This window comes from Flavobacterium endophyticum (assembly GCF_003634455.1).
GTDB classification, from domain to species: Bacteria; Bacteroidota; Bacteroidia; order Flavobacteriales; family Flavobacteriaceae; genus Flavobacterium; species Flavobacterium endophyticum.
In genome coordinates, this window is record NZ_RBLC01000004.1 from 230,686 (window position 1) to 332,501 (window position 101,816).

At 40.1% G+C, this 101,816-nt stretch carries 91 protein-coding genes (1 of these 91 running past the window's edge); 42 read left to right on the top strand and 49 right to left on the bottom strand.

Annotation, left to right across the window (positions count from 1 at the left end; translation table 11 throughout):
- The 3 genes from CLV94_RS14110 to CLV94_RS14120 all read left to right on the top strand — a co-directional run.
- Positions 1-7, top strand: partial view of an LIC11966 family surface protein gene (locus tag CLV94_RS14110; protein ID WP_121377141.1) — the final stretch only. 1,028 nt of this gene lie to the left of the window's left edge; only the last 7 of its 1,035 coding nucleotides appear in the window; its start codon lies beyond the left edge, outside the window; it ends in the stop codon at positions 5-7.
- 60 nt (positions 8-67) lie between these two features.
- Positions 68-784, top strand: coding sequence for a YebC/PmpR family DNA-binding transcriptional regulator (locus CLV94_RS14115; RefSeq protein WP_121377142.1), 717 nt, complete (start codon positions 68-70; stop codon positions 782-784).
- 106 nt (positions 785-890) lie between these two features.
- Positions 891-1,643, top strand: coding sequence for a head GIN domain-containing protein (locus CLV94_RS14120; RefSeq protein WP_121377143.1), 753 nt, complete (start codon positions 891-893; stop codon positions 1,641-1,643).
- Between the two features lie 70 nt (positions 1,644-1,713).
- Here the strand turns inward: CLV94_RS14120 and CLV94_RS14125 are convergent, their stop codons facing one another.
- Together CLV94_RS14125 and CLV94_RS14130 are read right to left on the bottom strand one after the other, a co-directional pair.
- Entirely contained in the window at positions 1,714-2,754 is a 1,041-nt protein-coding gene (locus CLV94_RS14125) for a PLP-dependent cysteine synthase family protein (protein ID WP_121377144.1), read from the bottom strand.
- 78 nt (positions 2,755-2,832) lie between these two features.
- Positions 2,833-4,893: a S9 family peptidase gene (locus CLV94_RS14130; RefSeq protein WP_121377145.1), complete on the bottom strand. Its 2,061-nt coding sequence runs from the start codon at positions 4,891-4,893 to the stop codon at positions 2,833-2,835.
- Between the two features lie 145 nt (positions 4,894-5,038).
- On the opposite strand from CLV94_RS14130, the gene CLV94_RS14135 reads away from it, so the two are divergent.
- The gene (locus CLV94_RS14135) at positions 5,039-5,362 is read left to right on the top strand and encodes a YbaB/EbfC family nucleoid-associated protein (protein ID WP_121377146.1); all 324 of its coding nucleotides are present in this window, start codon (positions 5,039-5,041) and stop codon (positions 5,360-5,362) included.
- Between the two features lie 64 nt (positions 5,363-5,426).
- On the opposite strand, the gene CLV94_RS14140 is transcribed toward CLV94_RS14135, so the two are convergent.
- Positions 5,427-6,452 (bottom strand): threonine aldolase family protein, encoded by a 1,026-nt coding sequence (locus CLV94_RS14140; protein ID WP_121377147.1) that lies wholly within the window; start codon positions 6,450-6,452, stop codon positions 5,427-5,429.
- A 48-nt stretch (positions 6,453-6,500) separates the two neighbouring features.
- Between CLV94_RS14140 and prfB the strand changes: the two genes are divergently transcribed.
- Both prfB and CLV94_RS14150 read left to right on the top strand, forming a co-directional pair.
- A protein-coding gene (prfB, locus tag CLV94_RS14145; RefSeq protein WP_121377148.1) for a peptide chain release factor 2 occupies positions 6,501-7,599 on the top strand; the annotation gives its coding sequence in 2 pieces (ribosomal slippage) (positions 6,501-6,563 and positions 6,565-7,599; 1,098 coding nt in all).
- Between the two features lie 164 nt (positions 7,600-7,763).
- Positions 7,764-8,990 carry a GAF domain-containing sensor histidine kinase gene (locus tag CLV94_RS14150; protein ID WP_121377149.1) on the top strand — a complete coding sequence of 409 codons (1,227 nt, stop codon included), beginning with the start codon at positions 7,764-7,766 and terminating at the stop codon, positions 8,988-8,990.
- On the opposite strand, the gene CLV94_RS14155 is transcribed toward CLV94_RS14150, so the two are convergent.
- The 3 genes from CLV94_RS14155 to CLV94_RS14165 all read right to left on the bottom strand — a co-directional run bounded on the left by CLV94_RS14155 (position 8,991) and on the right by CLV94_RS14165 (position 11,822).
- The gene (locus CLV94_RS14155; RefSeq protein WP_121377150.1) at positions 8,991-9,755 is read right to left on the bottom strand and encodes a dienelactone hydrolase family protein; all 765 of its coding nucleotides are present in this window, start codon (positions 9,753-9,755) and stop codon (positions 8,991-8,993) included.
- A gap of 113 nt (positions 9,756-9,868) precedes the next feature.
- Positions 9,869-11,152 (bottom strand): inorganic phosphate transporter, encoded by a 1,284-nt coding sequence (locus CLV94_RS14160; protein WP_121377151.1) that lies wholly within the window; start codon positions 11,150-11,152, stop codon positions 9,869-9,871.
- 25 nt (positions 11,153-11,177) lie between these two features.
- The gene (locus tag CLV94_RS14165; protein ID WP_121377152.1) at positions 11,178-11,822 is read right to left on the bottom strand and encodes a DUF47 domain-containing protein; all 645 of its coding nucleotides are present in this window, start codon (positions 11,820-11,822) and stop codon (positions 11,178-11,180) included.
- Between the two features lie 196 nt (positions 11,823-12,018).
- On the opposite strand from CLV94_RS14165, the gene CLV94_RS14170 reads away from it, so the two are divergent.
- Genes CLV94_RS14170 through CLV94_RS14180 form a run of 3 tightly spaced genes read left to right on the top strand, consistent with a single transcriptional unit; the run spans position 12,019 to position 15,941 of the window.
- Positions 12,019-13,647: an acyl-CoA carboxylase subunit beta gene (locus CLV94_RS14170; RefSeq protein ID WP_121377239.1), complete on the top strand. Its 1,629-nt coding sequence runs from the start codon at positions 12,019-12,021 to the stop codon at positions 13,645-13,647.
- A gap of 5 nt (positions 13,648-13,652) precedes the next feature.
- A complete protein-coding gene (locus tag CLV94_RS14175; RefSeq protein ID WP_121377153.1) occupies positions 13,653-14,318 on the top strand; it encodes a class I SAM-dependent methyltransferase in 666 nt (221 codons plus the stop codon).
- A 6-nt stretch (positions 14,319-14,324) separates the two neighbouring features.
- Positions 14,325-15,941: a M1 family metallopeptidase gene (locus tag CLV94_RS14180; protein WP_121377154.1), complete on the top strand. Its 1,617-nt coding sequence runs from the start codon at positions 14,325-14,327 to the stop codon at positions 15,939-15,941.
- 25 nt (positions 15,942-15,966) lie between these two features.
- On the opposite strand, the gene CLV94_RS14185 is transcribed toward CLV94_RS14180, so the two are convergent.
- Positions 15,967-17,013: an AMP-binding protein gene (locus tag CLV94_RS14185; protein ID WP_121377155.1), complete on the bottom strand. Its 1,047-nt coding sequence runs from the start codon at positions 17,011-17,013 to the stop codon at positions 15,967-15,969.
- Positions 17,006-17,977 carry a CPBP family intramembrane glutamic endopeptidase gene (locus CLV94_RS14190; protein ID WP_121377156.1) on the bottom strand — a complete coding sequence of 324 codons (972 nt, stop codon included), beginning with the start codon at positions 17,975-17,977 and terminating at the stop codon, positions 17,006-17,008. The genes CLV94_RS14185 and CLV94_RS14190 overlap by 8 nt, the downstream gene beginning before the upstream one ends.
- Before the next feature lie 124 nt (positions 17,978-18,101).
- On the opposite strand from CLV94_RS14190, the gene arsC reads away from it, so the two are divergent.
- Both arsC and CLV94_RS14200 read left to right on the top strand, forming a co-directional pair.
- Positions 18,102-18,443, top strand: coding sequence for an arsenate reductase (glutaredoxin) (gene arsC, locus CLV94_RS14195; RefSeq protein WP_121377157.1), 342 nt, complete (start codon positions 18,102-18,104; stop codon positions 18,441-18,443).
- A 98-nt stretch (positions 18,444-18,541) separates the two neighbouring features.
- Positions 18,542-21,025: an outer membrane beta-barrel family protein gene (locus CLV94_RS14200; protein WP_121377158.1), complete on the top strand. Its 2,484-nt coding sequence runs from the start codon at positions 18,542-18,544 to the stop codon at positions 21,023-21,025.
- Between the two features lie 92 nt (positions 21,026-21,117).
- On the opposite strand, the gene CLV94_RS14205 is transcribed toward CLV94_RS14200, so the two are convergent.
- A complete protein-coding gene (locus tag CLV94_RS14205; RefSeq protein ID WP_121377240.1) occupies positions 21,118-21,279 on the bottom strand; it encodes a hypothetical protein in 162 nt (53 codons plus the stop codon).
- A gap of 188 nt (positions 21,280-21,467) precedes the next feature.
- Here CLV94_RS14205 and CLV94_RS14210 point away from each other — a divergent pair, with 188 nt between their 5' ends.
- The 3 genes from CLV94_RS14210 to CLV94_RS14220 all read left to right on the top strand — a co-directional run bounded on the left by CLV94_RS14210 (position 21,468) and on the right by CLV94_RS14220 (position 25,203).
- Positions 21,468-22,022 (top strand): STM3941 family protein, encoded by a 555-nt coding sequence (locus tag CLV94_RS14210; RefSeq protein WP_121377159.1) that lies wholly within the window; start codon positions 21,468-21,470, stop codon positions 22,020-22,022.
- 21 nt (positions 22,023-22,043) lie between these two features.
- Positions 22,044-23,441 carry a class II fumarate hydratase gene (gene fumC / locus CLV94_RS14215; protein ID WP_121377160.1) on the top strand — a complete coding sequence of 466 codons (1,398 nt, stop codon included), beginning with the start codon at positions 22,044-22,046 and terminating at the stop codon, positions 23,439-23,441.
- A gap of 469 nt (positions 23,442-23,910) precedes the next feature.
- On the top strand, positions 23,911-25,203 hold the full coding sequence (locus tag CLV94_RS14220) for a hypothetical protein (RefSeq protein ID WP_121377161.1): 1,293 nt from the start codon (positions 23,911-23,913) through the stop codon (positions 25,201-25,203).
- A gap of 98 nt (positions 25,204-25,301) precedes the next feature.
- Here CLV94_RS14220 and CLV94_RS14225 read toward each other — a convergent pair whose 3' ends face one another.
- From CLV94_RS14225 to corA, 3 genes are all read right to left on the bottom strand, one after another.
- Complete coding sequence (locus CLV94_RS14225) at positions 25,302-25,862, bottom strand: hypothetical protein (protein WP_121377162.1); 561 nt, start codon at positions 25,860-25,862, stop codon at positions 25,302-25,304.
- 40 nt (positions 25,863-25,902) lie between these two features.
- Positions 25,903-26,610 (bottom strand): DUF1003 domain-containing protein, encoded by a 708-nt coding sequence (locus CLV94_RS14230; RefSeq protein ID WP_121377163.1) that lies wholly within the window; start codon positions 26,608-26,610, stop codon positions 25,903-25,905.
- A 113-nt stretch (positions 26,611-26,723) separates the two neighbouring features.
- Positions 26,724-27,806: a magnesium/cobalt transporter CorA gene (gene corA / locus CLV94_RS14235; protein ID WP_121377164.1), complete on the bottom strand. Its 1,083-nt coding sequence runs from the start codon at positions 27,804-27,806 to the stop codon at positions 26,724-26,726.
- A 127-nt stretch (positions 27,807-27,933) separates the two neighbouring features.
- Here corA and hutI point away from each other — a divergent pair, with 127 nt between their 5' ends.
- Complete coding sequence (gene hutI / locus CLV94_RS14240) at positions 27,934-29,169, top strand: imidazolonepropionase (RefSeq protein WP_121377165.1); 1,236 nt, start codon at positions 27,934-27,936, stop codon at positions 29,167-29,169.
- Here hutI and CLV94_RS14245 read toward each other — a convergent pair.
- The 3 genes from CLV94_RS14245 to CLV94_RS14255 form a co-directional block, all read right to left on the bottom strand.
- The gene (locus tag CLV94_RS14245; RefSeq protein WP_121377166.1) at positions 29,147-29,386 is read right to left on the bottom strand and encodes a hypothetical protein; all 240 of its coding nucleotides are present in this window, start codon (positions 29,384-29,386) and stop codon (positions 29,147-29,149) included. The two genes, hutI and CLV94_RS14245, sit on opposite strands and share 23 nt — an antisense overlap.
- Positions 29,387-29,460: 74 nt before the next feature.
- Positions 29,461-29,694: a hypothetical protein gene (locus tag CLV94_RS14250; protein ID WP_121377167.1), complete on the bottom strand. Its 234-nt coding sequence runs from the start codon at positions 29,692-29,694 to the stop codon at positions 29,461-29,463.
- 202 nt (positions 29,695-29,896) lie between these two features.
- Positions 29,897-30,778 (bottom strand): hypothetical protein, encoded by an 882-nt coding sequence (locus CLV94_RS14255; RefSeq protein WP_121377168.1) that lies wholly within the window; start codon positions 30,776-30,778, stop codon positions 29,897-29,899.
- Positions 30,779-30,886: 108 nt separating this feature from the next.
- Between CLV94_RS14255 and CLV94_RS14260 the strand changes: the two genes are divergently transcribed.
- The 8 genes from CLV94_RS14260 to CLV94_RS14295 all read left to right on the top strand — a co-directional run bounded on the left by CLV94_RS14260 (position 30,887) and on the right by CLV94_RS14295 (position 41,854).
- Positions 30,887-31,924, top strand: coding sequence for a formimidoylglutamase (locus CLV94_RS14260; RefSeq protein WP_121377169.1), 1,038 nt, complete (start codon positions 30,887-30,889; stop codon positions 31,922-31,924).
- Between the two features lie 3 nt (positions 31,925-31,927).
- Positions 31,928-32,602: a response regulator transcription factor gene (locus CLV94_RS14265; protein WP_121377170.1), complete on the top strand. Its 675-nt coding sequence runs from the start codon at positions 31,928-31,930 to the stop codon at positions 32,600-32,602.
- 3 nt (positions 32,603-32,605) lie between these two features.
- Positions 32,606-33,958, top strand: coding sequence for a HAMP domain-containing sensor histidine kinase (locus CLV94_RS14270; protein WP_121377171.1), 1,353 nt, complete (start codon positions 32,606-32,608; stop codon positions 33,956-33,958).
- 95 nt (positions 33,959-34,053) lie between these two features.
- The gene (locus CLV94_RS14275; protein ID WP_121377172.1) at positions 34,054-35,340 is read left to right on the top strand and encodes a TolC family protein; all 1,287 of its coding nucleotides are present in this window, start codon (positions 34,054-34,056) and stop codon (positions 35,338-35,340) included.
- 25 nt (positions 35,341-35,365) lie between these two features.
- Positions 35,366-36,445, top strand: coding sequence for an efflux RND transporter periplasmic adaptor subunit (locus CLV94_RS14280; RefSeq protein ID WP_121377173.1), 1,080 nt, complete (start codon positions 35,366-35,368; stop codon positions 36,443-36,445).
- A 24-nt stretch (positions 36,446-36,469) separates the two neighbouring features.
- On the top strand, positions 36,470-39,559 hold the full coding sequence (locus CLV94_RS14285; RefSeq protein ID WP_121377174.1) for an efflux RND transporter permease subunit: 3,090 nt from the start codon (positions 36,470-36,472) through the stop codon (positions 39,557-39,559).
- 163 nt (positions 39,560-39,722) lie between these two features.
- On the top strand, positions 39,723-40,973 hold the full coding sequence (locus tag CLV94_RS14290; RefSeq protein ID WP_121377175.1) for a DEAD/DEAH box helicase: 1,251 nt from the start codon (positions 39,723-39,725) through the stop codon (positions 40,971-40,973).
- 50 nt (positions 40,974-41,023) lie between these two features.
- On the top strand, positions 41,024-41,854 hold the full coding sequence (locus CLV94_RS14295) for an endonuclease/exonuclease/phosphatase family protein (RefSeq protein ID WP_121377176.1): 831 nt from the start codon (positions 41,024-41,026) through the stop codon (positions 41,852-41,854).
- A gap of 1 nt (position 41,855) precedes the next feature.
- Here CLV94_RS14295 and CLV94_RS14300 read toward each other — a convergent pair whose 3' ends face one another.
- The 3 genes from CLV94_RS14300 to CLV94_RS14310 all read right to left on the bottom strand — a co-directional run bounded on the left by CLV94_RS14300 (position 41,856) and on the right by CLV94_RS14310 (position 46,724).
- Positions 41,856-44,063, bottom strand: coding sequence for an ATP-binding protein (locus CLV94_RS14300; protein ID WP_121377177.1), 2,208 nt, complete (start codon positions 44,061-44,063; stop codon positions 41,856-41,858).
- 70 nt (positions 44,064-44,133) lie between these two features.
- Positions 44,134-45,828: an energy-dependent translational throttle protein EttA gene (gene ettA / locus CLV94_RS14305; RefSeq protein ID WP_121377178.1), complete on the bottom strand. Its 1,695-nt coding sequence runs from the start codon at positions 45,826-45,828 to the stop codon at positions 44,134-44,136.
- A gap of 170 nt (positions 45,829-45,998) precedes the next feature.
- Entirely contained in the window at positions 45,999-46,724 is a 726-nt protein-coding gene (locus tag CLV94_RS14310) for a hypothetical protein (RefSeq protein ID WP_121377179.1), read from the bottom strand.
- Between the two features lie 173 nt (positions 46,725-46,897).
- On the opposite strand from CLV94_RS14310, the gene CLV94_RS14315 reads away from it, so the two are divergent.
- Both CLV94_RS14315 and CLV94_RS14320 read left to right on the top strand, forming a co-directional pair.
- A complete protein-coding gene (locus tag CLV94_RS14315) occupies positions 46,898-47,461 on the top strand; it encodes a Crp/Fnr family transcriptional regulator (RefSeq protein ID WP_121377180.1) in 564 nt (187 codons plus the stop codon).
- 101 nt (positions 47,462-47,562) lie between these two features.
- Positions 47,563-47,889: a DMT family transporter gene (locus tag CLV94_RS14320; protein ID WP_121377181.1), complete on the top strand. Its 327-nt coding sequence runs from the start codon at positions 47,563-47,565 to the stop codon at positions 47,887-47,889.
- Positions 47,890-47,905: 16 nt separating this feature from the next.
- On the opposite strand, the gene CLV94_RS14325 is transcribed toward CLV94_RS14320, so the two are convergent.
- Positions 47,906-48,634, bottom strand: a complete 729-nt coding sequence (locus CLV94_RS14325) for a siderophore-interacting protein (protein WP_121377182.1) — start codon at positions 48,632-48,634, stop codon at positions 47,906-47,908.
- A 118-nt stretch (positions 48,635-48,752) separates the two neighbouring features.
- Here CLV94_RS14325 and CLV94_RS14330 point away from each other — a divergent pair, with 118 nt between their 5' ends.
- Positions 48,753-49,748, top strand: coding sequence for an AraC family transcriptional regulator (locus tag CLV94_RS14330; RefSeq protein ID WP_170148809.1), 996 nt, complete (start codon positions 48,753-48,755; stop codon positions 49,746-49,748).
- A 46-nt stretch (positions 49,749-49,794) separates the two neighbouring features.
- On the opposite strand, the gene CLV94_RS14335 is transcribed toward CLV94_RS14330, so the two are convergent.
- The 3 genes from CLV94_RS14335 to CLV94_RS14345 form a co-directional block, all read right to left on the bottom strand.
- On the bottom strand, positions 49,795-49,977 hold the full coding sequence (locus CLV94_RS14335; RefSeq protein ID WP_121377184.1) for a CAL67264 family membrane protein: 183 nt from the start codon (positions 49,975-49,977) through the stop codon (positions 49,795-49,797).
- A gap of 105 nt (positions 49,978-50,082) precedes the next feature.
- Complete coding sequence (locus CLV94_RS17245) at positions 50,083-51,201, bottom strand: GyrI-like domain-containing protein (protein ID WP_121377185.1); 1,119 nt, start codon at positions 51,199-51,201, stop codon at positions 50,083-50,085.
- Between the two features lie 4 nt (positions 51,202-51,205).
- Positions 51,206-51,772, bottom strand: a complete 567-nt coding sequence (locus CLV94_RS14345; protein WP_121377186.1) for a YdcF family protein — start codon at positions 51,770-51,772, stop codon at positions 51,206-51,208.
- Between the two features lie 1,079 nt (positions 51,773-52,851).
- Here CLV94_RS14345 and CLV94_RS14350 point away from each other — a divergent pair.
- Complete coding sequence (locus tag CLV94_RS14350; RefSeq protein ID WP_121377187.1) at positions 52,852-57,255, top strand: GEVED domain-containing protein; 4,404 nt, start codon at positions 52,852-52,854, stop codon at positions 57,253-57,255.
- 134 nt (positions 57,256-57,389) lie between these two features.
- Here the strand turns inward: CLV94_RS14350 and CLV94_RS14355 are convergent, their stop codons facing one another.
- The 6 genes from CLV94_RS14355 to CLV94_RS14380 form a co-directional block, all read right to left on the bottom strand.
- On the bottom strand, positions 57,390-57,884 hold the full coding sequence (locus CLV94_RS14355; protein ID WP_121377188.1) for a hypothetical protein: 495 nt from the start codon (positions 57,882-57,884) through the stop codon (positions 57,390-57,392).
- Between the two features lie 23 nt (positions 57,885-57,907).
- Positions 57,908-58,279 (bottom strand): hypothetical protein, encoded by a 372-nt coding sequence (locus tag CLV94_RS14360; RefSeq protein WP_121377189.1) that lies wholly within the window; start codon positions 58,277-58,279, stop codon positions 57,908-57,910.
- Positions 58,280-58,311: 32 nt separating this feature from the next.
- Positions 58,312-58,833, bottom strand: a complete 522-nt coding sequence (locus CLV94_RS14365; RefSeq protein ID WP_121377190.1) for a hypothetical protein — start codon at positions 58,831-58,833, stop codon at positions 58,312-58,314.
- A gap of 60 nt (positions 58,834-58,893) precedes the next feature.
- A complete protein-coding gene (locus CLV94_RS14370; RefSeq protein ID WP_121377191.1) occupies positions 58,894-59,406 on the bottom strand; it encodes a hypothetical protein in 513 nt (170 codons plus the stop codon).
- 43 nt (positions 59,407-59,449) lie between these two features.
- Positions 59,450-60,655: a PQQ-binding-like beta-propeller repeat protein gene (locus CLV94_RS14375; RefSeq protein WP_121377192.1), complete on the bottom strand. Its 1,206-nt coding sequence runs from the start codon at positions 60,653-60,655 to the stop codon at positions 59,450-59,452.
- Positions 60,656-60,757: 102 nt separating this feature from the next.
- Positions 60,758-61,513 (bottom strand): LuxR C-terminal-related transcriptional regulator, encoded by a 756-nt coding sequence (locus CLV94_RS14380; RefSeq protein ID WP_121377193.1) that lies wholly within the window; start codon positions 61,511-61,513, stop codon positions 60,758-60,760.
- 254 nt (positions 61,514-61,767) lie between these two features.
- Between CLV94_RS14380 and CLV94_RS16925 the strand changes: the two genes are divergently transcribed.
- Positions 61,768-61,995, top strand: coding sequence for a hypothetical protein (locus tag CLV94_RS16925; RefSeq protein ID WP_147406636.1), 228 nt, complete (start codon positions 61,768-61,770; stop codon positions 61,993-61,995).
- A 74-nt stretch (positions 61,996-62,069) separates the two neighbouring features.
- Here the strand turns inward: CLV94_RS16925 and holA are convergent, their stop codons facing one another.
- From holA to CLV94_RS14400, 3 genes are all read right to left on the bottom strand, one after another.
- Positions 62,070-63,074, bottom strand: coding sequence for a DNA polymerase III subunit delta (gene holA / locus CLV94_RS14390; RefSeq protein WP_121377195.1), 1,005 nt, complete (start codon positions 63,072-63,074; stop codon positions 62,070-62,072).
- A gap of 131 nt (positions 63,075-63,205) precedes the next feature.
- Entirely contained in the window at positions 63,206-63,607 is a 402-nt protein-coding gene (locus CLV94_RS14395) for a hypothetical protein (protein ID WP_211331198.1), read from the bottom strand.
- 103 nt (positions 63,608-63,710) lie between these two features.
- Positions 63,711-64,535, bottom strand: a complete 825-nt coding sequence (locus CLV94_RS14400) for a helix-turn-helix domain-containing protein (RefSeq protein WP_121377196.1) — start codon at positions 64,533-64,535, stop codon at positions 63,711-63,713.
- Between the two features lie 79 nt (positions 64,536-64,614).
- Here CLV94_RS14400 and CLV94_RS14405 point away from each other — a divergent pair, with 79 nt between their 5' ends.
- From CLV94_RS14405 to CLV94_RS14415, 3 genes are all read left to right on the top strand, one after another.
- Complete coding sequence (locus CLV94_RS14405; RefSeq protein WP_121377197.1) at positions 64,615-65,061, top strand: type I restriction enzyme HsdR N-terminal domain-containing protein; 447 nt, start codon at positions 64,615-64,617, stop codon at positions 65,059-65,061.
- A 23-nt stretch (positions 65,062-65,084) separates the two neighbouring features.
- On the top strand, positions 65,085-66,071 hold the full coding sequence (locus tag CLV94_RS14410) for a glycosyltransferase family 2 protein (RefSeq protein ID WP_121377198.1): 987 nt from the start codon (positions 65,085-65,087) through the stop codon (positions 66,069-66,071).
- An 83-nt stretch (positions 66,072-66,154) separates the two neighbouring features.
- On the top strand, positions 66,155-66,991 hold the full coding sequence (locus CLV94_RS14415) for an OmpA/MotB family protein (RefSeq protein WP_121377199.1): 837 nt from the start codon (positions 66,155-66,157) through the stop codon (positions 66,989-66,991).
- Between the two features lie 211 nt (positions 66,992-67,202).
- On the opposite strand, the gene CLV94_RS14420 is transcribed toward CLV94_RS14415, so the two are convergent.
- A complete protein-coding gene (locus CLV94_RS14420; protein WP_121377200.1) occupies positions 67,203-67,823 on the bottom strand; it encodes an L-threonylcarbamoyladenylate synthase in 621 nt (206 codons plus the stop codon).
- 48 nt (positions 67,824-67,871) lie between these two features.
- A complete protein-coding gene (locus tag CLV94_RS14425; protein WP_121377201.1) occupies positions 67,872-70,196 on the bottom strand; it encodes an ATP-dependent helicase in 2,325 nt (774 codons plus the stop codon).
- Positions 70,197-70,348: 152 nt separating this feature from the next.
- Here CLV94_RS14425 and CLV94_RS14430 point away from each other — a divergent pair, with 152 nt between their 5' ends.
- Positions 70,349-70,870 (top strand): DUF7935 family protein, encoded by a 522-nt coding sequence (locus tag CLV94_RS14430; protein ID WP_121377242.1) that lies wholly within the window; start codon positions 70,349-70,351, stop codon positions 70,868-70,870.
- 47 nt (positions 70,871-70,917) lie between these two features.
- Here CLV94_RS14430 and CLV94_RS14435 read toward each other — a convergent pair whose 3' ends face one another.
- Positions 70,918-71,820, bottom strand: a complete 903-nt coding sequence (locus CLV94_RS14435) for a patatin-like phospholipase family protein (RefSeq protein WP_121377202.1) — start codon at positions 71,818-71,820, stop codon at positions 70,918-70,920.
- A 66-nt stretch (positions 71,821-71,886) separates the two neighbouring features.
- The gene (locus tag CLV94_RS14440) at positions 71,887-73,959 is read right to left on the bottom strand and encodes a M1 family metallopeptidase (RefSeq protein ID WP_121377203.1); all 2,073 of its coding nucleotides are present in this window, start codon (positions 73,957-73,959) and stop codon (positions 71,887-71,889) included.
- Positions 73,960-74,069: 110 nt separating this feature from the next.
- On the opposite strand from CLV94_RS14440, the gene CLV94_RS14445 reads away from it, so the two are divergent.
- Positions 74,070-74,573 (top strand): hypothetical protein, encoded by a 504-nt coding sequence (locus tag CLV94_RS14445; protein WP_170148810.1) that lies wholly within the window; start codon positions 74,070-74,072, stop codon positions 74,571-74,573.
- A gap of 3 nt (positions 74,574-74,576) precedes the next feature.
- Positions 74,577-75,266 carry an aspartyl/asparaginyl beta-hydroxylase domain-containing protein gene (locus CLV94_RS14450; RefSeq protein WP_121377205.1) on the top strand — a complete coding sequence of 230 codons (690 nt, stop codon included), beginning with the start codon at positions 74,577-74,579 and terminating at the stop codon, positions 75,264-75,266.
- On the opposite strand, the gene CLV94_RS14455 is transcribed toward CLV94_RS14450, so the two are convergent.
- Both CLV94_RS14455 and CLV94_RS14460 read right to left on the bottom strand, forming a co-directional pair.
- Positions 75,267-76,964 carry a carbamoyltransferase family protein gene (locus tag CLV94_RS14455; protein WP_121377206.1) on the bottom strand — a complete coding sequence of 566 codons (1,698 nt, stop codon included), beginning with the start codon at positions 76,962-76,964 and terminating at the stop codon, positions 75,267-75,269.
- Between the two features lie 3 nt (positions 76,965-76,967).
- Positions 76,968-77,513, bottom strand: coding sequence for a DUF1697 domain-containing protein (locus tag CLV94_RS14460; protein WP_121377207.1), 546 nt, complete (start codon positions 77,511-77,513; stop codon positions 76,968-76,970).
- 162 nt (positions 77,514-77,675) lie between these two features.
- On the opposite strand from CLV94_RS14460, the gene recG reads away from it, so the two are divergent.
- Both recG and CLV94_RS14470 read left to right on the top strand, forming a co-directional pair.
- Positions 77,676-79,781 (top strand): ATP-dependent DNA helicase RecG, encoded by a 2,106-nt coding sequence (recG, locus tag CLV94_RS14465; RefSeq protein ID WP_121377208.1) that lies wholly within the window; start codon positions 77,676-77,678, stop codon positions 79,779-79,781.
- 28 nt (positions 79,782-79,809) lie between these two features.
- Positions 79,810-80,676, top strand: a complete 867-nt coding sequence (locus CLV94_RS14470) for a bestrophin family protein (RefSeq protein WP_121377209.1) — start codon at positions 79,810-79,812, stop codon at positions 80,674-80,676.
- Positions 80,677-80,743: 67 nt separating this feature from the next.
- Here the strand turns inward: CLV94_RS14470 and CLV94_RS14475 are convergent, their stop codons facing one another.
- Complete coding sequence (locus tag CLV94_RS14475) at positions 80,744-82,687, bottom strand: KUP/HAK/KT family potassium transporter (RefSeq protein ID WP_121377210.1); 1,944 nt, start codon at positions 82,685-82,687, stop codon at positions 80,744-80,746.
- Between the two features lie 251 nt (positions 82,688-82,938).
- Here CLV94_RS14475 and pheT point away from each other — a divergent pair, with 251 nt between their 5' ends.
- Positions 82,939-85,362: a phenylalanine--tRNA ligase subunit beta gene (gene pheT / locus CLV94_RS14480; protein WP_121377211.1), complete on the top strand. Its 2,424-nt coding sequence runs from the start codon at positions 82,939-82,941 to the stop codon at positions 85,360-85,362.
- Positions 85,363-85,443: 81 nt separating this feature from the next.
- On the opposite strand, the gene CLV94_RS14485 is transcribed toward pheT, so the two are convergent.
- The 3 genes from CLV94_RS14485 to rpsA all read right to left on the bottom strand — a co-directional run bounded on the left by CLV94_RS14485 (position 85,444) and on the right by rpsA (position 88,637).
- Positions 85,444-86,007: a fasciclin domain-containing protein gene (locus CLV94_RS14485; protein WP_121377243.1), complete on the bottom strand. Its 564-nt coding sequence runs from the start codon at positions 86,005-86,007 to the stop codon at positions 85,444-85,446.
- 148 nt (positions 86,008-86,155) lie between these two features.
- A complete protein-coding gene (locus tag CLV94_RS14490; protein WP_121377212.1) occupies positions 86,156-86,716 on the bottom strand; it encodes a fasciclin domain-containing protein in 561 nt (186 codons plus the stop codon).
- Positions 86,717-86,864: 148 nt separating this feature from the next.
- The gene (rpsA, locus tag CLV94_RS14495) at positions 86,865-88,637 is read right to left on the bottom strand and encodes a 30S ribosomal protein S1 (protein ID WP_121377213.1); all 1,773 of its coding nucleotides are present in this window, start codon (positions 88,635-88,637) and stop codon (positions 86,865-86,867) included.
- Positions 88,638-89,020: 383 nt separating this feature from the next.
- On the opposite strand from rpsA, the gene CLV94_RS14500 reads away from it, so the two are divergent.
- Positions 89,021-89,539: a hypothetical protein gene (locus tag CLV94_RS14500; protein ID WP_147406637.1), complete on the top strand. Its 519-nt coding sequence runs from the start codon at positions 89,021-89,023 to the stop codon at positions 89,537-89,539.
- A 15-nt stretch (positions 89,540-89,554) separates the two neighbouring features.
- On the opposite strand, the gene CLV94_RS14505 is transcribed toward CLV94_RS14500, so the two are convergent.
- The 7 genes from CLV94_RS14505 to CLV94_RS14535 form a co-directional block, all read right to left on the bottom strand.
- Complete coding sequence (locus tag CLV94_RS14505; protein WP_121377215.1) at positions 89,555-90,880, bottom strand: nucleoside permease; 1,326 nt, start codon at positions 90,878-90,880, stop codon at positions 89,555-89,557.
- Positions 90,881-90,948: 68 nt separating this feature from the next.
- Positions 90,949-91,644 carry a (d)CMP kinase gene (gene cmk, locus CLV94_RS14510; RefSeq protein WP_121377216.1) on the bottom strand — a complete coding sequence of 232 codons (696 nt, stop codon included), beginning with the start codon at positions 91,642-91,644 and terminating at the stop codon, positions 90,949-90,951.
- 6 nt (positions 91,645-91,650) lie between these two features.
- Positions 91,651-92,670 (bottom strand): type IX secretion system protein PorQ, encoded by a 1,020-nt coding sequence (gene porQ, locus CLV94_RS14515; protein ID WP_121377217.1) that lies wholly within the window; start codon positions 92,668-92,670, stop codon positions 91,651-91,653.
- 144 nt (positions 92,671-92,814) lie between these two features.
- The gene (lon, locus tag CLV94_RS14520; RefSeq protein WP_121377218.1) at positions 92,815-95,265 is read right to left on the bottom strand and encodes an endopeptidase La; all 2,451 of its coding nucleotides are present in this window, start codon (positions 95,263-95,265) and stop codon (positions 92,815-92,817) included.
- 195 nt (positions 95,266-95,460) lie between these two features.
- Positions 95,461-96,354, bottom strand: coding sequence for a DUF6252 family protein (locus CLV94_RS14525; protein ID WP_121377219.1), 894 nt, complete (start codon positions 96,352-96,354; stop codon positions 95,461-95,463).
- 83 nt (positions 96,355-96,437) lie between these two features.
- Positions 96,438-97,751 (bottom strand): MFS transporter, encoded by a 1,314-nt coding sequence (locus CLV94_RS14530; protein WP_121377220.1) that lies wholly within the window; start codon positions 97,749-97,751, stop codon positions 96,438-96,440.
- A gap of 82 nt (positions 97,752-97,833) precedes the next feature.
- Complete coding sequence (locus CLV94_RS14535) at positions 97,834-98,652, bottom strand: M48 family metallopeptidase (protein WP_121377221.1); 819 nt, start codon at positions 98,650-98,652, stop codon at positions 97,834-97,836.
- A 234-nt stretch (positions 98,653-98,886) separates the two neighbouring features.
- Here CLV94_RS14535 and CLV94_RS14545 point away from each other — a divergent pair, with 234 nt between their 5' ends.
- Genes CLV94_RS14545 through CLV94_RS14560 form a run of 4 tightly spaced genes read left to right on the top strand, consistent with a single transcriptional unit; the run spans position 98,887 to position 101,295 of the window.
- Positions 98,887-99,747 (top strand): alpha/beta fold hydrolase, encoded by an 861-nt coding sequence (locus CLV94_RS14545; RefSeq protein WP_121377223.1) that lies wholly within the window; start codon positions 98,887-98,889, stop codon positions 99,745-99,747.
- 5 nt (positions 99,748-99,752) lie between these two features.
- A complete protein-coding gene (gene msrB / locus CLV94_RS14550; protein ID WP_121377224.1) occupies positions 99,753-100,241 on the top strand; it encodes a peptide-methionine (R)-S-oxide reductase MsrB in 489 nt (162 codons plus the stop codon).
- A 4-nt stretch (positions 100,242-100,245) separates the two neighbouring features.
- Positions 100,246-100,638: a peptide-methionine (R)-S-oxide reductase MsrB gene (msrB, locus tag CLV94_RS14555; RefSeq protein WP_121377244.1), complete on the top strand. Its 393-nt coding sequence runs from the start codon at positions 100,246-100,248 to the stop codon at positions 100,636-100,638.
- 3 nt (positions 100,639-100,641) lie between these two features.
- Positions 100,642-101,295, top strand: a complete 654-nt coding sequence (locus CLV94_RS14560) for an endonuclease III domain-containing protein (RefSeq protein ID WP_121377225.1) — start codon at positions 100,642-100,644, stop codon at positions 101,293-101,295.
- A 12-nt stretch (positions 101,296-101,307) separates the two neighbouring features.
- On the opposite strand, the gene CLV94_RS14565 is transcribed toward CLV94_RS14560, so the two are convergent.
- On the bottom strand, positions 101,308-101,607 hold the full coding sequence (locus tag CLV94_RS14565) for a hypothetical protein (RefSeq protein WP_147406638.1): 300 nt from the start codon (positions 101,605-101,607) through the stop codon (positions 101,308-101,310).
- Positions 101,608-101,816: the final 209 nt, after the last annotated feature.

Consider the following 101,816-nt stretch of genomic DNA (forward strand, 5'->3'; position numbering starts at 1 on the left):
AGATTAAAAATAGATTTGAAATAAAAAAGGATAAGCTTATTTTTGCAACGTTTAAAAAATTTTAGAAATGGGAAGAGCGTTTGAGTTCAGAAAAAATAGAAAAATGAAGCGCTGGTCAGCAATGGCTAAAGCATTTACAAGAATTGGAAAAGATATCGTAATGGCGGTTAAGGAAGGTGGTCCAAATCCAGAGTCTAACTCTAGACTAAGAGCCGTTATCCAAAATGCCAAGGCCGTAAACATGCCAAAAGACAATGTCGAGAGAGCGATTAAGAAAGCGACCGACAAAGACACGGCAAACTATAAAGAAGTCTTATTTGAAGGATATGCACCTCACGGAATCGCAATCCTAATCGAAACGGCTACCGACAATAATAACCGAACTGTTGCGAATATCAGAAGCTATTTCAACAAATGTAACGGAACTATGGGAACTCAGGGTTCTGTAGAGTTTATGTTTGACCATACCTGCAATTTTAGGATTCCGGCTGAAGGAATTGATATTGAAGAAATGGAACTGGAATTTATCGATTTTGGTGCTGAAGAAATTTTTGCTGACGAAGACGGTATCTTGATTTATGCCCCTTTTGAAAGCTTTGGAGCTATCCAAAAAGAATTAGAAAACAGAGGCATTGAAATCCTTTCTTCTGGATTTGAAAGAATTCCGCAAGTGACCAAAAAACTTACGGCAGACCAAGTGGCTGACGTAGAAAAATTACTAGAAAAAATTGAAGAAGATGATGACGTTCAAAACGTTTATCATACTATGGAAGAAGAAGAATAGTTCCAAAAAAAATATAAATCCAAATAAAAACTCTTGAGTATTGCTCAGGAGTTTTTTGTTTTATAGGAATTCCTTACATTTACTCAAATCATTAAATCAAATCATCATGAAAAAAACACAATTCTTATGGCTGTTTTGCCTATTCTTCGTTTTAACGGCTAATTCACAAACCAAAACTGAAAACAGAACCATCGGCACTTTTTCTAAAATTGAATCCAGCGGTTCTTCTAAAATCATTCTTGTATCAAGTGACTCAAATACTCTTACGCTTGAAGGCGATGAGAAATCACTGCAATATCTTGTAACTGAAGTAAAAGGAAATACCTTGAAGATTTATTATGAAAGCAGTAAAAAGATAAGCTTTAAAGGAGGCAGTGTAACAGTAAGAGTTCCTTTTAAGAAGCTTGATGGAGTTAGCTTATCAGGATCTGGAAATATCTCTTCTGACGCTACTATTAAAACAGATAATTTTGCGGCATCTTTAAATGGTTCTGGAAAAATCAATTTAAATGTTGCCAGTACGGGCAACACGTCTGCAAAACTAGACGGATCTGGAAAACTTGAGCTATATTTGGCTACCAACAAAACAAATGCAGAAATCAACGGTTCTGGGAAACTAACTCTTAAAGGAAAGACAAGCAACTTTACTGGAAATGTTAATGGTTCGGGTCAACTAAACGCTTCCGAATTTACCTCTGAAACTTCTGATGTCAGTGTTCACGGTTCTGGAAACCTAATGACTGCTACAACAGGAACTCTTACAGCCAACGTACATGGTTCGGGAACTGTCAAATATAATGGAGAACCTAAGAAAATAAACAAAAATGTTAACGGTTCAGGAAAAGTATCAAAAAGCTAGCTTTCCAAAAGAATATAAAACAAAAAACTCCAGATAATTCTGGAGTTTTTTTATGTGATATAAGTAAATCTTACTTTATGAATTCTATTTTCTGAGCTTCTTCAACATTAATACTGTCAAAAAAGCCTTGCTCGTTCATCCAGTCATCGCTAAATACTTTGCTCATGTATCTTGAGCCATGATCTGGGAAAATAGCAATTACGTTACTGTTTTTGTCGAATTCACCTTCTTCTGCATATTGCTTGATGGCTTGAAGAACTGCTCCAGAAGTGTAACCTACGAATAGGCCTTCTTTCTTAGCAATTTCTCTTGTCGCATGCGCGCTTTCTTCGTCAGTAACTTTTATGAATTTATCAATTGAATCGAAGTCTGTTGCTGTAGGAATTAAGTTTTTGCCTAAACCTTCAATTCTGTATGGGTAGATTTCGTTCGCATCAAACTCTTTTGTCTCGTGGTATTTTTTCAATACAGAACCAAAAGCGTCAACACCTAAAATTCTAATATTTGGATTTTTTTCTTTAAGGAATTTCGCAGCTCCAGAAATAGTTCCTCCAGTTCCGCTGCAGGCAATTAAGTGGGTAATTTTTCCGTTCGTCTGTTCCCAGATTTCCGGTCCGGTTGATTTGTAATGGGCATCAATATTTAGCTGGTTGAAATATTGGTTGATATAAACCGATCCTTTTGTTTCTTCGTGTAGTCGTTTTGCAACATTGTAGTACGATCTTTCATCATCTGCTGATACGTGGGCAGGGCAAACATACACTTTGGCTCCCATACTTCTCAACATATCAATCTTATCTCTTGATGACTTTGAACTTACTGCCAAGATACAGTTATAGCCTTTTATAATGCTCACCATTGCAATACTAAAACCGGTATTTCCTGATGTCGTCTCAATTATTGTATCGCCTGGAGACAAGATTCCTTGCCTTTCTGCTTCTTCAATAATATATAATGCGATTCTATCTTTAGTGGAGTGTCCCGGATTAAAAGCTTCTACTTTTGCGTAGAAATTGCCTTCTATATTTTCAGTGACTTTATTGAGCTTAATAAGCGGGGTATTGCCTATTAATTCCAATACATTATTATAAGCTTTTATTTCTTCTTTCATAAAAAAATAGTTAATCAAGGCAACTCATTGAATTTTTATTGACCTCAAATCCTTGCAAATTTAACAAAAAAAATCTAATTAGTTTTCAATTCCTTCTAAATCTAACAAAAAACTAAATTCCTTAGCTAATTCTTTTAGCGCTTCAAACCTTCCTGATGCACCTCCGTGACCCGCATCCATGTTAGTATCAAGGAATAACAGATTATTATCGGTCTTCAGGGTTCTTAATTTTGCTACCCATTTTGCCGGTTCCCAATACTGAACTTGCGAATCATGAAGTCCGGTTGAAACATACATATTCGGATAATCTTGCGCTTTTACATTGTCATAAGGCGAATATGATTTCATATAGTCGTAATATTCTTTTTCATTTGGATTTCCCCATTCGTCATATTCACCAGTTGTAAGCGGAATCGTATCATCCAGCATAGTCGTTATTACGTCTACAAAAGGAACCTGAGCAATAACACCGTGATACAATTCTGGAGCCATATTCACGACTGCTCCCATCAATAATCCTCCAGCCGAACCACCTTCTGCATATAAATGTTCTTTGCTGGTGAATTTTTCGTTAATTACGTATTTCGAACAGTCGATAAAATCAGTAAACGTATTTTTCTTGTGAAGTAGCTTGCCATTTTCATACCATAATCGTCCCATATCTTCGCCTCCGCGAATGTGAGCGATGGCATAGATAAATCCTCTGTCCAAAAGAGATAGTCTCGTAGAAGAGAAATATGGGTCCATAGTAGCGCCGTATGATCCGTAAGCATAAAGCAATAAAGGATTTTTACCGTCTTTCTTTATTCCTTTTCTATAAATCATAGAAATTGGAATTTTCGTGCCATCTTGAGCTGTAGCCCAAACTCTTTCTTCGATATAGTTGTTCTTGTCGAACTTTCCGCCCAAGACTTGCTGCTCTTTTTTGATTTCTTTTTCTTTGGTCTTCATATTGAAATCAATCACAGAAGACGGAGTGCCTAAAGATTGGTAGCTATAGCGGAGAATCTGCGTGTCAAAATCAGGGTTTGTAGAAATATTAGCGGTATAAGTCTCGCTTCCAAACGGAAGATAGTACTCCTCTTTTCCGTTCCAAGGCATAATTCTGATTTTGTTCAAGCCATTGGAACGCTCGCCGATTACTAAATAATCTTTGAAAATTTCGATATCTTCTAACAAAACATCGTCGCGATGCGGAATCAAATCTTTCCAATTTTCTTGGGAAGTCGCATTTTCAGGCGTTTTCATCAACTTGAAATTCGTCGCATTATCTTTATTCGTCAAGACATAAAAACTGTCGTTGTAATGCGCTATGCTGTATTCCATTCCTCTTACTCTAGGCTGGAAAACTTTAAATTCGCCATCAGGATTATCTGCCAAAAGCGTCCTGAACTCTGTCGTCAACGTACTGGAAGAACTGATTACGATATATTTTTTTGATTTTTCTTTGCTTACAGAAACATTAAAAGTATCGTCTACTTCATCATACACCAAGATATCTTCAGATTGTTTTTTACCCAATTTATGTTTAAAAACTTTATCCGAACGCAAGGTCTGCTTGTCTTGTTGTGTATAAAATAACGTTTTGTTGTCATTAGCCCAGGTCGAGCTTCCCGTCGTGTTTTCTATCTTATCCGTAAAAATCTTTCCGGTTTGAAGATCCTTTACTTGAACCGTGTAAATTCTTCTTCCTACAATATCGACTCCAAACGAAGCATATTTGTTATCAGGACTGATGCTCAATCCTCCCAATTGAAAATAGGAATGTCCTTTAGCCAATTCGTTACAATCAAAAAGAATTTCTTCTTTTGCCGTAAGGCTTCCTTTTTTTCGAGCATAGATTGGATAATCTTTGCCCAATTCGAAACGTGTTATATACCAATATCCATTAAAGAAATACGGAACAGAAGCATCGTCTTCTTTGATCCTTCCTTTCATTTCTTCAAAGAGCCTTTTTTGAAACTCTTTCGTATGAGCAGTCGTCTGCTCATAATATTGGTTCTCGCTGTTCAGATAGTCAATAACTTCTTTATTTTCTCTATCGTTGAGCCAGAAATAATCATCTACTCTTTTGTCGCCATGTTTTTCTAGCGTTTTCGGTATTTTTTTTGCAACAGGAGGGGGAATTGTTATAGACATTTTACGAAATGTATTTTGCGAATATGAAGTTGCAAAAATAATACAAAGGCAACACAAAATTAATTTATTTTTCATCGAATTCTCACTTGAATATGACTATGCAATTTAGTAATTTCGTAGTTACAAATCATAAAAATTATTAACAATGTTTGGAGACATAATGGGAATGATGGGCAAGCTAAAAGAGACCCAGCAAAAAATAGAAGAGACCAAGAAAAGGCTTGATTTCGTTTTGATTGACGAACAAAGCAGTGACGGGCTTTTAAAAGTAACATTGACCGCAAATCGCACTGTAAAATCAATAGAAATAGATGACAGCTTATTAGACGATAAAGAGCAATTGGAAGACTACCTTGTGCTAGTTATAAACAAAGCCATACAAAAGGCTTCTGATGTAAATGAAGCAGAACTAGGAGCTGTTGCTAAAGACGGAATGCCAAACATTCCTGGAATGGACCTGTTTAAATAAGCTTTACGCAATACGCTTTAGGCTGTATGCAAATTGCTTACTGCCTAAAGCGTATCGCCTACAGCTAAAAAGTAAGCTTCTGCAAGGTTTCTATGACATACGTATGCATAACATCTCTGTAATCCAAATGCGTCACGATTCGTAGCTTTCCTTTACCCAAAGAGCTGATAAAAATATTTTTCTGTTTCAGTTTTTCGATGACTACAGCTTCGTTATACTGCTGTTTTACCGCAAAAATCAAAATATTGGTTTCCACAGGCTCTACACTTTCAACCCAAGGTAATTGTTTAAGTATGAAGCCTAATTCTTTTGCTTTGTTATGGTCTTCCTGCAAGCGGCTCACATTATGCTGTAAAGCATAAATCCCTGCTCCTGCTAGATAACCTGACTGACGCATGCCACCTCCAAAAATTTTCCTAACTCTCAACGCGCGGTTCATCGTTTCTTTATCGCCAACCAAAACAGAACCAACCGGAGCTCCTAATCCTTTAGATAAACATACCGAAATAGTATCGAACAATTCTCCAAAATGCTTCGGATTTTGTCTTTTTGCGACTAAAGCATTCCACAATCGGGCACCATCTAAATGGTATTTTAGGTTATTTTCTTTACAGACGTCTTTTATCTTTATCAGGTCATCCATCTCATAACACGCTCCGCCGCCTTTGTTTGTAGTGTTTTCAATGCTGACTAAGCTGGTCAGCGGGCTATGGTAAAAATCAGGTGGATTGATAGCGTCTCTTACTTGTTCGGCCGTAATCATTCCTCTTTTGCCATCTACCAAACAGCAGGAAACACCGCTATTAAAAGAAGCCCCTCCTCCTTCGTAATGAAAAATATGCGACCATTTATCGCAAATGATCTGCTCCCCCGGATTCGTATGCAGTTTTATAGCCGTCTGGTTTGCCATCGTGCCTGAAGGAAAAAAAAGCGCCGCTTCCATTCCAAATATATTTGCGACCATTTCTTCTAATTCGTTGACGGTCGGGTCTTGCTTGTAAACATCGTCGCCTACTTTTGAACGAAACATCTGCTGTAGCATTTCATTTGTCGGTTTGGTTACCGTATCGCTTACTAAATTTATTTCCATAATATCAAAAGTATACCTTATTTTTGTGGGTATAAAAGTATAAAATTTATGACAACTACCGAACAAATTAAAGGTATTGTGGAGCGCCTTGGTGCGTTGAGGAGGTATCTTTGACGTCGATAAGAAATTAATCGAAATTACAAACGAAGAAGAAAAAACATTAGCTCCCGATTTTTGGAACAACCCAAAAGAAGCCGAAGCGTATGTTAAAGTATTGCGTTCCAAGAAGAAATGGGTCGAAGATTACAACAAAGCCGTTTCTCTTGCCGACGAATTGCAACTTGCTTACGAATTCTATAAAGAAGGCGAAATGACCGCCGACGAATTAGATGAGCAATACAATTTAGCCAATACGCACATCGAAAATATCGAATTCAAGAACATGCTATCTGACGAAGGCGATACCTTGAGCGCTGTACTTCAGATTACGGCTGGCGCAGGCGGTACAGAAAGCTGCGATTGGGCACAGATGCTGATGCGAATGTACATGATGTGGGGCGAAAAAAACGGTTATAAGATTAAGGAATTGAACTTCCAGGCCGGCGAGGTAGCTGGAATCAAGACCGTTACCTTAGAATTTGAAGGTGATTATTCCTTTGGCTATCTAAAAGGCGAAAACGGCGTGCACCGCCTCGTAAGAATTTCTCCTTTTGACAGTAATGGAAAACGCCACACTTCTTTTGCCTCAGTATATGTTTATCCTTTGGCTGACGACACGATTGAGATCGAGATCAATCCGGCTGATATTTCGTGGGAAACCATGCGTTCAAGCGGTGCCGGCGGACAGAATGTCAACAAGGTAGAAACTGCTGTACGTCTTCGTCACCATCCGACAGGAATTATTATTGAGAATTCTGAAACACGTTCTCAGCTAGATAATAAGACCAAAGCGATGCAGTTGCTGAAATCTCAATTGTATGAGATCGAGTTGAAAAAGAAACAGGCGTTGCGCGACGAGATTGAGGCTAAAAAGATGAAAATCGAATGGGGCTCTCAAATACGGAATTATGTCATGCATCCTTACAAATTGGTCAAAGATGTTAGGACAGGCCACGAAACCAGTGATGTTGAAGCTGTTATGAACGGCGAAATCGACGAGTTCTTAAAAGCATTTTTGATGATGATGGGACAAAAAGAAGAAGAATAATCTTGAAAGCGTGAGCGATGCTCACGCTTTTTTGTTTCGCTAATTTTAATATTTTTTTAAGAAATATGGTTTAAGTGTAACAATTTTCTTGAATTGGAGTCCTATCTTTATCAAAAGATTTTTAAATCAAACGTATTGGTTTTAAAATTAGAATCTTAAAAGATATGATCTACAAAAAACCAATTTCTATTATACCCAGTAATGAAGCCTTAAGGCTCCAAAAGCTGTATGACTATCAAGTTCTTGATACGCATTCCGAAGATACTTTCGACAAAATTGCCTTGCTGGCTTCCCAGATATTTAATACTAAAAATGCTTTCGTGACTTTTGTTGACGAACATCGCGTGTATTTCAAGGCAAATATTGGTGATTTCCAAGCCAGCGAAGTTTCTCGAGAAGACAGCTTATGTTCTTTGGCTATTTTAGATGAAAAAATGACGGTCTTTAATGACACGCATTCCGTTCCTGATTTGCTAAAAAATCCATTTGTTACCGCTACCAATGGCATACGATTTTATGCCGGCGCTCCTTTAAAATCTCCAGAAGGCTATTCTATGGGTACGGTTTGTGTTATTGACAGCGTTCCAAAAGAAGTAACCGAACATCAGATGGCAATGCTCCGTACGCTTTCCGATATCGTCATGAACAAGCTCGAAAGCAGGCTCCGCTACAATACAATTATCAAATCGCAAAATGATTTGATGGGAATTGCCCTGCATGAAATCAAAAATCCGCTAGCTTCTATAAGCCTTGCGAATGATATCTTGAGGATGGATACGTCAAAAACGCCTAAGATGACCGACATGATCAAGCGCTGCGTAGCCACAATACAAAATAAGTTAGCCGATCTGCTCAAGCTTTCGGAAGATGAAGAAAAAGAACAAAGGCTTTCTATCGAAGAAGCCGATCTAAAAGAAATGCTAGATCGCTTGATTAACAATTTTGAATTGCTGGCCAATAAGAAAAATCAGATTATTGAGCTAACGATTGAAGATTCCTTGCCAAAAATCAACATTGACAAAACTAAAATTTCCGACGTGCTGCACAATCTTTTGAGCAATGCGATCAAATATTCGTACAGTAATTCTACTATCAAGATTATCGCTAAAAAGATTGACGACTTTGTAGAAATTGAATTCAAAGACCAAGGGCAAGGTTTAAATGACGAAGACGCTGACAAGCTTTTCAAAAAATTCGCCAAACTAAGCTCTAAACCGACAGGGAAAGAAAGCTCTAACGGATTAGGTCTTTCGATCTGCAAGTCATTTGTTGAATTACACAAAGGACAAATTTTCGCAAAAAGCCCAGGAAAAGAATTAGGCACTTCCTTTTTCATTTCGTTGCCAATTATATTCAAGCAAGAAGAAGAAACAGAAAGCGCCTATCAATAATTATTTCAAAATCTCTTTGAAGAACAATTTCATTGCTTCCCAAGATCGTTTGTCCCCTAATTCGTTATAAGCTGCTCCTTTAGAATTATCATTTCCAGCGCTTTTTTCTGTAAAAGCATGCACGGCATCAGCATAATAATTCATCTGCCAGTCGGCTTTTGCAGTTCGCATTTCATTTTGAAAATCCTTGATATCTTTCTCCGAAACGTAAGGATCATCAGCGCCATGAAGTACCAAGACTTTTGGAGCTATAGCCTTAATTTCTCTGGAAGCATCTCTGCTCAAGCCACCGTGGAATGACACTACGCCTTTTACCTTCATGTTCACCCTAGCTGCTTCTAAAGCGCCAGTTCCGCCGAAACAATAACCGATTACGGCTATATTATCGGCATTAGCTCCTTGCTTGACTAATTCTGCCAAAGCCAACGAAATTCTTTTTTGGTATTCTGTGATATTCGTCTTGTAATAGCTTGATTTTTCTCCTGCTTCTTTTCCATCTTTAGGTCTTTTGTCAACACCGTAGATATCGGCCACAAAAACATAATATCCCATAGCTGCTAGTTCAGCGGCAACTTCTTGTGAATGCTCATCGATTCCTTTCCAAGCTGGAAGAATCAAAACACCAGGCTTATTAGCCATTGCTTTTTTAGGCGTAACAGAAATACCGCTTAGCACCTGCGTATTATCTTTATAATCCACCTTTTTTAGTTGTGCTACAGCCGTATTTGCTACCATTATCGAAAGAATAATTAAGTTTCTTGTCATATCTCAAATTTTATTAAAAATAACTATTTATCCAACAGGAATTAGTTAAGGATTACCTAAAACAGAAAACCACTGCAAAAGCAATGGTTTCTTAGTATTATTTTTTTCTTTACTTACATAAAGAGATTTAAAACATAATAAATCAAGGCTGCAAGCAATGCCGAGATCGGAATGGTCAATACCCATGCCCAAATCAAGCTTACAGTAACTCCCCAGCGCACCGCAGAGACACGTTTTGTCAATCCAACACCGATAATAGAACCTGTAATAGTATGTGTTGTACTTACCGGAATTTTCAAATGCTCAGTAAAATATAAAGTCAATGCACCAGCCGTTTCGGCAGCAACACCTTCAAAAGAAGTCACTTTTGTAATTTTAGAACCCATCGTCTTCACGATTTTCCAACCACCGCTCAAGGTACCTGCAGCAATAGCAGAATAACACGCTAGCGGAATCCAAGCTGGCATATGGAAATCTCCTGTTTCATTAGGAAGTATCACGTTCAGCCACTCCGGCATGCTTTCTTGAGACAAACCGTTGGTGTGGATATACACAGCCACAGCAGCAGCAATGATACCCATAACTTTTTGCGAGTCATTTCCACCATGTCCTAAACTGAAGGCAGCAGAAGAAAGAAGCTGCATTTTTTTCAACCAAGATTCAGCTTTACTATGGCTCAATCTACTGAAAAACAAACAGAAGGTACTCACAGACAATATGATAAATGCCACTAAAAACCACTTGATATTGTGCGCTTCAAAAGCAACACTCCAAAAATGCGAATCAAAACGAGGCTTTTTGATTTTTTCGTAAGGAATCATTTGATATGCAACAAATACGATCGTAGCAATCATCAAAGCTCCAGTAAATAGTTTAGGATAGATGCTTTTCTTCGAGGAATTGAGAAGCCAGATCGAAATCAGATACGAGGCCAAGGCTCCCAGCAAAGGGGCCAAGACAATAAAGGCGATAATGATAACCACACCTGAAGGCATACCTCCATCACTTCCTGCTTTATACCAAGTAACCACGTCAAAACCAGCATGGGCAATAGCTGCTCCAGCAAAACCACCGATTAGCGTATGAGAAGAACTGGAAGGAATTCCCAGCCACCAAGTCAATAAATTCCAGCAAATTGCCGCTATGATTCCGGCCAAGATAACCGTTAAGTTGATCTCCATCGTATTGGCCGTTTTTGCAACCGTATCGGCCACTCCAAATCCAAACACCCAATACGCCAAGAAGTTAAAAAATGCCGCCCAAACAACAGCCTGGAATGGAGTAAGCACTTTTGTCGCAACAATAGTTGCAATCGCGTTCGCAGCATCATGGAAACCGTTGATATAATCAAAGATTAATGCAAGAACGATTATGACAATTAATATCGTAAAATCCATAAGATTGTTGAGTCAAAAATGATATTTAAGAGTGCTTAACCACCACTGATTCTAGAACATTTGCTACACTTTTGCATTTATCAGAAGCTGATTCAAGTGCCGACAAAACTTCTTTGTATTTAATGATGTTTTTAGCATCAGTTTCATTTTCAAAAATATCAGCAACCGCTTTGTCAAAAACGTTATCTGCTTTGCTTTCTAATTTGTTGATTTTCTTGCAGGCATCAGAAATCGCTTTTAGATTTTTCAAATCTTTTAGTTCTTTTATTGCAACACCAATGTGCTGGCAAGCTTCAAGATTGATTTCTGTTAGCTTACGGATCGATTTTGTAATTTTTTCTACTTGATACAAACGCATTCTGCTCGCCGCACCGTGCATATAATCAGCAACATCATCCATCGATTTTACCAAGGCAAAAATATCTTCACGGTCAAAAGGAGTAATAAAATTTCGGCTTAGCTCAAGATGGGTCTTATGCGTAATTTCCTCAATAATAGCTTCTAGCTCTTCAATTTTTCTAAAGTAATTTTCTCTTTCTAATTTTGGAGCATTTACAGCCTCGTGCAATGTTTCAGCTAATAAAATTAAATTTTGTGAAGCTTGTTCGAAAAGAGGAAAGAACTTTTTATCTTTAGGAACTAAAAACTGGAAAATACTGTTTAAAGACATAGGTTTGTTATTTATTGCTGCAAATGTATCTCTTTAATGTTAAGGCAATATTAACAAATCATAAATAAGCAGTTATCAAAATTTACGATTTGATAATATTGGAAAAGCCTTGCCTGCAAACTCAGTTTCTTTTTATTGCAAACGTTTTCGTACTTTAGCAATCTCAAAAAATAAGCAAAATACACTCAAATACATTATGGACATCAACTTCAATAAAAACGAAGACCACAACAAACTTTTACTATCAGATTTAAAGCAACGATTCGCAAAAGTTAGACTAGGCGGAGGCGAAAAAAGAATAGAAAAACTACACGCAGAGGGCAAGATGACGGCTCGAGAACGAATCGATTATCTTCTTGACGATAAAAAAGAAAGCATTGAAATCGGCGCTTTTGTAGGCGACGGCATGTATGCCGAGCACGGCGGATGCCCTTCTGGCGGCGTCGTAATCAAGATTGGGTATGTCAAAGGAAAGCAATGCGTTGTCGTTGCCAACGATGCGACCGTTAAAGCCGGAGCTTGGTTTCCGATTACCGGAAAGAAAAATCTTCGCGCCCAAGAAATTGCCATGGAAAACAGATTGCCGATTATCTATTTGGTAGATAGTGCCGGTGTTTATTTGCCGATGCAAGATGAAATCTTTCCTGACAAAGAACATTTCGGAAGAATTTTTAGAAACAATGCCATCATGAGCAGCATGGGAATCACCCAGATTGCCGCTGTCATGGGAAGCTGTGTTGCCGGTGGAGCTTACCTTCCTATCATGAGCGACGAAGCTTTGATTGTGGACAAGACCGGAAGTATCTTCCTCGCTGGAAGTTATCTGGTCAAAGCGGCAATCGGCGAAAGCATCGACAATGAAACGCTTGGTGGTGCTACAACACATTGTGAAATCTCTGGCGTGACAGATTACAAAGCAAAAGACGACAAAGATGCTTTAGACAAGATAAAAAATATAGTAGACAAGATCGGCGATTACGAAAAGGCTGGTTTCAACAGAATTAAAGCAGAAAAACCTGCCCTTGATGAAAAAGAAATCTACGGCGTATTGCCTAAATTAAGAACCGAGCAATACGATATGATGGAAATCATCAAGCGTTTGGTCGATAATTCTGAATTTGAAGCCTATAAAGAAGGCTACGGACAGACGATTATTACTGGTTATGCCCGAATTGACGGCTGGGCGGTCGGAATTGTTGCCAACCAACGTAAAGTTGTCAAATCTAAAAAAGGCGAAATGCAGTTCGGAGGCGTAATCTATTCTGATTCTGCCGACAAGGCTACACGTTTTATTGCCAACTGCAACCAGAAAAAAATTCCGCTAGTATTTCTTCAAGACGTGACCGGATTTATGGTAGGAAGCAAATCAGAACATGGAGGCATCATCAAAGACGGTGCTAAGATGGTTAATGCCGTTTCCAATTCTGTAGTTCCTAAATTCACGGTAGTGGTCGGAAACTCCTATGGTGCCGGAAACTATGCCATGTGTGGAAAAGCCTATGACCCGAGACTTATTTTTGCATGGCCAAGTGCCGAACTAGCTGTTATGGGCGGAACCCAAGCCGCAAAAGTTTTAATGCAGATTGAAGCTTCTTCCCTAAAAGCCAAAGGCGAAGTAATCGACGAAGCCAAAGAACAAGAGCTTTTTGACAAGATCAAGGCAAAATACGACGCACAAGTTTCTCCTTATTATGCTGCTTCACGCTTGTGGACCGATGCTGTTATCGATCCTCTAGAAACCAGAACTTGGATTTCAATGGGAATCGAAGCCGCGAACCACGCTCCTATCGAAAAGAAATTTAACCTAGGTGTCATCCAAGTCTAACCAATATGGGAAACCTTGACGAAAAAGAATTACAAGAACTAGCCAGCCAATTGAGCCATCCTAATGGTGAAAATGGCATACAGACGGCCTATAGCATGAACGTTGCGAATGATAATATGATTCGCAACGCCATTGCCCAAATCGAAATCAAGGATAATTCTAGCCTATTGGAAATCGGGCCTGGCAACGGTGCACATATCAAATATTTATTTGAAGTTAATTCCAGCATAAAGTATTATGGAATTGATGTTTCCAAACTCATGGTAGAAGAAGCCACAAAGCTTAATTCAGAATTTACCAATACCGATAAGGCTGTTTTTGAATGGACCGATGGAGAAAAAATAGCCCATCCCGATGCTGCCTTTGATAGCATCTTTACTATAAATACCATCTATTTCTGGAAAAACCCAGAAGAATACATACAAGAGATTTTTAGAATCCTAAAAACAAAAGGCGAATTTATCCTGGCTTTTATTCCCAAAGAGGTCATGGAAAAGATTCCGTTTTCAAAATACGGCTTTGAACTTTATGTTAATGAAAAAGCAAAAGCTTTGTTGCAGAATGCGGGATTTACGATTGCAAATACGCTATCAGAGCAAGAAGAAGTCCTGAGCAACACGGGCGATAAAAAAATCCGCACGTTTACAATTATCAAGGCAGTAAAACCATAATCAAGCATGGTAAAATTCTTTCCCTATTTTCTCTTCTTTATTGGACTGCAAGTTTCAGCCCAACAATTCACCAGAAAAGATTCACTGCGTGGCGGTTTTTCATTAGAAAGAATCAGCTATGACGTACAGCGTTATGACTTGAATATCACCATAGACCCAGAAAAAAAATCCATCGTCGGCTATAACGACATTACTTTTAAGATTTTAAATACGGCGTCGCAAATCCAAGTCGATTTATTTGAAAATATGAAAATCGACAGCATTGTTTTTGAAGGAAAGCAACTAAACTATAAAAGAGAATTTGGAGCTGTTTTTATTTCTTTTGAAAAACCACTAACGGTTGACGGACTAAATAAGAAAATTCGTTTTTATTATTCCGGAAACCCATTAATTGCAAACTATCCACCTTGGGACGGAGGCTTTGTCTTTAAAAGCGATAGCCAAGGCAAGCCTTGGATTGGGGTTGCCGTACAAGGCACGGGAGCCAGCTTATGGTATCCTGTCAAAGACTCCCAACATGACGAGCCGGATTTGGGCGCTACGATAAAAGTCGCCGTGCCTAATGGACTGATGAACGTTTCCAACGGAAGATTCATTGGAAGTGAAGACCTCAAAAACGGCTACACGCGCTGGGACTGGGAAGTAAAAAATCCGATCAACAATTACGACATTACCATAAACGTTGCCGACTATGCACATCTGCACGACACCCACAACGGACTAGATCTTGACTATTATATCTTACGTGAAAACGAAGAAAAAGCAAAACAGCATTTTGAAGAAGTAAAACCGATGCTGGACTGTTTTGAGTCCAAATTCGGCAAATATCCTTTTGCAGAAGACGGCTATAAATTAGTCGAAACTTCTTATTTAGGTATGGAGCACCAAAGTGCTGTGGCTTATGGAAATAAATACAGGAAAGGCTATATGGGAAGCGATATTTCGGGCACAGGCATAGGCATGCTTTTCGACTATATCACTATCCACGAAAGCGGCCACGAATGGTTCGGGAACAGCATTACCTCTAAAGATATCGCCGACATGTGGATTCATGAAGGATTTACGACCTATTCCGAATCTGTTTTTGTAGAATGCTTGTACGGCTATGAAAAGGCAATGGAGTATATCAACGGACAGAAAAACCGTATTTCCAACAAAGCTCCGATCATCGGAACCTACGGCGTCAATGACAAAGGCTCAAACGACATGTATTATAAAGGAGCATTACTGCTGAATACGTTGCGCCATATTGTAAATGACGATCCTAAATGGTGGCAAATACTATTGAAATATTCTGAAACCTACCGTCATAAGATAATCGATACCGAAACGGTCATTGCTTTTTTCAATGCCGAAACCAACAGAAATCTCTCTCCTATTTTTGAGCAATACCTAAAGTACAAAAGCATTCCTGAGCTGGATATAGAAATAGGAAAGAAAGAAGTAAAATTCAGATGGCATACCGATGTCACTAATTTTTCAATGCCTGTAGTCCTGCTCGTAAATGATACAGAGATTAGGCTTGAAGCCACTAATGACTGGCAATCCTACAAAATAAAGAAAACCAAAGAAGCGGTCAAGTTTGACAGCAACAGGTTTCTTATAAAAGTAAATTATAATTAAAAAGAGCGCCAATTGGCGCTCTTTTCTATACGCTCGACAAGCTTTCTTTTCTCAAGACCTTGCCTGTCGGTGTTTCTAAAAATTTAGGAATAAACAGTACTACTTTCGGCTTTTCATATTTCCCTAATTCGCCAAAAGCAGCATCATCTATAACAAATGGGTCGCCTTCGACTGCTAGGACTAATTTTTCGCCAAGCTCCTCATTTTCCTGAGAGGCTATAAAAAACCTCCGCTCAATCTTATGCGACAGCTTTTCCTCAATCTGTTCTGGAAAAAGCTTGACGCCTCCGCTGTTAATCACATTATCGATACGTCCCAGCCAGATAAATTCGTTCTCATTCAAGACTTTTACGACATCGTTCGTCACCACGGCTTCATCTGTAATGGTAGGCGCCGTTACGACCAAGCAATGCCTTTCGTCTTCTGCAACCGTAATGCCTGGCAGGACTTGAAAGGCTTCTTCTCCTACTCTTTTCGCCGCAATATGAGTTATCGTTTCCGTCATACCATACGTCTCAAAAATAGCCGAAGAAACTTGCTGCAGTTCATTTGCCAAAGCCGAGCTGACCTTCGCGCCGCCAATAATCAATTTCTTGATTTGTCCAAGCTGTGCTAAAGAATGCTGTGCCTGTAGCGGTACCATGGCCGCAAAATCATAGGTTTCATCATTCCTTTCTAAAGGCGTTGATGTAGGTTCTACAAAATCGAGATCCAGTCCTAAAATAAACGCCCTGACAAACATCATCTTGCCTGCCACATATTGTGCCGGAAGGCAATGAAGGACTTTATTTCCGGGTGCCAGATCAAAGAAATCGCCTGTCGCCAAAGCCGAATTGACCATGGCCTGCTTGTTTACCTTAATCTTTTTAGGCGCTCCCGTCGTTCCCGAAGTCGTCATTTCGATATATTCCTTTTCATCAAACCAATCCAGTATGAAGATACCGACAGGTCGTTCAAAAGCTTCTCCTTCTTTGATAAAGCTATACGCCACACGGCACAAGTCATCTTTGTCAAGATGAAAGCCGTTCAGTTTAAAACGGTTGTGGACGCTATGGTAGGTTGGGTTATTCATCGTTTTTTCCTAATTCATTAATTTCGTGAAAACTGTCTTCTGTTGGAGGAACAATAACTCCTGTGAGCTTCTCCTTCCAGTTATTCCATTTATACTTCTTACTAAAGATAAACAAAAGAATCGGAAAAATGACAAACACCGGAAGCAAAACGTCAAATCCCGCTGTCGGTTCTGAATGGTCTTTTAAGATAGAATGCGTCTGGAAAACCGTCCAATCCGATGTCACCAGCAACGCTCCTATCAGATTATTCGCGGCATGAAAGCCCAACGAAAGCTCTATACCTTCGTCCATTAGCGCTACAATACCTAGAAACAATCCCGTGCCTATATAATAGACCAAGATAATGTAGCCCATCTTTTCGACCTCCGGATTCATGATGTGCAGCAGTCCAAAAATCAAGGACGTCATCATAAGCGGAAACCATTTATTTTTTGCCAAAAGCGCAAATCCCTGCATCAAATATCCTCTAAAAACATATTCCTCCGTACTGGTCTGTATCGGAATCAAGGCTATTGCGATGATGGCAAGAACCGCAAACTGAACCGGCTGAAAATTAATTTCATAGTTTTCTGGAGAAGCATAATACGTTGCAATGGTTACGACTGTGGTAATCACTGCCCAAAGTCCGAAAGAAAAGAAAAAACGCGACCAGTCCATTTTTTTTCGCGAAGTCGCCACTTCGATAAACTTTTGCTTGTGGAAATATTTCACGATCAGATACAACCCAAGCATGGCAAAGACAAACGAAATCAGCATGAAAAACAAAGTCAGGTTCGAATTCAAATAGGTCATCATTGTGTTTTGATCTTGCGGAAACTCCTCTTTTTCTGTCAACGATTTTATCCCGATCGCAATAATCCACGGAAACTGTCCTGCTGTAGAAGCAATAATGATCAATATCGAACCGACTATATATTTCCAAAACGCGTTGTCCTTACTCTTAAAACCTTGTGCTATAAACATATCCTTATTTTTTGTGCTTGAATTTATTTGACCCCTAATTTATTCAATTGTTACAACATATTGGCCTATTTTTAATTTGCATTTCATTTCTTTGCAGCTCACTAAACTGCGTATAGAAAAAATCATGATCAAAATCTATCATAATCCACGCTGCGGAAAATCTAGAGAAGGACTCGAGCTTGTCGAAAAATCGGGAAAAGCATTTGAGGTCGTAAAATACCTTACCGACGTGCCTTCTTTTGAAGAATTACAAACCATCATCAAACTGTTGGGCATAGCGCCAATCGAGCTTATCCGCCAAAAAGAAGATGTCTGGGTGAAAAATTTCAAAGGAAAAGAAGTATCCGACGAAGCAATCATCAAGATCATGATTGAAAACCCGATACTAATCGAAAGGCCGATCGTCATCAACGGAAACAAAGCGGTCATCGGTCGCCCGCCAGAAAAAATCCTCGACATAGTATAAGAATGTTAAATGACAGTATTTAACAAACCTTTATGAAATCAGGCTTAAACCAAAGGCTACTTTTGCGGTCTTAAGCTAAATAATCAACATTCTAGTTAATGAAAAAATTAAAATTTGCAATAACCCTCCTATTGCTCTCCGTTTCGCTTTTAAGTCTTGCCCAAGAAAGGCCGCAGGCTAAAAAAGTAAAGATTACAGGAAAAATCACCGAAAAATCTACGTCCCTTCCGTTAGGATATGCGACTGTAACCCTCCAAAACAGCAAGCGTCCTGACATTATTACTGGCGGAATGACTGATGAAAACGGAGTATTTACGATAGAGGCGAATGCAGGTACCTATGATGTGAAATTTGAATTTATCTCCTTCAAGGCGATAGAAATGAAACAGCTGGCAATCCAAGAAGACAAAGATTTCGGAACTGTTGCCCTAGAAGCCGAAGCCGAAATGCTGGATGCCGTAGAAATCCGCGCCGAGCGCTCTACCGTAGAAATCAAGCTCGATAAAAAAGTATATAACGTTGGACAAGACATGATTGTGAAAGGCGGAACTGTAAGCGACGTCTTAGACAACGTACCTTCTGTTTCTGTCGATGTAGAAGGAAACGTAAGCCTTCGTGGGAACGAAAACGTACGAATCTTGATCGACGGAAAACCTTCCGGTCTTGGCGGTATCAACATTGCCGATGCCTTGAAACTGCTTCCTGCCGATGCGGTAGACAAAGTAGAAGTAATCACCAACCCATCCGCACGTTATGATGCAGAAGGCGGCGGCGGTATCATCAATATCGTATTGAAAAAAGGAAAAAACCAAGGAATCAACGGTACGGTAACGGCTACGACAGGAGATCCTGCGAACCACGGCTTTACCGGAACGATCAACTATAAAACAGAACAATTCAACCTGTTCACAACCCAAGGCTACAGCTACAGAAAAGGACCTGGAAACTCGCTGACCGATACGGAGTATCTTGACGAAAATGGCGATATTACCAGCTACCTTAAAGAAAGAAGAAACAACGAAAGGCTGAACAAAAGCTACAATGCTAATTTTGGCTTGGAATGGTATCTTGACAAATCGACAACGTGGACCAATACGTTTTCGTACCGCAGAAGCTCTGGCGAAAACCCAGACAATGTCTTCCAGCACAAATACGATGCAGGCATGAACCTGCAAAGCATCACGAACCGTTTTAGCGACGAGTCCGAAAAAGACGAAAACGTAGATTTCTCTTCTAACTTTATCAAAAAGTTTAAAAAAGACGGGCACCAGCTGACGGTTGATGTCTCTTTTTCTCAAAGCGACGACGATGAGAACTCCGACATTCCTAGCCGCGACGTGCTTAACAATCTGCCGATAAGCGACCAGAGAACCGCCAACATACAAGAACAAAACCGAACCCTGTTACAGACAGACTACGTATTGCCGATTGGCGAAAAAAGCCAGTTTGAGGCCGGATACCGCGGTAACTTCAACGACCTGCTTACCGATTATTCTGTGGAAAATTTCAACTACGGAACAGGAGCTTGGGAAAACGATCCGCAGTTCACCAATACCTTAGAATACAAAGAAAAAGTAAACGCGCTGTATACGCAGTTCGGTACCAAAATCAACAAGATGTCCTACTTGGTAGGCTTGCGTTGGGAAGATTCGAACATCGACATCAACCAGCTGACACAAAACATCTACAAGAACAAAAAATACAACAACTTTTTCCCAAGTGCCTTTTTAGCGTATGAGTTCAGCGAAAGCAGCAGCGCTTCGTTAAGCTACAGCCGCAGGATTTCAAGACCGCGCTCCCGTTCGATCAATCCATTTTCGAGCTTGTCGAGCAACATCAACCTGTTCAGAGGTAATCCAGACCTAGATCCGTCAATGACCGATGCGTTTGATTTCGGCTACCTTAAAAAATGGAACCAGCTGACTTTTAATACTTCTATGTACTTTAACAGAACGCAGGATGCCGTACAGTTTGTACGTAATACAGAAACGATAAACGGAACTGCCGTTTTAGTGACTTCTCCTGTAAACGTAGGTACAGAAGACCGTTTCGGATTTGAATTCACGTTATCGTACAACCCTTATAAATGGTGGAGACTGAACAGCAACTTTAACTTGTTCAGAAACCAGACCAAAGGAAGCTATACCTATACCAACTTATCTGGAGCTTCAGAAACGATTGATTTCAGCAACACGGCTTATTCTTGGTTTGCACGAATCAACTCCAAGATCAACCTTCCACTGGGTATCGACTGGCAGGCAAACACTACGTATAATGCGCCGCAGACCAATGCACAGGGACGTTCTAAAGGCATTATCAGCGCGAACCTAGCGTTTAGCAAAGATGTGCTAAAAGACAAAGGAACCGTTGCCTTAAACGTAAACGACCTTTTCAATTCTAGAAAAAGAATTACAGAAACCAACCTGCCTACGCAGAATGCCTATTCTGAAATGCAATGGAGAGAAAGACAAATCACGCTTTCTTTCACGTACCGTTTCAACAAGAAGAAAAACGAAAGAGAAAAACAGCCTAGAAAAACCGATGCCGATACTAACGGCGGCGGCGAAGAATACGGCGGATAAGAATTACCAGCTCCGGATCGAAAGGTTCGGAGCTATCCATAAAAAAAGGGAACCAATGGTTCCCTTTTTATTTTGAGTACAGATTAACTGAGTTACTCTTGTTTCTTTTTAGCTCTTCTTTCTTTATATCTTTCGAATAAAGCGCCGCCAATCCAATAAGGCAGGAAGCTCACCAAGAAGATCATCAGCCAAAAGCCGATTGTCAAGATGGTTAAGAAAAGTAAGAAACCTAAATACTGTTGAAATTCAAACATGTTTTCCGGAATTTTTTGAATACCCGTCAAAGATAGGTGGAATATTCATTTTGACCAATAAAAACAATGAAAATAATTTTTAAATCATTTTTTAAACCTACTTATAATCCTTATTTTTGGGCTGGTTTTCAGAAAGTAATTCAAAATCCAAGCGACCCAATTTCTGTAAGCCAGCTAATTAAACAAAAATGAATACGCCCGCCTCAGAAACCATAATCATAAAGCTAAGCCGGAAAAAAATAGTCCTTACTATTCTGGGTGCCGTCTTGTTTGTGCTTATCGGAATCTGGCTGGTCGCCAAACACCAAGAAATCGACAGGCCGATAGATTCTCCCCTATTTGTGCTGATTATGGGTAGCATAGCCATCCTTTTCTTTGGCTTTATTGCTATTACGGCTATCCGAAAGCTAAGCACGCAATCCGACGGACTTATCATCTCCTCAAAAGGAGTTACCGACAATTCTAGTAGCATCAGCGCCGGATTTATTCCGTGGGAAGACATTACCGCTATCACAGAAACCGCTGTCGCAAACCAGAACTTTGTGAATATCGTCCTTAAAGACCCCGAAGCCTTTATCGCTGCCCAAAAAAGCAGCTTTAAGCGCAAGGCGATGACAGCCAACTATAAATCTTTTGGAAGTGCTGTAGCGATATCGGCCAACAGCCTGGATACCACGCACGAAAACCTTAAAAAAATTCTCGTCGAGAAACTGACCGAATACAATAGAATGAATCACATATAACAACAAACAATTTACAATACAATGGACTATAGAATAGAAAAAGACACGATGGGCGAAGTGCAGGTTCCTGCAGACAAATATTGGGGCGCACAGACAGAGCGTTCAAGAAACAACTTCAAGATCGGGCCATCGGCATCCATGCCAAAAGAAATTATCGAAGGTTTTGCCTACCTTAAAAAAGCGGCTGCCTATGCCAACCACGACCTAGGCGTATTGCCTGTTGAAAAAAGAGACGCCATCGCTCAGGTTTGCGACGAAATCTTGGCTGGAAAACTAGACGGCGAATTTCCTTTAGTAATCTGGCAGACCGGTTCTGGTACACAAAGCAACATGAACGTAAACGAAGTGGTTGCGAACAGAGCTCAAGTATTGGCCGGACACAAGATCGGTGAAGGCGAACAATTTGTAAAAGCAAACGACGACGTAAACAAATCACAATCGTCTAACGATACCTACCCTACAGGAATGCACATCGCAGCCTACAAAGCCGTTGTAGAAGTAACCATTCCGGGCGTAGAAAAATTAAGAGACACGCTTCATGCCAAAGCAGAAGCTTTTAAAAATGTAGTTAAGATTGGAAGAACCCACTTGATGGATGCCACTCCGCTAACGCTTGGCCAAGAAATCTCTGGCTATGTAGCCCAATTGAACTACGGACTGAAAGCCTTAAAAAACACCTTGGCGCATTTGTCTGAACTGGCTTTAGGCGGAACTGCCGTAGGTACCGGACTAAACACGCCAGCAGGCTATGACGTAAAAGTAGCGGAATATATCGCCAAATTCACAGGACATCCTTTTGTAACCGCTCCGAACAAATTTGAAGCTTTGGCGGCACACGACGCTATTGTAGAAACGCACGGGGCGCTAAAACAATTGGCAGTATCCCTAAACAAGATTGCTAACGACGTACGAATGATGGCTTCAGGTCCGCGTTCTGGTATTGGCGAAATCTTAATTCCAGAAAACGAGCCAGGTTCATCGATCATGCCAGGAAAAGTAAACCCTACGCAATGCGAGGCACTGACTATGGTCTGCGCGCAAGTAATGGGCAACGACGTTACGATTACGATCGGCGGCACCCAAGGCCATTACGAATTGAACGTATTCAAGCCATTGATGGCGTCTAACTTCCTGCAGTCTGCCCGTTTGCTAGGCGATGCCTGCGTTTCTTTTGACGAGCACTGTGCGCAAGGAATCGAGCCAAACTATACGCGTATCAAAGAATTGGTAGACAATTCATTAATGCTTGTTACGGCGCTAAATACCAAAATCGGCTACTACAAAGCAGCAGAAATTGCACAGACTGCCCATAAAAACGGCACTACCCTAAAAGACGAAGCGGTACGCCTTGGCTATGTATCTCCAGAAGATTTCGATGCTTGGGTAAAACCAGAAGACATGGTAGGAAGCCTAAAATAGTCTTTTTTAAACCATACTATAGAAAACCTGAAGCTTGGCTTCAGGTTTTTTTTTGTGCTCCTTTGTTTTGGATAAGAAGACCTTGCTTTTTACTATGGTCTACCTAGTCCTACATCATGCCATGCCTTGCTCTTCACTATACTATGCCTAGCCTTCCATCAGGGCAGACCTTGCTATTTACTATAGTATACTTAGACCTACATCATGGTATTACCTTACTATTTACTATGGTATACTTAGACCTACATCATGGTATACTTTACCATTCACTATGGCAAACCTAGCCATCTATCCTAATGTACCTTGCTCATCATCTAAGGAAGCCTAGAGGCATACGTAGGCTCGCCTTGCTCCTTTCAAAACATACTATAATTTCGTTTTATACGTTCTTGTTAACATCAACAATTGCTTTTGTAAGTTTTTTCTATACCAAGAATTAAGTATATTCGTAATTATCAAACCAATACCTATGGTCAAAACACACCCCCTTACAGAGAAAAAATGGTCGGCTACACGCAAGTTTTTCACCCTGCTGCTTATTTTCTATTTGCTGTTCTATATGTTTCCTTTTCCGCTAGACCAGATTCCGGGAGTAAATATATTGACAGGCTTCTACGGAACGGCTATCGATTTTATCAACCTGTGGGTCGGGAAAAACATACTGCAGCTCGATACCCTGCAAAAAATACAAAACACGGGCAGCGGCGATACGACGTTCGATTATGTGAAGCTGGTTACGTTTATACTGCTGGCCATCCTTACTTCGGTCATCGTTTTTTTCGCGACCCGAAAAAGAATCAATTACGACCGGCTGTATTATTGGACCATCGTATATGCGCGCTATTATGTAGGACTGTACTTGATTGTGTACGGCCTGCTAAAGCTTTTCGAAGGGCAGTTTTCGTTCCATGACTTTGGCCGTCTCGAAGAAAACTTTGGCGACGCTACGCCTATGGGACTGCTTTGGACGTTTATGGGCCATTCTAAAATATATGGCGGCTTTACCGGAATCATGGAAGCCGGAGCTGGATTTTTATTGCTGTTCCACAATACCAAGACATTGGGTGCCCTGCTTAGCGTGGCCGTGATGAGCAATGTGGTCTTGATGAATTTTTGTTTTGACGTGCCCGTGAAATTATTTTCGAGCCACCTCCTGATTATTTCGATCATCATCTTAGCGCCTAACGTAAGAAAGCTGTATAATTTCTTTGTGCTGAACAAGACCGAAACCCTAAACCACTGCAAACTTGTTTTTGAAAACAAGTGGAAAGCAAGAACACGGGCCATCGGAAAAGGAATCTTAATCTTAGGATTCAGCGGCTTTATCGTCGCCCAAGGTATCGAAGGAATGTATAGTTATGGCTCCTTGGCGCCAGAAGCACCGCTAAAAGGCAGCTACAAGACCCTTGCTTTTTATGAAACGGCAAACGATTCTTTAAAAGAAATCCAAGACAAGAACAGCCGTTGGAAAAACCTGCACATTTCGGGAACCTACGGCAGCATACTTACCGAAGCGGACAGTACGATCTATTATGCCCTAAAGATCGATACGATTAAAAAAACGGTGCAGTTCAAGTCTTACAAAGACACCACGAAGGTTTCAGTACTGCACTATGAAGAAAAAGCACCAAAAGCCTTTGTATTAAAAGGAAAGTTTGAGGAAAAAGACATACAGGCCGAATTCAGCAAAAAATCGCTGGAAGACTACCGTTTGGTCAATACCGGCTTTCATTGGATCAACGAATATCCGAACAACCGATAGTAAGCCTGAACTGCGATACTGCTAAAAAACCTGAAGCTGAGCTTCAGGTTTTTTTATGTTTCTATACGAATAGTGACACTAAAAGTTATGCTGGCACTTTACCTGCTTGCCCTTTCTATCATGGCTCTTAAGGTAGCAATTACTAAATCGTCGTTGTATTTTTCGTCTTGTATTCTTTCAGAATAGTCAAAATAATGGGCCAGTGCTGTAGCATCCTCAAAAGATATTGACTGGCATTTGTCTAAAAATTCAATATTGTCGATCAATCTTAAGAAAATATCATTCCGAAGCCGGTCTCTTTTTTCACCAATCGCTAGCAGTTTTTTAAGGAGGTAAAACCTGTTCATTACAGTAGAGTTGGTAACATCAGTATCACTTTCTGCGCTGCCTTCTACAATACATTCCGTAAAAATTTCCAGTTGATTCGTAGTCCAATTTTCTAGTTCCGTTTCCAGCTCTTTCCAATCTTCGTCTGAGAAATAGCGTGCCAATAGGCTGACTACGGTATCGTTTCCGCCTCCGACTGTCCATACATCGCTATCAACAACTTCGTGTTTTAACAGAAAAGAATACAATTCAAGAATGGCAGGATTCGAGCTTTTGGTCTTGCAGTTTTCTGCATACCGCTGCTTAAACAAGTCAAAATCTTTTGCTAGCATATTTTTTATTTTGAATCAACCAATACCGAACAGCCGATAGCTAGTCGTGTTTCTTGCTGCTTTCAATCTTTTTGAGGATATCCTCCATCATGTCCATCTGCACTTTCTGTATCTCGACAATCGACTGTTCTTGGTGCAGTAAAAGATGGTCGATTTTTTCGTGGAGCATCCTGATTTCCAGTTCCGATTTCAGGTTGATCATATAATCCTTTTTGGCGCGGTCGCGGTCTTTTTCCTCCTGCCTATTCTGGCTCATCATAATGACAGGCGCCTGCAGGGCCGCAATGCACGACAGGATCAGGTTCAAGAGAATAAAAGGATACGGGTCAAAGCCTTTGTTGGCCAGCATAAAAACGTTCGCCGCAATCCACAACAGCAAGAAAGTCATAAAAGAGATGATAAATGTCCAGCTGCCGCCAAACGAAGCCACTTTATCGGCAATTTTCTGCCCGAAGGTAAACTCCTGTATTTCATCGTCCAGCTTGTCAGAAAGAATCGTATTGTCGTTTAGGGCATCCAAAACCATCTGTTCCATATCCGATAGTTCGCCTGTTTCTTTCAAGAGCATTTCAGAGATGTATTTTTCGCGGAAGCTACGCAGCTCGTCGGCCGACATGCACTTGTCGTTTTCAAAATCCGGATGCTCCTGCTTGATAAAGTCCAAGATGGATTTTCGGACCAGTCTGGCCGTCACTCTTTCGGATTCTGGGTATTCGTTTCCGGAGATATCGCTGGTGAATTTTTTCATAGGGTGATGGTTGATAGTTTATAGTGGATAGTTGATAGTTGGTAGTTGGTAGTTGAAAGTTTAAAAGTTGAAAGCCTAAAGTCTAAAATCTTAAGTCTAAAATCTAAAATTACCTAAAACCAGTGTTTCCTTTTAAAGTAATACACCATGCCTAAAACCGTGAGAAACATAACGCCGAGTATGATAAAATAGCCGTTTTCTGTCTTGAGTTCGGGCATGTTTTCGAAGTTCATTCCGTAGACGCCGACGATAAACGTGAGCGGCATAAAGATGACGGAAAAGATGGTCAGCGTTTTCATGATCTGGTTCATGCGCTGGCTTTGGGACGAAAAGAACACGTTGGAAGCGCTGTCTAATGATTTCAGGTCGTAATCGATCTGGTCTAAGATTTCCAGGCTTTTCTGGTGCAGGCGCTCAAAAAAGGCATAGTTGGATTTTTCGATACCTGCAAAGTCCTCATCCTTCTGGTGTGTTTTTAAATTAAACAGGGCATCGCGGAGCGGTATGATCGAGCGCTTTAGAAAGTTCAGGTTTTCCCGTTCCTTTTCTATGTTTTCCAAAAAAACCGATTTGTAGCTGTTCTTGGCCTCGACCAGCAGCGCCTCGATTCCGTTTTCATAACTTTCGATAGTGATAAAAAAGTTTTCCATCACGGCATCGAGCAGCAGGTACAGCAGGTAGTCGTTTTTCTTTTTTCGGACGATACCGCTATGCGTCTTGATGCGTTCGCGGATGTGCGTAAAAAAATCGCTCTTTTTTTCCTGCAATGAAATCAGTACGTTGTCCTTTAGCAAAAAGCTGATCTGCTCTACCCTGACTACGGCCGACTCTTCTTCTTGCAAGATCGATTTGATGCTGAAGAAAAGAATATCGTCCAGCTCGTCCATTTTAGTCCTTCGCGAAACATTTAAGATATCGCCCACGACAAAATTCTGGAGGTTCAAAAGCTCGCCGATTTCCTGTATCAGCTTTATATCATGGAGGCCGTGCACGTTGAGCCATTTGACATCTTCGGCCTGCAAAGGGTCTTCGATTTCTTTCTTGACACGGTCGAGCGAAACTTTTTTGTATTCTTCGTAGCCCAGATCGTCATAGACAAACAGCTGCATTTCAACCGGATCGGCAGTATGGATTCCGGTATACTCAAAATAATTGGGCTGTACTTTGCGAACTTCTTTATAGCGTATTCTTCTCAAGGCATTTTAATTTGTCATAAAGATAGGAGTTTTTAAAATTCCATTTTACATTTACAGAAATATTTCAGCTTGGTTTTGGATTCGATTCCGGCCCCAAATCAGGCAAAGCTGCAAACCTATAGTACACATGAAAACACTGCTAATCAACATAAAAGAATTATTACAGGTCAGAGAAACGCACGTTGACAAAGTTTCGGGAGCCGAAATGGCAGCCTTGCCTGCCCTACAAAACGCCTATCTTTTGATCAAAGACAACTTGATAAGCAGCTTTGGCACGATGGAAAACCTGCCCGAAGTTGCCGATGCTACGGTTATCGATGCTGCAGGAAAGACCGTGCTTCCGGCCTGGTGCGACAGCCATACGCACATTGTGTATGCTGGAAATCGCGTACAGGAATTCGTAGACCGCATCAACGGACTGTCGTATGAAGAGATTGCCAACCGCGGCGGCGGCATCCTAAACTCGGCCAAAAAGCTGAACGAGACTTCGGAAGACGAAATCTACGACCAATCCAAGACACGCTTAGAAGAAGTCATGCTGCAGGGCACCGGAGCCGTAGAAATAAAATCGGGCTACGGACTGACGGTGGAAGGCGAATTAAAAATGCTGCGCGTCATCAAAAAGCTAAAAGAAAACTATCCTGTTGCTATCAAAGCAACTTTTTTAGGGGCACATGCTTTTCCTACGGAATTCAAAGAAAACCATTCCGGTTATATCGATACCCTCATCAACGAGATGCTTCCGAAAATAGCGGAAGAAAAGCTGGCCGATTATATCGATGCCTTTCTGGAAACAGGCTATTTTTCTGTTGAAGAAACCGAACGCATCATGGAAGCGGGCAAAAAGTACGGACTGCCTGCCAAGATACACGTGAACCAGTTTACGGCCATCAACGGTATAGCAGCCTGCGTAAAGCACGGAGCGCTTTCTGTAGACCATCTGGAGATTGTGACCGATGAAGATATAGAAGTCTTAAAGAATTCGGATACGATGCCGGTTGCCTTGCCTTCCTGCTCTTATTTTATCAGCATTCCCTACACTCCTGCTCGAAAAATGATACAGGCCGGACTGCCGCTAGCGTTGGCGACTGATTTTAATCCGGGCACTACGCCTTCGGGCAATATGAATTTTGTAGTGGCTACTGCGTGTATCAAGATGAAAATGACACCCGAAGAAGCGATCAATGCGGCCACCATCAATGGGGCGTATGCCATGGGACTTTCCAAAACCCACGGTTCGATAACGGTAGGAAAACATGCTAATTTGATTATCACCAAGCCGATTACGTCGTTCTACCAATTGCCGTATGCTTTTGGTACCGATTTGATTGATCAGGTGGTTATAGAAGGGAAATTAATTTGATTATCATTCCCAAAAGACCTGCTACAGAAATAAAAATCGTCATTAATGATCTTGCCTTATATTTCTTTATATGAGCTTTATCATAAACAGGCAATTCATTAAATTTCTCAGATGCCATTTCTTTTTTATAGTCTCTATAATCAGTAACGCCCCATATAAGCACAACACTACAGATTATACAAAAAAGCAAAATACCTATAACATCTTTTGTTTCCATATTTCTATTACACGAAGCGGAGCGAAAATTACATAAAAAAACCTTGAAAGATTATTTCAAGGCTTTTTTTGTTATTAGCATCTTGGACCACCTGGACATGGTTCTAAAAGATTTTCACAACAATATTCAAGGCCGTTAAAATATTGTGCTGTGCCCGCAATACCATTGATAAAGCATAAGCCGTTGGAATTAACGGTCACGCCAAATCCGCAATGGCTAGGAACTGGATCTGTTCCTCCCTTAATTGCTTTTTGCTCTCCTTTTGTCAGTTCTTGAGCTCCCTCTAGATTTAAAAGTCTTTTTTTCATAATGTATATAGTTAAGTTAATAAAACAAGGTAAGACTGTGGTACACAGCACAATTCAAATATACATATTTTTCTTACAACTTATTAATTACAGCTAACTTTAACATATTATGAATCAATACAATGCATTATATACAGAGTAAAAAAAGGAGCCCATTGGGCTCCTTTTCTATGCAGTTTAAGTCTTGGTGTTTTGTTTGTCTTTATTTCAGCGTAAAGCTGGTTTTTGAAACTAGCGTTCCTTTGTCAAAGATATTTACATAGTAAACTCCTTTTTCAAAATCTACGCCGTTGCCGTCTAAAAATTCGCAGACATCGACTGCTTTATTTTCATACGCTACTGTAGTCGTGAAGCTGTACGTTAAAGACATATCTCCGAAAGCTTCTGTCTTTTTCTCGCCCAGCACGTTATTTTTGCTGTCGATGATTTGAACGTAGTATAACTTGTTTCCAGATTTTGCTACTTCATTCTGTGCTATCGCGAAACAAACTTTAAGCTTGTCGGCACGTCTGGCTCTTTCAGTAACGACTTGTTTTCCTGAGCTTTTTTCTTTGATGGCTTCAGTTCTCAAGTTCATAACTGTCAGTTTTGACGCTTTCTCGACTGTTTTTGCCAAGTTTTCGTTTTGGATAACTAATGTATCATTAAACTTTTTAGCCTCTCCTAATGCCAGACTGATGCTGTCATTTTTAGAAGTCAGAAGCGAATTCTGGTCTTTCAGCAATCCGTTTTCTTTCGCCAGCGCATTGAATTTCGCATTCAGCGTATTGTATTGGCTTTGGTATTTTTTCAGAGAAGCAATGTCTCCTTTTGATTTTTCGAGTTCGGCCATCAATTTGACAACTTTCTCTCTTTCTGCAATCAGCTCATCCGATACGGAAGTGTTTTCTGCAATTGCAGCATCTAATTTGGTTTTTAGAGCAGCCAGATCATTCATAGCAGACTCTTTGTCTTTGACCAGCAGCGTTTCTGTAGATTTCGCATCGCTGCTCATTTTGTACATGTAAACTAAACTCCCCGCGAGTAGAATTGCCAAAACGACGATAATCGCCTTTAGGCTGGAATTACTTTTTTGATTTTCCATGGTAATAGTGGTAATGGTTTAAACAAATTAAATAAAATTTTGGGGGATTTATAAGACAGTTAACGTAAGTTTATATAATTATATTATTTTTGGAGTTAAATTTTTTTTATGGAAAAGCTTATTCCCTTTACTGTGCACGATTTAGCTAGAGTAACTAATTTTCGAAGCGGTGAAGTCAAATTTGGCGAAAAGATGCAGACTATCCCAAAAGGGGCTGATACTGTTGAATTTCTGCAAACTTCCGATGCAAAATTCGTATTGTTCGGAATTCCAGAAGACATAGGGGTTCGGGCTAATTTCGGGCGTCCTGGAGCAGCTTCTGCTTGGGAAAGTACCATAAAAAGTATAGCCAATATCCAGCACAATCGCTTTAGCAAGGGCAACCAGATTCTAGTCTTGGGCCATCTGGATGCTGCCGAAGAGATGAAAGAAGTCGAAAACCTTGATTTTAATATTCTGGAAGAAAGAAAACAGCTTTCTAAAGTTGTCGAGAAAATAGACAAGGAAGTCTCTCACATTATCTTTACGATTGTCAAGGCAGGGAAAATCCCTATCATCATTGGCGGCGGACATAACAACGCTTACGGAAATATAAAAGGAACGGCGCTTGCCAAAGGAAAAGCCATCAATGCGATTAATTTTGATGCCCATTCCGATTTTAGAATCTTGGAAGGAAGACACAGCGGCAACGGCTTTTCGTATGCTTATGAAGAAGGCTTTCTGAAAAAATATTTTGTCTTCGGACTCCACGAAAGCTACACCTCTAAAAGCGTGTTGCACGAAATCAAGAAGCTGGACGAAAGAGTCCGCATCAATACCTATGACGAAATCAACATCCGCAGGGAAAAAGATTTCAGGCTGGAAATGGAAAGAGCCTTTTCGTTCATCCGAAACGACTTTTACGGTATCGAAATCGATTTGGATTCGATTCCGGGCATTCCGAGCAGCGCCATGACGTTGAGCGGTTTTTCGGTAGAAGAACTGCGTCAGTTTATCCACTTTTTTAGCCAAGACCCGAACGCCTGCTACTTGCACATCTGCGAAGGCGCACCTGATTTGGGCGATCCTAAAAACAGCCATCTGGTCGGAAAGCTCATAGGCTACCTCGTGACCGATTTCATGAAGGCGAAAAGCGAAACAGAATAATAGATGAATATACTTCTTATTGAAGATGACAAGCGGATCAGTGATTTTGTAATCAAGGGACTCGAAGAGAATGGCTTTTCGGTGACTCTTGCCGTTACGGGAGAAATCGCGCGCGAGATGATTTCGGAAAGCGAGTGGGACATCATCTTGATGGACATCATGCTTCCGGGAATTGACGGAATCCAGCTGACCAAACTTATCCGATTCAAAAAGAACCATACGCCGATATTAGTCCTCAGCGCACTCGATGATGCAGACGATAAAGTTTCCGCTCTTGACAGCGGTGCCGATGATTATCTGGTGAAGCCGTTCCACTTTAAGGAATTGATTTCGCGAATCAACGCGTTGACAAGAAGGACAAAATTCAACTATAAGGAAAAAGAACAGGTGTATGTCTGCCATAACCTGACAGTCAACCTTGATGAACACTCGGTATTCCAAGAAGAACAGCCGATTGATCTGTCGCCAAGAGAATACAAGCTGTTGCTTTTTTTATTAGAAAACAAAAACAAGGTCGTTTCTAGGACACAGCTGTTAAATGCCGTCTGGGGCATCAATTACGACAACAATACCAATGTGGTCGATGTCTATATTTCCTACCTAAGAAACAAAATCGACGAAAACCAGCATAAATTTATCCATACAATCAAAGGGACAGGATACATGCTCAAAGAATAGCTTATGAAAATCCGAAACCGCCTAACGCTCATCTCATCCGCCACGTTCGGGTTTGTTTTCATAATCGCTTCGGTCTTGATTTATCTGGCTTTCTACAATAGCTCTGAAAAAGTCGTTTTTAAGGAACTCCAAAAAACCTGCCTGCTTTCGGGCATCTATTACCTTGAAAAAGATGAGCTTCCGCATTATGAGCATTCTGCGATCAAAGAACAGTTTGAAGAAAACATACAGAATGATATCGTTCGCGTTTACGACCTGAACAATACGATTGTTTATGGCGAAAAAGAAGCCGACAGAAATATCAATCCCAAGGAATTAGAGTTTGTCCGAAAGAACAAAAAGCTCAGTTTTAAATCCAACAACCACTTTTACTACGGTATTTTTTACAACGACAACCAAGGCGATTTCGTGGTTTTTGTAAAAACCAAAAGCGAAGTATTCAAGTCGCAGACCAACCGATTATTGGTCATTATGATCATCGTTTTGTTTGCCGGACTGCTGTTTATTTTATTTTTGAGTCGACTGCTTTCCAACATTGCTTACCGTCCGATTACAGAAGTCATAAGTCAAGTTAATTCGATGGAATTAAACTCGTTAGACCAGCCTATTTCATCTTCTAATACCAATGACGAAGTACAGGATTTGATTACGACTTTTAATAATTTATTGAGCCGATTGTCGGATACTTTTGCGATACAGAAGAATTTTATCAATTATGTATCACATGAATTTAAGACGCCCCTAGCCTCTATTTCAGGAAACCTGGAGGTATTTGCCCAAAAGGACAGAACGCCGGAAGAATACCAAAAAGTAACGTCCGAAGCGCTAGAAAATGTCTATCATATCGAAGAAATCTTAAACAACCTGATGATGCTTTCGGGCCTAAAAACCATTACTCCCGAAAACGAGACATTCCGCATCGACGAAACGCTTTGGAACATCAATGATAAGATTTTTGAAGCCTATGACCAACAGGAAGTCCGTATTGATTTGGAAGTCAAAGACGAAAAGCTGCTGTCTGTCAAAGGCAGCGAGCTGCAGCTGCAGCTTGCCTTGTACAACCTGATTGAAAACGCTGTGAAATATTCTGACGGAAATCCGATAAAGATTTCTCTGTCTGAAACTGACGGCCAGCTCCAGATTACCATCCAAGACTATGGAAAGGGTATCTTGAAAGAAGATCTTGACTATATTCAGCAGACGTTTTACCGCGGCAAAAATGTCGGAAACGTTAAAGGAAGCGGTATCGGCCTATCCTTAGCAACTATCATCTTTAAGCAAAACAATATCCAGTTTTCCATCTACTCAAAAGAAAACGCTGGAACCTTAATTACGCTACTGTTTCCAAAACTCTAATCGTTTTCTAATGTCAGCTTAATTTACTTTTAATGTGAGTCAAATACTGCTATAATCTTTGCCCGATAGCTTTGCAGTCATAAAAAAGACTCACATTGAAACGTATCGTATTTACCGCCTTTTTCGTTAGCCTTTGCTCTTCTGGCAAAGCACAAAACGCTACAGCAAGAGACACTTTGTTGGTTTCAAGGGCCGAAGCCGAAGCTATTTTCTTGAAAAATAACCTAAGGCTCCTGTCTGAAAAACTCAACATCGACCAAGCTGAAGCGCAAGTTATCCAAGCCAAATTATGGCCCAATCCGCGATTAGAAGTCGGCGAGATCAATCTATGGTCGAATGCCAAATCCGAACAGCTCCCTCCTATTTCGGGCAACTGGGGAAAGACTTCTGAAGTAACTGTTGGATTAGAACAGCTGATTTATACAGCACGCAAGAGAAAGAAATTGATGGCCATGGAGAAAGTCGGCGTGGAAATAGCTCAGGAATATTTTCAAGATTTTCTTCGGATTTTGAAGGTTGAGTTCCGAAACAATTTGACTCACCTGCAATATGTTGAGGAAAAACAGAGCGTATACAAAAAACAGCTCACCTCAATCCAAAAGCTATTAAATGCCTATTCCAATCAAGCTAAGCAAGGTAATATCAGCAAAGGTGAATTTATCCGACTTAAAGCTTCTGAATTGGAATTCGTGAAACAACTGAGCGATCTTCAGAAAGAAAACAACCAACTGCAGAAAGAATTAAAAACACTGATGAATCTTCCTCCGCAACGTTTTCTAAAAATCAGCATGGATCAATTCGTGCCCGACGTGAACAAGATGGAAAGCATCAATCTTGCCGCATTGACTGCCGATGCTTTGGAAAACCGTCCGGATGTAAAAGCATCCGTTTTAGAAGAAAAATACAACAACCGAAAATACAAATACGAACTGTCGCAACGCACTCCCGATGTGACTTTATTGGCCAGCTATGACCGCGGCGGGAATATCATGAATGATTTTGTAGGTGTCGGTTTTGCTTTAGACCTTCCCTTTTTTAGCAGAAATCAAGGCAATATCAAGGCTTCGAAAATAGAAATCCAAAAAAGCCAGTATATGAAAGAAGAGAAAAACAACCAAGCCCAAAACGAGGTCATCCAAGCCTACGAAGATTTGGTTGTAGCCAAAAAGTTATACGAAAATATTGAAGCTTCGTATGAAAAAGACCTCGATATGCTTTTGGAAAGCCATCAAAAAAACTTTGCCTTGAGAAACACGAGCATGCTCGAATACCTCGATTTTGTCAACGCTTATCTTGAAAACAAGACCATCATTCTGGATTCTAAAAAAGAACTCAACGAATATTTTGAAGAATTGCAGTTTGTCATTGGCAAAGAACTTTAATCCCTCTAATTAAGAAACACTTATTATGAAATATATCTATTTATCATTGCCATTGCTCCTGCTTTTTAGCTGTAAAGAAAAAGAAGCTGTTCTAGAAAAAAGCGACAAATTCTGCCTAAACGAAGACCTAAAGAAAAAAGTCACCATTGAAGAAGTCAGAAAAGAACCTATTTCAGAAACCTTTTCATTGACTGGAAATGTAACCTATAATGCAGACAATGTGGTCCAATTTACCAGCCTAATCAACGGCGTAGTAACCAACACTTATTTCTCTTTAGGCGATTATGTCAAAAAAGGACAACTACTAGCTGAAATAAAAAGTACGGAGTTAAACGGATTGCAGTCTGAAAACAAGTCCGTCGAATCGCAATTAGCCGTGGCGCAAAGACAGCTTTCTTCTGTAAAATCGATGTTTGAAGACGGAATTGCTTCACAGAAAGATTTAGTTCAGGCAGAAAGCGAAGTCAAGGTCTTAAAATCGTCGTTAGAAAACATCAAGAGCAACCTTGCCTTATATAGTGCCAGTTCTGAAAAATCTGTATTCCAAATCAAGGCTCCGTCCAATGGTTTTATAGTTGCCAAGAACATGAGCTCTGGAATGCAGATTTCCTCAGGAAGCGAGCCGCTTTTTACGATTTCTGACTTAAATGAAGTATGGGTCATGGTCAATATTTATGCGACTGATATGCAGAATATCAAAGAAAACATGGAGGTCAAGATCAAGACGCTGGCGTATCCTGACGCAGTTTTCTCAGGAAAAATTACGGCATTATCGCAAGTATTCGATGCCGAAGAACGGGTGCTGAAAGCAAAAATCGTAATGAAAAATACCGACTTGAAGCTAAAACCAGGAATGTCGGCAGATATTATCCTGAAAAAGCAAAATATCGCGACAGAATCAATGGTTGCTGTGCCTGTAAAGGCTGTAATTTTTGATGACAACCAAAATTTCATCATTGTCTATAAAGACGACTGCAATCTTGAAATCAGACAGGTCAATCCGGTAACCAAGAATAACGAGGTCGTTTATTTTGACAAGGGAATCCAAGAAAACGAAAAGATTATTTCTAAGAATCAGCTTCTGATTTATGAAAGCTTAAAATAACAGCAATCCATCCAAATACAATTTATGCAAAAGCTTGTACAAAATATAGTAGCCTTCTCGCTTAAAAATTCGCTCATCGTCTTCTTTGCCACCGCATTGCTGTTCGCGGGAGGAATCATAAGCTATATGCACACTCCTATCGAAGCGTTTCCTGACGTGACGAATACGAGAGCCCGAATTATTACGCAATGGCCTGGACGAAGCGCTGAAGAAGTAGAAAAATTCATCACGCTCCCGATTTCAAAACAGATGAACACGATTCCGAAGAAAGCAGAAGTGCGCTCGATTTCGCTCTTCGGTTTGTCTGTCGTAACCGTTCTTTTTGATGAAGACGTAGAAGATTTTTATGCCCAGCAATATGCTTCTAACCGAATGGCGAGCGTAAGTCTTCCCGAAGGTGCTGATGCCGAAATTGATCCGCCGTATGGCGCAACAGGCGAAATTTTCAGATACGTAGTAAAAGGCGACTTGCCAATAAAAGAACTGACCGCAATACAAGACTGGGTTATCGAACGCGAATTGGTTTCAGTTCCTGGCGTAGCAAACGTCGTAAGTTTTGGTGGCGAAGAAAAAATCTATGAAATAAAAATCAACCCGACAGAGTTGGTCAACTACAATCTATCGCCCTTAGACGTCTATGAAGCCGTTTCAAAAAGCAATATCAATGTGGGCGGCGATGTCATTCAGCGAGGTGACCAAGCGTATGTGGTTCGAGGTGTCGGTCTGCTCGATAATATTGAAGATATTGGAAACATATTGATCGAAGTAAAAGGCTCCACGCCGGTTCTTGTCAAACACGTTGCCGAAGTAAAAATTGGAGCCAAGCCCAGATTAGGGCAAGTTGGTCTAGACAATAGTGATGATTTGGTAGAGGGAATCGTTGTCATGCTTCGTGGCGAAAATCCAAGTGAAGTTATTGAAAATCTGCGTACTAGAATCGATGAATTAAACGAAAGAATTCTGCCAAAAGGTGTAACCATTGAACCTTTTATTGACCGCACCGAATTGGTCAACACGACCGTTCATACCGTTACTAAAAACCTGATCGAAGGCGTCTTATTGGTCTCGCTGATTGTTTTCATTTTCATGTACAATTGGCGTACAACGGTAATCGTTGCTTCTGTAATTCCGCTTTCGTTTTTGTTTGCGATTATCATGTTGCGTATCCAAGGACTTCCTGCCAACCTGATTTCTATGGGAGCACTTGACTTTGGTTTGTTGCTAGAAGGAACACTCGTCATCGTCGAACAGGTCTTTGTCTCGCTCGAAAAGAAAGCACATAAGGTCGGCATGAAACGTTTTAACAACATGTCAAAAATGGGACTTATCAAGAAAAGTGTAGGAAGCGTTGCTACTTATATTTTCTTTGCCTTGATTATCCTGATTGTTGCCCTTCTTCCTATTTTCTCTTTCCAAAAAGTAGAAGGAAAAATGTTCTCGCCATTAGCATTTACCTTGGGTTATGCTTTGGTCGGGTCCCTGATCTTGAGCTTGACATATGTTCCTGCCATGTGTAAAGTCTTATTGACAAAAAACATTGTCGAAAAAGAAAATAGGATCTCCAGATTCTTCCGAAACAATCTGTACAAAATGTTCTTATGGAGTGAAAGGCATCGAAAAGCTACCGTATATGGCTTTATCCTATTGCTTGCGGTCTGCTTTGGACGGTTTATGTTCTACGGATCAGAATTTATTCCAAAGCTGAATGAAGGCGCTATTTATATCCGAGCAACACTGCCGAATAGCATTAATCTGGACGAATCGGTCCGTCTTACGAAAGAAATGAAAACCAAGCTCCAAAAGTTTGACGAAGTAAAATTCATTCTTTCCCAAACCGGAAGGCCAAATGATGGAACCGATCCGACAGGCTTCTTCAATATCGAATTCCACATGGAATTAAAGCATCAGGACGAATGGAAACGAAAAATCTCAAAAGAACAGCTGATTACAGAAATCAAGGAAAAGCTAGAAGAATATCCCGGAATTAACTTCGGCTTTAGCCAACCGATTCAAGACAATGTAGAAGAATATGTTGCCGGCGTAAAAAGTCCGTTGGTTATCAAGATATTTGGCGATGACTTGTTCAAACTCGAAGAATATGCCAACAAAGTCGCTAAATCGATCGCTCCTGTAAAAGGTATCGAAGACGTAAATGTCTACAAAAACATCGGTTTACCAGAGCTTCGTATTCAACTGCACGATTCAAAAATGGCACGCTATGCCGTAACGACAGCCGATGCACAAGCTGTAATTGCCATGACTATTGGCGGACAAGCCGCAACGACTTTTTATGAAAACGAACGAATGTTTGATGTCCGAATCCGTTTTGAAAAAGAATACAGAGATTCTAAAGAGAAAATCGAAAACATTCTGATTCCGACGATGGACGGCAAAAAAGTACCGCTTCGAGAAATTGCGACAGTCAGCTACCAAACCGGTCCGACTTTTATTTATAGGGAAGGGAACAGCCGTTATATCGCCATCGGCTTCAGTATTGAAGGACGCGATTTGGGAAGCACGATTGCCGAAGCGCAGAAAAAAGTAGCCGCAGAAGTAAAACTTCCGAAAGAAAACACGATGAAATGGGCAGGCGAATTCGAAAGCAAGGAACGTGCTTCTAAACAGCTGGCGATTATCGTTCCTGTGGTATTGCTGTTTATCTTGTTCTTATTGTATTTCAACTTCGGAAACATGAAAGACACGTTGATTGCGACAAGCACTATTCCGTATGCTTTTGCCGGAGGTTTCCTCTCGCTTTGGATGACGGGAACCATCTTTGGCATCTCGGCAGGTATCGGTTTTATTATCCTTTTCGGAGTAAATACGATTAATGGAATTATATTGATTGCGGTCATGAAAGAAAACTTACGGGCAAAAATGCCGTTGCGAAAAGCCATTTCAGAAGGAGTTTACAGCAGAATTCGTCCCATCGTGATGATTGCGCTGATGGGTTCTATGGGTCTATTGCCTGCAGCGCTTTCATCTGGGATGGGTTCTGAAATCCAGAAACCTTTGGCCATTATGATTGTCGGCGGACTGCTTTTCTGCATGATTTTCTCCCTGACCGTCTTGCCACAGGTATTTTATAATGCCTATAGAAAAAAACATGAGTAGTTGCATGTTGGTTTGTTTTATATTGGTTAATAGTGATCAAAGCTCCATAGATATGGGGCTTTTTTCTTTTAATTATTGCAAAAAAGCAAACGAAATCTATTAAATAATAAAAACTATCTTTGCACCGTATTTGCAATTACTGCAAAGACTTAAATTACCTTTTATGTTATTTGAAGATTTATCACTTTCCAAAAGTATACAGAGAGCCGTTTTTGAAATCGGCTATTTGGAAGCAACACCGATACAAGAAAAATCAATTCCGATTATTTTAGCAGGAAACGATCTTGTAGGCTGTGCTCAGACTGGTACTGGAAAAACAGGCGCATTCGCAATTCCTATTATTCATCATATTCACCGCATTGTTGGCTCGTCAAAAAAAGCAAAACAAATCAGGACTTTGGTTGTCACTCCTACGCGCGAGCTTGCCGTACAAATCGGCCAAAGCTTTGAAGCGTATGCAAAATATACCAACCTCGTACAGCTGACCATCTTTGGAGGCGTTTCGCAAGTACCTCAAGTAGATATCTTGAAAAAAGGCGTCGATATTTTGATTGCCACGCCAGGACGATTATTAGACCTGCACAAGCAAGGCTTTATTGATCTTGACCATCTGCATACGCTAGTGTTAGACGAAGCCGACCAGATGCTGGACATGGGTTTTATCAATGATGTCAAAAAGATTGTAAAACTTACGCCAAAAAACAGACAGACGCTTTTGTTTTCTGCTACTATGCCTATGGCGATCAGAGAACTGGCCGAAACATTCCTGAACAAGCCCGAATATGTTTCTGTTTCTCCTGTATCATCAACTGCAGAAACTGTAGAGCAGCGTGTTTATTTTGTAAACAAGGAAGACAAACGACAGCTTTTGTATCATCTGATCAAGAACGAAAATATTTATGATGTTTTGGTTTTTTCAAGAACCAAACACGGAGCAGACAATGTTGTCAAAGCTTTAAGAAAGCAAGGGATCGCTGCTGAAGCCATCCACGGTGACAAATCACAGAATGCCAGACAGCGTGTATTGGACAGCTTTAAAAGCAAAGAAGTTGGTGTTTTAGTAGCAACGGATATTGCCGCAAGGGGAATCGACATCGACAAACTGCCGTATATCATAAACTTTGACCTTCCTAATATTCCTGAAACTTACGTGCATCGAATTGGAAGAACAGGCCGTGCCGGAAATGGAGGTATTGCCATCTCTTTCTGCTCTAAAGATGAAGAAGGCTACTGGAAAGACATTCAGCGCCTAATTAAAGTCAACGTAAAGACTATCAATGACCATCCTTACCCTTGGAAAGATACCGTTCCTGATCCAAATGCAAAACCGGACTTGAGAAATAAAAACAAGGCTAAAGAAAATAATTCGAGAAAATCGGATGCTTCAAAAAAGAATAAAAAACGCTGGTACTAACCAACGTTTTTTGTTTTAAATTTGTATACCTAAAAATCCCCCCCTGACGTATGAAATCTTTTTACTTCCTATTCTTACTGGCCGCACAGGCATTATTTTCACAAGATCTTAAAGTGATGAGCTACAATATTCGGCTGGATACCCAGAGTGACGGCGAGAACCAATGGTCGAAGCGAAAAGAATTCATGACCGATCAGATAAAGTTCTACATGCCTGATTTTATGGGAGTACAGGAAGCATTACCTCAGCAGATGAGTTATATCGACAGTACGCTCACTGGATATGGCTTTATTGGAAAAGGGCGCGACGACGGAAAATCGAAAGGAGAACACAGCGCTATTTTTTATAATTCGGACAAGTTTAAGCTGTTGGAAGAAAATACATTTTGGCTGTCTGAAACACCAGAAAAGCCGTCAAAAGGATGGGATGCGGCTTACAACAGAGTATGTACGTATGGCTTGTTCCAAAACAAAAAGACCAAAAAGAAACTTTGGGTTTTCAATACGCATTTTGACCATGTCGGGGATATTGCCAGAGCCGAAAGCTCAAAACTGATTTTAGAAAAAATCCGAAAAATAAACAAGGACAACCTTCCTGTGGTCTTGACAGGAGACTTTAATTTAGAAGCAGAAACGCTTCCGCTACAGCTTATCAAGAAAGAGCTGGACGATGCCCAAAAAGTATGCAGGGGAATTGTTTTCGGACCTGAAGGTACTTTTAATGCTTTTGAATTTAATAAGCCTGTAACGACACGAATCGATTATATTTTTATCAATAGAAATACGATGGAAGTTGTCAAATTCGCCACCTTAAGCGATTCTAAAGACTGCCGTTATCCATCGGACCACTTGCCTATTTACGCAGAGATAAATTTCAAATAAGCTAGTGCTGCGTTGAGTATTTTGCGATCTGGCTATTGATAATCTGGAATAAACGCAAAGGTTCAAAAGGCTTGATTAGGATGTCGTTCATTCCTGACAGCTTTGCTTCGTCGGTAATTTCATCTTTATCAAAAGCCGTAAGGGCGATTATAGGTATGTCTATTCCTTTGTCGCGAATCATTCGGGTTGTTTCAAATCCGTTGATGACAGGCATGTTGATGTCCATCAAGATAACGTCAAATGTTTCTTTTTCGAGAATGTTCAGGGCCGCATAACCATCATCGACAACAAAGCATTTGTAGTTGTTCTTTTCGATAATTTTCTTAGTCACCATCTGATTGATTTTGTTGTCTTCTACAACAAGAATCTTATACGAAGAAACATTTGTCGTATCGACATCAATGTTTTCGATATACGTTTTTGTAGCGTTCGCATCATATTCGAAAGGAATCGTAAACGTGACAGTGGTTCCTTCGCCTTCCTTGCTCTCTAGACGAATACTGCTTCCAAGAAGCTCTAAAAGACGTTTTACGATAGAAAGTCCAAGGCCGGTTCCTTGGTAATCTCCTTCTTTTCTGTCAATCTGTACAAATTTCTCAAATATCTTGTTCTGATTTTCGACTGCAATACCGCATCCATTGTCGACAATCTCAAATTTTATGTAATAGGTATTTCCTTCTTTTTTCTCCAACGCGGCGGCTAATTTTATGACTCCGTTTTGCGTAAATTTCAAGGCGTTGCTTGTAAGATTTACCAAAATCTGAGACAAACGCAGCTTATCGCCTATCAAATATTCGGGTATTTCGATATCTACGTCAATCATCACCTTGTTCCTGTTTTTGATGGCGATAAACTGAAGGGCTTCTTTCACTTTTTCGATCTCATCCAAGACATTCAGCGGAAGTTCTTCCAGCACTATCTTCTTATCTTCTATTTTGTGGATTTGCAACAGGTCATTCACGAGCGATAAAAGGTAACGCGCCGAAAACTTTAAAGAGTTGATGTGCGGACTGTTTTCTAGTTCCTTATGTTCATCAAGAATTAAGTTGGTGATTCCGATAACGCCATATAAAGGCGTCCGTAGCTCGTGGGTTACGGTAGAAATAAACTGGCTTTTCAGTATAGACGATTCTTCGGCCTTGTCTTTTGCTATCTTTAGCTCTTCATTGCTTTCCAGCAGCTTCTGATTGACTTTTTTTCTGTAGATGCTGTTCTTGTAAAAAGTATACAGCAGCAAGAGCAGGATGATTAGTATGGCAAGAAATAAGATGACGATAATCTTTGAATTCCTTAGATTCTTTTGCTGGGCATATTTCTCAAGCTCAATCTTATCAATTTTTCTTCTAGACTCATCAAGCTCGATCTGGATTCCTGCTATCTGAGCGCTTTTTAATTTTTCGTGATTGTGAAGGTCGTCTTTCAGCTCTTCATAATGTACTTTATTGATATAGGCATTTTTATAATCCTTGATTTGATAGAGATGCTTTGAATATTCTGCATAAGCGTCTGCCAAGGCATTTTGCTGCTTGTATCGGATTCCATAATCAATGGCAAGCTTAAAATACGAATCGGCCAGCCGGGCATTGCCGTTACTGCTGTAATACATCCCGAATAGGTTGTTTACGATTACTTTGGATTCGATATCTCCATACTTGTCAAGATGTTTTTCGACATTCTTTAGATAAGGAAGACCCTGCACAAAATCTTTCTTGTTGAAATACGCCCAAGCCAGGTTCATTTCTGTAAAGATTATTTCTGTAGTGTCTTTTACTTTTTGGGCATACTGGAGCGATTTTTTATAATGGTAGATTCCCTTGTCGTAGTCTTTTATCGCAAAATTGTAGAGATTGCCAATGTTGTTGTGGATCCAGTCCTTGATCGTATCGTTTTGGGTCTTTTGAGAATAAATAAGGGCTTTATTATAATAGGCCAAAGCCATATTGGTATTCATGAGTTCTTCATGGCAGCCCGCAATAGTATTGTAGGACATCGCAACATAATCGTATTGCTTGTTCTTATATGCCAAATTCAAAGCCTGTTTGGAAACCTGCAGCGATTCCATATATTTCAGGTCTGTCAGCAAGCCATCGGCTTTACAGATGAGATCATAAATTCGGGTTCTAGTATCTTTTATATTTTCTTGCGAAAAAGCCAGGCTGCAATAAAGGAGTAGGACCAGAACAAATGAAATTATTCTATTTCGGGGCATAGATAATTTTTACTCCAAATATACTATAAATAAAAAAAATCTCGGTCTATACCGAGATTTTGTTATTTTATTAATTCCTAATCAATTTTTTGTATTTGATTCGTTTCGGAGTCAGATCGCCGCCTAATCGTTTCTTCTTGTTTTCTTCGTACTCTGAGAAGCTGCCTTCAAAGAAATAGACTTCAGAATTTCCTTCAAAAGCCAAGATGTGCGTACAGATCCTGTCTAAGAACCAACGGTCGTGGGAAATAACTACCGCACAGCCCGCAAAATTCTCCAAACCTTCTTCTAAAGCACGAAGCGTGTTGATGTCCAAGTCGTTGGTAGGCTCATCCAGAAGCAATACGTTTCCTTCTTCTTTTAAGGTCATTGCCAAGTGAAGACGGTTTCTTTCTCCTCCAGAAAGCGTATTTACCTTTTTGTTTTGGTCGCTTCCTCCAAAGTTGAAACGGCTCAAGTAGGCTCTTGAATTTACCTGCTTGCCGCCCATCATGATCAACTCTTGTCCGTCGCAGAAATTTTCCCAGATGGATTTGTTAGGATCGATGTTTGAGTGCGCCTGATCTACATACGCAATCTTTACCGTTTCACCGATAGAAAATTCTCCTTTGTCTGGCGTTTCTTCGCCCATAATCATTCTAAAGATGGTCGTCTTACCCGCACCGTTAGGTCCGATGATTCCAACGATTCCAGCTTGAGGTAATGTAAAGTTCAAATCTTCATACAACAATTTGTCGCCATAGCCTTTTGCAACGCCTTTTGCTTCAATAACATTGGTTCCCAAACGAGGCCCGTTCGGGATATAGATTTCTAGATTTTCATCCAGTTGTTTTTGGTCTTCGTTCAAAAGCTTGTCATAATTCTGAAGACGCGCTTTTTGTTTTGTCTGACGGCCTTTTGCTCCTTGGCGTACCCAGTCTAACTCGCGCTCTAAAGTCTTTCTTCTTTTTGAAGCTACTTTTTCTTCAAGAGCCATTCGGCTTGATTTTTGGTCTAGCCAAGAAGAATAGTTTCCTTTCCACGGAATACCTTCTCCTCTATCCAGTTCCAAGATCCAGCCTGCTACGTTATCCAAGAAATAACGGTCGTGGGTTACGGCAATTACGGTTCCTGAATATTGTGCTAAATGCTGCTCTAGCCATAGTACCGATTCAGCATCTAAGTGGTTGGTAGGCTCATCCAGCAATAATACGTCTGGTTGTTGTAACAACAGTCTGCATAATGCCACACGTCTTTTCTCTCCTCCAGAAAGCACCTTAATTGGCGTATCTGGTTCTGGAGTACGAAGCGCATCCATAGCAATTTCTAGTTTGGTATCGATTTCCCAAGCACCTAAAGAATCAATCTTGTCTTGAAGCTCGGCTTGACGGTCCATCAGTTTCTGCATCTTATCGGCATCTTCGTACACCTCTGGCAATCCGAATTGGTCGTTGATTTTGTTGAACTCGTCTAAAACCGCCATGGTTTCTGCCACGCCTTCTCTTACGATTTCAATCACAGTTTTGTTTTCGTCCAATTGAGGCTCTTGCTCTAGGTAGCCTACTGTATAGCCTGGTGCAAAAACCACATCACCTTGGTAGTTTTTATCAACACCTGCAATAATTTTTAATAGGGATGATTTTCCCGAACCGTTAAGTCCAAGAATACCGATCTTCGCTCCATAAAAGAAACTAAGATAGATGTTTTTTAATACCTGCTTGTCGCTGCTTTGGTAAGTCTTGCTTACTTTCTGCATCGAAAAAATTACCTTCTTATCGTCTGACATTTTTATTTATTTTATTAAACACTGTACATAATTTGCTTAAAAGCCGACTACAAAGATAGCTTTTAAATGCAAAACTAGAAATGTTTATTCATCAATAGCGCTACTGTTTTCTTTGGAAATGTATCTTGCCTAAAGCTAAAAAAGTCGCTCTAGTTGCTAACAGGCTGAATTTAGTTTTTCAACTTTCTGAAATCCTCTTTTTTTGAAATCAGAAAATCGGTTACTTCTAGTACATTGTTAGTATTAGCAATAATTGTCGCCTTCGGATCGGCATAACAGAATTCAAGAAAAATACCAATCTCTTCTTCCTTTAATTTTAAAGTTTTGAGAAAAAAATCTTTGTTGAAATTATCAGAAACATACTCCTTAATGTCTACGTTGGCTACAGCCTTGTCGTCTTTATTTCCTTTAAAAAGCTTTCCGATCATTTTGCCTATGGCAACAAAATTAAGTCCGTGGTTTATGGCGCCGTTATAGACCATTGTGTTGGTAGGAGAATTCAGTATATTGTCCACAGACCGCAACGGCACAGCAGTAGGGGCATCGAGTTTTACATCATCTGTCTCTTTTGTAATTTCTACTTCTACCAGCTGTATTGCTTCTTGATTTAAAGCGGCCTCCATGCCGGCCTTTTCAAAATCTTTCTGTTTGAGGAAAATCCTCCTAGTCGTATAATTCTTTCCTGCAAAAATGAGAACATCGCCGACTTTTGCCGAGATAGAAAATTTTCCCGAAGCATCCGTCACAGTCAGGGTGCTGTTGGTTTGATTGATAACATCAATACCTGCAATCGGAAAACCATCAGTACTAACCTTTCCTTGAAGCAGTTTTTCTGACTGGCACAAGCCAAGCTGAAATACAAATAAAAATACAGCAATAAAAGAAGTAGTTTTCATCAATACGAAAGATTTAAATAGTTATGCAAGCCTTTCAAAAATAGGCTTTTTCTTTCATCCATAGATTTAGGCACTTACTTTTACAATAAAATTAACGTCTGCTTTGCCTGCTTAAGTATTCCATCTTCTGGCGTTGCAGAAAAATAAGTACCTTGCAGAAACATTTATCCGGAATGGACATTCTAGAAATACTGAACCACATACATCCGCTTTCTAAAGAAGCGGGCCAAAAAATAGTGCAATATAGCACCAAAATAAACCTACCGAAAGGACATATCATCTTAGAAGCTGACAAGACGGAAACTTCCGTCTATTTTATCAAGAAAGGTATCGTTAGGGCTTTTGCCCCTAAAGAAGAAAAAGACATTACTTTTTGGTTTGGCAGAGAAGGCGACCCTATTGTTTCCATGAAAAGCTATGTAGACAACAAGCCCGGCTATGAATGCGTAGAACTATTAGAAGACTGCGAACTATATGAAATCAAGAACCATGATCTGCAGCAGCTTTTTTTAGAAGATATCAGCATAGCCAATTGGGGACGAAAATTTGCAGAAACTCTGCTTCTCCATACCGAAGAACGGCTTATCTCCAAGCTATTCAAATCGGCTAAAGAGCGCTATCTGGAACTGCTCCAAGACAATCCCGATTTTGTACAGAGAATACAGCTTGGTTATATCGCATCTTATTTGGGCATTACGCAGGTCAGCTTGAGCAGGATCAGGGCCGAGATCAAATAAGCCCCTCCTGGCTTTTTACTACCGCTTATTTTTTATCATTTGTAAAAAAAGATCTCGCAATAAGAAACGACCTTTGCCTAAATTTTAAAAGAATAGCATTTATGAACTGGATCATACTTATTATAGCCGGATTATTTGAAGTCGCCTTTACCTTTTGCTTGGGCAAGGCCAAAGAAGCTACAGGAACAGAATCGTATGCATGGTATGGCGGCTTTTTGGTTGCCTGCATCATCAGCATGTCGTTGTTGATCAAGGCCACGCAAAACCTGCCGCTCGGAACGGCTTATGCGGTGTGGACAGGAATCGGCGCCGTAGGAACCGTATTGCTAGGCATTTTCGTGTTTAAAGATCCTGCCAACTTCTGGAGAATCTTTTTTATCGCGACATTGATCGCTTCGATTATCGGCCTGAAAACCGTTTCGCATTAATAACTACAGCGGGCTCTTACAGCCCGCTTTTTCCTTCTGCCCAATAGGGTTCTGATTTTATCCGATTGCTGCTGATGCCTTTCGATAAGAGAAATTTACGGAAGGCTTGTATCGACTTCGTACGTCCTGTAAGATAAAAGACAGTATTCCCTGCCGTTTCCCAAAAATCTTCTTCCCATTCTTTTAGAATATCGATTACGGGCTGCGCCGGATTGTCTGATGACTTCTCTACTATTTTCACAGAGCTCCCGAGTCGGCTCGCCCAATCTTGGTGCGGTTCGTCCAGTTCTGCAAAACCGAAGAAAAATTCCTCCCGACGTTCGGCTTCTTCTTCCATGCATTTCATCCAGCCTAAAGAGGTTTCGTCACCAAACAAAAAATGATTCTCTTTGCTTTCAGAATAATGCAGCTTTCCATTAGGCCCTAACAACTTGACCTTGTCTCCCATCCGCAAGGCTTCTGCCCAGCTGCTTCCCGGTCCCATGCCGTGCAGATAGAAGACTATTTCGCAGTATCCGACTGTCGTATCAAACGCCGATAATGTATAATGGCGGTACTCGGTATCGTTCACGCGTACCTTGACGACATAACCGGGCATAAATTTTACTTTTCTGAGGTCGCCTTCAAAGCGTACTCGTTTTAATTTTTCATCTAGGTATTCTACATCGGTTACGACCATTTCGTGCATAAACCGCTGATAAACCACTTCCATCGTATCTCCCAACCATTTTGGTACTGTTGCCATTCGTAAAAATTATTTTGTTTAGATTGATTCTAAATAACTATCTTTGTACAAATGTCCGAAATGCCTAGCTATCTTAGCTTACGCAAAGCGGATGTTGTTTTACGCTAAACGGATTACGATGAAAATAACCATAAATGACAGCGACCTCGACGAAATTCTTTTCGAAAAAGATTTCCACGCGGCTCATGATGGCATTACTGATGTCATCGAACAAGAAACACATTTGTTTGACAATAAGATCGGACATGCCGCCATTTCAGAAATCTGGTTCGACGGCGTTCATGCCTTAAAGCGCCGCAGCATGTTGCATCAGGAAGTGTGTATGAATTTCAAGAGCGATTATTCTGTTTTTGAAATGCATTTTTCGCTTGCAGGACATGCTGAAGTAGAATCGCTTAACTCTAAATATGATTATTCTTTCGGACCTCAGCAGCATAATTTCTTCTATTCCAGCAATTTTGAAGGGAAGTTCAGAGGCGGCAAGCAGGAAGTGCCGAACGATGTTTTCGAGATTCATTTTACAGAAAATTATTTTAACCGTTTTGCCGATTCCGAAAGCAAGACCATCGACAAGTTCCTGAAAGGCATCGACAAGCAGGAAATCAGCAATTCCTTGAGTCCGCAGAATATGCCTATCACGGCGCAGATGAATCTTCTTTTAGCCGACATCAGCCAATGCCAGCGAAAAGGGGTATTAAAACGCTTGTTTTTAGAATCTAAGATATTGGAGCTTTTCTTGCTGCAAATCGAGCAATATGAAAGCACGCATTCTGTAGTGCCTTCGGAAAAGATACGAAAGGAAGATGTAGAAAAAATTCACCATGCCAAGATACTGCTGGAACAGAATATCACCAGCCCCTACTCACTGTTAGAGCTGTCGCGCAAGGTGGGCCTTAACGACTTCAAGCTCAAGAAAGGCTTTAAGATCCTTTTCGGCACTACGGTATTCGGCTATTTGCATGAAATCAGGATGCAGCAGTCAAAGCGCATGCTGCTGGAAGAGAACAAGCCGGTCAAGGAAGTGGCGGCGTATTGTGGCTACCAGTATGTGCAGCATTTTACGACTGCTTTTAAGAACAAATTCGGCATCACGCCAGGCAAGCTGGCCCATTAGCATAAAAAAATCCGCCTAAAAGGCGGATTCGTTTTTTATACCAGTATCATACGCGGCCTTTCAGCGAGCTGAAAACCCAAGCGATTGCGAAAAAGCCGATTCCTACGGCTGCGAAACCCCAGCCGGCTACATCGTCATAGCGAAATATGCCCAGACCGATTAGCAGCAGTCCCATCAGAACCATAACAAAAGTTGCCCAGCCCAGAATGGTGTTCTTGTTCATTCCCATAAATATTTTTGTTTATTTATTTTAAATTGCAGAGTGCAAATATCTGTAAAATTATTGTCATTGCCCAGAAGAATCTAAATTTTAAGAATTTAGGTTGCTAAACGGTTATGCCTTTCGGGCAATCAGCAGCAGGTCGGTTACGGGCGCGCCATCCCTTCCTTCAGTAATCTTGCGTTGCTGGTCAATAACTATAAAGCCGTTGTACTTCAATTCGGCAACCAGAAATTCGGCTTTATGGTAATGCATAAAAACCTCTTCGCCGTTGCTTGCCTTTTCCCATCCCGATTTTTCGTAATCGTCTTCCATCGTGCTCAGGAACAGCACGCCATCGGATGCCAATACTTTATAGGCATCTTGCAGCAGCTTGGCTGTTTCTTCTTTTGAAAGATACGGCAGGCAGAAAGCGCAGACGATACCGTCATAGATTTCAGAAACCTTTCCTAGGTCCTTGCAGTCCATCAATTCAAAGACCGCTGTTGGATTGTTGGCTTTGGCGAGTTCAAGCATCCTGGGAGCCAGATCGGTTCCTAGTATCTTAAAATCAGGACGTTTATCAAGCAGGTACTTTGTTACGTTGCCGGGCCCACAGGCTAGCTCTAATAGGGCCGCATCTTGCTTGGCGATGCTGTCGCAGAATCGGTTAAATGAATCGCTATACAAGCTCACATCCATGCATCTAGTCTGGTACGATTCGGCAAGCTTGTCGAATAAGCCTACTGCAATTTTTGTCTTGTCTATCAGTTCTTTTTTTAGCTTGACCGGAATCCAGATTTCTTCTTCCGACTCGGGATCGTTGTTTTTGTATTTAGACCCTAACAATTCAAAATGCTCCCGCTGGTCTAACACATAGTCTGAGGCAGGAAGCCATGTCTGGAAGATATAGTCAAATACTTTTGCTCCTTCTGCGGGTCCGCCCTTGTGCATAAAAACGGCATAGTCGCCGCCTTTGAGCCCATAGGTTTCCATTCCTTCAGGGATGTTTGCTGAATCGTTTACTGCTACGGCCGCCCATTTGGTGAATTCGGCATCGAGACTGAAATTGTCAAAATACGAAGCGTCATAGACCTGCATCGAATACAAGTCGGTACTTATGCTGTTCTTGATTTCCTTACGTCTTGGCATAAAAGAATTCCAGAGCAGAAATGTCTTGTTATCAGACAAAGACATCTTTAGGCGCATGCCGACCAATTGGGTTGGCGGAAGGTTTTTTATAATAGGTTCCATAGTACTAAAATAATCGATCGTAATAATACGCAAAAAACTCCCTTAACAAGGAATAAAAATCTCGGTATTCAAAATACCTCGGGCTTGCGCTGCTCACATTCTCTAATCCTTCTTTCTTAAAAAGCATCTTGGTTCGCGTGAGGTGAAAATATTGCGACACCACAATCAAGCTATCATAGTGCAGGCTGTCTTTCAGGCGGATAACATTTGCTACGGTTGCTGTCGTATTATTTCCTTTATTGTCTACGATAACCAAAGAATCGGGCACTCCTTTTCCTACCAGATATTCCTTCATCTTGTCGCCCTCAAAAAAGCCTTCTTTTCCGAAGCCACCGCTGACGATAATCTTTTTCACGCGCTTGTCTTGATAGAGTTTCAGTCCGCATTCTAATCGCTTTTCTAAACGTTCTGACAAGGTACCGTCTGTGTTTACGGTTGTTCCTAATACTACCGCCATATCGGCTGATTTTCCTTCGTCTTTCCTCCCATCAATTATGGTATAGACGATATGGATGCAGAACCCTATAAAAAGAAGGGCGATTGTTATTTTTAGAATTTTTTTAATATTCATGCAAGTTGTCTATTAACTTAAATAGCTGTTGGAGGTCTATGATTGACACTACCAAATATAAATCATGCTGCACAAATTATCTTCTTTTTAAGTAAAAAAGCAGGCCGGAAAATCTGATTAAGCAATTCCTAGGTCCTAATTCAGGTTTGAGTACCTCTATTGAAAATGCAATTATCGGTCAATCCTATCAAATTCTCATTCATAGGCCCCGTTTACTATTTTCATATTGTAGCATTAGCAGCAAAAAACAATCTTTGGGTTGTTAAATTGTTGGTGCAATTGATTTACGGAATTAATTAAATTCTAAATACTTTTTTTACAACAAGGTGCCTCGCGTTATTTTCTTCATGATATGACACGGTTTAGTTAATACAAAATAAGCCAAAAGAGGCACTTTAAAAAAGTAAGCACAACGTTCTTAAGATTTTATTATAAGTAAAGGATCCTAACTCAAAATCAAGAAGGCTGGCTCGTAATTTTTTTCATACAGATTGGATTATATTGATTAACAGCAAAATATATCTTTTAAAAAATGATGAACAGCTTTCTTTTTTACGATTAAGGCAAAATAAAAAAAGTGCTTCTTCTTTCTTCATGGTTTAGTTTTTTTGTGAATTACGCAAAGGGAAGCACTTTTAAAAATATGAAAACACCTAATTCAGCTAACAATAAAAATGCTATGAAAGAAAAAGGTGTCTCTTGTTAAAAGGTAATTATGGTTTTTAGTTCATATGAGTTTACAGATTTAGGGGATCTAGTTCATCGGCTATACTTTTTTTAGAGACACTTTGCTATTAAAAAATAAGGCGCGCTCTCCAATAATTTCATGAAAATTTATCATCATAGTTTTATTCAGTGAAAATTATTACGTTATACAGATTTAGCAAGGAGGGCCTCCTATTTTTTAGCACAACATTTATATTCTTAGGATATAAAAATTTGAGATTTTAAAAACCTAACGCCATAAGGAAGTGACTTTGTACGCACGTCTTTATGGTTTATTTATTTACACTATAAAAATACCCAACTTATAGCACTGCTGTGGTGCTTGTTTACTTTAATCAATTTATACTTAAAAAATGAAAAATTTTACCCAACCTCATCGGAAGAAATTCCGAACCAAACAATGGCTGACCTTGCTGTACTGTCTGGGCATGAGTATCTTTCTCTATGCTTATTCGGGTCCAAGGCCAGACAATTACACTGCAGAAACTGGCTCACTCGCCTACTGTACTCCTGCCGCTACAGGAACATCCTACTATATTAAGGATTTTTCAACTACAGGAGCTACCCAAAATATCTCTAACCTTAGTTCTGGAATGGGAACCGGAGGCTATTCCGACCAAACAGCTAGGATCGTTCGCCAAGCGGCCAGCGGAACCATTAATTTCTCCGTAGCCTACAGCAGCGGTACTTATGGCCTTGCTATCTGGGTAGACTGGAACGGCGACACTACTTTTGATACCTCAGAAAGAGTATACCGTACTTCAGCTTACGGCTCATCTGCATCAGGAACCATCACGATTCCTGCAACAACAGCAGTCGGAAGCTATAGAATGAGAGTGTTGGCCGATTACAATAAAGCCGATCCTGAAAATCCATGTACCTTCAACTCTGGAAATGGCGAAGCAGAAGACTATACGCTTGACGTAACAAGTCCTCCTAACTGCCTGCCTCCTTCTGACTTAGGAATAGGAAACGTGACCTTTACAGGAGCACAGTTTTCTTGGCTAAGCGAAGGAACTGTATTTGACGTAGAATACGGACCTGCCGGATTCGCTCAAGGAACGGGAACCATGGCATCATCTGTCGGAAATCCTTACGACGTTTCTGGACTGACAGCTGATACTGCTTACCAATATTATGTACGCAAAGACTGCGGAGCAGGAGATAAAAGTGTATGGGCTGGCCCGTTCCGTTTCTTTACCGGATACTGCCTTCCTGCAGCGACTTCAACTAGCTACTTTATCAATAGCTTCACCACTACGGGAGGTTTTGCCAATATCACTAATACGGGCACGACTATAGGAACCGGAGGCTATTCTAACTTCGCGGCTCAGAAAGTAAGCCACTTCGAGGGCGGAGCTGTAAACTTCAGCGCAGCCTATAGCGGCGGCTCTGGATTTGCCATCTGGGTAGACTGGAACAACAATATGGCATTCGAGACTGGCGAAAGAATGTTCACTACGACTGCCTACGGATCGTCTGCAACAGGAAGCTTTACCGTTCCTGCCGGGACTCCTGTCGGAAACTACCGCATGAGAATCCGTATGGATTATAACAATAGCGGTCCATCTGACGCTTGTACCTTTACTTCTGGCAACGGAGAGGCAGAAGACTATACTTTTGAGGTAGTCACTCCTCCATCCTGTCTTCCTCCAACGGAACTAGGTGCCGGAAACATAACTTTTACGACAGCACAATTTTCTTGGCTGGGCGAAGGAACCGTGTTTGACGTAGAATACGGACCTGCCGGATTTACGCAAGGCACGGGAACCATGGCTTCGTCTGTAGCCAATCCTTATGATGCGTCTGGACTGACTGCTGATACTTCGTACCAATATTATGTACGCAGGGCCTGCAGCAGCACAGATAAGAGCCCATGGGCAGGACCGTTCCGTTTCTATACCGGATACTGCCTTCCTGCCGCCACGGGAACAACTAACTATATCAAGGATTTTTCTACTACAGGAGGCTTTTCTAACATCAGCAACCTGAATACAACCCAAGGTACTGGCGGCTATTCTAACTTTGCTCCCCAAAAGGTAAGCCATTATGAAGGCGGCGCTGTAAATTTCAGTGCAGTATACAACAGCGGAACCTTCGGTCTTGCGATCTGGATTGACTGGAACAAAAACTTGGTTTTCGAGTCTACTGAAAGAATGTTTAATACTACAGGATACAGCTCATCGCAAAACGGAACCATCACGATTCCTGCGGGAACGCCGGTGGGCAATTACCGCATGAGGGTATTGGCCGACTATAACAAAGACAATCCTGAAAATCCGTGCGGCTTTAACTCAGGCAACGGAGAGGTAGAGGACTATACTTTTGAGGTAGTTACTCCTCCTACTTGCATGCCTCCGACAGAACTAGGAGCCGGAAACGTAACCTTTACGACAGCACAATTCTCTTGGCTGGGCGAAGGAACAATCTTTGACGTAGAATACGGCCCTGCCGGATTCACGCCAGGTACGGGAACTATGGCATCATCTGTTGGAAACCCTTACGACGTTTCTGGACTGACTGCTGATACTTCGTACCAATATTATGTACGCAGAGACTGCGGAGCCGGAGACAAGAGCCCGTGGGCAGGTCCGTTCCGTTTCTATACGGGTCCTTGCCGTTTTGCAGCAACTTCTACAAGCTACTTTATCAAAGACTTTACTACGACCGGAGGATTCCTGAACATCAGCAATACTGCTACAGGCATCGGAACCGGAGGCTACTCTAACTTTGCTGCCATGAAAGTACAGCAGTCTGAAGGCGGAACAATCAACTTCAGCGCAGCTTATAGCGGCGGTTCTGGATTTGCCATCTGGGTAGACTGGAACAAGAACATGGCATTTGAAGCTGACGAAAGAGTATTCAATACGACAGCCTACGGTGCTGCAGCAACTGGAAACTTCACGATTCCGGCCGGAACTGCCTTGGGCAGCTACCGCATGAGAATCATGATGGACTACAACAGCAGCACCCCGACCACGCCTTGCGCGCCAAGCTCTGGCAACGGAGAAGGAGAAGACTACACAGTTGAAGTAGTAACGCCTCCGTCTTGCCTGCCTCCTACAAATCTTACGGTAGGAAACATGACGCCTACAGCAGCACAATTGACTTGGACAAGTACAGGAACATTGTTTGACGTAGAATATGGCCCTGCCGGATTCACGCCAGGTACTGGAACCATGACAACAGGAACTGCCAATCCTTTAAACATTTCAGGACTTACGGCAGAGACTGCCTACCAGTTCTATGTACGTAGAGACTGCGGTACCGACGGCAAGAGCGCCTGGGCTGGACCGTTCCGTTTCTTTACCGGATACTGCACGCCTGCTGCGACTTCTACAAGCTATTTTATCAGCAGCTTCACTACAACCGGAGGATCTGCAAATATCAACAATACCGGCACGACTATCGGAACCGGAGGCTATTCTAACTTTACGGCCATGAAAGTGCAGCAATACGAAGGGGCTTCTGTCAGCTTCAGCGCTGCCTATAGCGGCGGCTCTGGATTCTCAATCTGGATCGACTGGAACAACAATATGGCTTTTGAAGCTACAGAAAGAGTATTTACTACTGCAGCTTATGGAGCTGCTGCCACTGGAAGCATTACCGTTCCGGCTACGACTCCTGTAGGAAACTATAGGATGAGAATCCGTATGGACTATAACAACAATGCTCCTGCCGATGCCTGCGGCTTTAACTCAGGCAACGGAGAAGCAGAAGACTATACCTTTGAAGTAGTTACTCCTCCATCATGTCCTGCACCGACAGGCGGGGCAGCCGGAAACCTTACTACTGCTACAGCACAGCTGACATGGGTAAGCAGCGGAACGTCGTTTGACGTAGAATACGGCCCTAGAGGATTTACGCAAGGCACGGGAACAATGGCAACTGCTGTAGCACAGCCGCATACCATTTCTGGACTTACTGCCAATACAGCCTACCAGTTCTACGTACGCAGAAACTGTGGTGCCGGAGACCTAAGCAATTGGGCAGGACCGTTCTCTTTCACGACGGCTTGCGGAACACAGACTGTTCCCTACTTGCTTGACTTTAACGAGGTAACAGTTCCTGCATTGCCGTTATGTACGTCTATCCAAAATGCCGGAACTGGAAATAACTGGAAAACCGACAACGTAAACGGATGGGGCTTTGCTTCGAAAGTCTTGAACTACAGCTACAATTCGACAAACCCGGCTAATGCTTGGTTCTATACGAACGGAATCCAATTAGAAGCGGGAACAAACTATACGCTGAAATTCCAATACGGAAACAGCGGTAATACGAATTATGTAGAAAGACTAAAAGTCAACATAGCTGCTTCTGCCGATTATAATGCGATGACAAGAAATATCGTAGACTATCCGGCCATCACAAACAACACGCCGCTAGAATCGTCTACTACCTTCACGGTAGAAACAAGCGGTGTGTATTATCTAGGATTCAACGCCTACTCTATCACAGACAGGGCTCAGATTTATGTAGATAATATTGCGGTTGACGTATCGCTTTCTACTCCGGACTTCGAAACAGCTGCTTTCAAAGCATATCCGAACCCGGTAAAAGGCATACTGAATCTTTCGTATACGAAAAACATCACTGATGTTGCGGTATTCAACTTAATTGGACAGCAGGTAATCGCCAAGCCGATTAATGCTGACAATGGCCAAATTGATATGTCAAGCCTGCCAGCTGGTACGTATCTGGTAAAAGTAACTGCCGACAATGCAGTGAAGACCGTCAAGATCATAAAAGAATAGTTTAGGTTTCTTTTTGAGAATGGGCATGTATATTTTATATGCGTCCGAACATTAAGGTCGGTGGTAGTAGATCTTAATGCTAGAAAGCACTTCAAGTTTTGAAGTGCTTTCTTTTTTTATAGCATAAGCCAATTTTATTCGTAAGATCTATAGTTGATATACAAGACACATTGAGGAAGTATCTTTTTCATCTCCGCCACATACTCTAATAAAATCTCCTCGTTCTCTTCTTCTGAAGAAACATACAGCTCTTTGAGTTTTTGGAGCTGGAATAAGCCAGGCAGGTCTTTGAGTCCGATTTTTGTCTTTACGAGATCCAGATACACTAGATCGACCAGCTGGTTCAGGTACGGCACGCTTTCGTTGGTAATATCCTTATGGTCCCGTAAGGTAAGTTCTGAAAGGCTGGCAATCTTGCTGATATGCCTTACTCCTTCATCCGTAATATTGGTAAATTTCAGATAAATTCCATGGATGGTCGGAATCCTGGAAGTCAGATACTCTAAAAACTGATCGTCTGTTTCTGAATCGATCGATTTATAGCCGCTGATTTCGAGCGGAATGTCTGCCAGCTTGGAAATGCCAAAATTGTTTTTCCAAAAATGTTTTTCTTTTCCTTTTAAATGCATGGCCTATCCTGTGGGATAATTTGCTATTCCTCTTTAAACCGCAGTTCGGCATAAAAAAGAATGCCATTTAAAATAATGTCCTTGATATCCTTATACTTTTTTGCCTCTTTTTCTTCTCCCATGCAATCAAACTTTTTGCTTTCGTAAAAATAGGTAGCCGTATTGCCATATCCATCGCCTTCTTGTATGTTAATGGAAACGATGCGCTCCAATTTCATCACAGAAAACTTTTCGCTTGCCACGATAACGCCGTTTTTTTGGATGTTATAGCTGCCTTTATAATCAGAGCCTTCGCTGGTGACATGATCAATGCTAACAGTATAAGCTCCAGAAGTTACGCTTTGTGCAGTGGCTGCACACGCCATAAAATAAATAATGATAAAAAGTTTGTTCATGATTTTAAGGTTTGGTTATTAAAACGAAGTACCTATTCAATTATTCCGTAAGTCAGCTCTCCAGTATTATTTGAATTGCTAAAATACGTCCGAAAGCTATTTTTATTTCTCGATTTCCTCCATATATAATGTGTTACTGTTGAGCCAAGTATCTCAAAATTATCTATTTTGGATTTATATTTTTTATCCTTCAATTCTTTTTCGATCAAACTGGTGTTTGCTGCTCCATAAAAATCATACGTCACTTCTACGATTTTTTTGTTCTTTCCGTAGAGAATCTCAATTTTTTCAAGTTCCCCTTCATTCTCTAGATAAAATGAAAAGACTAGTTCTTCTTCAATTTCAACTCCTGATTTAAGATATTCCGTCTTTTCGACTTTATCGGTATCAAAATGCTTATTTTCCATATAAGAAACGATGTTCTCTCTTGTGGTGTTATGAAAAATATCATTGACCAGTGCCAATTTCTCATTTTCGAATTTTTCTTGTGAAAAAGAAAAAGTCGTAATAAGCAGAAAGCTTATAGCTAAAAATAATTTGGATTGAATTTTCATAATTTAAATGGTTTAATTCATTTTATTTTGTTCGGGTGCCAAAGTATTTATTTAGACAGCCTAAGAGCTTGCAAGATCCTGAAACAGTTCTTCTAGCTGGTCGTAGATCTCATACCCGTCACTGCCTTTCATCATGATATACATGACTACCATATTCGATTTATCTCGCGTCGTGCTGCCGCCCTGTACGCTGGTTATTTCCACATCATTGTTTCCTTCGAGCGTAAGGGCGAACAAAAAGGCCTTGTTGCCTCGTTCTTTGTCTACCTCATCGTTCAGGCTCACTTCTTCAATCTTTTTCGGGTCGAAAGAATATGTGATGGTAAGATCTTCATAAGCGCTTCCCCAGGAAGTTACGCTGGTAAAAGAGACCCATCCCTTTTTAGAGGCGTGTTCTGAAAAATTCATGTACGTATGCGTCAGGTGTGACGGACTGCTATCGCCAGTCCTAATACGCACGTTTTTTACATTTTGGAGCAGCCCGTTGATATCTTTGATAATTTCTGATCTGCTTTGCGCTAGAAGGTTGAACGAGCTTGCAACCAATAGGAGTACCAATACTTTTGTTTTCATAATTTTAGGGGGTTAGTTAAATTTAGTTGTACTTTTTTTACGTCTATTTTCTATTCTTCTTATTTTTTAATTTTTCCTGCGCTGCTTTTGCCGCTTCGATCTTTTTCGGATCCACAGGTTTCGGATTGTTTATTTCCCATTGTCTTTCTGCCTGAACCCGCAGCCTATCTGCTGTTTGCTGATCCGGTTCAAAGTCCAGTCCATACAGCTGTCCATCGTTTTTAGAGATCAGCCAGATGGCCCTGCCGTCTACCCTAACCTGATGCGGATTCCATCTGGTCAAATCGAGCCTCCGCAGCAGCTTGTTGTTTTTAAAATCATAATGGATGAGCTGTTTTTGGCAATACAGCCAGACGCTTTCAGCATTGGTTGTCAGGATAGCGCCAGCGTCATCGGGATCAAAATACGGTTCTTCAAATAGTGTTTCTAAAGCTAGTGAAGCTATTTTTCTTTTGTTAGTGCCAAGCACCAAAAGCTGCTTCTCGCTTAAAATAAAAGTGTGGCTCTGGGTTCTCTTGACCTGATGCTCCAGAGGGTCTATCTTATTCTTCCTTAAAAAGTCTGGCATAATTTCTTTGCCATCATGTGTCAGGAATTTATATTCTTTTACAAAAACTTCGACCGTATCGATATAGGTATGCTTGCGGGCTTTTCCTTTTAGCAGATTTCCGCTGTAGTCTGTTTCAAACCAGTTGTCGTCTTCCGCATTAGCAATAATTCGGTCTGGGCGGTACGCAGGCGCTACCTCAGCCCCATGTCCTATGTTTTTCTGCCAGAGCGTCTTGTCTTCTTGAAAATCGTATGCCACTAATTTTCCGCCATCCCACAAAACCGTACAATACATCCTGCCATTGGCAAAATAGGGCTCTGATTGTAGCGATTCAAAAGGAAGCTCCTTACGTTTTGCTCCCGTATTCAAGTCGTATTGCGCCACTCTTGTCCGTCCCTTTTCATAATTTCCATAGAAAAAGGCATCATTGTGCAGATAGGGCGGAGTATTCGATTTCCAGCCTGTATAAATTTCCCAGACCGGCTGCAAGCTTGTCTTATCGATAGCATAGATTTTATAATCGGCAGCGTTGAAAAGAACCTTGTCGGCAGCAATGACAAGGGAAGCCGAGAGCGAAGTGGTCTCGAAGTTTTTAACTACACTATTGGATTTGTAAATTTCAGTCTGCGAAAAAGCCGCCGTGCCAGCCAAAAGCAGGGCATATCGCAACGAATAAGAAAGAAAGCTCGCTTTTAGCATGATACTGTTTTACGTTTAGGCCGTCCTTTATTTTAACAAAACTAGTACAAATACAAACTTCATAAAATACCCCTAAAGGGGTATTCTTTGCGATTGCGAAACTTAAATAAGTCCTTGGAGGATGCTGTTTTTTATCAGCTCTACCGTATTTTTGGAGTCGGACTTTGCCAAGATATTCTTGCGGTGTTTTTTGACCGTTAGCGGACTAATAAATAGTTTTGCTGCTATTTCATTATTATTTAGCCCGTTGCCTAGGAGTCGGATAATATCAATTTCCCGTTTCGAAAATTCGATGCTGTCCCCGTCATTTTCATCCAGGCTTAGATTCATAAAAGAAGGCTCTCCGTGCAAGCCGATAAGCGAAATCTTATAGGTATTAAAATTAGTGAGGTGGTCGATACGGGTGTGAATGTTGAGCGATTTTCCGTAGCCTCCGTCGTCATCCATAGTGAGCATCAAGGCTTGGTGGTTAAATAAGGCATACTCGCCATTGTGCAGCCTGCCCCTGTGGCAATAGCTTATCTTATAGCTCATCAGTTTATCACGGCTTATGTTTTCTGAAAAAAAACGGGTCAGAAAAGCTTCGGCCTTTACGACAAAATCTAAATCTTCTGGATGGATTGCGCCCAGTATATGATTAAATGTGGTATCCTCCTGATCAAATCCATGCATCTGGTAGAGCGCCGGACTGATGTGCGAAAGCGACATGTCGAAAAAATCAATAATGTAAAAATAAAACGGACCCGTGCTGATAATCGAATTCGTCAGGTCGTCAAACGAAATGGGATGCGACGATGTGGTTCTGGTGGTTCTGTTAGAAAGCCAGACATTATGAAGATTTTGTATTTCAGCGTCCATGCTATTGAGATTTGGCAAACAAATTAACATAAAATAAATTAAAAAAATACGCAAAACCGAAAAAACATGAGACATTAGTTTTCATTGCCAAAATAGTCGCAGCATACTCTAGCTTCCAGAAGTTTTTTTTAAAAAATCTTCCCAACAGAGTACGGTTGCAAAAGTTCTTATAGGCACTACTCATCTTCTTATATCCTCTGCTCAAGTTCTTATATGCTCTCCTCATCTTCTTATAGGCTCTGCTCATTTTCTTATTGGCTCTGCTCATCTTCTTATTGGCTCTGCTCAACTTCTTATTGGCACTGCTCATCTTCTTATTGGCTCTGCTCATCTTCTTATTGGCTCTGCTCATCTTCTTATTGGCTCTGCTCATCTTCTTATTGGCTCTGCTCATCTTCTTATTGGCACTGCTCATCTTCTTATTGGCGCTGCTCATCTTCTTATTGGCACTGCTCAAGTTCTTATTAGCACTGCTTGTTTAGTATTAGACAAAAAAAATGCGCTTCCCAAAGGCAGCGCATTTCTTTTTATATAATTGTATTCTACTCTATCAGTACTAGCTAAAAATATTGGCGAGCATTTCCTTCATCAGGTCGCCTGGCGGCAGCCCATTGGCACCTACGCCTTTGCTCTTGACGTCGATATCGCGAAGCGAGGCCACAATCTGGCTCACTTTTTTCATCGGATAATTCTTGATGGCCACGTCATACTCCTTAACAAAAAAAGGATTGATGCCCAAGGCCGAGGCCACGTTCTTCGGATTGCGGTCTTTCAGTCCGTGGTATTTCAACAGCTGTATAAAAAAGCCAAATGTCTGCCCTACGGTCAATACCAGCGGATTGTCTTTCGGGTTGTCTGCAAAATACTGAGCAATCTGGTAGGCCTTTTTGATGTTCTTCTCTCCTATGGCCTTGCGCAGCTCGAACACATTAAAATCTTTGCTGAATCCGATGTTTTCTTCTATAATTTCGGGCGTCACCGTGCTGCCTTGCGGCAAGATGATTGCCAGCTTGTCCAGCTCGTTCGCAATCTTGCTCAGGTCGGTGCCCAAAAAGTCGACAAGCATTGCCGCTGCCTTGGGCTCGATGTTGAGCTTCTTTCCGGCGAGCACGCGCTTGAGCCAGTCGCCTACTTGGTTTTCGTATAATTTCTTGCTTTCGTAGACCAGTCCGTTCTTGTCTAAGACCTTCGTCACCTTCTTTCTCTTGTCGAGCGTCTTGTATTTATACGCCATGACCAGTACCGTTGTCGGCATCGGATTTTCGGCATAGCTTTCCAGCTTGTCGATGGTGCGCGAAAGCTCCTGCGCCTCCCTGACGATCACTACCTGCCGCTCTGCCATCATCGGATAACGCTTGGCGGTAGACACGATATCTTCTATAGACACGTCGCGCCCGTAGAGTATCGTCTGGTTAAAGCCTTTTTCGTCTTCGGCAAGAAGATTCGCTTCCATATATTCCGTCAGCTTGTCGATATAATACGGCTCCTCGCCCATCAAGAAATAAATAGGCTTGATGATACCCGCCTTGATATCGTTGACAATTTTTACTACCTCATCCACACTTTTCTAATTTTGTATGCGTATTAAAGACCAAAAATAGTGCTTTAAAAGCAGAACTTATTGCTAAAAATAGCAATAAGTTCTAAAAAAAACCATAGCAGTGTAGGCCGCTGCTGGCTAAAAGGATGATATTATCTGAGGCTGTACTGCGCTTGGCTTACCAAAGCTGTCCCCGTACTCGTGCTTTCTTTTTTTAAGACACCATCTACAAATACCTGCAGTTTCAAGGTCGAAGAAGCATTCGCTCCTACTGCATTTACGACAAAACTCGCTACTCTCGCATTGGCAGGTGCCGTAACTTCTGGGCTTGTCCATGCCAGTCCGCCCAGGCCCGTGACTGTCGTCAGGCTGGTATCATAACCGTATACGGATTGGTTGATGGAAGATCCTGCAGAAACTTCTGCCTTAAACACAAGCTTGTGTGAATTTCCTCCGTTGGCATCATCGCCATCATCTTTGGAACAGCTCGTAATGGCGAAAGCCGAGAGTGCAAGAATAAGGAAGGTTGCAATTTTGTTTTTTTCTGTTTTCATACATAAACGATTTTAAAGATTAAGAATTTTTAATCTGGACCAGGCCAGAAATCTTTTCCAAAATTAAAATCGGGAATCCTAACAGAATTGTATCAGAACGACATCACGCCATTGGGTCGGGGTAGATAAACGAAGCGCTCTCAGAGCCTAGGTTGGCCTGCCTCACAAAGTCATACGGAGAAAGGCCTGAGAATAATTTAAAATCTTTTATAAAATGAGACTGGTCGGTATACTCCAAATCGTAAGCCACTTGCGTAAGATTGCCATATTGTACGGAAGAAATGGCCTGCAATGATTTCTCGAATTTGGCAATCCTTGCAAATTTTCGGGCAGACACGCCTACGTTTTGCTTGAACTTGCGCTGCAGCTGCCGTTCAGAAATATGATAGTGCGAGGCAATGGCCGCAAGGCTCTTTTCATTGTCCAACCGGTCGGCCCAATCGCCTTGAAAAAGGTTGTTGATAATCGTATCGCCTTTGGCTTGGGTTATCTTTTTATAAAAGTAGTGGCTGAGCAGGGCAACTCTTTCGAGATGGTCGTGAGCGTCTGTCAATAAGGCCGCGATTTCGGTCTTGTCCAGCAGTCCGATGTCGGGCATCTGGTCAGTAAGGTCTGCCGCATTGATTCCAAAGAAAGTATGCAGGGCATGAGGCTGAAAGCTTATTCCGAAATGCGAAAAACGGCTGTCCCAGAACGCATCGGTGGGCTGCGTATCGACACCGCTCAGGTAGCAGATGGGCTTGATGCAGCCATCGGCACCCTTGATGGGCGAAAACGAACGGATATCCTGAAAGATAAGACGGGGATATCGGTCTGCAAAAGAACGGACGTGCAATACCTGCGTTTCTGAAGTACATACGTCGTAGCTCCAGAAATAACGTATCCAGTTTTTAAGGTCTGGATGTACAGCATATTGTTTATACGTCATACGCTTCCGATTTCATCAATTGCTTTTGCATCAAATATACAAACAGGAAACATACAAACAAATTTTGTTTCTTTGCAGCATGCAGCAGCTCAATTTCAACACCTATGAATTCCGCTTCAAGAATACGGAAGGAAGGATTTCTATTTTCGACGAAATCCGCAGGAAATTTATTGTCCTGACGCCCGAAGAATGGGTCCGACAGAACGTAGTGCAATACCTGCTTCAAGAAAAGAAATACCCAAAGTCGTATATTAATGTAGAAAAGATCATCAAGCTGAACGGCTTGGTCAAGCGCTATGATATCGTTGTGTTTCAGCCCGACGGCAAGCTGTTTCTTTTGGTGGAATGCAAATCGACCGACATTATCATCAGCCAGGATACTTTTGACCAGATTGCCCGCTACAATATGGCGCTCGAATCGGAATATTTAATGGTAACCAACGGCCTAAATCATTATTTTTGCCAGATGGATTATCACGAAGAAAAATACAACTTCTTAAAAGAACTTCCTGATTTCAGAACCTAGCTCCAATCGAAAACCAACATCTGATGAAAAAAACCGCCATCGTCATACTCAACTGGAACGGCCAGAAGCTGCTCGAAGAATTCCTACCTTCTGTGGTGCGATTTTCTTCGGAAGCGAACATCTATGTGGCCGACAATGCTTCGTCGGATACTTCGGTTGATTTTATCAAAAAGACATTTCCGTCGGTAAAAATCATACAGAACACCGAGAACTTCGGCTTTGCCAAGGGGTATAACCAAGCCTTGCGGTTTGTAGAAGAAGAATATTATGCTTTGGTCAATTCTGATATTGAAGTGACTGAAAACTGGCTCACGCCCATTATCGAGCTGTTTGACCAAGAACCTGAAACGGCTATACTGCAACCCAAAATACTAGACTATAAGAACAAGCAGTGGTTTGAATATGCTGGTGCCGGAGGCGGCTTTATCGACCAATATGCTTTTCCGTTCTGCCGCGGCAGGATTTTCCAGACTCTTGAAAAAGACAACGGACAGTATGATGATACTACAGACATCTTTTGGGCATCCGGAGCTTGCTTCTTTATCCGAAAAGAGGTTTACCGAAAGCTAGGCGGTTTTGACGAAGACTTTTTTGCGCATCAAGAAGAAATCGACCTTTGCTGGCGTGCCTTTAATCAAGGACTGAAAGTAAAATACTGTGGAAAGTCTACAGTCTACCACGTTGGCGGGGCGACTCTCAAGGAGACCAATCCGCACAAGACTTTTCTCAATTTCCGCAATTCGCTGTGGATGATGCTAAAGAACCTTCCGAGAAAGCGATTGTTTCCGGTTCTTTTCATTCGGCTGTCGCAAGACGGGCTTGCCGGAATCAAGTTTGTGCTTGAAGGCAAGTTTGCGCACACTTGGGCGATCCTGCGCTCGCACTTTAGTTTTTATTTGAATTTATTTAAATTCTTAAACAAAAGAGAATCAAACCAATACGATAATTACTACAAAATAAAAAGCATTACCTACCGGTATTTTGTCAAGAAAGGCAAGGTTTTTGAATAAAATTTTAACAATAGTTTATAGATGTTAAACTTGATACCCTAGTATTAATCCTTAAATTTGTTAAAATTTTAAAACCGAAACCTATGAAAAAAGTCATTTTTATACTTTCGATTGCAGCATTTACGCTGACCTCGTGTGGTTCAAAAAAGAAAATTGCCGAACTAGAAGCAAAAAACAAAGAAATTCAAGACCTGCTGAACACTGCCACTGTGAAGCTGAACACTTGTTTGACAGAAAGAGAAGCTTTTGCCAACCAGCTTGAATTCTTGAAAAAGAACAATGCTGACCTGATCAACAATATGGGCAACTTGACTACCCTTTCTTCAAAAGGAGCAGAAAACCTTGAAAAATCATTAGAGAGCCTGAAAGAAAAAGACATCAAGATTACTCGTCTTCAAGACGCCTTGACCAAAAAAGACTCTGTTACATTGGCTTTGGTAACCAGCCTAAAAAGCTCAGTGGGTATCAGCGATCCGGATATCGAGATCAATGTTGAAAAAGGAGTTGTGTTCATCTCTATTGCAGACAAGCTTCTTTTCAAAAGCGGCAGCTACGTCGTGAGCGACAGAGCAAAAGAAATCTTGGCTAAAGTAGCGAAGGTAGTAAACAGCAAGCCAGACTTTGAATGTATGGTTGAAGGACACACCGACAACGTTCCTTACAAATCAAATGGTGTCTTGTTAGACAACTGGGATTTGAGCGTGAAACGTTCTACGTCTATCATCCGCGTATTGCAAGAGCTGAATGTAAATCCAAAACAGTTGATTGCAGCAGGAAGAAGCGAGTACATTCCGTTAGTAGACAACAACTCTGCTGAAAACAGATCAGTTAACAGAAGAACTAGAATTGTGGTATTGCCAAAAATCGACCAGTTCTATGACATGATCGAAAAAGAAATGAAAAACTTGGCGAAGCAATAAGCCGTCCAAAATAAGCAGTAAATGAAAAAGCAGGCCCGAAAGCCTGCTTTTTATGTATCCCTAACTTTTTTTATTAATAACCAATTAAATATTTAAATTAAGAATAGCATACGGTATAGATTGTTATCACTAGTAGGAACTTCTTAATTGGTAGTGCTAAATTAGAATTAAATTATCACAAAAGCGAAAGTTTTGTCATAAAACTCGCATTTTATAAAAAATCAATACTGCCTTTTCCTTCCCTTACGACTACGGGTTCGCTTCCCGACAAGTCAATTATCGTCGATGGCTGGTTGTCTCCATAGCCCCCGTCGATGACCACATCTACCAGATTCTGCCATTTCTCAAAGATCAGTTCCGGATCGGTAGTATACTCTATTACATCATCATCATCGTGGATGGACGTAGAAACGATAGGATTCCCAAGCTGTTTTACAATCTCCAAAGCAATCGAATTATCGGGTACACGAATACCTACTGTATTTTTTTTCTTGAACTCTTTTGGCAGGTTGTTGTTGCCCGGCAAGATAAACGTATACGGTCCAGGCAATGTCCTTTTTAGCAGCTTAAATGTAGACGTATCAATCTGCTTTACATAGTCTGAAATATTGCTCAGATCGTGGCAGACAAAAGAAAAGTTAGCCTTGTCGAGCTTTATGCCCTTGATTTTGGCGATACGCTCCAATGCTTTTGTATTCGTAATATCACAGCCAAGACCATAGACAGTGTCTGTAGGATAAATAACCAACCCTCCTTCTTTCAGCACTTTGACTACGCGGTCGATTTCTTTCTCGTTGGGATTCTGAGGGTATATTTTAATAAATTGTGCCATTTTTCTTAAAGTCTTTTGATTAAAGTTACGACAATTTTCCCAAACAATTTAGGATAGGATATCCAGCTTGGCAAAACGCAGTAGCAATTTTTTGATGCCTCCAACCTCAAATTTAATTTCAGCCTTCTTATCGGCACCCGCTCCTTCGATATTGAGCACCTGCCCTTTTCCAAACCTTTCGTGCATGACAATATTTCCCACATTCAGCTTGCTGTCTGAAACTGGAGCACCAGACGAAGCATTAGAAGAAACAGGCTTTAATCTTCGGATGCTGGAAGACGGTTCTTCTTCTCCGTACTTTTTAGGCGGCGTGCCGTTTGTAGGCTTTGCCAGTCGCAATTTGGACTTATCTACGTCTCCAAAAATATCCATATCAATCATCGGCTTGTAACGGTAGTTGCCTTCTGCCGGAGTCAGGTATTCTAGATATTCGCCATCGATTTCTTCAATAAATCGCGATGGTTCAGAATCGGTAAGTTTTCCCCAACGGTAGCGCGATTGTGCGTAGGTCAAATAAGCCTGATGTTCGGCACGTGTCAAGGCTACATAAAAAAGCCTTCGCTCCTCTTCCAGTTCGCTTCGGGTGCTCATACTCATGGCGCTCGGAAACAAGTCTTCCTCCATCCCTACGACAAACACATACGGAAACTCCAGTCCTTTTGCCAAGTGGATGGTCATCAAGGCCACGCGGTCATCATCGCCTGTATCTTTGTCCAAATCAGTAGCCAAAGCCACATCTTCTAAAAACTCAGACAAGGCGCCTCTTGCTCCGTCGATTTCTTTCTGTCCTTCGATGAAATCCTTGATACCGTTTAAGAGCTCTTCTATATTTTCAAGGCGTGCGATTCCTTCCGGAGTACCGTCTTTTTTTAATTCTTGTATCAAGCCCGTCTTTTTGGTCACATGCTCTGCCAGATAAAAAGCGTCGTGGTTCTGGTCGATGACCTGAAAGCTTTTGATCATGGTGACGAAATCCTGCAGCCTCGATTTTGTTCCTGAATTCAGCTTCAGGTCAATCTTGTCGATATGCTCCATCACTTCAAAAATAGAGCGCTTGTAGTGGTTGGCCGCAATCGTCAGCTTTTCGACCGTAGTATCGCCGATGCCTCGTGCCGGATAATTGATAACGCGTATCAGCGCTTCTTCATCCTTTGGATTGATAATCAATCGCAGGTAGCAGAGAACATCCTTGATTTCTTTCCTTTGATAGAACGACAAGCCGCCGTAGATTCGATACGGAATGTCACGCTTTCTCAAGGCATCTTCCATCGCACGCGACTGGGCGTTGGTTCTGTATAAGATGGCGAACTGTCCGTTCATCATCTGGAGCTGCATCTTCTTTTCAAAGATTTCGCTGGCCACAAATCGGCCCTCTTCACCATCGGTCAGGCTTCGGTGTACTTTTATCTTCGGACCGTCGGCATTTGCCGTCCAGACAATCTTGTCGAGCTTGGTCTTGTTTTTGTCGATGATCGAGTTGGCCGCTTCGACTATATTTTTAGAAGAACGGTAATTCTGCTCCAGACGGTAGGTCTGTACGCCTTCATAATCTTTCTGGAAGTTCAAGATGTTATTGATGTTCGCTCCGCGGAAAGCATAAATACTCTGCGCATCGTCACCAACGACGCAGATATTTTGGAATTTGTCCGACAAAGCACGAACGATCAAATATTGCGAATGGTTGGTATCTTGGTACTCATCGACCAAGATATAGCGGAATCGGTCTTGGTATTTTGCCAACACATCCGGAAAACGGTTTAGCAGTTCGTTGGTCTTTAATAACAGATCGTCAAAATCCATCGCGCCTGCCTTAAAACAACGCTCTACATAGTTTTGGTAGATTTCTCCAAGACGCGGCTTTTTTGACATGGCATCCTGCTCCTGCAGGTCTGGATTGTTGAAATAAGCCTTGACCGTAATCAAGCTGTTTTTATAGGAAGAAATACGCCCAAAGACCTGCTTTGGCTTATAGACGTCCTTATCCAATTGCATTTCCTTGATGATAGAGCCGATCAGTCGCACTGAATCCTGCGAGTCATAAATCGTAAAATTGGAAGGATAGCCTAGCTTGTCGGCTTCAGAGCGCAACATTCTTGCAAAAACCGAGTGGAAGGTTCCCATCCAAAGATTCTTCGCCTCGCTCGAACCTACGATATCTGAGATACGCTTTTTCATTTCACGGGCTGCCTTGTTCGTAAACGTCAAGGCAAGGATATTAAAGGCATCGACACCCTGATGCATCAGGTAGGCAATGCGTATGGTTAATACCCTGGTTTTTCCTGAGCCTGCTCCTGCAATAATAATCATTGGGCCGTCCTTTTGGAGAACAGGCGCCTGCTGGGCTTCATTAAGCTGGCTTATATACTGCTGCATTTTTTTTAGTTTCTTTTACTTGCAAAAATAAGGATTTAGATTGTAGAAAAATAATGGCGCCTATAAGAAATGGCTGCCGTTCTTATTTAGTTATAAACAATGAATTTTATGAAAAGAATGTCCTATTTTTGCGTTCTTTAAAAGCATATTCTATGGATACTACAAAAATAATCGAGCTGTTGAGCTACACCCTTCCTGCCGTAATCACTGGAGGCGTAGCCTACTATTTTTTCAGCCTTCATACTAAAAACGAAGAAGGCCGCCGCAGGTACCTCATCCAGAAAGATGCGCAGAAAAGCGCGCTTCCTATCCGACTGCAGGCTTATGAAAGAATGGCTTTGTTTTTAGAAAGAATAAACCCTTCCAACCTTTTGATCCGCATTGCTCCTACTTCGAGCGACAAGATGGATTATCAGGATTTGGTCATTTCGCATATCGAAAACGAATTTGAACATAACCTTACGCAGCAGATTTATTTATCAGACGAATGCTGGACGATTATCACGACGGCTAAAAATGCTACGATACAGATGATCCGAAAAGCGGCCTTGAATCCTGCAACGGATACGGCAAATAAATTACGCGAAGCGGTCTTGAGCGAACTGTTGGAAAAACAATCGCCAAGCAACAATGCTTTGGCTTACATCAAAGACGAAGTCGGAGGACTTTGGTAGACTGTCAGTAATAAAATATAATGAAAGCTTCTTTACAGAGGCTTTTTTTATATCTGGATCTGGCTCATGTTTTCGCTCTTATTTTTAGCATAGTCATAGCCTTGATGCCACCAATCTAGCATGATTTTTTTATTAAAAACAAGCGGATTGTCGGTCAATTTTGTCGGTGTGTAATAGAAATTGAGTTTTACATTCTTGGCTGCTGCTGCCAATCGACCGATAATAATATCTTTTCGTTCGACTTGGTCGATAATCGTTCCGAACAAATCGATTGTTAACGAGAAAGGATTTTTTCCGATGACTTTTTCAGCCGTATTGTGTTCGGTTTCCAAAACAATTACGTCTACTTCTGTCGCCCCACGATTGATGGCTTCTTGTATCGGAATTACATTGGAGATACCGCCGTCGGCATATTCAAAATGGTCTTTGGTCACAAGGCTCATAAAAGGGATATAGTTGCAGGAAATCCAAATCCAATCACAGAAATCTTCATAACAGCAATCGAGGATGGATTTGTATTCTACGCAGTTCTTCGTGATGTTGGTAACCGCTACTATAATCTCTTTGGAAGAGTTCCTGAGTTCGGCAAATTCTTCTTTTGAAAAATTATCTTCGATATAGTTTTTGAGGTTTTTGCTTTCGCCGAAAGTACGCTTCCCTTTCATGAATTGCATGATCACGTTAAAGTGATTGATGGTAATGACTTCCTGATTTTTCTTATGCTTGATGATAAAGGGATTGACGCTGAAAATTTTGTCCATATCCACGTTCGTATACAGCTTGAAAATTTTGTCTTCTTTATCCAAGGCCAGATGCGGAATCAAAAGGCTTCCTGTGGAAGACCCGATAAACAAATCATAGCATATATTTTTTTCTTTGATAAGGTATTGGGCAACGCCGCCAGCAAATGCTCCTTTGCTCCCGCCGCCCGAAATAACTAATGCTCGCATAAATGTGTGGTAATTTTTCTTTAAAAATAATGCTATTCTGCTGAACTAAGGACAACTTTAACAGTTCTATGGATTTAATAGTCTTTCTAAAGCGACCTTTTCATTTTCTTGCAAGGAGGGCAAAAGCTCGGAGAAAAACAATTTGTATTTTTCCTTTTTGATAAGCTCTCTTATCTTGTCTCTTGCAAATTTAGAGAACTGCCATTTGTGGTGCGTCAACGGATTGACAAGCATGCGAAGGACATTGGTATCGTTCGGATTAATATACAGAAGATTGATCAGCGCATTTTGACGGATAGAGCTTTCGTAATTTGGAGAAACATAGCCTAAAAGCTCGTCGTAATAACCCAGCTTATTTTCAGGCTCAAAATCTTTTGTCGCCAAAGCCATCGTAAGCCATAAGATTCTAAGATTTTTGTCGTTCATTCCGATCCAATTCCTAGATTTGTCCAGATATTTTGTCCTGTTATCCGGAAACTGCGACCATAAGACATTTAAGGCTATTTCTTTTGTGACATAGGAATTGTCATCTAGAAACGTTTCAAAATCAGGCAGAAATTCTGCCGGAAACTTATTCAAGGTCTTGGCAACCGCCTGCCTTACTTTTATATCTTTTGACTGCATTGCAATCTGGATAAAAGGAAGCTTTTCAGGAAATTCTAACGATTGCAACTGGAAAAGAATTTCTTCTTTTATCGGATAGTAGGCCTCCGATTTCAAGGTTTCTTCGAAAATCTGCTGTTTTTCGGCCAAAGGTTTTTCGGCTAATGAAAGCACGTCTAGATAGTTCTTGATAAATTTATTCTTTTGCAAGATTCCCAACGCTTCTGTTACTTCAAAGCCTGATTTTTCCAGCCATATTTCTTGGAAATTCTTTGTATCGTACTTAGAAACAGCATTGATTTCTGCCAAGAAATCAGCGGTATTTACATTCTTGAAAGCGTATTTTTCCAAGTATTTTTTTACAGCTTTGTTGAAGTTTTTAGCCCCTACGTTTTCACGCAGTATATGCAAGGCCCAGGCACCTTTCTGGTAAAAAGTGAGCGCGCTTGCCTTCTCGTTCATCAACGGAATGGTATCTGTTTTAGACGCCTGCTGCAGCCTTTCGGCAATCTCGTACATTTCCCAATTAAAATGGTCTTCGCCAAAAAGTTCTTTTTCAGCCAGAAGCGCATAATAGGTCGCAAAACCTTCCTGCAGCCAATGATGCTTTCCTGAGGTTGCGGTAATCAGATCGCCAAACCATTGATGCGCCAATTCGTGGGCATTGACGTTGATGTAATTTCTATCGTTAAAACCGATTTCATCGACAACATAATCTTGAGAGAAAATCGTGGAAGTCGTATTCTCCATTCCTCCATATAAAAAGTCTTTTACGGGAACCTGCCTGTAGATTCCCCACGGATATTTCACACCGATTTCGCTCTCGAAAAAATCAAAAATTGTCTTGCTGTATTTATAAGTGTATTCAAATTTTGAGGCATCTTCTTGCGAAAGATACATTTCTAAAGGTGTTCCGGATGCTGTAGTTTCAGTCTGTTTTGCAAATTTCCCGATAGCAAGCATGGCCAGATAAGAGCTCATCGGCTTTTCCATCTGGTATTCCCATTGTTTTTGCGCTTGATTTACATCGGCTACCTTTTTTAATTTGCCGTTAGACAAGACCGTGAAATCTTTATCAAAAGAAATAGTCAGTCCAAAAATGACTTTCTCGTTTACGTCGTCAAAACTTGGCAGCCAATGGCTGGTGTATTTGCCTTGGCCTTGTGTCCAGATCTGTAGATTTTCTTTTTCGCCTATAAAGTACAATGTCTGTTTTGGAGTTGCTTCGTACTCAAACGTGAGCGTATTCTTTCCTTTCTTGAAGCCTTTGAAAAGTAATAGTTCTTTGCCCGAATTCTTGAACTCGACTGTATTATTGTTAATCTTTAAATTCGAAAAACTCATGTTTTTGGCATCAATCCGAATCGTATCAATGGTTGAAAGTACTTCAAAAACATACGTAGTTTTTCCTGCTATTTTTTTGTTGGCCGTGTCTAAAGAAAGCGTGGCATTCAACGTCTTGAAGTCCACTTTTTGCAGTTGCTGTGAAAAAAGAAAATAAGGGAAAAGAAGAAAAAGAAATGGTAGTCGTCTCATTTTAAAAATATCTGAATTTCAAAGTTACGAAGGTTTCAGAAACAATACAGAATTATTCTATTTACACGAAACTTTTTTGCTATATTGTGTTGCCCAAACTTATATTGATCATGTTCGAGAAACATCCTCATTTGGAAAAAACAGTCCGATTCCTTGAAGAAATCGGAATATCGGTAGTTGCGAAAAATCTGGAAGAAGAAACGTTTCTTCCCGGATTGGCTTTAGGTCCTGGAACTGTTTATGTAGATTATGAAAAGCTAAAATATCCAGGCGATATGCTGCACGAAGCCGGTCATTTGGCCGTGACAACTTCTGCAGAAAGAAATCGAGCCGGAACAACCCAAATGGCAGCAGATTGGCCTACTCAAGGCGAAGAAATTGCGACCATGCTTTGGTCTTTTGCCGCAGCAAAACACTTGGACCTGCCGATTGAATTTGTATTCCATCCCGACGGTTATAAAAACAATTCGGATTGGCTGATTTCTAATTTCAATGGCGAGAATTATATCGGATTGCCTTTATTGGAATGGGCCGGACTTGCCTTTGGCAAAGAACGCGCGCTCAAGGAAGGAAAGGAAGCTTTTCCTGTAATGGCTAAATGGTTAAGAGATTAGATCATGGATAAACTAGTACGCTCTATACAATTTCCTCTGTTTTTTGATACTGAAAAACTTAAAACGGATGTCCAAAAAATCATCAATGAGAATTGGACCGCACATTATAATACAAAGGATTATACCGGAAAATGGACATCGATTGCATTGATGTCTGAAAGCGGCAAGTCGGACCAGATTTATGCGTCGCCGAATGCGACGGAAAAGTTAGTTCCGACTGAAATTATAAACTCTTGTACTTATTTTAAAGAAATACTCGACAGTTTTCTTTTTGAAAAAACGGCTGTCCGTTTGCTTCAACTGGCTGTAGGTGCCGAAGTCAAACCGCATAGCGATAACTGTCTTGGATATGAAGACGGCTGTTTTAGATTGCACATCCCGATCATTACCAACAGTGAAGTCGAATTTATTTTGGACGACAAGCGCCTGATTATGAACGAAGGCGAATGTTGGTATATCGATGCCAACTTTACGCATTCTGTCGCCAACCGCGGAACAGAAGATCGTATCCATTTGGTAATTGACGGCCTGAGAAACGAATGGACCGATGCCTTATTTTTTAAGCAAGCCGATCCAGAACAATTTATAAAGCCAGCGCCTGTACTAAGCGAAGAGCAGAAACAGCAAATGATTGCTGAATTGCAGCGAATGAATACGCCTATGGCAAATGAATTAATTAAAAATTTAGGATAATTACTTTTCTAGTATCGTATTCTCCATTACCAATATATCCAAATCAGTTATTCCGAATAGATGGATGGCTTCTTCGGGAGTTTCGACAATTGGCATTCCTTTTTTGTTCAGGCTTGTATTCAGCAACACTGCAATTCCTGTCTGCTCATAAAAAGCCTCAATCAATAGAGCAAACTTTGGATTCCAGCTTTTTTCAACCGTCTGTACACGCGCTGATCCGTCACGGTGCGTTACATTTTCAAGAGCTTGGATGTATTCAGGACGTGTCTTATCCACTAAAATCATATACGGACTGTATCGTGCAGATTGGAAATAGTCGCCAACTTTGTCTTTTAGTACTGCAGGCGCAAAAGGACGAAAATCTTCTCGGAACTTGATATCCAGATTGATATGGTCTTTCATGTTTTCAATTCCGGGGTGCGCCAAAATACTTCTTCTTCCTAAAGATCTCGGGCCAAACTCTGAGCCCGATTGGAACCAGGCTATGGTTTTTCCTTCTTTTAATTTTTCGGCACAATAACGAACCAATTCGGCTTCATCAGTTATTTTCTTCGGATTGTATTTCTTGTTTTCTTCTTTATCAAAGGCAGCGTCAATCTCGCTATCTGTATATGTTTTTCCAAAACAGGTACTGCCATCATGCGGTACTTTCGGCATTTTGAGATAGTCAAGCCAGCCGTAAAAAGCACAGCCTAAGGCCAAGCCATTATCGGCAGCGGCAGGCTCAAAATAGATGTCTTCTGCTATTTGAGCATCCTGAAGCTTCGCGTTTGCAACGGCATTGAGCGCAACACCTCCAGAGTAACATAAATTCTGATGCGGAAATTTCTCCAATCGGTTTTGAATGCATTGCAATACTGCCTTTTCCACCTGTTCTTGGGCCCATTTGGCTACATTAGCATAATAGTCAAAATGTTCTTTAAAATAAGCATAGCCCTGGGATGGATTATCAAACTGGTTTTTCCAGCCTTCATTGACAAACAGGTTTCCAGACTTAAATTCAAAAGCCTCGAAATCATAGGTTCCCGATTTTCCAAACGGTGCCAATCCCATCAATTTTCCGACATCATCCATATCGCCAAAAACATAATTGCTGACAGCGGCATAAAAACCTCCTATCGAATGTTGTGTCGTAGGAAGCGAAGACAAACTATCTGATTGTTCCGCCATTTTACTGAAATCCTTGGCTAAAGGAGTCAGTTGTTGTCCGTCAAAATTATAAAAGCTGTCTTTTTCGCAGAGCATTTGGTTTTCGTTCAAGAACTCGGGAGCTATATGCTGATGTTGTTCGGGATGCAATTTCAAGAATTGATCCAGCGGACTTCCGCAACCGTCGATAACCATAACGGCACACTCCGAAAAAGGCGAAGTGCCAACAGCGCTATAGGCATGAGCCAAATGGTGTGAAATATCTACAATCTTAAGATCTTTGGCGTCTGCAAAGATTCTTTTCCCTTTATAATAATTTCGGTCAGGAATCTCAAAGTTGGCGCATTGCACGACAAGCGAAAGGTCTTTTAATTCAATGCCTTCAGCATCCAGGCAATATTGGATAGCCAGCGTGTCATTGCCGCCATCATGTTTTATACGGGTCAGTCGTTCTTTTTCGATACCCACACAGACGCGTCCGTCTTTTAATAAAACCGCAGAACCGTTATGGGAAAGTCCCGTACCGAGGATATAAATAGGTTTTGCCATGTTTTATCTTTCCTCAAATAGTGTTAGTAATTGAGTCACGGTATTCCAGTTTCTGATTGTAGCAGTAACATTCAGCTTCTTTTCGATATATTTTTGGTCGAATCTGGTTTTTCCGGCACCGACTGCATATTTGATATAAATTCGGCTTCCATCGATACTTGCTTCGTCGGGTTTGAATTGGCTTATCTTCAAATCATTAATACTTTCGCTCTTTAAAGTAGTAGAAACAAAAGCGACATATAGTTTTTTAGTATCGATATCTTTTTCTTTCAGGAAAGGATTGTTTCGAAAGCAGATCGCCAAATCATCTTTGCCAATAACAACGACAGGCACTTCATGACCGAAAACTTTGAAAATTTCCTGTCTAATCAGAAAACCTACTTTTAAAGCATTCTCTTCTTCTATATCTACAAAAACATTTCCCGATTGTATATAGGTCTGTACATTTTGAAAGCCGATAGCTTCTAACGTCGTTTTTAGAGCTTCCATTTTAATCATATTATGTCCGGAAACATTAATGCCGCGAAGCAATGCAAGGTGCGTTGTCATTTAGATTGAATTTGAATCCAAATATATCATTTTCTTTAGCCAAAATCTTACTTTAGAATAAAATCTGTATAATCAAGAGATAAGCCTAATGCAAGACAAACAAGTTCGGCTCGCATTTTATAGTTTTCAATTAATGGCTTATATTCGTGTTTTAATTAGACAATGCAAAACAATTTATTAGAAACTCCTATTGAATACCTAAAAGGCGTTGGCCCGGCCCGTGGCGAATTGCTTCGGAAGGAATTAGGCATTCACAAATATGGCGACCTGATAAATTTATTTCCAAATCGTTATATCGACAGGACACGTTATTATAAAATAAACGAATTGCAGAATACCAATGCAGAAGTCCAGATTATCGGAAAGATAATCCACATCAAGACCGTTGAGCAAAAAAAGGGCAAGCGCCTTGTTGCGACTTTTATTGACGATACGGGAGAGATGGAACTCGTGTGGTTTCAAGGCCAGAAATGGATTCGGGAAAACCTAAAATTAAACACGGTCTATGTTATTTTTGGAAAATGCACTTCTTTTAACGGACAGTTCAATATGGCACATCCAGAAATGGAACTGCTTGCCGAGCACGAACAGAATCTCCGTTCGGCGATGCAGCCTGTCTATCCGTCAACCGAAAAATTGACACAGCGGGGAATTTCAAACCGCACAATCAATAAATTGATGCAGCAGCTTTTTGTCGAAACACAAGCGCTGTTTCAGGAAACGATACCTAATTATCTGATTGAAGAGCTCAAGCTGATTCCTAAAAATGCGGCTCTGTTCAATATTCATTTCCCGAAAAGTCCTGATTTATTGGCAAAAGCACAATTTCGATTAAAATTTGAGGAATTGTTTTTTATACAGTTACAGCTTATCACAAAAAACCTGATCCGAAAAAGTAAAATTAAAGGACACCCTTTTGAAAAAGTAGGCGATTATTTTAATAACTTCTATACCAACCACTTGCCTTTTGATCTGACAAATGCTCAAAAAAGAGTATTGAAAGAAATCCGAAATGACATGGGGAATCCTGCCCAGATGAATCGATTGCTGCAAGGCGACGTAGGTTCTGGAAAAACCATCGTAGCGCTAATGAGCATGCTTCTGGCTTTGGATAATGGCTTTCAGGCATGCCTTATGGCACCGACAGAAATCTTGGCTAACCAGCATTTTAATGGATTGTCAGAATTAGCTAAACCGTTGAATATTAATATCAAAATACTGACTGGCTCGACTAAAACTTCAGATCGAAAAATCATCCATGAGGAATTAGAAAACGGAAGCCTCCACATCATTATCGGGACTCATGCTTTATTGGAAGATAAAGTAAAGTTTCACAATTTAGGCCTTGCTATTATTGACGAGCAGCATCGTTTTGGCGTAGAACAGCGTTCCAAGCTTTGGAAGAAAAACGATATTCCGCCGCACGTTTTGGTCATGACAGCAACGCCTATTCCAAGAACCTTGGCCATGAGTCTGTATGGCGATTTGGATATTTCGGTAATTGACGAATTGCCACCAGGAAGAAAGCCGATTCAGACCGTCCATCGTTATGATTCGAACCGATTAAAAGTCTGGAAGTTTATCAAAGATGAAATTGAAAAAGGCAGGCAGATTTACATCGTATATCCTTTGATACAAGAATCCGAAAAGATGGATTACAAAGATTTGATGGACGGTTATGAGAGTATTTCAAGAGATTTTCCGCTGCCGAAATACAGCGTCAGTATCGTTCATGGAAAAATGAAGCCAGCCGACAAAGATTCCGAAATGCAGCGTTTTTCACAAGGAAAGACCAATATTATGGTCGCAACCACCGTTATTGAAGTCGGCGTGAATGTACCTAATGCCAGCGTGATGATTATTGAAAGCGCAGAACGTTTCGGCTTATCGCAGCTGCATCAGTTACGCGGACGCGTAGGACGTGGCGCAGAACAAAGCTATTGCATCTTGATGACGGGCCATAAATTAAGCAACGACAGCAAAATCAGGATGGAAACAATGACTCGGACAAACGATGGTTTTGAAATTGCAGAAGTCGACTTGAAACTTCGAGGACCAGGTGACTTGATGGGAACCCAGCAAAGCGGCGTCTTAAACCTGCAGATTGCCGATTTAGTAAAGGATAGGGAGATTTTACAATTAGCAAGGCATTATGCCGTTAAATTATTAAAAGACGATGCTTCGATGACCAAGCCGGAACATCAAAACTTGCGACAAGTTTTTATCGAAATGTCAAAAAAGAAAAACATCTGGAATTATATAAGCTAGTACAGCTAATCACTAAAAACAACAAAAAATGATTTCATACAATCCAAAAGAATGGTTTTCATTCATCTTTAATTTCCACAAGGGCGATACGATCCGTAAGCTTTTCTGGATAATGATCCTGATCGGTCTTTATTCCGCAGGAGTCGCCTATCTGGAATTAGAATATTGGAATTTATCCGAAAACAGCCATGTCAAAAACATAACAGTAATGCACAACATGCTTGGCTTTGTAATTTCCCTTTTATTAGTATTCAGGACAAATACAGCTTATGACCGTTGGTGGGAAGGCCGAAAAATGTGGGGCGCTTTGGTCAACAACAGCCGTAATCTCGCTATAAAATTGTCTGTAATGCTGCAAGATAAAGAGGATAAAGATTTTTTTAGGAAAATCATTCCTGCTTATGCTTCCGTACTAAATCTGCATCTTAAGACAGAAAGTATCAGCCATGAGCTTTTTGATGACAAGACTTTATCCAAAGATCATTACAAGCACAAGCCGAACCAGATTGCCAAAACAATGATACAGCGTGTAAATGAGATGTATCTTTCCGGAAGAATTTCTGGCGATCAATTGATTGTATTGAATGCAGAAATTCAATCGTTTACAGATGTCTGCGGGGCATGCGAGAGAATCAAAAATACGCCTATTCCCTACTCTTATAGTGCGTTTATCAAAAAATTCATCTTTACTTACGTACTGACCTTGCCTTTTGGCTATGTCTTCCAATTAGGATATTATGTTGTTCCTGTCGTAGTCTTCATCTTCTATGTATTGGCTAGTTTGGAGCTTATCGCTGAAGAAATTGAAGATCCGTTTGGAAATGATCCTAATGACCTTCCAACCCAGAAAATCTCAGAAAATATCCAAAAAAATGTAGAAGAGCTGATTTATTAATTCTTAAGTTCTTTCAAACAAAAAAGCCGAAGCAGTGCTTCGGCTTTTTATATTTTATAGATCGTTATTAATCAACTCGAGTAAGGCAAATTTCCCTTGGAGCTGTAATCAGCAGCGGGAACGACTCTATGGTCACCGAACTGGAATCCAGCCCGAAAGCTTTCTCTTCTGAAAGTCCCATTTTTTTCAAAATGTTATACGTATCGAGAATCCATTTTTCGTAGAATGGCAGATCGTTATCATAAGAAATAAACTTCTCTATCAAGATAAATCTGAAATCCCCGATAATGTTATTCTTATTTAAAGAAGCATAACGGCTTGTTACATCTACTTCTTTGTTTTTCACCATGTCTTCCACCACTTTCTTGAACATCAAGCTGATTCTTGGCGCTACGCGGAAACCGAGCCTAAAATCGATTCGGATTACGTCATCATGAATAAATTCATTCACGCGGTATTCCATCGTATACGGTTCATCGACAACATGTACGTGAACGAACCAATAAATATCCGCACGTTTTGGCTGTTTATTTAAAATCGAATACATAATCTTCGATTCGATTTCTGTCCTATGATCAGCACTGGTCAGATACACTAGGTTCGTGGCATATTTCGGTACGCTCATATCTCGACTCAAATCTTCCAAGACAGGCAAATAATCTGATAATTTGACAAATACCAAATAACGATTCCTAATTTTTCTGGCAAAATACCAGACAAACATCGTTGCCATCAGCATCATCGCAATCAGCAATGTGATGTAACCGCCGTCTGAGAATTTATGAAGATTGGCAATCAAGAATGAAATTTCGATTATAGCATACGTCGTAATTAAAACTGTAATGAAAATCTTGTTGTACCTTTTTAGAATCAGATAGAAATTTAATAACGAAGTCGTCATCAACATCGTCATCACGATTGCAAGGCCGTACGCCGCTTCCATTCCTGAAGATTCTTTGAAATATAATACAACAAGAACACAGCCAATCCATAACATCCAGTTTAGAGAAGGAATGTATAATTGTCCTTTTAGTTCAGTAGGATATTTGATTTTTACTTTTGGCCAGAAATTCAATCGGATGGCCTCATTGATCAAAGTGAAAGAGCCGCTGATCATCGCCTGGCTGGCCACAACGGCAGCCAATGTCGCTATTCCGATTCCAAAAGGCAAGAACCATTCTGGCATGATGGCATAAAACGGATTCGTAACTCCAACAGATTTCAGACTCATGCCTTCATGCGATATCAACCAAGCTCCTTGTCCGAAATAGTTCAGCAAAAGCATGCATTTTACAAAAATCCAGCTTACGCGGATATTTTCTTTACCACAATGTCCTAAATCAGAATATAAAGCTTCAGCTCCAGTCGTACATAAGAAAACGGCGCCTAAGATTAAGAAACCTTGTTTGTGGTTCATCAAAAGTTCATAAGCATGATAAGGATTAAATGCTGAAAGAACATGAACATTTGTTCCTAACTGTATCGCTCCTAAAATACCAAGCATCGAGAACCAGGTGAACATGACAGGCCCGAAAAATTTTCCAATCAGCTTGGTACCAAACTGCTGTAATCCAAAAAGAATAGTAATAATCGCAATAACAATCGGAATTGTTGGAATGTCTGGATTAATAACTCTTAGTCCTTCAATAGCAGAAGAAACCGAAATCGGCGGCGTGATAATTCCGTCTGCTAAAAGCGTACTTCCTCCAATAATGGCTGGAAAAAGCAACCATTTTACTTTGGTTTTTCTAATTAAAGTATAAAGTGAAAAAATACCACCTTCGCCCTTGTTATCTGCACGAAGCGTAATGATAACGTATTTCACGGTGGTCTGTAATGTCAAGGTCCAAAAGATAGCCGAAATGGCTCCGATGATATCTCTCGAAACAATAGGGTCGTCTCCGACTATGGCTTTTAAAACGTACAACGGCGAAGTTCCGATGTCTCCAAAAATAATTCCTAAAGTAACTAATAATCCTGCAGCAGATAATTTGTGAATATGTTTTCCCACGGAAAGTCAATTTAAAAGAGAACAAAATTACAAATAATTACCTTATCCAAATTAAAATCAAGCAAGTATTATTTTAACATAATTTTTTGAAATCGATTTCTTTCTGTCTATCGGCTTTGTTGTCACCCCATTCATCCTAATTTTAGACATTTTGGAGCGATTTTTACCTAATTTATGCACTTTAAAAATTCTTTAAAAAATCAAAAAATCCTATCTTTGCAACCTTACAAAAAATAATACCAAAAACAACAATGAAAATTTCATATAACTGGCTTAAGCAATTTATCAAAACAGATTGGAAATCTGATGAAACAGCATCACTTTTAACCGATTTAGGTTTAGAAGTCGAAGGTGTTGAAAAATACCAATCCGTAAAAGGAGGCTTAGAAGGCATTGTTGTTGGACATGTCCTGACTTGCGTACAGCATCCGAATGCAGACCGTCTGAAAGTCACTACGGTTGACTTAGGCACGGGTACTCCGGTTCAAATTGTCTGTGGAGCAGCGAATGTTGCGGCTGGACAAAAAGTGCCTGTTGCAACAATCGGAACTACATTATATGATAAAGATGGAAATGCTTTCCAGATAAAAAAAGGCAAGATCAGAGACCAAGAAAGTCATGGAATGATTTGTGCCGAAGATGAATTAGGTCTTGGAACAAGCCACGACGGAATCATGATCCTCGATGACAAATATGCTCCTGGAACTCCTGCATCTAAAGTATTCAATATTGAAAATGATGAAGTATTCGAAATTGGATTGACACCCAACCGAGCTGACGCCATGAGCCATCTTGGTGTAGCAAGGGATTTAAGAGCTGGAATGCTTCAGACGAATGCTCACACAGAATTGATTACGCCTTCTGTCAGCAACTTTAGGGTTGACAAAAGGACATTGAAGATGGACATCAAAGTAGAAGATTCTAAATTGGCTCCAAGATATTGTGGTGTTACCATTTCTGAAATAGCGGTAAAACAATCGCCAGAATGGTTGCAAAACCGACTGAAATCAATCGGGCTTACTCCTAAAAATAATATTGTAGACGTGACCAATTACGTAATGCACGAATTGGGTCAGCCGCTTCATGCTTTTGATGCCGCAAAAGTAAAAGGAAATAAAGTTATCGTAAAAACAGTTCCAGCCGGAACAAAATTCACGACTCTTGATGATGTAGAAAGAACGCTCCATGAAGAAGACTTGATGATTTGTGATGAAAATGGGCCCATGTGTATTGCGGGTGTTTTCGGAGGAAAAAATTCAGGTGTTTCTGAAAATACGACTTCTATCTTTTTAGAAAGTGCTTATTTCAATCCCGTAAGCGTTAGAAAATCAGCCAAAAGACATGGTTTGAATACGGATGCTTCTTTCCGTTTTGAAAGAGGAATCGATCCAACGATTACTGAATATGCGCTGAAACGTGCAGCCTTGTTGATTCAGGAAGTAGCCGGAGGTGAGATTACTTCAGACATCATCGATATTTACCCTAAAAAGATTGAGGATTTCCCGGTGTTCTTGAATTTTGCCAAAGCAACAAAAATCATCGGACAGGAATTGCCAAAAGAAACCATCAAGAAAATCTTAGTTTCTTTGGACATAAAAGTAAACAGTGTATCTGATGCAGGATTAGGATTGATTATTCCATCCTACCGAGTTGACGTGCAAAGAGAAATCGACGTAATTGAAGAAATTTTGAGAGTCTATGGTTACAACAACATCAACTTTACCAAAAAGTTCAATGCTACTGTTTCTAATGCAGCCAGGACAGAAGATTATAAAGTACAGAATATTATCGCGACACAGTTAAATTCGCAAGGATTCAATGAGATGATGGCCAATTCGCTGACCTCTCCAGAATATGTGCAATTATCTGAAATGCTTCGAGAAGAATTCAACGTTTTAATCATGAATCCTTTGAGCAATGATTTGTCTGCGATGAGACAGTCGTTATTGTTCTCTGGATTGGAAGCTGTTTCATATAACATCAACCGAAGAAATTCCGACTTGAAGTTGTTTGAATTTGGAAAATCTTACCATAAACTGCCGTCAGGATATAACGAGAACAAACACCTTACGTTATTTACGACTGGAAATCGTCTTGGCGAAAGCTGGAATGCGCCGCAAAAACCTTCTGATTTCTTTTTATTCAAAGGTTATGCCACTGCAATTTTATCAAGACTTGGAATCGAAAAAACAAACAATAGGCCGGTAGAATCTGATGTGTTTGCAGAAGGAATCGCTATTGCCGTAGGAAATGATATTGTTGTGGAATTGGGAACGGTTAAAAAATCAATCCTGAAGCATTTCGACATCAAGCAAGAAGTTTTGTTTGCAGATTTCAATTGGAACTTGGTATTGAAATTGATTTCAAATAAAATCAAATTCACGGATATTCCTAAATACCCTGAAGTACGAAGAGATTTGGCATTGCTTGTCGATCAAAATGTAGCATTTGATGCCATATATACCATCGCACGTCAGACCGAAAAATCCTTACTGAAAGATATCAATCTTTTTGATGTTTATGAAGGAAAGAATCTTCCTGAAGGCAAAAAATCGTATGCAGTAAGCTTTATCATTCAAGATAATTCTAAAACCCTTACTGATGCGCAAATCGACAAAATCATGGGGAAATTACAGCACAATCTCGAAACGGAGCTTGGCGCTGTACTTCGCTAAATAAATACTTTTTTTAAATAGAAAAATCCCGATAGTATCGGGATTTTTCATTTACAAATTCAAAAATAGTATCTAGTTGAATTATGCCTTTGGAGTTACTACGGCATCCACTACATGGATAACACCGTTTGATTGGTTTACGTCAGCAATCGTGACTTTAGACTTAGCTCCGTTTTCGTCCGTTATATAAAGGTCTTTTCCTTCCATCCAAGCTGTCAGTTTTCCTCCTTGAACAGTTGTCAGTGTTGCCTTTCCGTTTCCTTTCTTTATGGCTTTAGCTATATCGGCTGAGCTCATTTTTCCTGCCACAACGTGATACGTCAAAATAGATTGCAGCTTTGCTTTGTTTTCTGGTTTCAATAGCATTTCTACGGTTCCTTTTGGCAATTTTGCAAAAGCTTCATTAGTTGGAGCAAAAACTGTAAAAGGTCCTTTTCCTTGCAATGTAGCTACTAGATCAGCTGCTTTTACCGCAGCGACCAAAGTCGTATGATCTTTAGAGTTTACAGCGTTTTCAATGATATTTTTTGAAGGATACATTGGCGCTCCTCCAACCATGACTGTTTTTTCTTTTTGAGCAAATACAGAAGTTCCAAGTAGTAATGTAAATACGATTGCGATTGATAAAAATTTGGTGGTTTTCATAATTAAATGTTTTTTTAAAAAGTTTATAATGGCATTTACGCAAATACATTTGTTTTGGTTTTTTTTCATTTTTACTATTTACTTTAAAAAAGCTGTAAAAACAAAAAGCCCCGCATTCTGCGGGGCTTTTTCTATATGAAATATTTTTTTATTGGTTTGAAGAGAAAACTCCGTCAATACCGTGGATGATTCCATTGCTTTGTATTGCATCTGAGAAAACAACTTTTGATTTGTTTCCTTTGCTGTCTGTAAAATAGAAATTTCTATTTTCCCAAGTAACTGTAAGGACTTCTCCGTCAGCCGTTTTGATCTCGCCTTTGCCTTTGCTCATTCTTACTAACTTTCCGAAGTCATTTGCATACCATTTTCCATAGATAATATAGTAAGCAGCTACATCTTTAGTACGCAAGATATTTTTTGGATCTAACAAGAAGTCTACTCTTTCAGAAGCTCTGTTAAAAGCTTCGTTGCTTGGTGCTAGAATTGTATAAGGTCCTTCTTCGCTAAGTAGTTGCTCAAATTCTGCCGCTTTAAAAACTTTTGCTAGAGAGGAATAATTCTGAGATGCAGAAAGGTTTTGAATAATGTTTTTAGTCGCATCAAATTTTGGATCAACAGTATTCGTGTTTTTTTGAGATTTTTGAGCAAAAGAAGCAATGCTTAAGAATAACACAAACATTGTAATTGCCAGATTTTTATTAGTCTTCATAGTTAGTTTTTAAAATTGCATTCATATTAGAATATAATTCCATGATTTTAGGATTTCAAATTTAAACAAAATTTTAATACTATCATTTAAAATAAATAAAAAAGCCTCACATTTCTGTGAGGCTTTCGTATTTAAAAACGGTTAGGAATTAGTTTCCTCCTTTTTCCATTTTAGCTTTTAATTCAGCAAGAATATCATTGTTGTCTCCTAAAGTAGATGCAGAAGCATTGCTTGAAGATACATTGTTATTCTCAGTTGCAGCTTTCACGTTTTTCTCTTCTTCTTCACGGAAGATAGCAGTGTGAGAAGCAACTACTCTTTTGAATTCTTTGTTGAACTCGATAACTTTGAAGTCAGCGCTTTCGCCTTTTTTCAATTTCTTACCGTCTTCTTTTTCAAGGTGACGTGTTGGAATGAAAGCAACGATATCATCACCGAATTCTACAGTAGCTCCTTTGTCAACGATTTCAGAGATTTCTCCAGTGTGGATAGTTCCAACAGCGAAAGAATCTTCATATTTGTCCCAAGGATTAGCAGTAGTTTGTTTGTGACCTAAAGATAATTTACGTCCTTCAACATCTAATTCCAATACTACTACGTCAAGTTTTTCACCAACGCTTACGAATTCAGATGGGTGTTTGATTTTCTTAGTCCAAGAAAGGTCAGAAATGTAGATCAAACCATCAATTCCTTCTTCTAGTTCTACGAAAACTCCAAAGTTTGTAAAGTTTCTAACGATACCTGTGTGTTTAGAACCAACAGGATATTTAGAAGTGATATCAGTCCATGGATCTTGAGTCAATTGTTTGATACCTAATGACATCTTACGATCTTCTCTATCTAAAGTCAAGATAACAGCTTCTACTTCATCACCAACTTTTACGAAATCTTGAGCACTTCTCAAGTGAGTTGACCATGACATTTCAGAAACGTGGATCAAACCTTCAACACCTTCAGCAACCTCGATGAAAGCACCGTAATCAGCGATTACAACTACTTTACCTTTTACTTTGTCACCAACTTTTAGGTCAGCGTCTAAAGCATCCCATGGGTGAGCGTTCAATTGTTTCAAACCAAGTTGGATTCTTGTTTTCTCATCATCGAAATCAAGGATTACAACATTTAATTTTTGGTCTAATTCAAGAACTTCACTTGGGTGGTTGATTCTTGACCAAGAAAGGTCAGTAATGTGGATCAAACCATCAACACCACCAAGGTCAATAAACACACCATAAGAAGTAATGTTTTTAACAACACCTTCTAATACTTGTCCTTTTTCTAATTGACCGATGATTTCTTTTTTCTGTACTTCAATATCAGCTTCGATAAGCGCTTTATGAGAAACAACAACGTTTTTGAACTCATGGTTGATTTTCACAACTTTGAATTCCATCATTTTGTTTACATATTGATCGTAATCTCTGATTGGCTTCACGTCGATTTGAGATCCTGGCAAGAATGCCTCGATTCCAAATACGTCAACGATCATACCACCTTTAGTTCTGCATTTAACGAAACCGTTAACGATTTCACCTGTTTCATTAGCAGCAATAACTCTGTCCCAAGCTTTGATAGTACGAGCTTTTCTGTGAGAAAGAACCAATTGACCAGTTTTGTCCTCACGAACGTCAATTAATACTTCTACTTTGTCTCCAACTTTCAAGTTTGGATTGTAACGAAATTCGTTTAAAGAAATAACACCTTCAGATTTAGCGTTGATATCAACGATTGCATCTCTGTCAGTAATTCTAACTACCACACCTTCAACTACTTCTTCCTGATCTGTAGAGATAAAAGTTTTTTCAACTAATTCCTCAAATTCTTGCAGGTTTTTTTCGTCAACAGCATCAATACCTTCTTGGAAGTTATGCCAGTTAAAGTTCTCTAAAAATTCCGCTTGTGTTTTTGTTTGTTCAGACATCTGTTCTGATAAAAATTTGTATTCTGTGTTTTCTCGAGTTTCTTGATGCAATAGAAAAAACAGAAGTGTTTTACATAAATAGTTGATACCTAAAGGAAACTCTTCTCCGCCAAAAGGTTTGCAAAATTAATAATTATTTTTTAATCTGCCAAATATGATATAATGATAATTTTAATGCAATTATTTACAAATCAACGCTTAAATCATTTTCGACATACTATAAGCATTTAGTAGAAATAAATTGAATAATCTATATATTTACATAAAGATTTCTTATTTATACAATGAACAATACCTTCCCTATTTTTATTCCGCGAAAAAAAATTAAACTGAGATATCATAACATCCTATACATACTCGTTGTATTTTGTATCCTTGCCTTTATGATAAAACTTTATGTAACACCTATTAACTATTTCTTTATAAAGTTTTTCACACCTTTGTTTGGGATTTTAATGATTATTTATGTTATACTGATTTTCGTAAGCTATTTTATCAAAGAACCTTTATCTGGAGCCTTATCTGGAAAATTGGTCTTCAATCCTGAAAATGTATTCATAAATGATGAAATTATTGATATTTCAAGAATTGAAGATATCGATTTAATGATAGGCAGTTATGATAATCAAAGAATCGAATACAGCTCAAGAAGCATTACACCAAAAATATTTAATGGAACAGATAACGCCATTACCTTTTATTTTACTGACGGAGCAAAGTACAGCATTCATTTTCAACAAGAATTTTCTGGGCATTATTTAAGTATAAAGCCTTTTGTAATATCGCTTGTAAAAACCAATAAAATTTCAATACTTAGAGCCACAACTATACTAAAGATTAATGATTATGATGATATACAAGAATTCAAAAAAGAGATTAACAAAAAAGAGCTTCAGGTCTGAAGCTCTTTTTTGTTTTTAATGGGAAATAGTCTCAACATCTTCTGGCTTGTGCTTGTGTTTAAACATAACCGCAAAAGCTATAGCTATTATTAAAGCGTATAAGGCAAAAGAAAGCCAGATACTGTGCCAATCTTTTGTATCGCCATGCGTAAAATATTTGTCTATCGCATAACCGCTGATGACGCTTCCAAGGTATGCTCCTACTCCATTGGTCATCATCATGAATAGTCCTTGAGCGCTTGCGCGTATCTTCGGGTCAGTAGTCGTCTCGACAAACAAAGAACCTGAAATATTAAAGAAATCAAATGCCATTCCGTATACGATACAAGAAAGAATAATCATCCATAAGCCTTCTACTGGATCTCCGTAGGCAAATAATCCAAAACGCAGAACCCATGCAATCATAGAAAACAACATTACCTGCTTGATTCCAAAACGTCTCAGGAAGAAAGGAATTGCCAAGATAAACAACGTTTCTGAAACTTGAGAAATCGACATGATTATGGTAGAATATTCCACCACAAAAGAATCTTTGTATTCTGGAATCTTAGCAAAATCGTTTAGAAACGCATCTCCATACATATTGGTCAGTTGCAGAGCACCGCCCAAAAACATAGAAAACACAAAAAATAAAGCCATTTTATAGGAGCTGAATAATTTGAAAGCATTCAGACCTAATTGTTCTACAAAGCTAGCATCTTTTGAGATGGATTTCTGTGGCGGACATTTTGGCAACGTAAAAGAATAGATTCCTAATAGGATAGCTACAAAAGCCGCAATATAAAACTGATTCGCATAAATAGGGTTTCCTGAAATTTCAGAAATAGCATTACCCACACTTAAGCCCAATCCTTTGAAAATCTGAGGTGGCGTTGGCGAACTGAAAATATTCGTAATCCACATAGCAACGATGAAACCGATAGTTCCCCAAACGCGGATTGGTGGAAAAACTTTTACGACGTCGTATTTATTATTTTTTAAAATAGTATAAGCGATAGAATTCGAAAGCGAAATGGTCGGCATATAGCAGATCATCGCTCCAAATATGACATAGAACAAAATGTTAGGGTCATTAACTTGAGGAACATATAAAAGGATAAGGCCGTAGAAAATGTGCAGTATTCCGTATAGCTTTTCGGCGTTCAGCCATTTGTCAGCTATGATTCCGGTCAGTGCCGGCATAAACAGTGAAGAAAGTCCTAATGTTGAAAATATGGCGCCGAATTCTGCACCAGTCCAGCCTTTTGCATTAAAACAATATGTTCCAATCGTGATCAGCCAAGCTCCCCAAACAAAAAATTGAAGAAAGCTCATCAAAGTTAACCTAAATTTAATTCCCATAAATTAGTTTTTATGTTGAAAATTTAACAGCCTGTAAATCTACTATTAAAAATGAGATAAACAAAAAATTACAACGTTTTAGCTACAGTATTTACCAATTCTAAAACTTTGTCAAATTGTTCTTGGATTGAAAGATGAGAATTGTCTATTTCGATAGCATCTGCTGCTTTTGTCAAAGGTGAGTCTTCTCTGTGAGTATCAATATAATCGCGTTCTTGCACGTTTTTAAGTACTTCTTCGTAAGTTACTTCTTGCCCTTTCTCGATAAGTTCGTCATAGCGCCTTTTAGCTCTTGTTTCCGGGCTTGCCGTCATAAAAAGCTTTAGTTCGGCATCTGTAAAAACTACGGTTCCGATATCCCTTCCATCCATTACGATGCCTTTGTTTTTGCCCATCTGCTGTTGCTGTTCGACAAGCTTGGCACGGACTTCAGAGATTTCTGCAATCTTGCTGACGAAGTTTGAAACCGCCAATGTTCTGATTTCTGTTTCAACGTTTTTTTCGTTCAAATATATTTCGGCAAATCCCAAATCAGGATTGAACAGAAATTGCAGACTGATCTTAGGTAATTTTTCGACAAGCGATTTTTTGTCGAAATGAGTTTCTGAAATAAAATCATGCTCCATTGCATAGAAGGTCACCGCACGGTACATCGCGCCAGTATCGACATAAATATAGCCTAAGTATTTGGCAAGCTGTTTGGCCAGCGTACTTTTTCCTGTAGACGAAAAGCCATCAATGGCAATAGTAATTTTTTTATCCAAAGTAGTTTATTGAAGGTTAATCATTAATCCAAAAAGGCTGGTGTTTGCCGCCGAAGTATATCTGGAATAGGAATAATCGAATCTGATTTTATTAAAACGCAATCCGAAACCGGCTGACAATCCTGAGAAATTTCGCTGTTCTACAATACGAAGTTCTTCTGCTCTTCTAAAATTATATCCGAGTCGAATTGAAAAACTTTTTTCAGGGAAAAGTTCTGCACCTACGATGACGTGTCTCAAAGCATTATTCATAAAGCCTACTTTCTCTTCTTTTGAACCGCCGTCTAAAGAACCTTCTGTTCGGTTAGGATTAGAGAAAGCAATATTCCATTGCTGCAGGTTTTCTAATGTCAGGTGCCAGCGGATAGGCACGTTTTCTAATTCTTGCGAAATTCCTGCTACGATTTCCATCGGCAATTTTTCGTTGGTATCCTGATATGGCTTTATCTGCACACCGATATTTCGTATGGCAAGACCAATATTAATATCGTTATAATCGTCAACATACAAAGCGCCCAAATCCATTGCAGCTCCAAAAGAATTATAGCTTTCTAAGGTAGAAGAAATCAATTTGCCGTTCGCACCGATAAAGATATCTGTCCATGGAATGTTATAAGCATATCCGAAAGACAGTGCGATTTCGCTACCTGTAAAATCAGACGTTTTCTGTCCGTTTTCGTCATATCCTTCAAAATTACCATAATTGACATAATTGACGCCAACGTGGAAAGTCTGGACATGTCGGTCATACGTATAAGCATAAGCAGCAGTTCCGTAAGTTACTTCACCATAATAACTGCCGTAATTTACAGAAAGACGATTATCCATTTCTGGATTGATGGTTGCCGGATTAAAGAAGCCCTGATTGACATCATAATCGTAGATGGTTACAGTCTTTCCTCCTAATGCCGCCTGTCTTGGAGAAGTTACCAGATTCAGAAACTGATATACATATTTACCGCCAATTTGACTGAAAGCTTCAGTGCAAAACAGTATTAGAAAAACAATAAGCAGCTTCTTAAACATTTAGGGATTTTTCCTTATTTCTGAATATATAACGCAGATGCGAAGATATTATTTTTTAAAGCAAAAGATAAAACAGAAAAGGCAAAAGTTTGAAAATTAATTTCACTTTTGCCTTTTCGAGTAAATAGTTTGTAAATCTAAAGATTAGAGCGCTTTAGCATTCTTAGCTTTCTGGTCTGTTATTGCTATGGCTAACACTTCGCTCATTTCTTTCACATAATGAAAAGTAAGTCCTTCTAGATATTCTGGCTTGATTTCATCGATATCGCGCTTGTTTTCATGGCAAAGGATGATTTCTTTAATGTTAGCTCTTTTGGCAGCTAATATTTTTTCTTTGATTCCACCAACCGGAAGTACTCTTCCACGAAGCGTAATCTCACCGGTCATAGCAAGGCTTTTCTTTACTTTTCGCTGTACGAAAGAAGAAACCAAAGAAGTCAGCATGGCAACTCCGGCACTCGGACCGTCTTTTGGAGTAGCTCCTTCTGGAACGTGAACATGGACATTATAATTAGCAATTACCTCAGGATCAATTCCCAATCGTTCTGCATTCGACTTGATATATTCTAGCGCGATTGTAGCCGATTCTTTCATTACCGTTCCCAAGTTTCCTGTCATGGTCAAGCTGCCTTTTCCTTTAGAAAGTATGGATTCTATAAAAAGAATATCACCTCCTACGCTTGTCCAAGCCAATCCTGTAACGACTCCGGCCACATCATTATTTTCGTATTTGTCGCGCTCCATTCTTGCAGCTCCAAGAATTTTGACAACATCTTCATCGGTTACTTTTACGTTATACTCCTCTTCCATCGCGATAGATTTTGCAGTATTACGAACCATTTTGGCAATTTGTTTTTCCAAGCCTCTGACTCCAGATTCTCTTGTATAGCCTACCACTATTTTTTCCAACTGTTTCTTACCTATAGACAAATCTTTTGTGGTCAGTCCGTGCTCTTTTAATTGCTTTGGAAGCAGGTGCTGCTTTGCAATTTCAACTTTTTCTTCAATGGTATAGCCTGTCATGTTGATGACTTCCATCCTGTCTTTCAGGGCTGGCTGTATCGAAGCCATATTATTAGAAGTAGCAATAAACATCACCTTAGAAAGGTCAAAGCCCATTTCTAAAAAGTTATCATAGAAATCTGAGTTTTGCTCAGGATCCAAAACTTCCAGCAAAGCTGAAGACGGATCGCCGTTGTTACTGCTTGATAATTTATCTATTTCGTCTAAAACAAAAACAGGATTAGATGTTTTTGCTTTTTTAAGGCTTTGGATAATTCTTCCTGGCATAGCGCCAATGTAGGTTTTCCTGTGCCCTCTGATTTCAGCTTCATCACGCATACCGCCTAATGAAATTCTAACATATTCTCTTCCCAAAGCTTCAGCAACCGACTTTCCGATAGATGTCTTACCCACTCCCGGAGGTCCATACAAGCAAAGAATAGGAGACTTCATATCATTTCGCAATTTCAGAACTGCCAAATGCTCAATCATTCTTTTCTTTACGTCTTCCAACCCGAAATGATCTCTATCCAATATTTTTTGGGCCCGTTTTAGGTCAAAATTGTCTTTAGAAAATTCATTCCAAGGCAATTCAAGATACAGCTCAAGATAGTTTCTTTGTATTCCGAAATCGGGAGACTGCGGATTCATTCGCTGCATTTTTGAAAGTTCTTTCTCAAAATGGTTCTTTGTCTTTTCGTTCCATTTTTTCTTGAGTCCTTTCTCGCGCATATCATCAATTTCTTCTTCATGAGAAACGCCTCCTAATTCTTCCTGGATCGTTTTCATTTGCTGATGAAGGAAGTATTCGCGCTGTTGCTGATCCAAATCAAAACGAACTTTAGACTGGATATCGTTTTTCAGTTCCAGCTTCTGCAACTCGACGTTCATGAAACGCAAAGTAGACAGTGCTCTTTCTTTCAAGTCATTAATCATCAACAAATCTTGCTTTTCTTTCACAGAAAGATTCATATTCGAAGAAACAAAATTGATCAAGAAAGACTTGCTTTCAATATTTTTTATAGCAAAAGTAGCCTCTGTAGGAATGTTTGGGCTCTCCTTAATGATTTGGATTGCCAATTCTTTTACAGAATCAATAATCGTAGAAAATTCTGCTTCGTCGTTATCTGGACGTTTTTCAGGAACTTCTTTGATGGTTGCTTTCAAGTAAGGTTGTTCTGAAGTAACGGTATCGATTTCAAAGCGTTTTTTTCCTTGAAGGATTACGGTCACGTTTCCATCAGGCATTTTTAAAACGCGAAGGATTCGAGCTACTGTCCCAACTTTATTGATGTCTTCTGGCGACGGATCTTCATCTTCTTCATTCTTTTGAGAAACGACTCCGATTACCTTTCCGCCTGCGTTGGCATCATTAATAAGCTTGATGGATTTGTCACGGCCAGCCGTAATAGGAATTACGACACCCGGAAACAAAACTGTATTTCGTAATGGCAGGATCGGAAGATCACTCGGAAGCTGCTCATTATTCATTTCTTCTTCATCCTCAGGGGTTAAAAGAGGGATTAATTCTGAATCGTTATCGAATTCTTGAAGTGACAGATTGTCAATTGTAAGTATTTTTTGATTTGACATAGTATATTTAAGTCATTTTGTCATTAAACATTTTTGGAGGGAATCCTGTTTTGCTATAGTGCTAACCTTATTCCTTTGAAAACCAAATAGTAATAAAATGAATTTATTGGCTTCGTTTATATAAAATCAATCTTTATGCCATAAAAAAATCCCGAATGAATCGGGATTTTATATTATAGATGTTGACATGACTTATTAATATTCAACATCGAAAGCTCCATTTGTAATTTGATAGGTAACAGCACCGATAACTACGGTTCCTGTAAATGTACCTTTAATTCTGGTTGCTGTTTTCTCAATTATAGTAACAGAACCGCTCGTTGCCGGTGTTCCAAAGCTGGCACTCTCAGGTTTAAAATTAACTTGAACAACATCAGTCGCTATGTTTCCTGTTATGGTATAAGTACCTGCCGTCAAGTTCGATCTCATGCTTACAGTAATGCTTTGTCCAGCATTATTTTCTGCAGCTACAGAAATAAAATCTTGTCCGCCAACCGATATTTCGCTTGTAAGGATGTCTGTATCATTAAACGGCAGACTGTTCAAAGTCGCATCGAAAGTATCGCCAGTCGGATTAGTTGTCGTGTATGGGATATTCGTAAATACTCCATTACTGAATGTTTTCGGAGCCACAGTCGTACTTTCATCACTCCAGTAACCTGTAAAAGTAAATGTTCCAGAAATGGTACGATCCGTAGTGTTAATAGAAGTAATGATAACAGAGCCTGTATCCGCATTTTCATCGGTCGGATGCGACCCGATAAATCCGTACTCGCTTCCTGGTGGTGTGTACGTTATAAGATTATCGTTTGCAGGATAAGTTCCTGCAACAGTACCATCCAAAATCATTGAAAAATTTTCTCCATTAGATCTGTAGGCACCAATGATTATAGAACCGCCAGAAATATAAGCCATGGTTGTGGTTGTTGAAAATGTTTGCCCATCAAAATCAGCTTTAAATAATGCTTCTTCTGTTTCGCCTCCTTCATTCGGGTCTATAGCGCTGTCTAATGGCTCATTATCACATGAAGTGAAGTTAAAGGCTGTGAAAATTAGCGCAAAAGCAGCTAAAAATTTTAATTTGCTCATTCTATTTTTGTTAGGTTTAATTAGGTTTCCAAATATAATTTTTTTATTTGAAACGCATAATATATATTTTTATTCTTTCGGGGCTATCTTTTTGGCACTCTAAATAAAAGAACTACTCCTGTAATAAAAAATATGGCTAGAAAAACGATAGCATTTCTCATGCTTCCTGTAATTTGATCTATAGCTGCAAAGATTCCCATTCCAATTACGATTCCTATTTTTTCGGCTACATCATAAAAGCTAAAAAATGAGGTCGTATCTTTTGTTTCTGGCAGTAATTTCGAATAGGTAGATCTCGATAAAGACTGGATACCGCCCATGACCAATCCTACAAAGCTGGCTACGACATAAAACTGGTTTGGAGTCTCGATAAGATAAGCTGCACCACAGAGCGTAATCCATATAAAATTTATAAATATCAATGTGCGGATATTTCCGAATTTAAGCGCTGCTCTCGAAGTTAGTATAGCTCCTGCCACTGCAACTAATTGAATCAACAATATACAAATGATTAATCCTGAGGTTCTTTGTGAATCGGTTTCCCAATTAACTTCTTGTTCTCCGAAATAAGTAGCCGCAAGCATAAACGTTTGGACTGCCATGCTGTAGACAAAGAAACTATAAAGATATTTTTTTAGAGTAAGATTCTCTCCCAACAAATTCCATACTTTTCGTAGTTCCTTAAAGCCGTTGAAGAAAACAGATTTCGTGATTTTATTTTCATTATTTCCTTTCGGCAGATAGTAAAATGAGTACTGCGCAAATACAATCCACCAAGCTCCAACGGAAATAAAGCAGTAACGCATAGCTTTCATGGCTGCCTCGCCTTCTGTACCAGTAATTCCAAATAATTCTGGCTTCATGACCATGGCTAAATTAACCACTAATAAGACGACGCTTCCTATATATCCTAAAGAATAACCTCTAGCACTCAATTTGTCTTGCTGTTCTGGAAAAGCGACATCAGGCAAATAGGAATTATAAAAAACCAAGCTTCCCCAAAAACCGATCAAACCGAAGAAATAGAAAGTCAAGCTGATATAAATCTGACTCAAATCAAACCAATACAGACCAATACACGAAAAGGCACCTAAATAGCAGAAAAACTGCAGGAAGGTTTTTTTATTTCCGACATAGTCTGAAATTCCGGAAAGCAACGGCGAGATGAAAGAAACAACCAAAAATGCTGCCGCTGTCACAAAACTAATTAATGCCGAATTTTTGAGCGTAGTTCCAAAAACATCAATATAAATATCTCCCTTAATTTTAAAAAGAGCTCCATAATAAATTGGAAAGATCGCTGAAGCAATAACCAAAGTATATACCGAATTTGCCCAATCATAAAACGCCCAAGCGTTCATTAGTTTTTTACTTCCTTTTGGTAAAGCTGTTTGCATAAGTTTGTTTTTAGGTATAAAAAAAGCTGCTCGTGAGAACAGCTTCGAAGATATTATTTTTTTATCTAATCGAGATTATCTTTTATTTAAATGTCACACCGTATTTTGCCGCTTCTGCTTTGGCCTGCGGAATCAAGGCTTTCAGGTTGGCAATTCTTGTGGAATTTGACGGGTGAGTACTCATAAACTCTGGCGGCGCACTGCCTCCCGAATTGGCTGCCATTCTTTCCCAAAAAGCAACCGACTGGTCTGGATTGTAGCCTGCTATTGCCATTAATGTCAGTCCAACCTTATCTGCTTCACTCTCATGACTTCTGCTGAAAGGCAGGGTCACTCCGTATTGCGTTCCTACCCCGTAGGCCTGCATTGCAATTTTCTGCGTAGCTTCAGTTTGGTTGCCGACAGCAGCTCCTACACCCGCAGCTCCCAATTGTTGCAAAACATCGGCACTCATTCTTTGCTGGCCATGATTTAATAGTGCATGGGCGACTTCATGCCCCATAACAACAGCCATGCCTGTTTCGTCTTTTGTAATCGGAAGAATTCCAGTATAAAAGACAATTTTTCCTCCTGGCATACACCATGCATTAACTTCTTTGCTATCGACCAATTTGTATTCCCATTGGTAGTCTTTCAAATACCCTTTATAGCCGTTAGCATTCAAATATTTTTCGGCTGCATTTTTAATTTTTGTACCTACAGTAGTTACTCTTTGCGCATCAGCTGTTCCTGTAATTACCTTATTCTCCTTTAGAAAGGCGCTATATTGCTGAAATGCCGACGGAAGAATTTGCGAATCGGGAACCAATGCCAACGTACTCTTACCCGTAAAAGGATTTGTTGCACAGGAATAAACAATACCAAAAATAGCAATCGGTAGTATCAGATATCTTCTTTTCATAAGAATCAATTTAATTGGTTATACTCAAATTTACTAATTTACTTCGACATTAGTTTCGAAGAAATCTTTATTTGTTGTTAAGATACTAACAATATTTCTATCAAGCGATATATAAAAACGGACTTTCAACTTAACAAATTGATTAATAGCACAAATGTCTTTTATGTTTAATTTATGATTCCTAAATTTAATAAACTTTAGCAGAAGTAATAACTTGCATAAAAATTTTGCCATATGTCTGATCAACCGAAAATACATCAACAATCCTTAAAAATACCAAAGTCGATTTTGATTACCGCTAAATTATTGGAAGTTACTTCTTCAAAATTAGCGATGAAATTTGCGGCAAAATTATTTACATCCCCCGTAAAATACAAGCTGCCCAAAAGAGAAATCGAAATGGACAAGAATTCGCTACAGCAAAACGTAACAATTTCAAGCATTGAAAAAGAAATAGTCGTTTATAGCTATGGGAAAAGCGATAAAAAAGTCTTGCTCGTCCATGGTTGGTCTGGAAGAGGCACACAGCTGGTAAAAATAGCGGACGAAATGCTGAAGTTAGGTTATACAACCATCAGCTTCGATGCGCCTGCTCATGGAAAGTCTCCAGGAAAGACGAGCAATATGACTGAATTTATAGCCAGTATTTTAGAATTGGAGAAGAATTTTGGCCCTTTTGAATTTGCAATCGGACATTCTTTAGGAGGCATGTCGATCCTCAATTCTATAAAAAGAGGACTGAAAGTAAAAAAAGCGGTCATCATTGGAAGCGGTGATATTGTGGAAGATATTATGGATGATTTTGTAGAAAAATTAGGAATGAATATTGCTATAAGTAAAAAGATGAAAGCTAGTTTCGAAAAGAAAATTGGAGAAACCATGGACAGCTTTTCTGCGTATGTAGCAGCAAAGGAAGTCTCAATTCCGGTTTTAGTACTTCATGATAAAGACGATGAGGATGTCCCTGTCAAGGCTGCCTATCACATTAATGAAAATCTAAAAGAAAGCGAATTGGTCATTACCGAGGGACTTGGCCATCGTAAAATATTAGGCGATGCAAAAGTCATTAAAAAAATTACAGACTTTTTAAAATAAAAACTATGAAAAATTACATCCTTCTATTAATTTCTTTTTTTACCTTTTTATCCTGCCAAAGCCAAGAGAAAAAAGAGGTTGCGAAAAACGAACCTGCTGCAAAAATCCAAAAGACAGATGCCGAATGGAAAAAAGAATTGACACCTGAACAATATGAAGTCCTTCGTAAAAAAGGCACAGAAAGAGCCTTTACTGGCAAATATTATAACCATTTTGAAAAAGGCAAGTATGTCTGTGCCGCCTGTGGAAATGTTCTTTTTAATTCTGATGCAAAATTTGACTCCGATTGTGGATGGCCTTCTTTCGATCAAGCCATAAAAGGCTCAGTAATATATAAAGAAGATACCAGTTTTGGAATGACAAGAACTGAAGTCATGTGCGCAAAATGCGGTGGCCATCTAGGACATGTTTTTGATGACGGCCCGAAAGAAACAACAGGAAAGCGTTTCTGTACAAATTCAGTTTCTATAAAATTTGAACCTGCTAAAAAATAATGCCATGAAAGAATATCCGATAAACAAAACCGAAGAGGAATGGAAAGCCCAATTAGGCTTGGAGCGCTATAAAATATTACGCCAAAAAGGAACAGAATTTCCACATTCTGGAAAATACAACCTGCTTTTTGAAAGAGGAACCTACTGCTGCGGTGCCTGCGGAGAGCCACTGTTTAAAAGCGACTCGAAATTCGATGCCCATTGTGGCTGGCCTTCTTTTGATGAATCGATTCATGGAAAAGTAGAATATATAAAAGATACTTCTCATGGAATGTTACGAACCGAAATTTTATGTGCCAACTGTGGCAGTCATTTAGGCCATGTTTTTGACGATGGTCCTACAGAAACAGGGCAACGCTACTGCGTAAACTCACTATCTATTGATTTCAAAGAGTAAAAGATGGATTTATTTAATGAGTCGACCGACTGGGCCGCAGCCCTTAAGCCATTAATTGTAAAGTATAAGGACAAGAAACATCCTCTTGACTATAAAAATCTGTATCAATTATTGGTCATGGTAGTTTTATCTGCGCAAGATAGCGACGCTCATATTAACAAAATTGCCCCGGAATTATTCAAGGCATTTCCGAACATGAAGTCCCTAGCAGAAGCACATGAAAAGTCACTATTACCTTATATAGAAGAAGTTCGCTTTCACGGAAATAAACTTAAATGGCTTCTTGAGATTGCAGAAAACATAAAACAAGACAAGAATATACCTCTGACAATGAAGGAATTGACAGCATTAAAAGGTATAGGCAGAAAATCAGCCAATGTAATCATGAGAGAAGCTGGGGCAGCCCCCGAAGGTATTATGGCCGATCTGCATGTTGTCAGGGTAGCGCCAAGATTAGGAATTGCCAAATCAAAAGACGCAGACAAAATTGAAAAAGAAATGATGGAAGTCTTGCCAAAATCGATGTGGTCTGAAGCTGGTCTTGCCATCTCCTTTTTAGGTAGGGAAACGTGCAGGCCAACAAATCCAAAACACAGTGAATGCATAATGAACTCTGTATGTGAGTTTTATAAAAATAAAAAAGGCGGTCAAAATTGACCGCCTTTTTTATTATAATATTTTTATTAAATCTCCAGCAGAAGTAAATAATGCTGTTAGTGAAGCATTGTCTTTTTTTAATACTAATTTATATTCTCCATCTGCTGCCACAGCAGCTTCCACAATTTGATAATCGCCATATTTAGCTTTTATATTCATAAGAGCCTCTTTATTAACCTCTTCTGGTGTTATCTTCTTGTATTCTTTTTCTTGTGATACTACCATAGCTGATTTCTCAGTTGCTTTAGCTTCAGTTGGTATACAAATTCCTATACCCAGAAACATTATCGATAAACAAAATAACTTTTTCATAATTATAATTTTTGTGTTGTTATAATAAAGTTAGTTCATTCATGATAGTAGTAAAAGCATTTTAAATAAACTTTAGTAGTCAAGAACGCCAATTTGGGTAAGATGCCTTGCATATATGCAAAAAAAAGAGTCCCTACGATATGTAAGGACTCTTTCAAAGGAAGGCGGCGACATACTCTCCCACAGGATTGCAGTACCATCTGCGCAGG

Coding starts and splice junctions, on each gene's coding strand:
- CLV94_RS14115 (WP_121377142.1), top strand. CDS start 68: ATGGGAAGAGCGTTTGAGTTCAGAAAAAATAGAAAAATGAAGCGCTGG.
- CLV94_RS14120 (WP_121377143.1), top strand. CDS start 891: ATGAAAAAAACACAATTCTTATGGCTGTTTTGCCTATTCTTCGTTTTA.
- CLV94_RS14125 (WP_121377144.1), bottom strand. CDS start 2,754: ATGAAAGAAGAAATAAAAGCTTATAATAATGTATTGGAATTAATAGGC.
- CLV94_RS14130 (WP_121377145.1), bottom strand. CDS start 4,893: ATGTCTATAACAATTCCCCCTCCTGTTGCAAAAAAAATACCGAAAACG.
- CLV94_RS14135 (WP_121377146.1), top strand. CDS start 5,039: ATGTTTGGAGACATAATGGGAATGATGGGCAAGCTAAAAGAGACCCAG.
- CLV94_RS14140 (WP_121377147.1), bottom strand. CDS start 6,452: ATGGAAATAAATTTAGTAAGCGATACGGTAACCAAACCGACAAATGAA.
- CLV94_RS14150 (WP_121377149.1), top strand. CDS start 7,764: ATGATCTACAAAAAACCAATTTCTATTATACCCAGTAATGAAGCCTTA.
- CLV94_RS14155 (WP_121377150.1), bottom strand. CDS start 9,755: ATGACAAGAAACTTAATTATTCTTTCGATAATGGTAGCAAATACGGCT.
- CLV94_RS14160 (WP_121377151.1), bottom strand. CDS start 11,152: ATGGATTTTACGATATTAATTGTCATAATCGTTCTTGCATTAATCTTT.
- CLV94_RS14165 (WP_121377152.1), bottom strand. CDS start 11,822: ATGTCTTTAAACAGTATTTTCCAGTTTTTAGTTCCTAAAGATAAAAAG.
- CLV94_RS14170 (WP_121377239.1), top strand. CDS start 12,019: ATGGACATCAACTTCAATAAAAACGAAGACCACAACAAACTTTTACTA.
- CLV94_RS14175 (WP_121377153.1), top strand. CDS start 13,653: ATGGGAAACCTTGACGAAAAAGAATTACAAGAACTAGCCAGCCAATTG.
- CLV94_RS14180 (WP_121377154.1), top strand. CDS start 14,325: ATGGTAAAATTCTTTCCCTATTTTCTCTTCTTTATTGGACTGCAAGTT.
- CLV94_RS14185 (WP_121377155.1), bottom strand. CDS start 17,013: ATGAATAACCCAACCTACCATAGCGTCCACAACCGTTTTAAACTGAAC.
- CLV94_RS14190 (WP_121377156.1), bottom strand. CDS start 17,977: ATGTTTATAGCACAAGGTTTTAAGAGTAAGGACAACGCGTTTTGGAAA.
- arsC (WP_121377157.1), top strand. CDS start 18,102: ATGATCAAAATCTATCATAATCCACGCTGCGGAAAATCTAGAGAAGGA.
- CLV94_RS14200 (WP_121377158.1), top strand. CDS start 18,542: ATGAAAAAATTAAAATTTGCAATAACCCTCCTATTGCTCTCCGTTTCG.
- CLV94_RS14205 (WP_121377240.1), bottom strand. CDS start 21,279: ATGTTTGAATTTCAACAGTATTTAGGTTTCTTACTTTTCTTAACCATC.
- CLV94_RS14210 (WP_121377159.1), top strand. CDS start 21,468: ATGAATACGCCCGCCTCAGAAACCATAATCATAAAGCTAAGCCGGAAA.
- fumC (WP_121377160.1), top strand. CDS start 22,044: ATGGACTATAGAATAGAAAAAGACACGATGGGCGAAGTGCAGGTTCCT.
- CLV94_RS14220 (WP_121377161.1), top strand. CDS start 23,911: ATGGTCAAAACACACCCCCTTACAGAGAAAAAATGGTCGGCTACACGC.
- CLV94_RS14225 (WP_121377162.1), bottom strand. CDS start 25,862: ATGCTAGCAAAAGATTTTGACTTGTTTAAGCAGCGGTATGCAGAAAAC.
- CLV94_RS14230 (WP_121377163.1), bottom strand. CDS start 26,610: ATGAAAAAATTCACCAGCGATATCTCCGGAAACGAATACCCAGAATCC.
- hutI (WP_121377165.1), top strand. CDS start 27,934: ATGAAAACACTGCTAATCAACATAAAAGAATTATTACAGGTCAGAGAA.
- CLV94_RS14245 (WP_121377166.1), bottom strand. CDS start 29,386: ATGGAAACAAAAGATGTTATAGGTATTTTGCTTTTTTGTATAATCTGT.
- CLV94_RS14250 (WP_121377167.1), bottom strand. CDS start 29,694: ATGAAAAAAAGACTTTTAAATCTAGAGGGAGCTCAAGAACTGACAAAA.
- CLV94_RS14255 (WP_121377168.1), bottom strand. CDS start 30,778: ATGGAAAATCAAAAAAGTAATTCCAGCCTAAAGGCGATTATCGTCGTT.
- CLV94_RS14260 (WP_121377169.1), top strand. CDS start 30,887: ATGGAAAAGCTTATTCCCTTTACTGTGCACGATTTAGCTAGAGTAACT.
- CLV94_RS14265 (WP_121377170.1), top strand. CDS start 31,928: ATGAATATACTTCTTATTGAAGATGACAAGCGGATCAGTGATTTTGTA.
- CLV94_RS14270 (WP_121377171.1), top strand. CDS start 32,606: ATGAAAATCCGAAACCGCCTAACGCTCATCTCATCCGCCACGTTCGGG.
- CLV94_RS14280 (WP_121377173.1), top strand. CDS start 35,366: ATGAAATATATCTATTTATCATTGCCATTGCTCCTGCTTTTTAGCTGT.
- CLV94_RS14285 (WP_121377174.1), top strand. CDS start 36,470: ATGCAAAAGCTTGTACAAAATATAGTAGCCTTCTCGCTTAAAAATTCG.
- CLV94_RS14290 (WP_121377175.1), top strand. CDS start 39,723: ATGTTATTTGAAGATTTATCACTTTCCAAAAGTATACAGAGAGCCGTT.
- CLV94_RS14295 (WP_121377176.1), top strand. CDS start 41,024: ATGAAATCTTTTTACTTCCTATTCTTACTGGCCGCACAGGCATTATTT.
- CLV94_RS14300 (WP_121377177.1), bottom strand. CDS start 44,063: ATGCCCCGAAATAGAATAATTTCATTTGTTCTGGTCCTACTCCTTTAT.
- ettA (WP_121377178.1), bottom strand. CDS start 45,828: ATGTCAGACGATAAGAAGGTAATTTTTTCGATGCAGAAAGTAAGCAAG.
- CLV94_RS14310 (WP_121377179.1), bottom strand. CDS start 46,724: ATGAAAACTACTTCTTTTATTGCTGTATTTTTATTTGTATTTCAGCTT.
- CLV94_RS14315 (WP_121377180.1), top strand. CDS start 46,898: ATGGACATTCTAGAAATACTGAACCACATACATCCGCTTTCTAAAGAA.
- CLV94_RS14320 (WP_121377181.1), top strand. CDS start 47,563: ATGAACTGGATCATACTTATTATAGCCGGATTATTTGAAGTCGCCTTT.
- CLV94_RS14325 (WP_121377182.1), bottom strand. CDS start 48,634: ATGGCAACAGTACCAAAATGGTTGGGAGATACGATGGAAGTGGTTTAT.
- CLV94_RS14330 (WP_170148809.1), top strand. CDS start 48,753: ATGAAAATAACCATAAATGACAGCGACCTCGACGAAATTCTTTTCGAA.
- CLV94_RS14335 (WP_121377184.1), bottom strand. CDS start 49,977: ATGGGAATGAACAAGAACACCATTCTGGGCTGGGCAACTTTTGTTATG.
- CLV94_RS17245 (WP_121377185.1), bottom strand. CDS start 51,201: ATGGAACCTATTATAAAAAACCTTCCGCCAACCCAATTGGTCGGCATG.
- CLV94_RS14345 (WP_121377186.1), bottom strand. CDS start 51,772: ATGAATATTAAAAAAATTCTAAAAATAACAATCGCCCTTCTTTTTATA.
- CLV94_RS14350 (WP_121377187.1), top strand. CDS start 52,852: ATGAAAAATTTTACCCAACCTCATCGGAAGAAATTCCGAACCAAACAA.
- CLV94_RS14355 (WP_121377188.1), bottom strand. CDS start 57,884: ATGCATTTAAAAGGAAAAGAAAAACATTTTTGGAAAAACAATTTTGGC.
- CLV94_RS14360 (WP_121377189.1), bottom strand. CDS start 58,279: ATGAACAAACTTTTTATCATTATTTATTTTATGGCGTGTGCAGCCACT.
- CLV94_RS14365 (WP_121377190.1), bottom strand. CDS start 58,833: ATGAAAATTCAATCCAAATTATTTTTAGCTATAAGCTTTCTGCTTATT.
- CLV94_RS14370 (WP_121377191.1), bottom strand. CDS start 59,406: ATGAAAACAAAAGTATTGGTACTCCTATTGGTTGCAAGCTCGTTCAAC.
- CLV94_RS14375 (WP_121377192.1), bottom strand. CDS start 60,655: ATGCTAAAAGCGAGCTTTCTTTCTTATTCGTTGCGATATGCCCTGCTT.
- CLV94_RS14380 (WP_121377193.1), bottom strand. CDS start 61,513: ATGGACGCTGAAATACAAAATCTTCATAATGTCTGGCTTTCTAACAGA.
- CLV94_RS14395 (WP_211331198.1), bottom strand. CDS start 63,607: ATGAAAACAGAAAAAAACAAAATTGCAACCTTCCTTATTCTTGCACTC.
- CLV94_RS14400 (WP_121377196.1), bottom strand. CDS start 64,535: ATGACGTATAAACAATATGCTGTACATCCAGACCTTAAAAACTGGATA.
- CLV94_RS14405 (WP_121377197.1), top strand. CDS start 64,615: ATGCAGCAGCTCAATTTCAACACCTATGAATTCCGCTTCAAGAATACG.
- CLV94_RS14410 (WP_121377198.1), top strand. CDS start 65,085: ATGAAAAAAACCGCCATCGTCATACTCAACTGGAACGGCCAGAAGCTG.
- CLV94_RS14415 (WP_121377199.1), top strand. CDS start 66,155: ATGAAAAAAGTCATTTTTATACTTTCGATTGCAGCATTTACGCTGACC.
- CLV94_RS14420 (WP_121377200.1), bottom strand. CDS start 67,823: ATGGCACAATTTATTAAAATATACCCTCAGAATCCCAACGAGAAAGAA.
- CLV94_RS14425 (WP_121377201.1), bottom strand. CDS start 70,196: ATGCAGCAGTATATAAGCCAGCTTAATGAAGCCCAGCAGGCGCCTGTT.
- CLV94_RS14430 (WP_121377242.1), top strand. CDS start 70,349: ATGGATACTACAAAAATAATCGAGCTGTTGAGCTACACCCTTCCTGCC.
- CLV94_RS14435 (WP_121377202.1), bottom strand. CDS start 71,820: ATGCGAGCATTAGTTATTTCGGGCGGCGGGAGCAAAGGAGCATTTGCT.
- CLV94_RS14440 (WP_121377203.1), bottom strand. CDS start 73,959: ATGAGACGACTACCATTTCTTTTTCTTCTTTTCCCTTATTTTCTTTTT.
- CLV94_RS14445 (WP_170148810.1), top strand. CDS start 74,070: ATGTTCGAGAAACATCCTCATTTGGAAAAAACAGTCCGATTCCTTGAA.
- CLV94_RS14450 (WP_121377205.1), top strand. CDS start 74,577: ATGGATAAACTAGTACGCTCTATACAATTTCCTCTGTTTTTTGATACT.
- CLV94_RS14455 (WP_121377206.1), bottom strand. CDS start 76,964: ATGGCAAAACCTATTTATATCCTCGGTACGGGACTTTCCCATAACGGT.
- CLV94_RS14460 (WP_121377207.1), bottom strand. CDS start 77,513: ATGACAACGCACCTTGCATTGCTTCGCGGCATTAATGTTTCCGGACAT.
- recG (WP_121377208.1), top strand. CDS start 77,676: ATGCAAAACAATTTATTAGAAACTCCTATTGAATACCTAAAAGGCGTT.
- CLV94_RS14470 (WP_121377209.1), top strand. CDS start 79,810: ATGATTTCATACAATCCAAAAGAATGGTTTTCATTCATCTTTAATTTC.
- pheT (WP_121377211.1), top strand. CDS start 82,939: ATGAAAATTTCATATAACTGGCTTAAGCAATTTATCAAAACAGATTGG.
- CLV94_RS14485 (WP_121377243.1), bottom strand. CDS start 86,007: ATGAAAACCACCAAATTTTTATCAATCGCAATCGTATTTACATTACTA.
- CLV94_RS14490 (WP_121377212.1), bottom strand. CDS start 86,716: ATGAAGACTAATAAAAATCTGGCAATTACAATGTTTGTGTTATTCTTA.
- rpsA (WP_121377213.1), bottom strand. CDS start 88,637: ATGTCTGAACAAACAAAAACACAAGCGGAATTTTTAGAGAACTTTAAC.
- CLV94_RS14500 (WP_147406637.1), top strand. CDS start 89,021: ATGATAAAACTTTATGTAACACCTATTAACTATTTCTTTATAAAGTTT.
- CLV94_RS14505 (WP_121377215.1), bottom strand. CDS start 90,880: ATGGGAATTAAATTTAGGTTAACTTTGATGAGCTTTCTTCAATTTTTT.
- porQ (WP_121377217.1), bottom strand. CDS start 92,670: ATGTTTAAGAAGCTGCTTATTGTTTTTCTAATACTGTTTTGCACTGAA.
- lon (WP_121377218.1), bottom strand. CDS start 95,265: ATGTCAAATCAAAAAATACTTACAATTGACAATCTGTCACTTCAAGAA.
- CLV94_RS14525 (WP_121377219.1), bottom strand. CDS start 96,354: ATGAGCAAATTAAAATTTTTAGCTGCTTTTGCGCTAATTTTCACAGCC.
- CLV94_RS14530 (WP_121377220.1), bottom strand. CDS start 97,751: ATGCAAACAGCTTTACCAAAAGGAAGTAAAAAACTAATGAACGCTTGG.
- CLV94_RS14535 (WP_121377221.1), bottom strand. CDS start 98,652: ATGAAAAGAAGATATCTGATACTACCGATTGCTATTTTTGGTATTGTT.
- CLV94_RS14545 (WP_121377223.1), top strand. CDS start 98,887: ATGTCTGATCAACCGAAAATACATCAACAATCCTTAAAAATACCAAAG.
- msrB (WP_121377224.1), top strand. CDS start 99,753: ATGAAAAATTACATCCTTCTATTAATTTCTTTTTTTACCTTTTTATCC.
- msrB (WP_121377244.1), top strand. CDS start 100,246: ATGAAAGAATATCCGATAAACAAAACCGAAGAGGAATGGAAAGCCCAA.
- CLV94_RS14560 (WP_121377225.1), top strand. CDS start 100,642: ATGGATTTATTTAATGAGTCGACCGACTGGGCCGCAGCCCTTAAGCCA.
- CLV94_RS14565 (WP_147406638.1), bottom strand. CDS start 101,607: ATGAAAAAGTTATTTTGTTTATCGATAATGTTTCTGGGTATAGGAATT.